The 113,011-nt window shown below is 67.2% G+C and carries 108 protein-coding genes and 1 pseudogene (2 of these 109 only partly in view); 46 read left to right on the top strand and 63 right to left on the bottom strand.

Translation table 11 applies throughout. From position 1 onward, the window contains the following. The 9 genes from metG to ACSX1D_RS14850 all read left to right on the top strand — a co-directional run. A protein-coding gene (gene metG / locus ACSX1D_RS14810) for a methionine--tRNA ligase (RefSeq protein ID WP_439859229.1) crosses the window boundary here: on the top strand, nt 1–427 show its 3' portion. The gene continues 1,625 nt to the left of window position 1, outside the view; 427 of the gene's 2,052 nt are visible here — the last part of the coding sequence; its start codon lies off the left edge, out of view; its stop codon occupies nt 425–427. 131 nt (nt 428–558) lie between these two features. Further along, nucleotides 559–1,143, top strand: coding sequence for an electron transport complex subunit RsxA (rsxA, locus tag ACSX1D_RS14815; protein WP_439859230.1), 585 nt, complete (start codon nt 559–561; stop codon nt 1,141–1,143). After that, nucleotides 1,140–1,715, top strand: coding sequence for an electron transport complex subunit RsxB (gene rsxB, locus ACSX1D_RS14820; protein WP_439859231.1), 576 nt, complete (start codon nt 1,140–1,142; stop codon nt 1,713–1,715). The genes rsxA and rsxB overlap by 4 nt, the downstream gene beginning before the upstream one ends. Further along, a complete protein-coding gene (gene rsxC / locus ACSX1D_RS14825) occupies nt 1,712–4,399 on the top strand; it encodes an electron transport complex subunit RsxC (protein ID WP_439859232.1) in 2,688 nt (895 codons plus the stop codon). The genes rsxB and rsxC overlap by 4 nt, the downstream gene beginning before the upstream one ends. 52 nt (nt 4,400–4,451) lie before the next feature. After that, nucleotides 4,452–5,483: an RnfABCDGE type electron transport complex subunit D gene (locus ACSX1D_RS14830; RefSeq protein ID WP_439859233.1), complete on the top strand. Its 1,032-nt coding sequence runs from the start codon at nt 4,452–4,454 to the stop codon at nt 5,481–5,483. A gap of 3 nt (nt 5,484–5,486) precedes the next feature. Continuing rightward, nucleotides 5,487–6,128: an electron transport complex subunit RsxG gene (gene rsxG, locus ACSX1D_RS14835; protein WP_439859234.1), complete on the top strand. Its 642-nt coding sequence runs from the start codon at nt 5,487–5,489 to the stop codon at nt 6,126–6,128. Then, nucleotides 6,121–6,828, top strand: a complete 708-nt coding sequence (locus tag ACSX1D_RS14840) for an electron transport complex subunit E (protein WP_439859235.1) — start codon at nt 6,121–6,123, stop codon at nt 6,826–6,828. The genes rsxG and ACSX1D_RS14840 overlap by 8 nt, the downstream gene beginning before the upstream one ends. After that, the gene (gene nth / locus ACSX1D_RS14845) at nt 6,825–7,463 is read left to right on the top strand and encodes an endonuclease III (protein WP_439859236.1); all 639 of its coding nucleotides are present in this window, start codon (nt 6,825–6,827) and stop codon (nt 7,461–7,463) included. Before ACSX1D_RS14840 ends, nth begins: the two co-directional genes overlap by 4 nt. Before the next feature lie 113 nt (nt 7,464–7,576). Further along, nucleotides 7,577–7,756: a PA3496 family putative envelope integrity protein gene (locus ACSX1D_RS14850; protein ID WP_213638776.1), complete on the top strand. Its 180-nt coding sequence runs from the start codon at nt 7,577–7,579 to the stop codon at nt 7,754–7,756. A gap of 74 nt (nt 7,757–7,830) precedes the next feature. Here ACSX1D_RS14850 and gloA read toward each other — a convergent pair whose 3' ends face one another. The 3 genes from gloA to ACSX1D_RS14865 form a co-directional block, all read right to left on the bottom strand. Then, nucleotides 7,831–8,223, bottom strand: coding sequence for a lactoylglutathione lyase (gene gloA / locus ACSX1D_RS14855; RefSeq protein WP_439859237.1), 393 nt, complete (start codon nt 8,221–8,223; stop codon nt 7,831–7,833). A gap of 108 nt (nt 8,224–8,331) precedes the next feature. Beyond that, entirely contained in the window at nt 8,332–9,549 is a 1,218-nt protein-coding gene (locus tag ACSX1D_RS14860) for an argininosuccinate synthase (RefSeq protein ID WP_439859238.1), read from the bottom strand. Nucleotides 9,550–9,679: 130 nt separating this feature from the next. Then, entirely contained in the window at nt 9,680–10,594 is a 915-nt protein-coding gene (locus ACSX1D_RS14865; RefSeq protein WP_439862331.1) for a flagellar protein MotY, read from the bottom strand. Nucleotides 10,595–10,783: 189 nt separating this feature from the next. On the opposite strand from ACSX1D_RS14865, the gene pyrC reads away from it, so the two are divergent. Together pyrC and rnt are read left to right on the top strand one after the other, a co-directional pair. Next, on the top strand, nt 10,784–11,830 hold the full coding sequence (gene pyrC / locus ACSX1D_RS14870; RefSeq protein ID WP_439859239.1) for a dihydroorotase: 1,047 nt from the start codon (nt 10,784–10,786) through the stop codon (nt 11,828–11,830). Next, entirely contained in the window at nt 11,827–12,501 is a 675-nt protein-coding gene (gene rnt, locus ACSX1D_RS14875) for a ribonuclease T (RefSeq protein ID WP_439859240.1), read from the top strand. The genes pyrC and rnt overlap by 4 nt, the downstream gene beginning before the upstream one ends. A gap of 68 nt (nt 12,502–12,569) precedes the next feature. On the opposite strand, the gene ACSX1D_RS14880 is transcribed toward rnt, so the two are convergent. After that, complete coding sequence (locus tag ACSX1D_RS14880) at nt 12,570–13,172, bottom strand: peroxiredoxin (RefSeq protein ID WP_439859241.1); 603 nt, start codon at nt 13,170–13,172, stop codon at nt 12,570–12,572. A gap of 292 nt (nt 13,173–13,464) precedes the next feature. Between ACSX1D_RS14880 and ACSX1D_RS14885 the strand changes: the two genes are divergently transcribed. Then, on the top strand, nt 13,465–13,683 hold the full coding sequence (locus ACSX1D_RS14885; RefSeq protein ID WP_439859242.1) for a bacterioferritin-associated ferredoxin: 219 nt from the start codon (nt 13,465–13,467) through the stop codon (nt 13,681–13,683). Between the two features lie 197 nt (nt 13,684–13,880). After that, nucleotides 13,881–14,351, top strand: coding sequence for a bacterioferritin (gene bfr / locus ACSX1D_RS14890; RefSeq protein WP_439859243.1), 471 nt, complete (start codon nt 13,881–13,883; stop codon nt 14,349–14,351). 136 nt (nt 14,352–14,487) lie between these two features. Here bfr and grxD read toward each other — a convergent pair whose 3' ends face one another. Further along, on the bottom strand, nt 14,488–14,814 hold the full coding sequence (gene grxD, locus ACSX1D_RS14895) for a Grx4 family monothiol glutaredoxin (RefSeq protein WP_439859244.1): 327 nt from the start codon (nt 14,812–14,814) through the stop codon (nt 14,488–14,490). Nucleotides 14,815–14,947: 133 nt separating this feature from the next. After that, complete coding sequence (locus ACSX1D_RS14900; protein ID WP_439859245.1) at nt 14,948–17,056, bottom strand: molybdopterin oxidoreductase family protein; 2,109 nt, start codon at nt 17,054–17,056, stop codon at nt 14,948–14,950. Between the two features lie 400 nt (nt 17,057–17,456). On the opposite strand from ACSX1D_RS14900, the gene argF reads away from it, so the two are divergent. Both argF and ACSX1D_RS14910 read left to right on the top strand, forming a co-directional pair. Continuing rightward, nucleotides 17,457–18,377, top strand: a complete 921-nt coding sequence (gene argF / locus ACSX1D_RS14905) for an ornithine carbamoyltransferase (protein ID WP_439859246.1) — start codon at nt 17,457–17,459, stop codon at nt 18,375–18,377. Continuing rightward, nucleotides 18,374–19,483 carry an ABC transporter ATP-binding protein gene (locus tag ACSX1D_RS14910; protein ID WP_439859247.1) on the top strand — a complete coding sequence of 370 codons (1,110 nt, stop codon included), beginning with the start codon at nt 18,374–18,376 and terminating at the stop codon, nt 19,481–19,483. The genes argF and ACSX1D_RS14910 overlap by 4 nt, the downstream gene beginning before the upstream one ends. A 24-nt stretch (nt 19,484–19,507) precedes the next feature. Here the strand turns inward: ACSX1D_RS14910 and ACSX1D_RS14915 are convergent, their stop codons facing one another. Then, the gene (locus ACSX1D_RS14915) at nt 19,508–20,296 is read right to left on the bottom strand and encodes a PhzF family phenazine biosynthesis protein (protein ID WP_439859248.1); all 789 of its coding nucleotides are present in this window, start codon (nt 20,294–20,296) and stop codon (nt 19,508–19,510) included. A gap of 341 nt (nt 20,297–20,637) precedes the next feature. Between ACSX1D_RS14915 and ACSX1D_RS14920 the strand changes: the two genes are divergently transcribed. Next, entirely contained in the window at nt 20,638–21,867 is a 1,230-nt protein-coding gene (locus tag ACSX1D_RS14920) for an alginate export family protein (protein ID WP_439859249.1), read from the top strand. A 75-nt stretch (nt 21,868–21,942) separates the two neighbouring features. Then, nucleotides 21,943–22,722: a type IV pili methyl-accepting chemotaxis transducer N-terminal domain-containing protein gene (locus tag ACSX1D_RS14925; protein ID WP_439859250.1), complete on the top strand. Its 780-nt coding sequence runs from the start codon at nt 21,943–21,945 to the stop codon at nt 22,720–22,722. Here the strand turns inward: ACSX1D_RS14925 and ACSX1D_RS14930 are convergent, their stop codons facing one another. The 3 genes from ACSX1D_RS14930 to ybaK form a co-directional block, all read right to left on the bottom strand. Then, nucleotides 22,723–23,511, bottom strand: coding sequence for a substrate-binding periplasmic protein (locus tag ACSX1D_RS14930; RefSeq protein WP_439859251.1), 789 nt, complete (start codon nt 23,509–23,511; stop codon nt 22,723–22,725). It lies immediately after the preceding gene. Nucleotides 23,512–23,562: 51 nt separating this feature from the next. After that, a complete protein-coding gene (glpK, locus tag ACSX1D_RS14935; protein ID WP_439859252.1) occupies nt 23,563–25,050 on the bottom strand; it encodes a glycerol kinase GlpK in 1,488 nt (495 codons plus the stop codon). Nucleotides 25,051–25,130: 80 nt separating this feature from the next. After that, entirely contained in the window at nt 25,131–25,601 is a 471-nt protein-coding gene (ybaK, locus tag ACSX1D_RS14940) for a Cys-tRNA(Pro) deacylase (RefSeq protein WP_439859253.1), read from the bottom strand. Between the two features lie 96 nt (nt 25,602–25,697). Here ybaK and ACSX1D_RS14945 point away from each other — a divergent pair, with 96 nt between their 5' ends. Further along, nucleotides 25,698–26,456 carry a DeoR/GlpR family DNA-binding transcription regulator gene (locus ACSX1D_RS14945; protein ID WP_439859254.1) on the top strand — a complete coding sequence of 253 codons (759 nt, stop codon included), beginning with the start codon at nt 25,698–25,700 and terminating at the stop codon, nt 26,454–26,456. A gap of 144 nt (nt 26,457–26,600) precedes the next feature. Next, nucleotides 26,601–28,142, top strand: coding sequence for a glycerol-3-phosphate dehydrogenase (glpD, locus tag ACSX1D_RS14950; RefSeq protein WP_439859255.1), 1,542 nt, complete (start codon nt 26,601–26,603; stop codon nt 28,140–28,142). A gap of 112 nt (nt 28,143–28,254) precedes the next feature. Here the strand turns inward: glpD and ACSX1D_RS14955 are convergent, their stop codons facing one another. Both ACSX1D_RS14955 and metE read right to left on the bottom strand, forming a co-directional pair. Next, nucleotides 28,255–29,244 carry an alpha/beta fold hydrolase gene (locus ACSX1D_RS14955; protein WP_439859256.1) on the bottom strand — a complete coding sequence of 330 codons (990 nt, stop codon included), beginning with the start codon at nt 29,242–29,244 and terminating at the stop codon, nt 28,255–28,257. A gap of 148 nt (nt 29,245–29,392) precedes the next feature. Next, nucleotides 29,393–31,684 carry a 5-methyltetrahydropteroyltriglutamate--homocysteine S-methyltransferase gene (gene metE, locus ACSX1D_RS14960; RefSeq protein WP_439859257.1) on the bottom strand — a complete coding sequence of 764 codons (2,292 nt, stop codon included), beginning with the start codon at nt 31,682–31,684 and terminating at the stop codon, nt 29,393–29,395. 193 nt (nt 31,685–31,877) lie between these two features. Between metE and metR the strand changes: the two genes are divergently transcribed. The 7 genes from metR (at nt 31,878) to ACSX1D_RS14995 (ending at nt 39,930) form a co-directional block, all read left to right on the top strand. Further along, nucleotides 31,878–32,804 (top strand): transcriptional regulator MetR, encoded by a 927-nt coding sequence (gene metR / locus ACSX1D_RS14965; RefSeq protein ID WP_439862332.1) that lies wholly within the window; start codon nt 31,878–31,880, stop codon nt 32,802–32,804. 137 nt (nt 32,805–32,941) lie between these two features. Further along, nucleotides 32,942–33,364, top strand: a complete 423-nt coding sequence (locus ACSX1D_RS14970) for a hypothetical protein (RefSeq protein ID WP_439859258.1) — start codon at nt 32,942–32,944, stop codon at nt 33,362–33,364. A gap of 184 nt (nt 33,365–33,548) precedes the next feature. After that, a complete protein-coding gene (locus ACSX1D_RS14975) occupies nt 33,549–34,205 on the top strand; it encodes a TetR/AcrR family transcriptional regulator (RefSeq protein WP_439859259.1) in 657 nt (218 codons plus the stop codon). Nucleotides 34,206–34,211: 6 nt separating this feature from the next. Continuing rightward, nucleotides 34,212–35,294, top strand: coding sequence for an efflux RND transporter periplasmic adaptor subunit (locus tag ACSX1D_RS14980; protein WP_439859260.1), 1,083 nt, complete (start codon nt 34,212–34,214; stop codon nt 35,292–35,294). A 1-nt stretch (nt 35,295) separates the two neighbouring features. Next, on the top strand, nt 35,296–38,445 hold the full coding sequence (locus ACSX1D_RS14985; RefSeq protein WP_439859261.1) for an efflux RND transporter permease subunit: 3,150 nt from the start codon (nt 35,296–35,298) through the stop codon (nt 38,443–38,445). A 158-nt stretch (nt 38,446–38,603) separates the two neighbouring features. Further along, nucleotides 38,604–39,488 carry a GNAT family N-acetyltransferase gene (locus ACSX1D_RS14990; protein ID WP_439859262.1) on the top strand — a complete coding sequence of 295 codons (885 nt, stop codon included), beginning with the start codon at nt 38,604–38,606 and terminating at the stop codon, nt 39,486–39,488. 34 nt (nt 39,489–39,522) lie between these two features. Further along, the gene (locus ACSX1D_RS14995) at nt 39,523–39,930 is read left to right on the top strand and encodes a GFA family protein (protein ID WP_439859263.1); all 408 of its coding nucleotides are present in this window, start codon (nt 39,523–39,525) and stop codon (nt 39,928–39,930) included. A 25-nt stretch (nt 39,931–39,955) separates the two neighbouring features. Here ACSX1D_RS14995 and ureG read toward each other — a convergent pair whose 3' ends face one another. Genes ureG through ACSX1D_RS15045 form a run of 10 tightly spaced genes read right to left on the bottom strand, consistent with a single transcriptional unit; the run spans nt 39,956 to nt 49,219 of the window. Beyond that, nucleotides 39,956–40,582, bottom strand: coding sequence for an urease accessory protein UreG (gene ureG, locus ACSX1D_RS15000; protein ID WP_439859264.1), 627 nt, complete (start codon nt 40,580–40,582; stop codon nt 39,956–39,958). 10 nt (nt 40,583–40,592) lie between these two features. Continuing rightward, nucleotides 40,593–41,267 carry an urease accessory protein UreF gene (locus ACSX1D_RS15005; RefSeq protein ID WP_439859265.1) on the bottom strand — a complete coding sequence of 225 codons (675 nt, stop codon included), beginning with the start codon at nt 41,265–41,267 and terminating at the stop codon, nt 40,593–40,595. A 12-nt stretch (nt 41,268–41,279) separates the two neighbouring features. Next, nucleotides 41,280–41,462 carry a hypothetical protein gene (locus ACSX1D_RS15010; RefSeq protein ID WP_439859266.1) on the bottom strand — a complete coding sequence of 61 codons (183 nt, stop codon included), beginning with the start codon at nt 41,460–41,462 and terminating at the stop codon, nt 41,280–41,282. An 18-nt stretch (nt 41,463–41,480) separates the two neighbouring features. Beyond that, nucleotides 41,481–41,966: an urease accessory protein UreE gene (gene ureE, locus ACSX1D_RS15015; RefSeq protein ID WP_439859267.1), complete on the bottom strand. Its 486-nt coding sequence runs from the start codon at nt 41,964–41,966 to the stop codon at nt 41,481–41,483. 25 nt (nt 41,967–41,991) lie between these two features. Further along, complete coding sequence (gene ureC / locus ACSX1D_RS15020; RefSeq protein ID WP_439859268.1) at nt 41,992–43,695, bottom strand: urease subunit alpha; 1,704 nt, start codon at nt 43,693–43,695, stop codon at nt 41,992–41,994. After that, nucleotides 43,692–44,009, bottom strand: coding sequence for an urease subunit beta (locus ACSX1D_RS15025; RefSeq protein ID WP_439862333.1), 318 nt, complete (start codon nt 44,007–44,009; stop codon nt 43,692–43,694). The genes ureC and ACSX1D_RS15025 overlap by 4 nt, the downstream gene beginning before the upstream one ends. Nucleotides 44,010–44,025: 16 nt before the next feature. Next, nucleotides 44,026–44,328 (bottom strand): urease subunit gamma, encoded by a 303-nt coding sequence (locus ACSX1D_RS15030; protein WP_439859269.1) that lies wholly within the window; start codon nt 44,326–44,328, stop codon nt 44,026–44,028. Between the two features lie 12 nt (nt 44,329–44,340). After that, nucleotides 44,341–45,159 carry an urease accessory protein UreD gene (locus ACSX1D_RS15035; protein ID WP_439859270.1) on the bottom strand — a complete coding sequence of 273 codons (819 nt, stop codon included), beginning with the start codon at nt 45,157–45,159 and terminating at the stop codon, nt 44,341–44,343. Next, nucleotides 45,159–45,821, bottom strand: a complete 663-nt coding sequence (locus ACSX1D_RS15040) for a response regulator (RefSeq protein WP_439859271.1) — start codon at nt 45,819–45,821, stop codon at nt 45,159–45,161. The genes ACSX1D_RS15035 and ACSX1D_RS15040 overlap by 1 nt, the downstream gene beginning before the upstream one ends. Next, complete coding sequence (locus tag ACSX1D_RS15045) at nt 45,818–49,219, bottom strand: hybrid sensor histidine kinase/response regulator (protein WP_439859272.1); 3,402 nt, start codon at nt 49,217–49,219, stop codon at nt 45,818–45,820. Before ACSX1D_RS15045 ends, ACSX1D_RS15040 begins: the two co-directional genes overlap by 4 nt. A 271-nt stretch (nt 49,220–49,490) precedes the next feature. Between ACSX1D_RS15045 and urtA the strand changes: the two genes are divergently transcribed. From urtA to ACSX1D_RS15080, 7 genes are all read left to right on the top strand, one after another. After that, a complete protein-coding gene (gene urtA, locus ACSX1D_RS15050) occupies nt 49,491–50,759 on the top strand; it encodes an urea ABC transporter substrate-binding protein (RefSeq protein ID WP_439859273.1) in 1,269 nt (422 codons plus the stop codon). Between the two features lie 63 nt (nt 50,760–50,822). Further along, nucleotides 50,823–52,394 (top strand): urea ABC transporter permease subunit UrtB, encoded by a 1,572-nt coding sequence (gene urtB, locus ACSX1D_RS15055; protein ID WP_439859274.1) that lies wholly within the window; start codon nt 50,823–50,825, stop codon nt 52,392–52,394. 44 nt (nt 52,395–52,438) lie between these two features. After that, nucleotides 52,439–53,500 carry an urea ABC transporter permease subunit UrtC gene (urtC, locus tag ACSX1D_RS15060; RefSeq protein ID WP_439862334.1) on the top strand — a complete coding sequence of 354 codons (1,062 nt, stop codon included), beginning with the start codon at nt 52,439–52,441 and terminating at the stop codon, nt 53,498–53,500. After that, a complete protein-coding gene (gene urtD / locus ACSX1D_RS15065) occupies nt 53,497–54,336 on the top strand; it encodes an urea ABC transporter ATP-binding protein UrtD (RefSeq protein WP_439859275.1) in 840 nt (279 codons plus the stop codon). Before urtC ends, urtD begins: the two co-directional genes overlap by 4 nt. 87 nt (nt 54,337–54,423) lie before the next feature. After that, nucleotides 54,424–55,122 (top strand): urea ABC transporter ATP-binding subunit UrtE, encoded by a 699-nt coding sequence (gene urtE, locus ACSX1D_RS15070; protein ID WP_439859276.1) that lies wholly within the window; start codon nt 54,424–54,426, stop codon nt 55,120–55,122. A 265-nt stretch (nt 55,123–55,387) separates the two neighbouring features. After that, complete coding sequence (locus ACSX1D_RS15075; RefSeq protein ID WP_439859277.1) at nt 55,388–56,095, top strand: hypothetical protein; 708 nt, start codon at nt 55,388–55,390, stop codon at nt 56,093–56,095. A gap of 43 nt (nt 56,096–56,138) precedes the next feature. Next, a complete protein-coding gene (locus ACSX1D_RS15080) occupies nt 56,139–56,510 on the top strand; it encodes a hypothetical protein (RefSeq protein WP_439859278.1) in 372 nt (123 codons plus the stop codon). Nucleotides 56,511–56,517: 7 nt separating this feature from the next. Here ACSX1D_RS15080 and ACSX1D_RS15085 read toward each other — a convergent pair whose 3' ends face one another. The 6 genes from ACSX1D_RS15085 to ACSX1D_RS15110 all read right to left on the bottom strand — a co-directional run bounded on the left by ACSX1D_RS15085 (nt 56,518) and on the right by ACSX1D_RS15110 (nt 61,044). After that, nucleotides 56,518–57,870, bottom strand: coding sequence for a GAF domain-containing protein (locus ACSX1D_RS15085; protein WP_439859279.1), 1,353 nt, complete (start codon nt 57,868–57,870; stop codon nt 56,518–56,520). After that, nucleotides 57,867–58,355, bottom strand: a complete 489-nt coding sequence (locus ACSX1D_RS15090; RefSeq protein WP_439859280.1) for a hypothetical protein — start codon at nt 58,353–58,355, stop codon at nt 57,867–57,869. The genes ACSX1D_RS15085 and ACSX1D_RS15090 overlap by 4 nt, the downstream gene beginning before the upstream one ends. Nucleotides 58,356–58,461: 106 nt before the next feature. Continuing rightward, a complete protein-coding gene (locus ACSX1D_RS15095; protein ID WP_439859281.1) occupies nt 58,462–59,094 on the bottom strand; it encodes a hypothetical protein in 633 nt (210 codons plus the stop codon). Between the two features lie 24 nt (nt 59,095–59,118). Beyond that, complete coding sequence (locus ACSX1D_RS15100; protein ID WP_439859282.1) at nt 59,119–59,940, bottom strand: aldo/keto reductase; 822 nt, start codon at nt 59,938–59,940, stop codon at nt 59,119–59,121. Between the two features lie 90 nt (nt 59,941–60,030). Beyond that, entirely contained in the window at nt 60,031–60,240 is a 210-nt protein-coding gene (locus ACSX1D_RS15105) for a hypothetical protein (RefSeq protein WP_439859283.1), read from the bottom strand. 120 nt (nt 60,241–60,360) lie between these two features. After that, nucleotides 60,361–61,044, bottom strand: a complete 684-nt coding sequence (locus ACSX1D_RS15110) for a class I SAM-dependent methyltransferase (protein WP_439859284.1) — start codon at nt 61,042–61,044, stop codon at nt 60,361–60,363. Between the two features lie 149 nt (nt 61,045–61,193). Here ACSX1D_RS15110 and ACSX1D_RS15115 point away from each other — a divergent pair, with 149 nt between their 5' ends. Further along, complete coding sequence (locus ACSX1D_RS15115) at nt 61,194–64,301, top strand: transglycosylase domain-containing protein (protein ID WP_439859285.1); 3,108 nt, start codon at nt 61,194–61,196, stop codon at nt 64,299–64,301. Between the two features lie 11 nt (nt 64,302–64,312). On the opposite strand, the gene ACSX1D_RS15120 is transcribed toward ACSX1D_RS15115, so the two are convergent. Further along, a complete protein-coding gene (locus ACSX1D_RS15120) occupies nt 64,313–64,531 on the bottom strand; it encodes a VF530 family DNA-binding protein (protein ID WP_439859286.1) in 219 nt (72 codons plus the stop codon). Nucleotides 64,532–64,750: 219 nt separating this feature from the next. Between ACSX1D_RS15120 and ACSX1D_RS15125 the strand changes: the two genes are divergently transcribed. Next, nucleotides 64,751–65,404, top strand: coding sequence for a peroxiredoxin (locus ACSX1D_RS15125; protein ID WP_439859287.1), 654 nt, complete (start codon nt 64,751–64,753; stop codon nt 65,402–65,404). Nucleotides 65,405–65,488: 84 nt separating this feature from the next. Here the strand turns inward: ACSX1D_RS15125 and ACSX1D_RS15130 are convergent, their stop codons facing one another. Beyond that, nucleotides 65,489–66,127, bottom strand: coding sequence for an FMN-dependent NADH-azoreductase (locus ACSX1D_RS15130; RefSeq protein WP_439859288.1), 639 nt, complete (start codon nt 66,125–66,127; stop codon nt 65,489–65,491). Between the two features lie 136 nt (nt 66,128–66,263). Between ACSX1D_RS15130 and ACSX1D_RS15135 the strand changes: the two genes are divergently transcribed. Continuing rightward, complete coding sequence (locus ACSX1D_RS15135; RefSeq protein ID WP_439859289.1) at nt 66,264–67,142, top strand: LysR substrate-binding domain-containing protein; 879 nt, start codon at nt 66,264–66,266, stop codon at nt 67,140–67,142. An 84-nt stretch (nt 67,143–67,226) separates the two neighbouring features. Here the strand turns inward: ACSX1D_RS15135 and ACSX1D_RS15140 are convergent, their stop codons facing one another. Then, nucleotides 67,227–68,861, bottom strand: coding sequence for a BCCT family transporter (locus ACSX1D_RS15140; RefSeq protein ID WP_439859290.1), 1,635 nt, complete (start codon nt 68,859–68,861; stop codon nt 67,227–67,229). Nucleotides 68,862–69,082: 221 nt separating this feature from the next. On the opposite strand from ACSX1D_RS15140, the gene ACSX1D_RS15145 reads away from it, so the two are divergent. Then, a complete protein-coding gene (locus ACSX1D_RS15145; protein ID WP_439859291.1) occupies nt 69,083–69,403 on the top strand; it encodes a hypothetical protein in 321 nt (106 codons plus the stop codon). 69 nt (nt 69,404–69,472) lie between these two features. On the opposite strand, the gene ACSX1D_RS15150 is transcribed toward ACSX1D_RS15145, so the two are convergent. From ACSX1D_RS15150 to putA, 14 genes and pseudogenes are all read right to left on the bottom strand, one after another. Further along, entirely contained in the window at nt 69,473–70,036 is a 564-nt protein-coding gene (locus ACSX1D_RS15150; protein WP_439859292.1) for a hypothetical protein, read from the bottom strand. A gap of 57 nt (nt 70,037–70,093) precedes the next feature. After that, complete coding sequence (locus ACSX1D_RS15155) at nt 70,094–71,638, bottom strand: BCCT family transporter (RefSeq protein ID WP_439859293.1); 1,545 nt, start codon at nt 71,636–71,638, stop codon at nt 70,094–70,096. Between the two features lie 391 nt (nt 71,639–72,029). Further along, the gene (locus tag ACSX1D_RS15160) at nt 72,030–73,277 is read right to left on the bottom strand and encodes a M24 family metallopeptidase (protein WP_439859294.1); all 1,248 of its coding nucleotides are present in this window, start codon (nt 73,275–73,277) and stop codon (nt 72,030–72,032) included. A gap of 49 nt (nt 73,278–73,326) precedes the next feature. Continuing rightward, nucleotides 73,327–74,616, bottom strand: coding sequence for an MFS transporter (locus ACSX1D_RS15165; protein WP_439859295.1), 1,290 nt, complete (start codon nt 74,614–74,616; stop codon nt 73,327–73,329). 77 nt (nt 74,617–74,693) lie between these two features. Further along, nucleotides 74,694–75,065 (bottom strand): ethanolamine utilization protein EutQ, encoded by a 372-nt coding sequence (locus ACSX1D_RS15170; RefSeq protein WP_439859296.1) that lies wholly within the window; start codon nt 75,063–75,065, stop codon nt 74,694–74,696. Further along, on the bottom strand, nt 75,062–76,390 hold the full coding sequence (locus ACSX1D_RS15175) for an NAD(P)/FAD-dependent oxidoreductase (protein WP_439859297.1): 1,329 nt from the start codon (nt 76,388–76,390) through the stop codon (nt 75,062–75,064). Before ACSX1D_RS15175 ends, ACSX1D_RS15170 begins: the two co-directional genes overlap by 4 nt. Before the next feature lie 10 nt (nt 76,391–76,400). Then, nucleotides 76,401–77,663: an FAD-dependent oxidoreductase gene (locus tag ACSX1D_RS15180; protein WP_439862335.1), complete on the bottom strand. Its 1,263-nt coding sequence runs from the start codon at nt 77,661–77,663 to the stop codon at nt 76,401–76,403. Further along, nucleotides 77,652–77,816, bottom strand: a pseudogene (locus ACSX1D_RS15185) (rubredoxin); the annotation flags it as partial. The pseudogene ACSX1D_RS15185 and the gene ACSX1D_RS15180, both read right to left, overlap by 12 nt. A 5-nt stretch (nt 77,817–77,821) precedes the next feature. Then, nucleotides 77,822–79,267, bottom strand: a complete 1,446-nt coding sequence (locus ACSX1D_RS15190) for an aldehyde dehydrogenase family protein (RefSeq protein ID WP_439859298.1) — start codon at nt 79,265–79,267, stop codon at nt 77,822–77,824. A gap of 10 nt (nt 79,268–79,277) precedes the next feature. Next, nucleotides 79,278–80,468, bottom strand: a complete 1,191-nt coding sequence (locus ACSX1D_RS15195) for an aromatic ring-hydroxylating oxygenase subunit alpha (protein WP_439859299.1) — start codon at nt 80,466–80,468, stop codon at nt 79,278–79,280. A gap of 627 nt (nt 80,469–81,095) precedes the next feature. Further along, on the bottom strand, nt 81,096–82,031 hold the full coding sequence (locus ACSX1D_RS15200; protein WP_439859300.1) for a LysR substrate-binding domain-containing protein: 936 nt from the start codon (nt 82,029–82,031) through the stop codon (nt 81,096–81,098). Nucleotides 82,032–82,112: 81 nt separating this feature from the next. Further along, entirely contained in the window at nt 82,113–83,240 is a 1,128-nt protein-coding gene (locus ACSX1D_RS15205) for a 2OG-Fe(II) oxygenase (protein WP_439859301.1), read from the bottom strand. Nucleotides 83,241–83,567: 327 nt separating this feature from the next. Next, on the bottom strand, nt 83,568–85,052 hold the full coding sequence (gene putP, locus ACSX1D_RS15210) for a sodium/proline symporter PutP (protein ID WP_439859302.1): 1,485 nt from the start codon (nt 85,050–85,052) through the stop codon (nt 83,568–83,570). Nucleotides 85,053–85,207: 155 nt separating this feature from the next. Continuing rightward, nucleotides 85,208–88,387, bottom strand: a complete 3,180-nt coding sequence (gene putA / locus ACSX1D_RS15215) for a bifunctional proline dehydrogenase/L-glutamate gamma-semialdehyde dehydrogenase PutA (RefSeq protein ID WP_439859303.1) — start codon at nt 88,385–88,387, stop codon at nt 85,208–85,210. Between the two features lie 1,109 nt (nt 88,388–89,496). Between putA and ACSX1D_RS15220 the strand changes: the two genes are divergently transcribed. Genes ACSX1D_RS15220 through ACSX1D_RS15230 form a run of 3 tightly spaced genes read left to right on the top strand, consistent with a single transcriptional unit; the run spans nt 89,497 to nt 92,184 of the window. Further along, complete coding sequence (locus ACSX1D_RS15220; RefSeq protein WP_439862336.1) at nt 89,497–90,042, top strand: methyl-accepting chemotaxis protein; 546 nt, start codon at nt 89,497–89,499, stop codon at nt 90,040–90,042. Nucleotides 90,043–90,047: 5 nt separating this feature from the next. Next, entirely contained in the window at nt 90,048–90,899 is an 852-nt protein-coding gene (locus tag ACSX1D_RS15225) for a hypothetical protein (RefSeq protein WP_439859304.1), read from the top strand. A 10-nt stretch (nt 90,900–90,909) separates the two neighbouring features. Further along, a complete protein-coding gene (locus ACSX1D_RS15230; protein ID WP_439859305.1) occupies nt 90,910–92,184 on the top strand; it encodes an EAL domain-containing protein in 1,275 nt (424 codons plus the stop codon). A gap of 38 nt (nt 92,185–92,222) precedes the next feature. Here ACSX1D_RS15230 and ACSX1D_RS15235 read toward each other — a convergent pair whose 3' ends face one another. From ACSX1D_RS15235 to ACSX1D_RS15275, 9 genes are all read right to left on the bottom strand, one after another. Then, nucleotides 92,223–92,429 (bottom strand): DUF2905 family protein, encoded by a 207-nt coding sequence (locus tag ACSX1D_RS15235; protein ID WP_439859306.1) that lies wholly within the window; start codon nt 92,427–92,429, stop codon nt 92,223–92,225. Between the two features lie 9 nt (nt 92,430–92,438). Continuing rightward, nucleotides 92,439–92,726, bottom strand: coding sequence for a hypothetical protein (locus ACSX1D_RS15240; RefSeq protein WP_439859307.1), 288 nt, complete (start codon nt 92,724–92,726; stop codon nt 92,439–92,441). 126 nt (nt 92,727–92,852) lie between these two features. Next, nucleotides 92,853–93,104 (bottom strand): hypothetical protein, encoded by a 252-nt coding sequence (locus tag ACSX1D_RS15245; RefSeq protein WP_439859308.1) that lies wholly within the window; start codon nt 93,102–93,104, stop codon nt 92,853–92,855. A gap of 283 nt (nt 93,105–93,387) precedes the next feature. Continuing rightward, nucleotides 93,388–93,594 (bottom strand): tautomerase family protein, encoded by a 207-nt coding sequence (locus tag ACSX1D_RS15250; RefSeq protein ID WP_439859309.1) that lies wholly within the window; start codon nt 93,592–93,594, stop codon nt 93,388–93,390. 56 nt (nt 93,595–93,650) lie between these two features. Continuing rightward, a complete protein-coding gene (locus tag ACSX1D_RS15255; protein WP_439859310.1) occupies nt 93,651–94,070 on the bottom strand; it encodes a group I truncated hemoglobin in 420 nt (139 codons plus the stop codon). 2 nt (nt 94,071–94,072) lie between these two features. Continuing rightward, complete coding sequence (locus tag ACSX1D_RS15260) at nt 94,073–94,933, bottom strand: DUF3034 family protein (protein ID WP_439859311.1); 861 nt, start codon at nt 94,931–94,933, stop codon at nt 94,073–94,075. Further along, nucleotides 94,930–97,284, bottom strand: coding sequence for a putative bifunctional diguanylate cyclase/phosphodiesterase (locus ACSX1D_RS15265; RefSeq protein WP_439859312.1), 2,355 nt, complete (start codon nt 97,282–97,284; stop codon nt 94,930–94,932). Before ACSX1D_RS15265 ends, ACSX1D_RS15260 begins: the two co-directional genes overlap by 4 nt. Continuing rightward, the gene (locus ACSX1D_RS15270) at nt 97,268–97,888 is read right to left on the bottom strand and encodes a methylamine utilization protein (protein WP_439859313.1); all 621 of its coding nucleotides are present in this window, start codon (nt 97,886–97,888) and stop codon (nt 97,268–97,270) included. Before ACSX1D_RS15270 ends, ACSX1D_RS15265 begins: the two co-directional genes overlap by 17 nt. 247 nt (nt 97,889–98,135) lie before the next feature. Next, nucleotides 98,136–98,888 carry an AraC family transcriptional regulator gene (locus ACSX1D_RS15275; RefSeq protein ID WP_439859314.1) on the bottom strand — a complete coding sequence of 251 codons (753 nt, stop codon included), beginning with the start codon at nt 98,886–98,888 and terminating at the stop codon, nt 98,136–98,138. A gap of 284 nt (nt 98,889–99,172) precedes the next feature. On the opposite strand from ACSX1D_RS15275, the gene ACSX1D_RS15280 reads away from it, so the two are divergent. The 4 genes from ACSX1D_RS15280 (at nt 99,173) to ACSX1D_RS15295 (ending at nt 103,711) form a co-directional block, all read left to right on the top strand. Then, entirely contained in the window at nt 99,173–99,877 is a 705-nt protein-coding gene (locus tag ACSX1D_RS15280; protein ID WP_439859315.1) for a hypothetical protein, read from the top strand. Nucleotides 99,878–99,995: 118 nt separating this feature from the next. Continuing rightward, nucleotides 99,996–102,389 (top strand): endopeptidase La, encoded by a 2,394-nt coding sequence (gene lon / locus ACSX1D_RS15285; RefSeq protein ID WP_439859316.1) that lies wholly within the window; start codon nt 99,996–99,998, stop codon nt 102,387–102,389. A gap of 110 nt (nt 102,390–102,499) precedes the next feature. Then, the gene (locus ACSX1D_RS15290; protein ID WP_439859317.1) at nt 102,500–102,892 is read left to right on the top strand and encodes a protease inhibitor I42 family protein; all 393 of its coding nucleotides are present in this window, start codon (nt 102,500–102,502) and stop codon (nt 102,890–102,892) included. Between the two features lie 246 nt (nt 102,893–103,138). Continuing rightward, entirely contained in the window at nt 103,139–103,711 is a 573-nt protein-coding gene (locus tag ACSX1D_RS15295; protein WP_439859318.1) for a hypothetical protein, read from the top strand. A 64-nt stretch (nt 103,712–103,775) separates the two neighbouring features. Here the strand turns inward: ACSX1D_RS15295 and ACSX1D_RS15300 are convergent, their stop codons facing one another. After that, a complete protein-coding gene (locus tag ACSX1D_RS15300) occupies nt 103,776–104,990 on the bottom strand; it encodes an FAD-dependent oxidoreductase (RefSeq protein WP_439859319.1) in 1,215 nt (404 codons plus the stop codon). Nucleotides 104,991–105,066: 76 nt separating this feature from the next. Continuing rightward, nucleotides 105,067–105,405, bottom strand: a complete 339-nt coding sequence (locus ACSX1D_RS15305; RefSeq protein WP_439859320.1) for a c-type cytochrome — start codon at nt 105,403–105,405, stop codon at nt 105,067–105,069. A gap of 327 nt (nt 105,406–105,732) precedes the next feature. Here ACSX1D_RS15305 and cmoA point away from each other — a divergent pair, with 327 nt between their 5' ends. Beyond that, nucleotides 105,733–106,476 carry a carboxy-S-adenosyl-L-methionine synthase CmoA gene (gene cmoA, locus ACSX1D_RS15310; RefSeq protein WP_439859321.1) on the top strand — a complete coding sequence of 248 codons (744 nt, stop codon included), beginning with the start codon at nt 105,733–105,735 and terminating at the stop codon, nt 106,474–106,476. Next, on the top strand, nt 106,473–107,441 hold the full coding sequence (gene cmoB / locus ACSX1D_RS15315) for a tRNA 5-methoxyuridine(34)/uridine 5-oxyacetic acid(34) synthase CmoB (RefSeq protein ID WP_439859322.1): 969 nt from the start codon (nt 106,473–106,475) through the stop codon (nt 107,439–107,441). Before cmoA ends, cmoB begins: the two co-directional genes overlap by 4 nt. 71 nt (nt 107,442–107,512) lie before the next feature. Here the strand turns inward: cmoB and pdxJ are convergent, their stop codons facing one another. The 7 genes from pdxJ to lepA all read right to left on the bottom strand — a co-directional run. Beyond that, nucleotides 107,513–108,259, bottom strand: a complete 747-nt coding sequence (gene pdxJ / locus ACSX1D_RS15320) for a pyridoxine 5'-phosphate synthase (RefSeq protein ID WP_439859323.1) — start codon at nt 108,257–108,259, stop codon at nt 107,513–107,515. Then, a complete protein-coding gene (gene recO, locus ACSX1D_RS15325; RefSeq protein ID WP_439859324.1) occupies nt 108,252–108,950 on the bottom strand; it encodes a DNA repair protein RecO in 699 nt (232 codons plus the stop codon). Before recO ends, pdxJ begins: the two co-directional genes overlap by 8 nt. A 50-nt stretch (nt 108,951–109,000) precedes the next feature. Then, nucleotides 109,001–109,903 carry a GTPase Era gene (gene era, locus ACSX1D_RS15330; protein WP_439859325.1) on the bottom strand — a complete coding sequence of 301 codons (903 nt, stop codon included), beginning with the start codon at nt 109,901–109,903 and terminating at the stop codon, nt 109,001–109,003. Continuing rightward, nucleotides 109,896–110,585, bottom strand: a complete 690-nt coding sequence (rnc, locus tag ACSX1D_RS15335; RefSeq protein WP_439859326.1) for a ribonuclease III — start codon at nt 110,583–110,585, stop codon at nt 109,896–109,898. The genes era and rnc overlap by 8 nt, the downstream gene beginning before the upstream one ends. Further along, nucleotides 110,582–110,959, bottom strand: coding sequence for a DUF4845 domain-containing protein (locus ACSX1D_RS15340; protein ID WP_439859327.1), 378 nt, complete (start codon nt 110,957–110,959; stop codon nt 110,582–110,584). Before ACSX1D_RS15340 ends, rnc begins: the two co-directional genes overlap by 4 nt. Before the next feature lie 107 nt (nt 110,960–111,066). After that, a complete protein-coding gene (gene lepB / locus ACSX1D_RS15345; protein WP_439859328.1) occupies nt 111,067–111,921 on the bottom strand; it encodes a signal peptidase I in 855 nt (284 codons plus the stop codon). A gap of 6 nt (nt 111,922–111,927) precedes the next feature. Next, nucleotides 111,928–113,011, bottom strand: partial view of a translation elongation factor 4 gene (gene lepA / locus ACSX1D_RS15350; RefSeq protein WP_439859329.1) — the 3' portion only. Its footprint extends 716 nt past the window's final position; 1,084 of the gene's 1,800 nt are visible here — the last part of the coding sequence; its start codon lies off the right edge, out of view; its stop codon occupies nt 111,928–111,930.

Raw genomic sequence — 113,011 nt, forward strand, 5'->3', positions numbered from 1 at the left:
GATCGAAGCCTCCAAGGAAGACCTGGTCGCCGAGACCAGCAAACCGGCCGGGAACCCGGATGCCGGCAACGGCGAGCTGAGCAAGGAGCCGCTGGCCGCGGAAATCGCCTTCGACACCTTCGCCGCAGTCGACCTGCGCATCGCCCTGATCGAGAAGGCCGAGCTGGTCGAGGGCGCCGACAAGCTGCTGCGCCTGTCCCTGGACATCGGCGATGCCAAGCGCAACGTGTTTTCCGGCATCAAGAGCGCCTACCCGGACCCGAGCGCCCTCGAGGGCCGCCTGACCCTGTACGTGGCCAACCTGGCCGCACGCAAGATGAAGTTCGGTGTGTCCGAGGGCATGGTGCTGGCCGCCGGCCCCGGCGGCGAGGAAATCTACCTGCTCAGCCCGGACAGCGGCGCCAAGCCGGGCCAGCGGGTCAAGTAACCCCGCCGCGCTGGCTGCCGCCGCCCCCCACAGCGGCACGCCGACCAATGCCGGCTTGTCTGCACCGGGCGCCTTCCCGATAATAGGCGCCCTTTACCTACGGCCTTTGCCTGTCCACAACGGTACCCGCAATGACCGAACTCGCCCTGATCATGGTAAGCGCCATCCTGGTCAACAACTTCGTGCTGGTGCAGTTCCTCGGCCTCTGCCCGTTCATGGGCGTGTCGAAGAAGATCGAGACGGCCATCGGCCTGTCCCTGGCCACCACCTTCGTGCTGACCCTGGCGGCGATGTGCAGCTACCTGGTCCAGCAGTACGTGCTCAAACCCCTGGACCTGGAGTTTCTGCGCACCATCAGCTTTATCCTGGTGATCGCCGTCACCGTGCAGTTCACCGAGATGGTGGTGAACAAGACCAGCCCGCTGCTTTACCGCGTGCTCGGCATCTTCCTGCCGCTGATCACCACCAACTGCATCGTCCTCGGCGTGGCCCTGCTCAACGCCAACAAGGCCGAGTTCACCTTCATCACCGCCACCGCCAATGGCTTCGCCGCCGGCCTGGGCTTCTCCCTGGTGCTGGTGCTGTTCGCCGCCATGCGCGAGCGCATCGCCATCGCCGACGTGCCCAAGACCTTCCAGGGCGCGGCCATCGGCATGGTCACCGCCGGCCTGATGTCCCTGGCGTTCATGGGCTTCACCGGGTTGATCAAGCTATGAGTCTGGTGATCAGCGCGGTACTCGCCCTGCTCGGCCTGTGCCTGGTGTGTGGGGCCATCCTCGGCTACGCGGCGGTGCGCTTTCGCGTCGAAGGCAACCCGATCGCCGAACAGATCAACGCCCTGCTGCCGCAGACCCAGTGCGGCCAATGCGGCTATCCGGGCTGCAAGCCCTACGCCGAGGCGATCGCCGGCGGCGACAAGATCAACAAGTGCCCTCCGGGCGGCGAGGCGACCATCCAGGCGCTGGCCGACCTGCTGGACGTCGAGGCCGAGCCGCTGGACGCCGTGGAAGGCGAGAAGCCGCAGATGGTCGCCTTTATCCGCGAGGCCGAATGCATCGGCTGCACCAAGTGCATCCAGGCCTGCCCGGTGGACGCCATAGTCGGTGCGGCCAAGCAAATGCACACGGTGATCGCCAGCGAATGCACCGGCTGCGACCTGTGCGTCGAGCCCTGCCCGGTCGACTGCATCGACATGCTCGAAGTCGGCAGCACGCTGCAGAGCTGGAAGTGGCAGCTGCCCCTGGCGCCCGGCCAGCTGATCGCCACTGACCGGGGGCAAGCGGCATGAGCACGATGCAAATCTGGGACATTCACGGCGGCATCCATCCGCCCGAGCGCAAGGCACTGTCCAACCACGGCGCCGTGCAGACCGCGCCACTGCCCAAGCGCCTGGTGCTGCCGCTGAACCAGCATATCGGGGCGGCGGCCGAGCCCCTGGTGATAGTCGGCGAGGCCGTGTTCAAGGGGCAGAAGATCGCCGAAGCCAGCGGCTTCGTCAGCGCCGCGCTGCATGCGCCGACCTCCGGTATCGTCAGCTTCATCGGCGCGCAACCCTATCCCCATGTCTCCGGCATGCTCACCCCGGCCATCGTCATCGACAGCGACGGCCAGGAGCAGTGGTGCGATCTGCAGCCCTGCCCCGACTACCGTGCCCTGGAGCCGACCGTCCTGCTGGAGAAGATCCGCCAGGCCGGCATCAGCGGCCTGGGCGGCGCCGGCTTCCCCACCGCGGTCAAGCTCGCCGCGCGGCCGACGCAGAAGATCCACACGCTGATCATCAACGGCACCGAGTGCGAGCCGTACATCACCGCCGATGACCTGCTGATGCGCGAGAAGGCCGCCGAACTGGTCAGCGGCATCGAGATCCTCGCCCACCTGATCCAGCCCGAGCAGGTGCTGATCGGCATCGAGGACAACAAGCCCGAGGCCATCGCCGCGGTGCAGGCGGCAGTCGGCGAGCGGCCGTTCAGCGTGCGGGTGTTCCCGACCAAGTACCCGTCGGGCGGCGAGAAGCAGCTGATCCAGATCCTCACCGGCGTGGAAGTGCCCAGCGGCGGCCTGCCCGCCGATATCGGCATGCTCTGCCAGAACGTCGGCAGCGCCGTGGCCATCCATGAGGCGGTGGTGCTCGGCAAACCGCTGATCAGCCGTATCACCACCCTCACCGGCGACGCTCTGACGCGGCCGATGAACGTCGAGGCCTTGCTCGGCACCCCGGTCGGCGAGCTGCTGGCATTCGCCGGCCTGCAGGCCGACAAGCTGCACCGCCTGGTCATGGGCGGCCCGATGATGGGCTTCACCCTGCCCAACCTCGAGGTGCCGCTGATCAAGACCACCAACTGCCTGCTGGCCGCCACCGCCGAGGAACTGCCACCGCCGCCGCCGGCGCTGCCGTGCATCCGCTGCGGCGAGTGCGCCGAGGCCTGCCCGGCCACCCTGCTGCCGCAGCAGTTGCATTTCTTCGCCCTCGGCCAGGAACACGAGCAGCTCAAGGAACACAACCTGTTCGACTGCATCGAATGCGGCGCCTGCGCCTACGTCTGCCCCTCGAACATCCCCCTGGTGCAGTACTACCGCGCGGCCAAGGGCGAGATCCGCGAGCTGGAGCAGAAGCAGATCAAGGCCGAGCACTCCAAGCAGCGCTTCGAACTGCGCCAGGAGCGCCTGCGCCGCGCCGAGGAACAGAAGGAAGCCGAGCGCCAGGCCCGCGCCGAGCGCGCCGCCCGCGCCAAGGCGATCCAGGCCGAGACCTCCGCCGGGCTGCTGGAGGAAGACGCCGTGGCCGCCGGCTCGACCGCCAAGGCCAGCGGCCTCAGCGATGCGCAGAAGAAGCTGAAGATCGAAGCCAGCATGGCCCAGGTCGCCTTGAAGAAGGCCGAGAAGCAGCTGGCCACCCATGACACCCCGGAGCTGCAGGCCCAGGTCAAGGAACTGCGCGAGGCCGCCGAGGCGGCGCAGAAAGCCCTGGAGGCGGCGCTGGCGAGCACCGCAGCAACCGCCCCGAGCGCGGACGACGCGACCCTGAAGAAGGCCAAGATCGACGCCGCCATGCTCCGCGCCCAGCTGCGCAAGCTGGAGAAGCTCGAGGCCCCGGACGACGACCAGCAGGCCGAGATCGCCCGCGTTCGGCAGCAGCTCGAGGAAGCCGAGAAGCTGCTCGACAGCCTGCAGATCCAGACCCCCGCCGCGCCGGCCAAGCCGGCGGACGACGGCGCCCTGAAAAAGGCCAAGATCGACGCCGCCATGCTCCGCGCCCAGTTGCGCAAGCTGGAGAAGCTCGACGCCCCTGACGACGACCAGCAGGCCGAGATCGCCCGCGTTCGGCAGCAGCTCGAGGACGCCGAGAAGCTGCTCGACAGCCTGCAGATCCAGACCCCCACCGCGCCGGCCAAGCCGGCGGACGACGGCGCCCTGAAAAAGGCCAAGATCGACGCCGCCATGCTCCGCGCCCAGTTGCGCAAGCTGGAGAAGCTCGACGCCCCTGACGACGACCAGCGGGCCGAGATCGCCCGCCTGCGCCAGCAGCTCGAGGACGCCGAGAAGCTCCTCGACAGCCTGCAGAACCAGGCCCCAGCCGCTCCGGTCCCGGCCAAACCGTCCAAGGCGCCGGAGGTCGATCCGCTAAAGAAGGCCAAGGTCGAGCTGGCGATGAAGCGCGCCGAGTTGAAGAAGGCCGAGAAGGCCGAAGTCGCGGAGGCCGAGCTGGATGCCCTGCGCGGCGCCGTCGCCGCGGCCGAGCAGGCGCTGCACCAGGCCGAAGCGGCTTCCGACAAGCCGGCGCCGGAGCTGGTGCGCAGCGACAAGCGGCCGATCGACGACGCCACCCGTGCGCTAAAGACCGAGGTGGCCTTCGCTCGCGCCGACCTGCGCAAGCTGGAGCGCGATGACAGCGCCACAAGCGAGGCACTGGCGGCGGCGCGCCAACGCCTGGCCGAGGCCGAAGACAGACTGCAGCAACACACCGAGTCGTAGGGCCGGTCGCCCGGCGATCTGCCCCTCACCACTACCTGACACCGGAGCGCCAATGGCCCTGCCCCGCATCACTTCGCCCCACGCCAAGGGCGCCAACCGCACCCAGCAGGTGATGCTGCAGGTGCTGCTGGCCTGCGTGCCGGGCGTGCTCGCCCTGACCTGGCTGTTCGGCGCCGGCACGCTGATCAACCTGCTCTGGGCCAGCGCCTGCGCCCTGGGTTTCGAGGCGGCGATCCTCGCCCTGCGCCAGCGCCCGCTGGGCTTCTTCCTCAAGGACTACAGCGCCCTGGTCACCGCGGTGCTGCTGGCCCTGGCCCTGCCGCCCTACTCACCCTGGTGGCTGACCCTGATCGCCACGGGCTTCGCCATCGTCTTCGGCAAGCAACTGTACGGCGGCCTCGGGCAGAATCCGTTCAACCCGGCCATGCTCGGCTACGTGGTGGTGCTGATCTCCTTCCCGAGCGAGATGACCAGCTGGCCGGCGCCGCAGCGGGTCGGCCCGATCGATGGTCTGCTGCACGTGTTCGGCATCGCCGTCCTGCCCGACGGCTGGACCCAGGCCACCGCGCTGGACGTGCTGAAGATCAACCAGAGCCTGACCGTCGACGAACTCTGGGCCCAGCACCCGGCATTCGGCCGCTTCGGCGGCGCGGCGGTCGAGGCGGTCAACCTGGCCTTCCTCGCCGGCGGCCTGTACCTGCTGCACAAGCGCCTGTTCACCTGGCACGCGCCGGTCGGCATGCTCGCGGCCCTGGCGCTGATGAGCCTGCTGTTCTGGAACGGCAGCGGCTCCGATTCCCATGGTTCGCCGCTGTTCCACCTGCTCAGCGGGGCGACCATGCTCGGCGCCTTCTTCATCGTCACCGATCCGGTGTCCGGCGCCACCAGCAACCTCGGTCGCCTGCTGTTCGGCATCGGCGTCGGCATCCTGGTCTACGTCATCCGCGCCTGGGGCGGCTACCCGGACGGCGTGGCCTTCGCCGTGCTGCTGATGAACCTGGCGGCGCCGACCATCGACTACTACACCCGGCCGCGCACCTACGGCCACCGCAAGCCGACCCGCGGCTTCAAGTTGGGAGAGTAACGCGTGCTACCCGAAATCAGCCGCTCGATGCTGAAGAACAGCCTGGTGCTCGGCCTGTTCGCCGTGGCCACGGTCGGCCTGGTGGCCCTGGTCCAGCAGAGCACCGCCAGCCGCATCGCCGCCTCCGAGCGCGAGGCCCAGGTGCGCGCCCTCGCCGAGATCCTCCCGGCGGACAGCTACGACAACCACCTGCTGGATAACAGCATCCAGGTGCACGATCCCGAGCTGCTCGGCCACAAGCGACCACAACCGGCCTATGTGGCGATCAAGGACGGCCAGCCCAGTGCGGTCATCCTCCGGGCCACCGCACCGGACGGCTACAGCGGGGCGATCCAGCTGCTGGTCGGCATCCGCGCCGACGGCCAGCTGGCCGGGGTGCGGGTGCTCAGCCACAAGGAGACCCCGGGCCTGGGTGACAAGATCGAGCTAAGCAAGAGCCCGTGGATTCTCGCTTTCAACGGCAAGTCCCTGGGCAACCCGGACGAAGCCGGCTGGGCGGTGCGCAAGGACCGCGGTCAGTTCGACCAGTTCGCCGGTGCCACCATCACCCCACGGGCGGTGGTCAAGGCGGTGCACCTGGCCCTGCAGTACTTCGATGCGCACAAGAAGGAGCTGTTCGCAGCCCAGGTGAAGCCCCATGGTTAGCTATCGCGAGATCACCCTCAACGGCCTGTGGAAAAACAATCCGGCGCTGGTGCAGCTGCTCGGCCTCTGCCCGCTGCTGGGCGTCAGCAATTCCACGGTCAATGCCCTCGGCCTGGCCCTGGCCAGCGCGATGGTGCTGGTCTGCTCCAACACCGCGGTGTCGCTGGTGCGCGGCGTGGTCAACACCGCCGTGCGCCTGCCCGCCTTCGTGATGATCATCGCCGCCCTGACCACCTGCATCGAACTGCTGATGCAGGCCTTCACCTATGAGCTGTACCAGATCCTCGGCATCTTCATCCCGCTGATCACCACCAACTGCGTGATCCTCGGCCGCGCCGACGGTTTCGCGGCAAAGAACGACCCGGCCCGCGCCGCCTACGATGGCCTGATGATGGGCCTGGGCTTCGGCGTGGTGCTGGTGATGATCGGCGCCCTGCGCGAGCTGTTCGGCACCGGCATGCTGTTTGCCAACATGCACCTGCTGTTCGGCCCGCTGGCGGCCGACTGGCAGATCACGGTGATGCCCGACTACCCGGGCTTCCTGCTGGCCATCCTGCCGCCCGGCGCCTTCATCGTCCTCGGCCTGCTGATCGCCGGCAAGAATCGCATCGACCAGGTACTGGCCGAACGGGCCAAGGCACGCCAGCCGCAAACGCCGGCACAGAGCCGACGGGTGCGGGTCACCGGGGTGATCGAGTGAACGCGGCCAAGCGCCACGAGATCTTCCGCCGCTGGCATGAAGACAACCCGGAGCCCAAGACCGAGCTGGCCTACAGCTCGCCGTTCGAGCTGTTGATCGCGGTGATCCTCTCGGCCCAGGCCACCGACGTCGGGGTCAACAAGGCCACCGCCAAGCTGTTTCCGGTGGCCAACACGCCGCAAGCCATCCATGCCCTGGGCGTCGAAGGCCTGTCGGAGTACATCAAGACCATCGGCCTGTACAACAGCAAGGCGAAGAACGTCATCGAGACCTGTCGCATCCTCGTCGAGCAGCACGGCGGCCAGGTGCCGGAGAGCCGCGAGGCCCTGGAAGCCCTGCCCGGGGTCGGTCGCAAGACCGCCAACGTGGTGCTCAACACCGCCTTCCGGCAGCTGGCCATGGCCGTGGACACCCATATCTTCCGCGTCAGCAACCGTACCGGCATCGCCCCGGGCAAGACCGTGCTGGAGGTGGAGAAGAAGCTGCTGAAGTTCGTGCCCAAGGAGTTCCTGCTCGACGCCCACCACTGGCTGATCCTGCACGGGCGCTACGTTTGCCAGGCGCGCAAGCCGCGCTGCGGCAGCTGCCGCATCGAAGATCTGTGCGAATACAAGCACAAGACTTCAGACGATTGAGCTTTCATTGGAAAAGCTCGCCTTCTGATTGAAAAAATCTTTTTTACCCGCCCCGGTTTTGCCGCTATAAGGTGCGCAAATGGCCCCCCGTAGCCAAGCTGGAGTGAAAGCCCATGAGCACTGCTAAAGAAGACCTCGAGCTCGACGACGATTTCGTCGCAGAAGATTCGGACGATGCCGAAGCCCCCGTCGAGGTGGCCAAGACCAACCTGACCAAAAGGCGCATCATCGACAACTTCCTCGAGGAGCGGCGCTTGCATAAACAACTGGCCGAATACGACTTCGACCTGTAGACGCCAAGCCAACACCGCACATGAAAAAGCCCCGCCAATGCGGGGCTTTTTCATGTGCCGGAGCGGACGCCGCTTCAGTCGTTGCGCGACGGCGACAGCAGCTCGATCTTGTAGCCATCCGGGTCCTCGACGAAGGCCAGGATGCTGCTGCCGTGCTTCATCGGGCCAGGCTCGCGGGCGATCTTGCCACCGCGGGCGCGAATGTCTTCGCAGGCCTTGTAGACGTCCTCGACTTCCAGGGCGATATGGCCATAGCCGGTGCCCAGCTCGTAGCTGTCCACGCCCCAGTTCTGGGTCAGCTCGATCACGCTGTTGTGCGCCTCGTCGCCATAGCCGACGAATGCCAGGGTGAACTGGCCATCGGGGTAGTCCTTGCGCCGCAGCAGGGTCATGCCCAGCACCTCGGTGTAGAAGGCGATGGACTTGTCCAGGTCGCCGACACGCAGCATGGTATGCAGCAGTCTCATCGAAATTCTCCTCGTTGCGTGCCGCTTGTGGCGGCGTAGAAAGCACAACCCCGGCATGGGCCGGGGTTGCTTGACGTCAGGCCGGGCAACGGCCTCGGCACACCTGCCTTACAGCAGGGTACGCCCTTTGTTGGCGGCGATGCGCATGCGCAGTGCGTTGAGCTTGATGAAGCCCGCCGCGTCCTGCTGGTTGTAGGCGCCGGCATCGTCCTCGAAGGTGGCGATGGTGGCGTCGAACAGCGAATCGTCGGACTTGCGGCCCACCACCACGACATTGCCCTTGTACAGCTTCAGGCGCACCACGCCGTTCACGTTGGCCTGGGAGGCGTCGATCATCTGCTGCAGCATGACGCGCTCCGGGCTCCACCAGAAGCCGTTGTAGATCAGGCTGGCGTACTTGGGCATCAGCTCGTCTTTCAGGTGCGCCACTTCGCGGTCGAGGGTGATCGACTCGATGGCGCGGTGGGCCTTGAGCATGATGGTGCCGCCGGGGGTCTCGTAGCAGCCGCGCGACTTCATGCCGACGAAGCGATTCTCGACGATGTCCAGACGGCCGATGCCGTTCTCGCCGCCGATGCGGTTGAGCTCGGCCAGTACGGTGGCGGGAGTCATGTCCTTGCCGTCGATGGCGACGATGTCACCGGCGCGGTAGGTCAGCTCGATGTAGGTCGGCGTATCCGGCGCCGCTTCCGGCGACTTGGTCCAACGCCACATGTCTTCTTCGTGCTCGGTCCAGGTGTCTTCCAGCACGCCGCCCTCGTAGGAGATGTGCAGCAGGTTGGCGTCCATGGAGTACGGCGACTTCTTCTTGCCGTGGCGCTCGATCGGGATCTCGTGCTTCGCGGCATAGTCCATCAGCTTCTCGCGGGACATCAGGTCCCACTCGCGCCAGGGGGCGATCACCTTGACGCCAGGCTTGAGCGCGTAGGCACCCAGTTCGAAACGCACCTGGTCGTTGCCCTTGCCGGTGGCGCCATGGGAGATGGCGTCGGCGCCGGTCTCGTTGGCGATTTCGATCAGGCGCTTGGCGATCAACGGGCGGGCGATGGAGGTACCCAGCAGGTACTCGCCTTCATAGACGGTGTTGGCGCGGAACATCGGGTAGACGAAGTCACGGACGAACTCTTCGCGCAGGTCGTCGATGTAGATTTCCTTGACGCCCATGGCCTGGGCCTTGGCGCGCGCCGGCTCGACTTCTTCCCCCTGGCCGAGGTCCGCGGTGAAGGTCACCACTTCGCAGTTATAGGTGTCTTGCAGCCACTTGAGGATCACCGAAGTGTCCAGGCCACCGGAATACGCCAGGACTACCTTGTTTACGTCGGCCATGCCATCAACTCCACGGGGTTGTACGAAAACCCGTGATTCTACTGACCCTGGCGGCCAATTTACAGGGGCGCGACAGCTTGTGACGATGAAGCGACGGTTTCTTTCAGGCGCGCGACGCGGCCTCGATAGCTCAGGACGCGCTGGCTGGCGCGGGTGCAGTTGCGTCGCGCACGGCATCCTCGGCCGGCGCCTCCGGCACCCGGTCCAGGCGGATGCTGACCCGGCGGTTCTTCGCCCGGTTGGCCTCGCTGGTGTTCGGCACCAGGGGGTAGCGCTCGCCATGGAAACGCATGGTGATCTGTTCGGCCGGCACGCCACTGGCCTTGAGGTACTCCATTACCGCCAGGGCGCGGCGGCGCGACAGATCGCGATTGCTCAGGCGGTTGCCGCTGTTGTCGGCATGACCGTCGAGCTGGATGCGGTTGACGCTCGGATCGGCCTTGAGAAAGGTCATGATGATGTCCAGCTTGGCCTGGGCCAGGGGCTCCAGGTCCACGCCGCCGCCGGGAAACCCGACCTGGCTCAGGCGCACCTGGTCGAAGTTGACCGGCAGCAGCTTGGCGGTGCAGCCCAGGTACTCGGTGTAGGCCTGGCGGAACCTGGCCGGCAGCAGGCGAACCTCCAGGCGCTCGCCGCCCTGCACGGTACGGTGGCGCACCAGCGGGCTGCGCCCCTCGAGCAAGCCGGTGAGCAGGTGCCCGGCCTGCTCCTGCGAGCTGTTGAAGGGGACCTCGCCGGCGGCGACGCTGACCGAACCCAGGTGGATATCGCCGCGCCCCGGCTGCCAGGGCGCCGCCGCCGCCAGCAGGGTGGCCGAGCCGGCGCCGAGCCAGCGCTCGCGCACCTGCAAGCGGAAGGTCGCCTGCTCACCGGCGCGGCGCACGAACTCGCCGCTGCCGAAATCGGTGATCGGCTGCGACAGGCGACACTCGAACTGGTCACCCTCGACCTTCCATTCGACCTTTTCCAGGCGGGTCTGAAAGCTGATGGCGGCGGCCGCCTGTGCCAATGTCAGGCCGACGAGCGTGCCGAGCAAACTGAACAGGCTTGTATAAGACTGGCGCACGGTGGGCTCCACGGGGAATAACGGCGTTCCCTCTGGGTATCGGTGGCGTGGGGCAAAACTTAAGCCGCGATTGGCCACAGCCCGCCCCCAACCATCTGCCCGGCGTGCTCTGCGGGGGCTTTTCCGGTAGCATTCCAGCCACGTTTTGCCCGCCCGGAAGCCCCCCAAATGACCGACCGCCTCACTCTGCTGCGCCCCGACGACTGGCACATCCACCTGCGCGATGGCGCCGTGCTGCCGCATACCGTGGCCGATGTCGCCCGCACCTTCGCCCGCGCCATCATCATGCCGAACCTGGTGCCGCCGGTGCGCAACGCCGCCGAGGCCGAAGGCTATCGTCAGCGCATCCTCGATGCGCGTCCGGCCGGCAGTGGCTTCGAACCGCTGATGACGCTCTACCTCACCGACAACACCAGCCCCGAGGACGTGCGCCAAGCCAAGGCCAGTGGCTTCGTGCATGGCGCCAAGCTCTACCCGGCCGGCGCCACCACCAACTCCGACTCGGGCGTGACCAGCATCGACAAGATCTTCCCGGCCCTGGAAGCCATGGCCGAGATTGGCCTGCCGCTGCTGGTGCATGGCGAGGTGACGCGCAGCGAGATCGACGTGTTCGACCGCGAGAAGGCCTTCATCGACGAACACCTCACCCGCGTGGTCGAGCGCTTTCCCGGCCTCAAGGTAGTCTTCGAGCACATCACCACCCGCGACGCGGTGCAGTTCGTCAACGCCGCCTCGGCCAATGTCGGCGCCACCATCACCGCCCATCACCTGCTGTACAACCGTAACCACATGCTGGTCGGCGGCATCCGCCCGCACTTCTATTGCCTGCCGATCCTCAAGCGCAATGTGCATCAGGAAGCCCTGCTCGACGCGGCCACCGGCGGCAGCCGCAAGTTCTTCCTCGGCACCGACTCGGCGCCGCACGCCAAGCATGCCAAGGAGTCCGCCTGCGGCTGCGCCGGCTGCTACACCGCCTATGCAGCCATCGAGTTGTATGCCGAAGCCTTCGAGCAGCGCAACGCCCTGGACAAGCTGCAGGGCTTCGCCAGCGAGCACGGCCCGGACTTCTACGACCTGCCGCGCAACAGCGAGACCATCACCCTGGTGCGTCAGGACTGGCAGGTCCCAGCCAGCCTGCCGTTTGGCGAGCAGAGCGTCATCCCCCTGCGCGCCGGCGAGCCCCTGCGCTGGCGTGTACTGGAGGAGCAGGCGTGAGCGAAGACCTGTACGAAGACGAACTCGACAGCAGCACCCCATCCGCCTCGCGCCACCCCATGGCGGCGCGCTTTCGCGGCTACCTGCCGGTGGTGGTGGATGTCGAGACCGGTGGTTTCAACTGCGCCACCGACGCCCTGCTGGAGATCGCCGCCACCACGGTCGGCATGGATGAACAGGGTTTTCTCTACCCCGATCACACCCATTTCTTCCGCATCGAACCGTTCGAAGGCGCCAACATCGAACAGGCGGCTCTGGAATTCACCGGGATCAAGCTGGACCACCCGCTGCGCATGGCCGTCACAGAGGAACACGCGCTGAACGAAATCTTCCGCGGCCTGCGCAAGTCACTGAAGGCCAACGGCTGCAAGCGGGCGATCCTGGTCGGGCACAACAGCAGCTTCGACCTCGGCTTTCTCAATGCCGCGGTCAACCGCACCGGCATCAAGCGCAACCCCTTCCACCCTTTCTCCAGCTTCGACACCGCCACCCTGGCCGGCCTCGCCTACGGCCAGACCGTGCTGGCCAAGGCGTGCCAGGCGGCCGGTATCGAGTTCGACGGACGCGAGGCGCACTCGGCGCGCTACGACACAGAGAAGACCGCCGAACTGTTCTGCGGCATCGTCAACCGCTGGAAGGAAATGGGCGGCTGGATGGAGTTCGACGATTGAGCCCCGGCGGCAGCCGCTAGAAAACAAAAAACCCGGCCTAGGCCGGGTTTTTTGCATCGCTGCGAGCTTTACAGGCTGGCGGCATGCTGGGCCAGGTAGGTGGCCACGCCATCCGGCGAGGCAGTCATGCCGCTGTCGCCCTTCTTCCAGTTGGCCGGGCACACTTCACCATGCTCTTCGGTGAACTGCAGGGCATCGACCAGGCGCAGCAGCTCGTCCATGTTGCGACCCAGCGGCAGGTCATTGACGATCTGCGAACGGACAACGCCATGCTTATCGATCAGGAAGGCGCCACGGAGGGCCACACCACCTTCGGACTCGACGTCATAGGCCTTGCAGATCGCGTGATTGATGTCGGCAGCCAGGGTGTACTTGACCGGGCCGATACCGCCCTTGTCCACCGGGGTGTTGCGCCAGGCGTTATGGGTGAAGTGGGAGTCGATGGATACGCCGATCACTTCGACGTTGCGCGCCTGGAACTCGGGAATGCGGTTATCCAGCGCGATCAGCTCGGACGGGCATACGAAGGTAAAGTCCAGCGGGTAGAAGAACACCAGGCCGTATTTGCCCTTGATGGCCGAGGACAGGCTGAAGCTCTCGACGATCTCACCGTTGCCCAACACGGCCGCTACGTTGAAATCCGGTGCCTGCTTACCTACGAGTACGCTCATTCGCTATCTCCTGAAATTATGGTTACGGGCCAGCCGCGTCCAGCCTAAGACTGCCTGACGACAGCTCGATGACGCCGCTCGCGCCGCCTGGGCCGGCCATGATACACCTCGGTTTTGAGCACCGCCCACCGCTTTTTGCCTGCGCCCCGGATCGCCGATCTTGCCCCGGCATGACCGTCCGTCAGCTTGCGCGGAAATCAACAGCGCCGTGCCGATCAGCTCTTTGACACGCATTCTCATTAGCATTAGTATCCTTGGGTATCGAATCACTGCCATGTGACGGACCCCAATCATGTATGTCTGCCTCTGCGAAGGTGTCACCGACCGCCAGATCCGCGAAGCCATCTATGACGGCTGCTGCAGCTACCGGGATGTGCGCACGACCCTCGGCGTCGCCAGCCAATGTGGCAAGTGCGCCTGCCTGGCCAAGCAAGTGGTGCGCGAGACCCTGAGCGAAGTGCAGAGCAGCCAGGCCGCCCTGGCCTACCCGGCCAGCTTCATCGCCGCCTGATCATCGCACTGCAGAAGAACCGGACCCTGAGTCCGGTTTTTTTATGCTTTGAATTCAATAACTAAAGCCCAAGATGCAGAGCTTAAGCTTTCGCATTCATATTAACTTTTATTTAAGTTTCAAATACTTAAGTTTGACAGCAGCAAATAGCCAGCCCAGAATTTCGTATTGGTTTCCACACAAAGGCAGGCTCGGACATGAAAGGCGACAAGAAGGTCATCCAGCATCTGAACAAGATCCTCGGCAACGAGCTGGTGGCAATCAACCAGTACTTCCTGCACGCGCGGATGTACGAGGACTGGGGCCTGAAGAAGCTCGGCGAGCACGAGTATCACGAGTCCATCGACGAGATGAAGCACGCCGACAAGCTGATCAAGCGCATTCTCTTTCTCGAGGGTCTGCCGAACCTGCAGGATTACGGCAAGATCCTGATCGGCGAGCACACCAAGGAAATGCTCGAGTGCGACCTGAAGATCGAACACAAGGCGCACATCGACCTGAAGGCGGCCATCGCCTACTGCGAAAGCATCGGCGACTACGCCAGCCGCGAACTGCTCGAAGAGATCCTCTGCTCCGAGGAAGACCACATCGACTGGCTGGAAACCCAGCTCAGCCTCATCGAAAAGGTCGGCATGGAAAACTACCTGCAGTCGCAGATGGAAGACTGAATGCGCCACTGATCGCACGGAACGGGAGCCCAGGCTCCCGTTTTTCTTGGCCGTACCGCCCACCCCAGGCGAGCTCGAGCCACATCGCGGGCACAAAAAACCCCGCCGCGGCGGGGTTTTCTGCAGGGAAACCGAATCAGGCGTCGGTTTTCTGGACGGCGTTCTTGATCAGGGTCTGCAGCTCACCCTTCTCGAACATCTCGGCCATGATGTCGCTGCCGCCGACCAGCTCGCCAGCGACCCACAGCTGCGGAAAGGTCGGCCAGTTGGCGTACTTCGGCAGGTTGGCGCGAATTTCCGGGTTCTGCAGGATGTCGACATAGGCGAACTTCTCGCCGCAGGCCATCACCACCTGCGCGGCGCGGGAGGAAAAACCGCACTGCGGGGCATTCGGCGAGCCTTTCATGTACAGCAGAACGGTGTTGTTGGCGATCTGCTCTTTGATGGTTTCGATGATATCCATGGGGCACCTCAGGGCTTAACTTTGCGACTCACGGGTCGACAGGGTGGCGGCATTGTAACCAAAAGCCGAGCGCAATGCTCGGCCTTGCCGGGACAGGCCCCATGCACCACGAAGGGCCCGTTGTCCGCGGTAGTCAGGCCGCCGTGACCTCGACCACCACGCCGTTGAGTGCCGCATTGCCGGACAGGGCATCGAGCTGGCGCTCGTCGGTCAGGTCGTTGGCGCTGGCCCCCGGTTGCGCGCTGGCGATGCTCATCTGCACCCCCGGCCGCGCATGCCCCCAGCCATGGGGCAGGCTGACCACCCCGGGCATCATCTCCTCGCTCGCCGCCACCGCCACCTCGATAGCCCCGACCCGCGATCGCACGCGCACCCGCTGACCGTCGGCCAAGTCGCGCTTGGCCAGGTCCGCCGGATGCATCAACAGCTGGTGGCGCGGCTTGCCCTTCACCAGGCGGTGATAGTTGTGCATCCAGGAATTGTTGCTGCGTACATGCCGGCGACCGATCAGCAGCAACGCGTCGGCATCGGTGGCCGGCTGTTCGGCGAAGCGCTGCAGGTCGGCCAGCAACAGGGCAGGCGCGGCCTGCACCCGCTGCGTCGCAGTTTTCAGGCGGGCGGCGAGATTCGCCTTGAGTGCGCCGAGATCGAGGCCATGGGGGTGGTCACGCAGTGCGGCGAGCGACAGCTGGTGCGGCGACTGCTCGCCATAGGGCCCGGCCCGCAGGCCCAGATCGATCATCCGCTCAGGGGCCATGGTCGGTTTCAGGGTCACCCCGGTCTTCGCCGCGAAGGCCTCGGCCAGGCCGACGAATATCTCCCAGTCGTGCAGCGCGCCGGCCGGCTTGGCCAGCACCGCCTCGTTGAAACGGGTGACGTTGCGCACGGCGAACAGATTGAAGGTGGTGTCGTAGTGATCGTGCTCCAGCGGCGCGGTGGGCGGCAGGATCAGGTCGGCATAGCGGGTGGTCTCGTTGATGTAGAAATCGACGCTGAGCATGAATTCCAGGCCCTCGAGGGCCTGCTCCAGACGGCGACCGTTGGGCGTGGACAGCACCGGATTGCCGGCGACCGTGACCAGCGCGCGCACCTGCCCTTCCCCTTCGGTGAGCATTTCCTCGGCCAGGGCGGACACCGGCAGCTCGCCGCCGTACTCCGGCAGCCCGGACACCCGGCTCTGCCAGACATTGAAGTGACCGCCCGAGGTGGTCGCCACCAGGTCCACCGCCGGCTCGGTGCAGAGCACGCCGCCCTCGCGGTCGAGGTTGCCGGTGACCAGGTTGATCAGTTGCACCAGCCACTGGCAGAGGGTGCCGAAGGCCTGGGTCGAGACGCCCATGCGGCCGTAGCACACGGCCTTGTCGGCGGCGGCGAAATCCCGCGCCAGCTGACGAATGCGCGCGGCCGGAATGCCGCAACGCGTCGCCATGGCCTCGGCAGTGAACGCGGCGATGGCCCGGCGCACCCCGTCCAGGCCCTCTACCGGCAGGTGGCTGGCGCGGGTGAGATTCTCCTCGAACAGGGTGTTGAGCAGGCCGAACAGCAGCGCCGCATCCTGGCCCGGGAGGACGAACAGGTGCTGATCGGCGATCGCCGCGGTTTCGCTGCGCCGCGGGTCGACCACCACCAGCTTGCCGCCGCGGGCCTGGATGGCCTTCAGGCGCTTCTCCACGTCCGGCACGGTCATGATGCTGCCGTTGGACGCCAGCGGATTGCCGCCGAGGATCAGCATGAAGTCGGTGCGATCGATATCGGGAATCGGGATCAGCAGGCCATGGCCGTACATCAGGTGACTGGTCAGGTGATGGGGCAACTGGTCGACCGAGGTCGCCGAGTAGCGGTTGCGCGTCTTCAGCAGGCCGAGGAAGTAATTGCTGTGGGTCATCAGCCCGTAGTTGTGCACGCTCGGGTTGCCCTGATAGACCGCCACGGCATTCTTGCCATGCTGCGCCTGAATGGCGCTCAGGCGCTCGGCGACCAGGGCGAAGGCCTCGTCCCAGGCGATCGCCTGCCACTCGCCGCCGACCCGACGCATCGGCTGGCGCAGGCGCTCCGGATCATTCTGGATATCCTGCAGGGCAACGGCCTTGGGGCAGATATGGCCGCGACTGAAGCTGTCCTGGGCATCGCCCTTGATCGACAGGATCCGCGTACTGCCATCGGCCTCGGCCTGGGTCTCGATGGTCAGGCCACAGATGGCCTCGCACAGATGGCACGCACGATGGTGGAGGGTCTTGCTCATGGCCTGGCCTCATATTCTTGTTCGAGACGACCGGTCGGGTCGCATGCCCGAGACTATGGCCGCTGCCGGCAAGGTGCACCAGCAGGGTTCGTGTCATGAATCGGCCGGCATCATGCCAGCCGATGCAGGATCCGCCGTATTCGGCCCGCCGTCCGCGGCCCGAGCCGATTCGTTGAGGAGCAGTGCCAGGCGCGCCAGGCAGGCCGCGCGGAGTCGCAAAGAGGTGCAGCGACGCCGAGTTGCCTGGCCGCGCTGCCGAATTGCACCGCCTCGTCATTTCCTTATAAGATCGCGCCTTCCCCGTTTCGTCGCCCAGTGCGGCTCCCAGCCGCAGGTTCTGCCCTTTTCCTCGATAAACCCGGCCGTTGAACCTGCGCTGTTGTAAAAAAGGTAGTTAACGATGAGCGCAAGACACTTTCTCTCGCTGATGGACTGCACACCGGAAGAACTGGTGAGCCTGATCCGCCGCGGCATGGAGCTGAAGGACTTGCGCAATCGCGGCGTACTGTTCGAGCCACTGAAGAACCGCGTGCTGGGCATGATCTTCGAGAAGGCCTCGACCCGCACCCGCCTGTCCTTCGAGGCCGGCATGATCCAGCTCGGCGGCCAGGCGATCTTCCTGTCGCCGCGCGACACCCAGCTCGGCCGCGGTGAGCCGGTGGCCGACGCCGCCCGGGTCATGTCGCGCATGCTCGATGCGGTGATGATCCGCACCTTCGCCCACAGCAAGCTGGTCGAGTTCGCCGCCAATTCTCGGGTACCGGTGATCAACGGCCTGTCCGATGACCTGCACCCCTGCCAGCTGCTGGCCGACATGCAGACCTTCCAGGAACATCGCGGCAGCATCGCCGGCAAGACCGCCGCCTGGATCGGCGACGGCAACAACATGTGCAACTCCTATATAGAGGCGGCGCAGCAGTTCGACTTCCAGCTGCGCGTCGCCTGCCCGGAAGGCTACGAGCCCAACGCCGAGTTCCTCGCCCGCGCCGGCGACCGCGTCAAGGTGCTGCGCGACCCGCGCGAGGCCGTGGCCGGCGCCCACCTGGTGAGCACCGACGTGTGGGCGTCCATGGGCCAGGAAGACGAGATCGCCGAGCGGCACAAGCTGTTCAAGCCCTACCAGGTCGACCGCGCACTGCTCGACGCCGCCGCCGAGGACGTGCTGTTCCTGCACTGCCTGCCGGCGCACCGCGGCGAGGAGATCAGCGAGGACCTGCTCGACGACCCGCGTGCCGTGCCTTGGGATCAGGCGGAAAACCGCCTGCATGCGCAGAAGGCGCTGCTCGAGTTCCTCGTCGAAGCCTCCCAGCGCCAAGCATGAGTCATTCCCTGCTGCTGAACCTGCGCGACCTGAGCTGTGGCTACCACGAGCACCGCGTCGTGCAGGACCTCAATCTGCACCTCAACGCCGGCGACATCGGCTGCCTGCTCGGCCCCTCCGGCTGCGGCAAGACCACCACCCTGCGCGCCATCGCCGGCTTCGAGCCGGTGGTCGAGGGCGAGATCCAGCTGCAGGACCAGGTCATCTCCCGCGCCGGCTTCACCCTGGCACCGGAGAAGCGGCGCATCGGCATGGTGTTCCAGGATTACGCGCTGTTCCCGCACCTGACGGTGGCCGAGAACATCGGTTTCGGCATCCGCAAGCAGGCCAACTGCGAGCAGATCACCGGCGAACTGCTGGAGCTGGTCAAGCTCAGCCACCTGGGCAAGCGCTACCCCCACGAGCTGTCCGGCGGCCAGCAGCAGCGCGTGGCGCTGGCCCGGGCCCTGGCGCCGGAGCCGCTGCTGCTGCTGCTCGACGAGCCCTTTTCCAACCTCGACGGCGAGCTGCGCCGCCGCCTCAGCCATGAGGTTCGCGATATCCTCAAGACCCGCGGCACCAGCGCCATCCTGGTCACCCACGACCAGGAAGAAGCCTTCGCCGTCAGCGACCACGTCGGGGTGTTCAAGGAAGGCAAGCTGGAGCAGTGGGACACGCCCTACAACCTGTACCACGAGCCGCTGACGCCCTTTGTCGCCAGCTTCATCGGCCAGGGCTACTTCATCCGCGGCCAGCTGATCAGCCCGGACGCGGTACAGACCGAGCTGGGCCTGATCCGCGGCAACCGCGCCTATACCTGGCCGGTGGGCAGCGCGGTGGACGTGCTGCTGCGTCCGGACGACATCGTCTACGCCCCGGACAGCGAGCAGAAGGCGCTGATCGTCGGCAAGACCTTTCTCGGCGCCGCCACCCTGTATCGCCTGCAACTGGCCACCGGCAGCCAGCTGGAATCGATCTTCCCCAGTCACGCCGACCACCTGCCCGGCGAAATGGTGGGGATTCGCGTCGCCGCCGATCACCTGGTGGCCTTCCCCGCCCTCGGCAGCATCGCCGCCCACCTGGACCTGACCGACTCCGGGGTGCGCCGCTACAGCAGCGCCAACTGAGTCGGTTGCCGGCCGCGGCCGCCCTCATGCCTCGTTCAGGTACAGCCGGCCACTGGCCACCAGCACCGCCTCGCCGGCAATCTGCACCCGTTCGCCCTGCAGGCGACAGTGCAACTCGCCACCGCGACGGGAGCACTGGTAGGCGCTCAGCTCCTGTTTGCCCAGACGCTTGGCCCAATAGGGAATCAGGCTACAGTGGGTCGATCCGGTCACCGGATCCTCATCGATGCCGATACCCGGGGCGAAATAGCGCGAGACGAAGTCATGCCGCTCGCCGGGCGCGGTGACGATCACCCCCAGCCCCGGCAGCTCGGCCAGGGCCCGCAGGTCCGGCCGACAGGCACGCAGCGCCTGCTCCGACGCCACCACCGCCATCAGCTCGTTGCCCTGCCAGGCCTCCAGCACCGGCAGGCCCAGCGCCTGCTCCAGCGCCGTGCTGACCGGCACCTGCTGCGCCTGGGCGGTGGGGAAGTCCAGCACCAGGCGCTCGCCCTCGCGGGTCACCCGCAGGGCGCCAGACTGACAGACGAAGTCGATCGCCTCGCCGGCCTCCTCATACAGCTCGAACAGCACCTTGGCGCTGGCCAGGGTGGCGTGGCCGCACAGCGGGATCTCGGTGGCCGGGGTGAACCAGCGGATATGCCAGGCCGCGCCCTCGCGCACCAGGAACGCGGTCTCCGCCAGGTTGTGTTCACTGGCGATCTGCTGCATCAGCCCTTCGCCGAGCCAGCTGTCCAGCCGGTAGACCATGGCGGGGTTGCCGGCGAAGGGCCGCGGGGTGAAGGCATCGACCTGATGGAACTCGAGGTACATGGCACGCTCCTGCAAGAAAGGTCGGCCAGCATGCCCTGAATCGCCCCGGGTCGACCAGCACAGCCAGGCACGGCCAGGGCGGTACAACCGCACCGTCTGGATGCGCAACGCGCGAGCGCGGTGCGCCCGATCACCGCACCGCCCCCTTCTACTCGAGAAAAACCCAACACAATCAATCGGATAACCATTCTGGCACGCCGCCTGCTAAGGCCCACCCCGGTCAGCACAACGGCGTGTCTGCCACACATCCGACAACGACGTCACCGCACCCCCTCTCCCAGCCGGAGACTCGGGCGCCGTGACGTTTTTTTTGCGTTATCTGGCCTATAGGAATGACCGCTATGCGCATGATGAAACCATCCCTGCTGTCGCTGGCCCTCGCCGGCGTCAGCCTCAGCCACGCCGCCCTCGCTGCCGAAGAAAACAGCAACCTGTTCACCCAGGGCAAGCCGATTCTCGATCTGCGCTACCGCTACGAACACGTCGACCAGGACAATGCCCTCGCCAACGCCAATGCGCAGACCCTGCGCACCCGCGTCGGCTACCAGAGCGGCAAGTGGTACGGCCTCTCCGGCCTAGTCGAGGTCGACAACGTCAGCCGCCTCGGCGACGCCCGCTACAACAGCACCCGCAATGGCCAGAGCGGCCATTCGCTGGTCGCCGACCCCGACGGCAGCGAGATCAACCAGGCGCTGCTGCGCTACGACCATGCCAAGGGCAGCGCCATCGTCGGCCGCCAGCGCATCAACCTGGACAACCAGCGCTTCGTCGGCGGCGTCGCCTGGCGGCAGAACGAGCAGACCCACGACGGTCTGCTCGGCCAGCTCAAGCCCCTGGACGGCCTGACTCTGAGCTACGCCTATATCGACAACATCAACAGCATCTTCGGCCCCGGCGACAATCGCTTCGACAGCGCCGCCAACCCGGCCAACATCGAAGGCCACAGCCACCTGCTCAACGCCCAGTACGTGCTGCTGCCAGAGCTGACCGCCACCGCCTACCAGTACCGCCTGGGCCTGGACAACCTGAGCGGCGCCACGCAGTCGAGCCAGACCAGCGGCGTGCGCCTGAACGGCGTCGTCGCCGGGGTCGGCTATGCCCTGGAGTACGCCCAGCAGCGCGACTACGCCGACAACCCGCGGGACCTGGACAGCGACTACTACCTGGCCGAGCTGGGCTACACGCTCAAGGGCGTGGCGCTGAAGGCCGGCTACGAGGTGCTGGGCGGCGATACCGGCCCCGGCAACCGCGCCTTCCAGACCCCGCTGGCCACCAAGCATGCCTTCCAGGGCTGGGCCGACGTGTTCCTGCTGACCCCGGCCGACGGCGTCGCGGATGCCTACTTCGGCGCCACCCTGCCACTGCTGGGCGGCAGCCTGCAGGCCTGGTTTCACGACTTCCGTGCCGAGCGCGGCAACAGCCACTACGGCGAGGAGTTCGACCTGGCCTACGCCCGGCCGTTTCCGGGGGTGAAGGGCCTGGTCGGCCTGGTCAAGTACGCCCGCTACGATGCCGACGACTTCGCCGTCGATACCAACAAGTTCTGGCTGCAGGCGCAGTACAGCTACTAACGCCTGGGCCCCGCTCCGCGGGGTCTGCTCAGTTGCGCGCGGCGCCCGGCGTCGCGCGCTCGCAGGAGACCGCTCATGTACACAAGCACAATCGCCACCCTGCTCCTGGCGCTGACACTGCTGAGCTCACCGGCCTGGGCAGCCATCGGCGCCGCCGAGGCGATGAACCTGTCCGGCATGCAGCGCATGCTCAGCCAGCGCATCGCCAAGAGCTACCTGATGATCGGCGCCGGGGTGCGCCCCGATGTGGCCGCCCACCAGCTCGACCAGAGCATCGCCCGGTTCGAAAGCAACTACCTGACGCTCAGCGAATACGCCCCCACTGCGCCAATCCGCACCGCGCTTAATGCGGCCGGGGACACCTGGCAGCAGTACCGTGAACTGGCGCTGTCGCAACCCAGCCGGCAGAACGCCCTGGGCATGCTGGAACTGAGCGACCGCCTGCTGGCGCAGAGCGAGCACCTGGTGTCCCTGCTTGAACAGCACAGCGGCGGACACGGCGCGCGCCTGGTCAATCGCAGCGGCCGCCAGCGCATGCTCAGCCAACGCATCGCCAAGCTCTATCTGGCCATGAGCTGGCGCCTGCCGGTCGCCGGACTCGAGGAAACCTTCGCCCAGGCGACCCGCGAGTTCGACCTGGCCCTGCAAGAACTGCAACAGGCCAGCCAGAACACCACGGAGATCGCCGCGAGCCTGAAAAGGGCCGAGGCGCAATGGCGCTTCACCCGCGCCGGCTTCGATCTCTCGGCGGACTCGCGCTATGTACCGACTGTGGTCAGCACCACCACCGAAACCTTGCTCTGGCAGATGAACGACCTGACCCAAGCCTACGAGAACCTGATGGCCGAAGGTTGATCAGGGTTCGCTCACCCAGTAGCGGGCCAACAGGCGCTGCAAACGGCCGTCGTCGCGGTATCGCTTAAGTCCGGCCTCGAACAGCTGGACATGCCGCCGACTGCTGGCCAGCGCCGGCGAGAAGGCCAGGTAGATCGGCACATCCGGGGTGCGGCAGCCGGCATTGCGCAGCTGCCCTACGCGGCCGTGCCGGCTCAGCCAGTTCTGCATCACCCAGGCGTTGTCCAGGGTCACATCGATGCGTCCGCCGAGCAGCTTGGCGACGTTCCAACCCAGGGCCCGATCACCGTAGGAGCGTTGCACCCGTGCCGGATTGTCGGCATGTTCCTGCAGGTAAGCATCCAGCTCGGCGCCATAGCTGTAGTCCTTGATCACCCCCAGGCGCTGCCCGCGCAGATCCTGCGTCGAGGCAAACCGCCAGGCGCTTTGCGCCAGCACGTAGAAGCACATCCGCGACTGGCTCACCGGCGTGCGGGTGAAGAGGAAGTCCTCGGCATCGGCATGCCCGGCGCCGATCACCGCATCGATCTGCCCCTTGCGCGCCGCGTGCAGGGCCCGGGCCCAGTTGATCAGGCGGTACTCCACCTCGATGCCGGCCTCGGCGAAGATGTCCCGCGCCAACTCGACGAAGATCCCCGGCTGCTCGCTGCCCGGCTGGCAATTGACCGGGCACCAGGGATCGCCGGCGATGACCAGGGTCTCCGCCCGGCTGCCGAGGCTGCCGATGAGCAGGGCCAGCGCCAGGGCAATCGCCAGCACTGGAGCGCACCAGGAGGGTCTGGCGGCCATCACAGGTTTGTTCGTCGAACGATAACGTCAGTCTCCGGCTGCGCGCGGCGCTCAGGCTTCGCTGCGCACGCGCTGCACCGCGTTCAGCCAGCCGCTGTAAAGCCTGGCGCGCGGCTCCTCGGCCATATGCGGTTCGAAGCGCTGCTGCCGCTGCCAATGGGTGGAGATCTCCTCGAGGTCGCGGTACAGACCCGCCTGCAGGCCGGCCAGGTAGGCCACGCCGAGGGCCGTGGTCTCGGTGACCTGGGGGCGCTCCACCGGTACGCCGAGGATGTCGGCGAGGAACTGCATCAGCCAGTTGTTCACCACCATGCCGCCGTCCACGCGCAGGGCGCTGGGCGCGGCGGCGCCATCCTGGCGCATGGCTTCGAGCAAGTCGCGGGTCTGGTAGCACACCGACTGCAGGCCGGCGGTGACGATCTCCTTGATCCCGGTGTCGCGGGTCAGGCCGAAGATCGCGCCGCGCGCCTTCGGGTCCCAGTAGGGCGCGCCCAGGCCGGTGAAGGCCGGCACCAGGTAGACGCCACAGGCCTCGCCCGTCTGCTCGGCCAGGGCCTCGCAGTCGCTGGCATGGCTGATCAGCTTGATGCCGTCACGCAGCCACTGCACCGCCGCGCCGGCGACGAAGATGCTGCCCTCCACGGCATAGGTGACCTTGCCGCCCAGGCGGTAGCCGACGGTGGTCAGCAGGCGATTCTTCGAGGTCACCGGGGTGCTGCCGGTGTTCTGGATCATGAAGCAACCGGTGCCGTAGGTGCTCTTGACCATGCCCGGCTGGAAGCAGGCCTGGCCGATCAGTGCGGCCTGCTGGTCGCCGGCCATGCCCAGCACCGGGATCGGCGCGCCGAGCAGCTCGGCCTCGCAGGTGCCGAACGGCGCGGCGCAGTCGAGCACCTCCGGCAGCAGGCTGGCGGGGATATCCAGCAACTCGAGCAGCTCCTCGTCCCACTGCTGGGTGTGGATATTGAACATCAGGGTGCGCGAGGCGTTGCTGGCGTCGGTCTTGTGCGACTTGCCGCCGGTCAGGCGCCACAGCAGGAAGCTGTCGACGGTGCCGAAGCGCAGCTCGCCGCGCTCGGCCCGCGCGCGGGCGCCCTCGACGTTGTTGAGGATCCAGCGCAGCTTGGTGCCGGAGAAATAGGGGTCGATCAGCAGTCCGGTCTTGGCGCTGACCATGGCCTCATGGCCGCCAGCCTTGAGCTCGGCGCAGAAATCGGCGGTGCGCCGGTCCTGCCAGACGATGGCGCGATAGATCGGTTCGCCGCTCACCGCGTCCCACACCAGGGTGGTCTCACGCTGGTTGGTGATGCCGATGGCGGCAATCTGCCCGGCACTCAGGCCGCCCTGCTGCAGGGCCTGCTGGCAGACCTCCAGGGTGCTTCGCCAGATCTGCTCGCCGTCGTGCTCGACCCAGCCATCGTGCGGAAAGAACTGCTGGAACTCCTGCTGCGCGCTGGCCTGCGCCCGCCCGTCGCGGTTGAACACGATGGCACGGCTACTGGTGGTTCCCTGATCGATGGCTAGCAGATAGTCAGACACGCGCAATTCCTTCTTGTTGTGGGATTAGGGTCGAACACGCACCGCGCAGCGGGCTGCGACGCAGGCGGCCTCCGGCCAATTCAGCCGCGCCCGATGCTGGCGAAGCGCGCCTGGGTATGCTGGGCCAGCACCTCGGCGCCCAGCTCGACCTCCAGGCCACGCCGCCCGGCGCTGACGAAGATGCTGGCAAAACCCAGCGCCGATTCGTCGATAAAGGTGCGCAGACGCTTCTTCTGCCCCAGCGGACTGATGCCGCCAAGCAGGTAGCCGGTGGCGCGCTGCGCCGCCTGGGGCTCGGCCATGTCGGCCTTCTTGACGCCGGCGGCCTGGGCCAGGGCTTTCAGGTCGAGGCTGCCGGCGACCGGCACCACCGCCACCAGCAGCTCGCCCTTGTCGCTGGCCGCCAGCAGGGTCTTGAACACCCGCGCGGGCGCCAGGTCGAGCTTCTCGGCCGCCTCCAGGCCATAGGAAGCGGCCTTGGGGTCATGCTCGTAGCTGTGCACCCGGTGCTCAGCCTTGGCTTTTCTCAACAGGTCGATGGCAGGCGTCATGTTCGAATGTGAAAATACTCCGACGAGGTTCGCGTACCTTAGCCGAAAAACTGGCCAACGGCAGCCTATAATGCCGCGCAATACAAGGACACCCTTATGACCCTCGCTCCCCGCCAACACGACATCCTCAATCTCGCCCGCGAGCGCGGCTACGTCAGCATCGACGAACTGGCCCAGGCCTTCGCGGTCACGCCGCAGACCATCCGGCGCGACATCAACCAGCTGGCCGAGCAGGGCCTGCTGCGGCGCACCCATGGCGGCGCCGCGTGCGAGGCCTCGAGCACCCAGAACACCGCCTACGCCATGCGCGCCGGGCAGATGCGCGAGGAGAAGCAACGCATCGCCGAAGCCATCGCCGCGCATATCCCCGACCACGCCTCGCTGTTCATCAGCATCGGCACCACCACCGAGGCCATCGCCCGTGAACTGCTCAAGCGCAAGGGCCTGAAGGTCATCACCAATAACCTGCATGTCGCCGCCCAGCTCAGCACCAAGGCGGATTTCGAGGTGCTGGTGGCCGGCGGCACGGTGCGCAGCGATGGCGGCATCGTCGGCCAGACCACCGTGGATTTCATTCAGCAGTTCAAGGTCGATTTCGCCCTGGTCGGCATCAGCGGCATCGACGAGGACGGCAGCCTGCTGGACTTCGACTACCAGGAGGTGCGGGTCTCGCAGTCGATCATCGACAACGCTCGCCAGGTCTATCTGGCCGCCGACTCCAGCAAGTTCGGGCGCAATGCCGTGGTGCGCCTGGGCTCGATCACCCTGGTCGACCGGGTATTCACCGACGCCGCGCCGTCGAGCGCGATCTGCCGCCTGCTCGGCGACCACCAGGTCCAACTGGAACTGGTCTGACGGAACCCCGCCGGCAAAACCCTCGAATCCAACCCCAGCCCCTGGCGCGAAATCGCGCAAGGGGTTGGCGGTTTCGTGCACCTTCGGCTAGTATATTTTCGAAAGTGAACATAAAGACATTCATATTCGACTACCGGTGCCGCCATGCCTACTCACGCCAACCACACCGCTCCCCTCGCCGAAGTCTATGACCTGGCCGTAGTCGGGGGCGGCATCAACGGCGTCGGCATCGCCGCCGATGCGGCCGGTCGCGGCCTGTCGGTATTCCTCTGCGAAAAGGACGACCTGGCCCAGCACACCTCCTCGGCCAGCAGCAAGCTGATCCACGGCGGCCTGCGCTACCTGGAACACTACGAATTCCGCCTGGTGCGCGAGGCCCTGGCCGAACGCGAGGTGCTGCTGGCCAAGGCGCCGCATATCGTCAAGCCGATGCGTTTCATCCTGCCGCACCGCCCGCACCTGCGCCCGGCCTGGATGATCCGCGCCGGCCTGTTCCTCTACGACCACCTGGGCAAGCGCGAACAGCTGCCCGCCTCGCGCGGCGTGCGCTTCGGCAACGACAGCCCGCTGCGCGGCGAGATCAGCCGCGGCTTCGAGTACTCCGACTGCTGGGTCGACGACGCCCGCCTGGTGGTGCTCAATGCCATGGCCGCCCGCGAGCACGGCGCCCACGTGCACACCCGCACCCGCTGCGTCAGCGCCCGGCGCAGCAAGAACCTCTGGCACATCCACCTGGAGCGCGCCGACGGCAGCCGCTTCTCGATCCGCGCCCGGGCCCTGGTCAATGCCGCCGGTCCCTGGGTCGCGCAGTTCATTCGTGACGACCTGCAGCAGAAGTCGCCCTACGGCATCCGCCTGATCCAGGGCAGCCACATCGTGGTGCCACGCCTGTTCGACGGCGAGCAGGCCTACATCCTGCAAAACGAAGACCGCCGCATCGTCTTCGCCATCCCCTACCTGGAGCGTTTCACCCTGATCGGCACCACCGACCGCGAGTACCAGGGCGACCCGGCCGACGTGGCGATCAGCGCGGAGGAGACCGACTACCTGCTGCAGGTGGTCAACGCGCACTTCAAGCGCCAGCTGAGCCACGACGACATCCTGCACACCTACGCCGGCGTGCGACCGCTGTGCGACGACGAGTCCGACGAGCCCTCGGCCATCACCCGCGACTACACCTTGTCGCTGTCCGTGCAGGCAGGCGAGGCGCCGCTGCTCTCGGTGTTCGGCGGCAAGCTGACCACCTACCGCAAGCTGGCCGAATCGGCCCTCGCCCAGCTGGCCCCGCACTTCCCGCAGATGGGGCCGAGCTGGACCGCCAGCAGCCCGCTGCCCGGCGGCGAACAGCTGGAAAGCCGCGGCGCCCTGGTCGAGGCCCTGTGTGCCCGCCACAGCTGGCTGCCGAGCGCCACCGCCCGGCGCTGGGCCAGCACCTACGGCAGCCGCAGCTGGTCATTGCTCGAGGGCGTCACGCAACAGAGCGACCTGGGCGAGGAACTCGGCGCGGGCCTGCACACCCGGGAAGTCGACTACCTGTGCCAGCAGGAATGGGCGATGAACGCCAGCGACATCCTCTGGCGGCGCAGCAAGCTCGGCCTGTTCATGACCCCGGAGCAGATCAATCGACTCGACCAGTACCTGCGCGTCGTGTCGCCGAACAGCCCGGAAGACGCCCACGCCGCCTGACGACCAATGACAGACCCCTTCGCCCTGCCGATCAGCCGAGACGCAGGGCTTTTTTGTGTCCGCCGGGTGCAGAATCGCTGCCCCTTCAGCCGCGGGAAGGCCGCCGCGGCGCTCACAGCCTCGCCCACTGCGCCGCCTGGCGATGCGCCTCGAGGTGCGGCAGCACCGCCGCCAGCAAGGGTTCGCGAAACGCCTCCTGAAAGCGGTGGGCCAAGCCCGGAATCAGCTTCAGCTCGCTGCCACGGACGTGCGCGGCGACGTGCACGCCATGCATCACCGGCAGCAGCGGATCGGCCGTGCCGTGCACCACCAGGGTCGGCAGCCGCAGGCGATCGAGCAGTGCGACCCGGCTCGGTTCGGCGAGGATCGCCAGCAGCTGGCGCTGCACGCCCTCAGGATTGAAGGCGCGGTCATAGGCGCGCCGGGCCTGCTGCAAGAGTTGCCCACGGTCGTCGTCGACCGCCGGGCTGCCGAGGGCGGCGAGCAGGTCGGCCTGCTGCTGCAGCGCCACCTCCCGGCTCGGCGCCTCGCGCCGCGCCAGCAGGGCCAGCAACTCGGCGCTGGGTGCTGGCAGCCCCCGGGCACCGGAACTGGTCATGATCAGGGTCAGGCTCTGCACCCGCGACGGCGCGAGGTCGGCCAGGTGCTGGGCGATCATCCCGCCCATGCTGGCGCCCAGCACATGGAAGCGCCGCACGCCCAGGGCGTCCATCAGCCCCAGGGCATCGCCGGCCATGTCACGCAGGCTATAAGGCGCCGAGACCGCCAGGCCCAAGCGGTGGCGCAAGGCCTGGTAAGCAAGATCCACCGGCGGCGCGGCCTGTACCCAGCGGCTCAGGCCGACGTCGCGGTTGTCGAAGCGAATCACCCGAAAACCCTGTTCGCACAGGCGCGTTACCACCTCGTCCGGCCAGTGGATCAGCTGGCCGCCGAGGCCCATGACCAGCAGCAAGGCCGGGTCGCTGGCGCGCCCGACGCTCTGGTAGGCCAGCTGCACCGCCCCCAGGCCGACCCTCTCGGTCGGCACCCGGGCATCACAGCGCTCGGCCGCCGTCGACGGCAGCCCCCACAACAGTACGATGCACAGCAACAACCCTCGCATTGAAAACACCAGCACGCAGAACCCCATTGAGGGACCAGTCTGATGAACTTCAGGCGAGCGCGCTGCCACAGAAGCATGACAATTTGATGAATATTACCCAGCGGTACCCCTCGTCCGGCACGACAGCCTGCGGACGAGGGGCCGGCGATCAGGCCAGCTGCGCGCGCAACTGCCGCGCGGCGGCGACCATGTTGACCAGCGCCGCCTCGGTCTCCGGCCAGGCGCGGGTCTTCAGGCCGCAGTCGGGGTTGACCCACAGCCGCTCGAGGGGGATGCGCCCGGCGGCCTTGCGCAGCAGCTCGACCATCTGCGCGACCTCCGGTACTTGCGGCGAGTGGATGTCGTACACCCCCGGGCCGATCTCGTTGGGGTAGGCGAAGCGCTCGAAGGCCTCGAGCAGCTCCATGTCCGAGCGCGAGGTCTCGATGGTGATGACATCGGCGTCCATGGCGGCGATGGCACCGATCACCTCGTTGAACTCGCTGTAGCACATGTGCGTGTGGATCTGCGTCTCGTCGCGCACGCCGCAGGCGGCCAGGCGGAAGGCCTCGGTGGCCCAGTCCAGGTAGGCGGCCCAGCGTTCCTTGCGCAGCGGCAGGCCCTCGCGGAAGGCCGCCTCGTCGATCTGGATGATGCGGATGCCGGCCGCCTCCAGGTCCTGCACCTCGTCGCGGATGGCCAGGGCCAGCTGGCGCGCCTGCTGTTCGCGGCTGACGTCCTCGCGCGGGAAGGACCACATCAGCATGGTCACCGGCCCGGTGAGCATGCCCTTCATCACCTTGTCGGTCAGGCCCTGGGCGTAGCGAATCCACTCCACGGTCATCGGCTGCGGACGGCTCAGGTCGCCGACTATCAGTGCCGGCTTGACACAGCGCGAGCCGTAGCTCTGCACCCAGCCGTAGCGGGTGAAGGCATAGCCATCGAGCTGCTCGGCGAAGTACTCGACCATGTCATTGCGCTCGGCCTCGCCATGCACCAGCACGTCCAGGCCGAGGTTTTCCTGCACCTGCACGGCATGGCGGATCTCGCTGTGCATGGCCTCGGTGTAGTCCGCGGCAGACAGCTTGCCCTGCTTATGGGCCTGGCGCGCCAGGCGGATCGCAGCGGTCTGCGGAAAGGAGCCGATGGTGGTGGTCGGCAGAAGCGGCAGCTGCAGCTGCGCACGCTGCCGGGCGCTGCGCTCGGCGAAGGGCGACAGGCGCTGGCTGTCGCCCGGGACTACGGCGTCCAGACGCGCCTGCACCGCCGGGTTGTGGATGCGCGAGGAGGCGGCGCGGCTGGTCTGTACGGCGCGGCTCTCGGCCAGGGCGGCCTGTACCGCGGCATCCGCCGGCTGGTTCAGGGCGCGACCGAGGATGGCGACTTCGGCGCACTTCTGCACGGCGAAGGCCAGCCAGCTCTTCAGCTCGGCGTCGAGGTGGTGCTCACGCTCCAGGTCGACCGGGCTGTGCAGCAGCGAGCAGGACGGCGCGACCCACAGGTTGTCAGCAAAGCGCTCCTCGGCCTGGCGCAGCTGGATCAGCGCGCGCTCCAGGTCGCAGCGCCAGACGTTACGCCCGTTGACCACGCCCAGCGACAGCACCTTGTAGGCGGGCAGGCGGTCGACCAGCAGCGGCAGCTGCTCGGGGGCGCGCACCAGGTCGACGTGCAGGCCGTCCACCGGCAGGCCTACGGCCAGGCCGAGGTTGTCCTCCAGGCCGCTGAAATAGCTGGCGACCAGCTTCTTCAGTGGGGCGTGCTGGAGCAGGTGGTAGGCGCGCTCGAAGGCGTTCTTCCAGTCCTGGGGCAGGTCCAGGCCGAGGATCGGCTCGTCGATCTGCACCCACTCCACGCCCAGGGCCGCCAGGCGCCCGAGAATCTCGCCGTAGACCGGCAGCAGCGCCTCGAGCAGCTCGAGCTTGTCGAACGCCTGGCCCTTGGTCTTGCCCAGCCACAGGTAGGTCAGCGGCCCGATGATCACCGGCTTGACCCTATGGCCCAGGGCGTGCGCCTCCTCGACCTCCTCGAACAACTGCTCCCAGCTCAGCTGGAAGCGCTGGTCGGCACTGAACTCCGGGACCAGGTAGTGGTAGTTGCTGTCAAACCATTTGGTCAGCTCCTGGGCGTGGGCGCCGCCGCAGCAGGTAGTGGAGCTGGCGCCGCGGGCCATGGCGAACAGGGTCTGCAGGGTCGGCGTGCCCGACTGCGGGCGAAAGCGCTGGGGAACCACCCCGAGCATCAGCGAGTGGCCGAGCACCTGGTCGTACCAGGCGAAGTCGCCCACCGGCAGCAGGTCGAGGCCGGCCTCCTTCTGCAACTGCCAGTGGGCCGCGCGCAGCTCGCGGCCGACGGCGCGCAGCCCGGCTTCGTCCAGTTCGCCTTTCCAGTGGGCCTCCAGGGCCTTCTTCAGCTCGCGGTCGCGGCCGATGCGCGGAAAACCCAGGGAATGAGACAGGGCCATGTCGAAACGCTCCATAGATAGACAAGATGGTGGCTATTCTCGGCAGCGGAGCATCGTGAGACAAACTCAACGTATTCGTCTTGATCTATAGTTTTGTTCATGTAGGCTGAACGGCACCGCTCTCATCCACCCGCGGCAGAACCAGCGCCGTGGTGGATGGGTGACGCGTTCCCCACCCTGCTGCGAGGCCGCCATGCTCGAACTGCGCCACCTGAAGACCCTGCACGCCCTGCGCGAGAGCGACAGCCTGGTGGACGCGGCCGAGCGCCTGCACCTGACCCAGTCGGCCCTGTCGCACCAGTTCAAGGAACTGGAGGAGCGCCTGGGCATGCAGCTGTTCGTGCGCAAGACCAAGCCGGTGCGCTTCACCAGCGCCGGCCTGCGCCTGCTGCAGCTGTGCGACGCGGTGCTGCCGCTGCTGCGCGGCGCCGAACGCGACCTGGCGCGCCTGGCTGGCGGTACGGCGGGCCGGCTGCATATGGCCATCGAGTGCCACAGCTGCTTCCAGTGGCTGATGCCGACCATCGACCAGTTCCGCGACGCCTGGCCGGAAGTGGAGCTGGACCTGGCCTCGGGCTTCTCCTTCGCCCCGCTGCCGGCCCTGGCGCGCGGCGACCTGGACCTGGTGGTGACCTCGGACCCGCAGGAACTGGCCGGCATCACCTATGTGCCGCTGTTCACCTACGAGGCCATGCTGGCGGTGGCCAACCAGCACCCGCTGGCGAGCAAGGCCAATATCCAGCCGGAGGATCTGGCCAGCGAGACCCTGATCACCTACCCGGTGGAGCGCGACCGCCTGGACATCTTCACCCGCTTCCTCGAGCCGGCCGATGTCGAGCCGGCCCAGGTGCGCACCTCGGAACTGACGGTGATGATGATGCAGCTGGTGGCCAGCGGCCGCGGCGTCTGCGGCCTGCCCAACTGGGCCCTGCACGAGTACAGCTCGCGCGGCTACGTGACCGCCAAGCGCCTGGGCGACAAGGGCCTGTTCGCCACCCTGTATGCCGGCATCCGCACCGACATGCTCGACGCGCCCTTCATGCGTGATTTTTTGCTGACCGCCAAGGACACCTCCTTCGCCACCCTGGAAGGAGTCAGCGTCGCAACCAAGAGCCGTTGAGGCTAGGTGCATCGTCGGCCGGCCAAAAATCGCCCGGCAACGCCGAACGGCTTCACTCGGGATGACCCAGATCAATGGCCAGTGCTCATACGCGGGGTTTAATCGAGCCTTAGGATCCCAGCAGCGAGAGAACGACCATGAAAATCCTCACCTGCAACGCCCTAAACGCCCTCACTCTGGCCGGCGCTCTATTGGCTGCCCCGGCCTTCGCCGAGGACGCCCACCACACCGAACAACTGGCGCAGAACGAGCAAAGCATGCCCATGGACCAAGGGCTCGGAATGGGGCAAGGCATGGGCCGGATGGACTGGTCACGGATGCAGGACATGATGAGCCGGATGCATAACGCCAGCAGTGCCGGGGAGCGCCAGCAAATACGCAGGGAACATCACCACGCCATGCAGGCGCAACTGGGCCTGATGAACCAGCACATGCAGCAGAGCCAATGCCCGATGGCCAAGGACGCGGCCCCGCAACAACAATGCCTGCGGGAGATGCATGAAAACATGCAGAACATGCTGCATATGATGGAGCAGATGCTGCAGAACCAGGGTCAGTAACCCCGGCGCTCCCCCGGTAGCGCCGGAACCGCTCACTTCCCCCTGGCGGGTTTGCGTCCTCCCCATGGCGCCAGCCCGGCGGGGCTTGGAGCCCTCTTCGGCATAGCCTGTTACACCTGCGCACTTGCCCGTCGTGACCTCCAGTCATAGCATGACCAACGGTCACACTTTTCGGTCGAGCACCATGCGCTACCAGGATCTGCTGTTCCAGCAACGTCATGACGCCATCCTCAAGGCCGCCCGCGAGCTGTTTCGCCAGGCCCCCTGGGACCGGGTGACCATCGCCGAGCTGGCGACCCGCGCCGGTATCGGCAAGGGCACGGTGTACAAGCACTTCCCCAGCAAGGAGGCGCTGTACGCCCGCCTGGTGCTGGACCAGTCGCGGGAGAACCTCGAGCAGCTGCGCCTCCTGCATGCCGCACAACCCGGGCCACAGTCCATGCACCGGGTGATCCGCCGGGCCTTCGAGCAGATGCTCGCCGACCCGGTGCTGGTGCAGCTGTGCCAGCTCTGCGATCGCCCGGCCTTCCAGGCGCGCCTGGAGGCGCCCTATCAGCAAGAGTTCCTCGCGCTGGAACGCGATTACCAGGAGTTCTTCGCCCAGCTGCTGGCGCACACCCTGGATGGCCACCGCCTGTCCCGGGCCGATTGCCAGCAGCTGCTGTGGGGCGTGGAGGCCTGCTTCAACGGCGTCATGGCGCGCATCGCCTCCGGCGGCTTCGAGCACTGGGCCGAGCCCATCGCCCTGCATGACTACCTCGAGCGCGTCAGCGACTTCATCATCGCCGGCCTGCGCGGCCAGGCCGCGTGCCTGCCCAACCAGCCCGTACCTGCCGAGTAACCGCCCATGTTCAGTCAGCTCGCCAAACGCCCCTGGTTGCTCGCCATCGTCATCGCCCTGCTGTTGCTGCTGTGGCTGCTCAGCGGCGACCTGTACCGCGCCCAGGACCGCGCCGCCCCCGATCAACCGGTGGCCGAGAACGGCCTGGCCAAGGTCGAGATCCACTGGCTGGAGGCCGAGCCGATGCAGCGCCAGCATGTGGTGCAGGGTCAGGTCGAGCCCTGGCGCCGGGTCGAACTGCGCGCCCAGGTCAACGCCCAGGTGCTGCGCCTGGACCGCGACAAGGGCGACCGGGTCGAACAGGGCGAGCTGCTGCTGAGCCTGTCGCCGGACGATCGCCCGGCCCAGGTGGCACGCGGCGAGGCCGAGGTGCGCCAGCGTCAGAGCGAGGTCAAGGCGGCGCAACGCCTGCGCGAGCGCAGCCTGGTCTCGGCCAACGAACTGCTGCGCCTGCAGAGCGAACTGGCCAAGGCCCGCGCCGAGCTCGACAGCGCCCGCCAGCAGCTGCAAAACACGCGTATCAGCGCGCCCTTCGCCGGAGTCTACGACCAGCGCCAGGTCGAGCTGGGCGGCGCCGTCCAGCCCGGCCAGAGCCTGCTCACCCTGGTCGACATCAGCCAGCTTCGGGTCAGCGCCCAGGTCGCCCAGCAGCAGGTGACCCAGCTGCGCCTCGGCCAGCCGGTGCGCATCGAGCTGCTCGACGGCCGCGAACTGACGGGCGAACTGCACTTCATCGCCGCCGCCGCCGATCCCGGCTCGCGCAGCTTCCGCATCGAGGTGCGGGTGGCCAATCCCGAGCTGCAGCGCCTGGCCGGGGCCAGCGCGACGCTGCACATCGACACCGGCGAGACCCTGGCCCATCGCCTGTCACCTGCCCTGCTCAGCCTGGATGAGAGCGGTCGTCACGGGGTCAAGTGGGTCAACGCGGCGCAGCGGGTCGAGTTCACCGCGGTCGAACTGCTCAGCGTCGACAACCAGGGCGCCTGGGTCAGCGGCCTGCCCCAGCGGGTGGCGCTGATCACCCTCGGCCAGGGCTTCGTCGAGCCCGGCCAGGCGGTGCGCGTGCAAACGACCGCAGAGGGCAGTTGAGATGTACAGCCTGATCGCCGCCGCCCTCGATCGCAGCCGCACCAGCCTGCTGCTGCTGCTGTTCCTGCTGGGCGGCGGACTGGCGGCCTACGTGGCAATCCCCAAGGAAGCCAACCCGGACGTCAGCATTCCGATCATCTACGTCTCGGTGCGCCTGGAAGGCATCGCCCCGGAAGACGCCGAGCGCCTGCTGGCCCGTCCCCTGGAGCAGGAACTGCGCAGCCTCGAAGGGATCAAGGAGCTGCGCGCCATGGCCAGCGAGGGCCACGCCTCGGTGACCCTGGAGTTCGATGCCGGCTTCGACGCCAGGCGCGCCCTGGCCGATGTGCGGGAGAAGGTCGACACGGCGCGCAGCAAGCTGCCGGAGGAGGCCGACGAGCCGACGGTCAACGAGGTCAACGTGGCGCTGTTCCCGGTGCTGTCGATCGGCCTCTCCGGACCGCTCTCCGAGCAGCAGCTGGTGCAGGTGGCGCGGCGCCTGAAGGACAACATCGAGGGCATCGCCGAGGTGCTCTCGGTGACCATCGGCGGCGACCGCGAGGACCTGCTGGAAATCGTCGTCGACCCGCAGGTGCTCGACAGCTACGGCATCGACTACAGCCAGCTGTTCAACCTGGTCAGCCGCAACAACCGCCTGGTCGCCGCCGGCAGCCTGGACACCGGCGCCGGGCGCATGAGCATGAAGGTGCCCGGGGTCATCGAGGACCTCGAGGACGTGCTGTCCATGCCGATCAAGGTCGACGGCGACAGCGTGGTGACCTTCGGCGACGTGGCCAGCATCCAGCGCACCTTCAAGGACCCGACCGGCTTCGCCCGCATCAACGGCCAGCCGGCCATCGTCCTGGAGGTTTCCAAGCGCAGCGGCGCCAACATCATCGCCACCATCGAACAGGTCAAGGCGCTGATGCAGCAGGCCCAGCCGCTGCTGCCCGCCGGCCTCAAGGTCAGCTACATCATGGACCAGTCGCAGCAGGTCAAGAGCATGCTTGGCGACCTGCTGAACAACGTGCTGACCGCCATCGTGCTGGTGCTGATGCTGGTGGTGGCGAGCATGGGCCTGCGCTCGGCGCTGCTGGTCGGGCTGACCATCCCCGGCGCCTTCCTCACTGGCATCCTGCTGATCTGGACGCTCGGCTTCACCCTCAATATCGTCGTGCTGTTCAGCCTGATCCTGGTCGCCGGCATGCTGGTGGACGGCGCCATCGTCGTCTCCGAACTGGCCGACCGCTACCTGCACCAGGGCCAGAACCCGCGCCAGGCCTGGGTCAATGCCGCGACCCGGATGGCCTGGCCGGTGATCGCCTCCACCGCCACCACCCTGATGGTGTTCCTGCCGCTGCTGTTCTGGCCAGGGGTGGTAGGCGAATTCATGAAGTACCTGCCGGCCACGGTGATCCTCTGCCTGCTCGCCTCCCTGGCCATGGCCCTGGTGTTCCTGCCGGTGCTCGGCGCGGTGACCGGTGGCCGGCCGGCGCCGCTGCCGGACCAGCCCAGCCGCGGCGGCCGCGCCTACCGCCGGCTGCTGCAGAAGCTGCTCAGGCGCCCGGGCCTGACGCTGCTCGGCATGCTCGCCCTGATCGCCCTGATCTATGCCGGCTATGGCCGCTTCAACCATGGCGTGGAGTTCTTCCCCGAGGTCGAACCGGAGAGCGCGCAGATCTGGTTGCGCGCCCGCGGCGACCTCTCGGTACGGGAGAAGGACCAGCTGCTGCAGCAGGTGGAAAGCCGCCTGCTCGGCATGGCCGAGGTCAAGGCACTGTACGCCCGCTCCCTGGCCCAGCCGGACGGCCAGCTCGGCGCCGACGTGATCGGCACCCTGCAGTTCCAGTTCGTCGACTGGCATGAACGGCGCCCGGCCAAGCGCATCCTTGCCGACATGAGCGCGCGCACCGCCGACCTGCCGGGCATCGTCCTGGAGTTCCGTGAGCAGCAGGAGGGCCCGGGCGGCGGCAAACCGGTCAAGCTGCAGGTCAGCGCCCTGGACCCGGCCCTGTCGGCGCAGTGGGTCGAGCGCCTGCGCCAGACCATGCAGAGCCTCGGCGGCTTCAAGGACATCGAGGATGACCGCGCCCTCCCCGGCATCGAGTGGCGCCTGCAGGTCGACCGCGAGGCGGCGGCACGCTTCGGCGCCGACGTGCTCAGCGTCGGCAACGCCGTGCAGCTGGTGACCAACGGCCTCAAACTGGCCACCTACCGCCCCGAGGACGCCAGCGACGAGGTGGACATCCGCGTGCGTCTGCCGGAGAACTGGCGCTCCCTCGACCAGCTCGGCCGCCTGACCCTGAACACCCCGAGCGGCCAGGTGCCGCTGGCGAACTTCGTCAGCCTGCAGCCGGCGCCCAAGGTCGGCACCCTGCGCCGGGTCGACGGCGCCCGCACCATCACCCTGCAGGCCGAGCTGGCCGAGGGCGCGCGCCTGGATGAGCGTCTGCAGGCGCTGCGCGAGGCCATGGGCGAGGTGCCGGGCGCGGTGCGGATCGAGTTCGCCGGCGAGGACGCCGAGCAGCGCGAGGCCGCCAACTTCCTGCTCAGCGCCTTCGTCGTCGCGGTGTTCCTCATGGCGATCATCCTGGTCACCCAGTTCAACAGCCTGTACCAGGCCGGCCTGGTGCTTTCAGCCATCGTGCTGTCCACCGCCGGGGTGCTGATCGGCCTGCTGGTCAACGGCCAGTCGTTCGGCATCGTCATGGTCGGCATGGGCCTGATCGCCCTGGCCGGCATCGTGGTGAACAACAACATCATCCTCATCGACACCTACAACCAGCTGCGCCACCAGGGCCTGGCGCCGCGCGAGGCTGCCCTGGAAACCGGCAGCCTGCGCCTGCGCCCGGTGCTGCTCACGGCGGTGACCACGGTGCTCGGGCTGATGCCCATGGTGCTCGGGGTGAATGTCGACCTGCTGGCGCCGAGCCTGGGCTTCGGCGCGCCCTCGACCCAGTGGTGGACCCAGCTGTCCAGCGCCATCGCCGGCGGCCTGAGCTTCGCCACCCTGCTGACCCTGCTGCTGACCCCCTGCCTGCTGGTGCTCGGCGCGCGCTTCGAGCGCCGCCCACCGCCACTGGAGAGCTACGACGACGATCTGCTCGACCTGCCGGAACAGGTGCTGCCCAGCACCCCGGCGCGCGCGCAACTGCAACGCAGCCTGGAATAAGGCGCATGCGGCTGCCGGGCCCCGCGAACGGCACCGGCAGCGCTGCGCACCTGCGTATTTAGGGATTTTTTAGGGATTGCCTAGGGGTTATTTCGCAATCCGCCGGCTCACACCGCCCTAGCATGGATCTCCTCAACGCCCACAGAGGAAGGTCGAAAATGGCGGCAAATCCACAGTTCTTCGAGACGGATGTCAGGCTCCGGCCCGGCACAGCAGAGGATGCCGCGGCCTGCGGCCGGATCTGCTACGAGGCCTTCAGCGCCATCTCTGGCAAGCACAACTTTCCAGCCGACTTCCCCTCGGCGGAGGTGGCCAGCGAGCTGCTCTGCGGGCTCCTCGGCCATCCCGGTTTCTATTCGGTGATTGCCGAATCCGCCGGGCGCATCGCCGGCAGCAACTTCCTCGATGAGCGCAACAGCATTGCCGGCATCGGGCCGATCACCGTCGACCCACACATTCAGAACCAGGCCATCGGCCGGCGCCTGATGGAAGACGTGCTGCAGCGGGTTGCCGACAAGCGCCTGCCAGGCGCCCGCTTGCTGCAGGCGGCCTATCACGGCCGTTCCCTCGCGCTGTACAGCAAGCTCGGCTTCGTCGCGCGCGAACCGCTGTCGACGATGCAGGGCACGCCACCGAACGTCAGTGTGCCCGGCCATCGGGTCAGGCCGGCCACCCTCGAGGATCTGCCCCACTGCAACCGGCTCTGCCTCCAGGTACACGGACACGATCGCGGCGGCGAGCTGAAGGACGCGATCGCCCAAGGCACCGCCCGGGTCGTCGAGTGCGAGGGGCGGATCGTCGGCTACACCACCATCGTCGCCTTCTTCGGCCACAGCGTGGGCGAAACCAACGACGCCCTGAAGGCGCTGATTGCCGCGGCAAGCGAGTATCCAGGGCCGGGCTTCCATGTGCCGACGCGCAACGCCGAGCTGTTTCGCTGGTGCCTGGAGCACGGCCTGCGCGTGGTCCAGCCGATGACGCTGATGAGCATCGGCCTGTACAACGAGCCGGCGGGCGCCTACCTGCCTTCGATCTTCTACTGACCGCCCCCTTCCAACCTTGACGGAGGAACACGCCATGGCCATACGTGGCAGCTGCCTGTGCGGCAGCGTTCGATACGAAATCAGCGGCGACTTCGCCCTCGCCGGCCACTGCCACTGCGGCAATTGCCGAAAGGCCAACGGCGCCGCCTATGTGAGCTGGGGACTCATCGACCCGGAACAATTCCGCTGGACGGCGGGACAGGAGCACATCGCGCAGTACGAGTCCTCCCCAGGCACGCATCGCTGCTTCTGCCGCCAGTGCGGCTCGTCACTGGCCAGCAGTCATGCCGGCCGGGTCGCCGAAGTCGTGCTCGGCAGTGTCGATGGTGACCCCGGCACACGGCCCCTGGAACACATCTTCGTGAACTCCAAGGCCGTCTGGCACGAAATCACCGACGACCTGCCCCAGCATGACGAATGGCCGCCCGGGATGGGGGCCTGAGGCCCCCTTTCGCCCGGCCCGTGGCTCAGGCCGGCGCCCCGTCGAGCATGCCGCGCTCGACGATGAAGTCGATCACATTCTGCAGGCCGTGGCCGGTCTTCAGGTTGCTGAAGGTCCAGGGCCGCTGCGGGCGCATGCGGTTGGTGTCGCGCTCCATCACCTCCAGGGAGGCGCCGACGTGGGGCGCCAGGTCGATCTTGTTGATCACCAGCAAGTCCGACTTGGTGATGCCCGGGCCGCCCTTGCGCGGAATCTTCTCGCCCTCGGCGACGTCGATCACGTACACGGTCAGGTCGGCCAGCTCGGGGCTGAAGGTGGCGCTCAGGTTGTCGCCGCCGCTTTCCACGAAGATCACTTCGAGATTGCCGAAGCGGCGCGCCAGCTCCTCCACCGCCGCCAGGTTCATCGAGGCGTCCTCGCGAATCGCGGTGTGCGGGCAGCCGCCGGTCTCCACCCCGACGATGCGCTCGGGCTCCAGGGCGCCGGCCTCGGTGAGGATGCGCTGGTCCTCCTTGGTGTAGATGTCGTTGGTCACCACGGCGATCTGGTACTTGTCGCGCATGGCCTTGCACAGGGCCTCGAGCAGCGCGGTCTTGCCGGAACCGACCGGACCGCCGACACCGACGCGCAGGGGTTGCTTGTAGCTTTGCATGGGCTTTTCCTCAGGAACGGAACAATCGGGTGTATTGGGTTTCGTGACGGGCCGAGGCGATGGCCAGCAGCGGCAGGCCGCCGCCCAGCTGGTCATCGCCCAGGACCAGCGCCTGTTCGAGCACCTCGGGCAGCTCGGCGCTCAGGTCGCGCAGCAGGCTCTGGGCCATCTGCTGGCCGAAGGGCACCAGCTTGACGCCGGCCATCACCGCGCCTTCCAGCCAGCTGTAGCCGTGGCCCAGGGCCAGGGCGCGCAATGGGATGTGCCAGTGCGCGGCCAGCCAGGCCATGCCGCCGAGCTGGCTCAGCTCCAGGCTGGCCCGCCAGGCTGGCGCCTGGCCCAGCTGCCAGCCATCCAGCAGGCGCATCAGGGCCTGGCCGCGCTGGCGCTCCTCCAGGCGCAGCTCGGCGGTCTCGCGGTTGGCCAGCAGGAAGCGGCTCCAGTGCGCGAAGGCTGGCGCGTCGTCGTCGCGGCAGGCGTGGTACAGGCGCGCCAGCACGGGCCAGTCGAGATGGCCGAGGGTGTCCTCCAGCTGTTCGCGCTGCCAGGCGCGAAAGCCCTCGGCATCGCGCACCCAGCCGGCTTCCACGGCGAATTCCAGGCCCTGGGAGTAGGTGAACCCACCCACCGGCAGGCCGGGGCTGGCCAGCTGCAGCAGGCGCAGCAGCCTCAGGTCGTCAAGCATGTCCGGCGCTCCTCACCAACGCGGGCGCAGCCAGTAGACGAGTCCGGCGACCAGTACCAGGCTCAGGCCCAGCAACCACTGCTCGGTACCGAGCATATGGTGGGCGATGCCATGCTCGTGGGTGTGGGCGTGGCCGACATGGGCGAAGGCCGGCGTGCTGGCCAGCAGCAGGACGAGGGTCAGGTACTTGTTCATAGGGGTCTCCAGGCGGATTCAATGGGCGTGCTGGCCGGGGGCGCGGACGAAACGATGGGCAGCGGCGTGGCTGTGGGCGTGGCTCTGGTAGGCGCCGGCCTCGGGCTCGAAGGGCGCCTGCTCGACGCTGACCTCCAGGCCCAGGCCGCGGACCATCTCGTCGAGCACGTGGTCGTGCTGGTAACGCGCCAGGCCGGCCTCGATCTGCAGCGGCACATGGCGGTTGCCCAGGTGATAGCAGGCGCGCGCCAGCAGCAGCGGGTCGGCGCAACGCAGCGTGGACACCTGCTCGGCGGCGGCGATCACCTGCACCACCTCCTCGCCCCGCTCGTCCGCCAGCAGCTCGCCGCCGCGCAGCAGCTGGCCACGTTCGAGCAGCAGGCCGGCGTCGCGGCCGTCGTCCAGGCGAATGCGCACACGGCTCTTGATCCGGGTGTCGAGGTCCAGGGTGGCGGTGGCACTGATCGGGGCCGCCTGGTGCAGGCGGCGGGTCAACATAAGCATCGGCTTCTCCTCGGAACAGGCCGCATCAGAACAGGAAATAACGCTGGGCCATCGGCAGCACCGAGGCCGGCTCGCACACCAGCAGTTCGCCGTCGGCGCGCACCTGGTAGGTCTGCGAGTCGACCTCGATATGCGGCATCAGGCCGTTGTGGACCATGTCGCCCTTGCGCACCGTGCGGCAGCCGCGCACCGTGCCGATCAGGCTGTGCAGGCCGAGTTCCCCGGCCACCCCGCGGGCCATGGCGGCCTGGGACAGGAAGGTCATGCGCGTGGCATGCCGCGCCGCGCCGAGGGCGCCGAACATCGGCCGGTAGTGCACCGGCTGCGGCGTGGGAATCGAGCCGTTGATGTCACCCATGGGCGCGGTGGCGATCAGCCCGCCCTTGAGCACCAGCGCCGGCTTGACGCCGAAGAAGGCCGGCGCCCAGAGCACCAGGTCGGCCAGCTTGCCCGCCTCGATGGAGCCGACCTCATGGGCGATGCCATGGGACAGCGCCGGGTTGATGGTGTACTTGGCGATGTAGCGCTTGACCCGGAAGTTGTCGCTGAAGGCCGTGTCCGGCGCCAGCGGGCCGCGCTGCTGCTTCATGCGGTGCGCCACCTGCCAGGTGCGCAGCACCACCTCGCCGACCCGGCCCATGGCCTGGGAGTCCGAGGAGGTCATGGAGAAGGCGCCCAGGTCGTGGAGGATGTCCTCGGCAGCGATGGTCTCGCGGCGGATGCGGCTCTCGGCGAAGGCCACGTCCTCGGCGATGCTCGGGTCGAGGTGGTGGCAGACCATGAGCATGTCCAGGTGCTCGTCTACGGTGTTGACCGTGTACGGCAGGGTCGGGTTGGTCGAGGACGGCAGCACGTTGGCGAAGGCGCAGGCGGTGATGATGTCCGGCGCGTGGCCGCCGCCCGCCCCTTCGGTATGGAAGGTATGGATGGTGCGGTCGCCGATGGCGACCAGGGTGTCCTCGACGAAACCGGACTCGTTGAGGGTGTCGGTGTGGATCGCCACCTGCACGTCGGTTTCCTCGGCCACGCCCAGGCAGCAGTCGATCGCCGCCGGGGTCGAGCCCCAGTCCTCGTGCAGCTTGAGGCCGATCACCCCGGCCTCGATCTGCTCGCGCAGGGCTTGCGGACGCGAGGCGTTGCCCTTGCCGAGCAGGCCGATGTTGACCGGCAGGCTGTCGGCGGCCTGGAGCATGCGGGCGATGTTCCACGGCCCCGGGGTGCAGGTGGTGGCATTGGTGCCGGTGGCCGGTCCCGTGCCGCCGCCGAGCATGGTGGTGACCCCGGAGGTCAGCGCCTCCTCGGCCTGCTGCGGGCAGATGAAGTGGATGTGCGCATCGACGCCGCCGGCGGTGACGATCTTGCCTTCGGCGGCGATCACCTCGGTGCCGGGGCCGACCGCCAGGGTCACGCCCGGCTGGATATCCGGGTTGCCGGCCTTGCCGATGCCGACGATGCGCCCGTGCTTGACGCCGATGTCGGCCTTGACGATGCCCCAGTGGTCGATGATCAGGGCGTTGGTCAGCACCAGGTCCATGGCCTCGGCGGCGAGCATCTGGCCCTGGCCCATGCCGTCGCGGATGACCTTGCCGCCGCCGAACTTGACCTCCTCGCCGTAGAGGGTGAAGTCCCGCTCCACCGTCACCCACAGGTCGGTGTCGGCCAGGCGCACGCGGTCGCCGACGGTGGGGCCGAACATGTCGGCGTAGGCGCGACGGGAGATCCGGCTCATGCCTGCTCCTCCAGCGCGCCCATCACCGCGCCGCGAAAGCCGTAGACCTCGCGCTTGCCGGCCAGCGCCACCAGGGTCACGCTGCGCGCCTGCCCCGGCTCGAAGCGCACCGCGGTGCCGGCGGCGATGTCCAGGCGGAAGCCGCGGGCCTTGTCGCGCTCGAACACCAGCGCCGGGTTGACCTCGAAGAAGTGGTAGTGGGAACCGACCTGCACCGGCCGGTCGCCATGGTTGGCCACGCTCAGGGTCACCTGCTCGCGGCCCACATTCAGTTCGATGTCGCCGTCGGCGACCTGGATTTCTCCGGGAATCATGCTCATGGCTGTGGCCTCAGAGGATCGGGTTGTGCACGGTCACCAGCTTGGTGCCGTCGGGAAAGGTCGCCTCGACCTGGACGTCGTGGATCATCTCGGCCACGCCGTCCATCACCTGCTCGCGGCTGAGGATCTGGCGACCGCTCTCCATCAGCTCGGCGACCGTGCGCCCGTCGCGGGCGCCCTCCAGCACCGCGGCGCTGATCAGTGCCACGGCCTCCGGGTAGTTGAGCCGCAGGCCACGGGCCAGGCGGCGCTCGGCCAGCAGCGCGGCGGTGAACAGCAGCAGCTTGTCTTTCTCTCTCGGGGTCAGCTCCATGGCTCGCTCTCCTCAGGTGTTCCAGATACGCGGCGGGCAAGGCGCCAGGCCGGCCACGGCCGGCCGCAGGGCGCACCACAGCCGCTGCAGGGTGGCTTGCAGGCGCTGGTTGTCATGCTCGAGCAGGCGCACCACCAGCAGGCCGTCGAGCAGGGTGGCGCCGGCCGGGCCGGGCAACGTTTCGATGATCTCGCGGGCCTGCGCCAGCAGCGCGGCGTCGGCCGGCGCGGCGCAGAAGGTGGCGACCAGCGGGTGGCCGGCCAGCTTGTCCAGGCGGCCGCCCGCGATGCGCAGGCGCTCGTGCAGCAGCGGCTCGCCGTCCAGCAACAGGTGCAGGCGGCTGTCGAGGGCGCCCTGGCTGAAACGCTCGGCCATCACCGGGCGGCCCAGGCACAGGGTTTCCCAGGCCAGCAGGCGGGCGCCGGGGGCCAGCTCGAAGCGGCTCTCCAGCGCCACCTGGGCGCCGGGGAAGAAAATGCTGTCCTGGGGCAGCCATTCCAGCAGGCTGTCCTCGCCCAGGCGGAAGCGCTGCGACAGCTGCGAGGTGGCGCCGGCGCTGCGGTAGAACTTGGTGGCGCCGGGCATGGTCAGCAGGGCGTGGCTGCCCGGCTCCAGGACGACATCCAGCGCCAGGCGGTCGCCCCCCACCACCCCGCCCGGCGGATGCAGCAGGTAGAGATGACAGGGCGCGCCTTCGGGGTAGAACGGCCGCTGCACGGTGAGCGGGCCGCGGTGGCGGCGTCCGGCCAGCACGGTGCGCGGCCCGCGCCGTTCGAAGCGCAGGGCCAGCTCGGCGCGCCAGCCGTCATCGAGTTCGCAGGCTGCCTGCATCAGTGTGCCACTCCCATGGCCATGGCCACCGCCGCGGCGGCGGTGCGGGTTTCCACGCCGAGCTTCACGTAGACATGCTCGAGGTGCTTGTTGACGGTGCGCGGGCTGAGCCCGAGGATCTCGCCGATGTCGCGGTTGGTCTTGCCGCAGGCCACCCACTCGAGCACTTCCAGCTCGCGGGCGGTGAGCTGGTAGCGCCGCGTCAGCGCGGCGCGCGCCGCCTCGCCATCCGGCGCCGGCTGGGCCGCCTGGCGGGCCTGGCGCAGGGTGCGGGCGGTGCGCAGGTGCGAGGCGACCCGGGCCAGCACCTGCTCGGGATGGATCGGCTTGGTCACGTAGTCGACGCCGCCGGCGGCGAAGCCCTCGAGCACGTGCTCGCTCTCGGTCAGGGCGGTCATGAACAGCACCGGCACGTCCTCGAACTCGGCGCGGGCCTTGATCCGCCGGCAGGTCTCGAAGCCGTCGATGCCCGGCATGCGCGCGTCGAGCAGGACGATGTCGGGCTTGAGGCGCTGCATGCGCTGCAGCGCGGTGGCGCCGTCCAGGGCCACCAGCACCATGTGCCCGGCCTGCTCCAGGGCGTCGGAGAGCAGCGCCAGGTTGTCCGGCAGGTCGTCGACGATCAGCACGATGCTCTGCTCGCCGCGCTCGACGATATTCATGACCAGGACGCCTGCGAGGGGCGCTCGGCGCTCGGCGTCGCCTGGGCCAGGCCGCGCGCCAGCTCGTCGAGCTGAAAGCGCCGGGCCAGGCCGCGCAGGCGCTCGATGGCCGCCGCGCAATCGGGCACCTCACGCTCCAGCCGGTCGAGACGCTCGAGCACCCCGCGCACATAGCCCAGGGCGACCAGCTCGCCGAGTTCGGCCAGGGCCGCGGCCGGCAGTTCGAGGGCCGCCAGCGCCGGCGCTTCGGCGCTTTCGCGGCGCAGCCACTCCAGGTTCAGGTGCTGGCGCACCTTTTCCAGCAGCGCCGGGCCGTGCACCGGCTTGGCCAGGTAGTCGTCGCAGGCCGGGTCCAGGCGCCGCTGGTCGTCATCGGCGAAGGCGCTGGCCGAGACCACGATGATCGGCGCCTGGGAGCCGACCGAGCTGCGGATCAGCCGGCTGGTCTGCCAGCCGTCGAGCTGCGGCATCGACAGGTCCATCAGGATCAGCTCGGGGTTGAGCAGCGAGACCTGGCTCAGCGCCTCCCGGCCGTTGCCCGCCATGGCGATCTCGAAGCCCAGCGGCTCGAGCAGGCCGGCCAGCACCTGGCGATGCTCGAGGTGATCGTCGACCACCAGGATGCGCCGCCGCGGGCCACGGTAGCCGACGATGTCGTGCTCCTGGGCCAGCAGCGCCTGGGGCACGCGCACCGCCGGCAGGTACAGGCGCAGCTGGAAGCGCGTGCCCTGCTGCGGCGCGCTGCTCACCGTCAATTCGCCGCCCATCAGCACGGTGAGCATGCGGGCGATGGTCAGGCCCAGGCCCAGGCCGCTGTCCTGGCGCAGCGGATCGCCTCGCTCGAAGGGCTGGAACAGGCGCTCGAGCTGGTCGGCGGCCATGCCGATACCGGTGTCGAGGATCTCGAAGCTGGCGGTCTGGCGCAGGTAGCTGACGCGCAGGGTGACGGTGCCGCGCTCGGTGTAGCGCACGGCATTGCCGAGCAGGTTGATGAGGATCTGGCGGATGCGCTTCTCGTCGCCGCGCACCACCGCCGGCAGCCGGCCGCCGCGCTCCAGCTGGAAGGCCAGGCCCTTGTCCGCGGCCTGGGGCGCGCACATCTTCGCCAGCTGCTCGACGAAGTCGGCGAAGTCGATCTCCGACGGCTCCAGGTTGAGCTTGCCGGCCTCGATGCGCGCCACGTCGAGCAGCCCGTCGATCAGCGACAGCAGGTGCGCACCGCTGCGCTGGATGGTCGCCAGGGCCTGCTGGTGGCGCTCGGCAAGGCCGCTGTCACGGCGCAGGATCTGGGTGTAGCCGAGGATGCTGTTGAGCGGCGTGCGCAGCTCATGGGACAGCCCGGTGACGTAACGGCTCTTGGCCGCGCTGGCGGCCTCCGAGGTCTCCTTGGCCTTCTGCAGCTGGGCGTCGGTCTCGCGGTGTGCCTCGATCTCCTGCAGCAGCAGGCCGGTCTGGCGCCGCGACTCCTCCAGCGCCACCCGCCGGCTCTCGCGGTTGAGCACCACCCACCAGGCCAGCACGCCGACGAACAGGGCGAGAATCAGGAAGGCCTTGAACAACCCCTGCAGCAGGCTCTGGGCGGCGTCGGCGGGGTTCTGCGTGAGCCCGTGGACGAGCTGGCCGTAGACCAGCGCCAGGGCCCCGGCGAGCAAGCTGATCATCAGGCCGAACACCAGCACGTAGTGCAGCAGGCGGGTGTGCAGGCGCGGCACGGCCACCGCCGGCAGCAGCCGCGCGAGCCAGGCCTCGAGCCGCTGCTGCAACGCCTGCCGCGGCTTGCACTGGTCATCGCAGCGCGCGTCCAGGGAGCAGCACAGCGAACAGATGGGCGCGGCGTAGGCCGGGCAGAAGGCCATGTCCGGCGCCTCGTAGGCGTTGCCGCACACCCCGCAGTCGAGCCTGCCCTGGCGCAGGTAGGGCTGCAGCAGCTGCGGCTGCGGCGCCCGGGCGATGTAGTAGCGTCCACCGGTCAGCCAGGCCAGCAGCGGCGCGACCAGCAGCGCGGTGCCCAGGGCGATCAGCGGGGCCAGGGCTTGGGCCACTTCGCCGAACATCCCGGTGTAGGCGAGGATCGCCAGCAGCGAGGCGAGCAGCATGGCGCCGACGCCCACCGGGTTGATGTCGTGCAGATGGGCGCGCTTGAACTCGATCAGCCGCGGCGACAGGCCCAGCGGCTTGTTGATCACCAGGTCGGCAACAATGGCGCCGATCCAGGCGATGGCGACATTGGCGTAGAGGCCGAGCACCTGTTCGATCGCCTCGACCACGCCCAGCTCCATCAGCATCAGGGCGATGCCGACGTTGAACACCAGCCAGACCACCCGCCCCGGATGGCTGTGGGTGACCCGGGCGAAGAAGTTCGACCAGGCCAGCGAGCCGGCGTAGGCGTTGGTGACGTTGATCTTGACCTGGGACACCACCACCAGCAGGACCATGGCGGCGAGCGCCCACTGCGGGCTGGCGAACACCTGCTCATAGGCCACCCGGTACAGCTGCGCCGGCTCGGCGGCGTGCTCGGCGAGCACCCCATGCTGCAGGGCCAGCACCGCCAGCAGGGCGCCACCGAGCATCTTCAGGGCACCGGGCACTATCCAGCCGGGGCCGGCCAGCAGCAGCGCCGTCCACCAGCGCCGACGGTTCTCCGCGGTCTTTTCGGGGAGAAAGCGCAGGTAGTCGACCTGCTCGCCGATCTGCGTGACCAGCGCCAGCACCAGGGTGCAGGCCAGGCCGAAGGCCACCAGGTCGAAGTCGTTGTCGCCGCGTCCGCCGGTGAAGGCGACGAGCTCGGCCGGCAGCTGCGGATGGGCGATCAGCACGCAGGCGTAGGGCACCAGCAGCAGCACCAGCCACAGCGGCTGGCTCCAGGCCTGCAGGCGACTGATGCGGGTGATGCCGTAGACCGCCAGGGGGATGACCACCACGGCGCTGATCACGTAGGCCAGGCTCAGCGGGATGGCGAAGTACAGCTGCAGCGCCACCGCCATCACCGCCGCCTCGAGGGCGAAGAACAGGAAGGTGAAGCTGGCGTAGATCAGCGAGGTGATGGTCGAGCCGATATAGCCGAAGCCGGCGGCGCGGGTCAGCAGGTCCATGTCGATGCCGTGGCGCGCGGCGTAATAGCTGATCGGCAGGCCGGTGAGGAAGATCACCAGGCTCATGGCCAGGATCGCCCACAGGCTGTTGGCAAAGCCGTAGTTGAGCACCAGGGTGGCGCCGATGGCCTCCAGCACCAGGAACGACAGGGTGCCCAGCGCGGTGTTGGCGATGCGCGCCTCAGACCACTTGCGAAAGGCGCGGGCGGTGTAGCGCAGGGCATAGTCCTCGCGCGTCTCGTCGGCGACCCAGGCGTTGTAGTCGCGGCGAATATTGACGATGCGCTGGGGGCCGTTGGCGTGCACGACGGAGTCTTCCTGAGAACGAGCCAGCGCACTTGCAAGGCGCGTGCCCTGCCCCATTTTCGCCGCCCAGCGGCCCGCACCGCGCAAGACGGGGCAGCTGGACGACAGGGACACGCACCAGGATGGCTTCATGGGCGCAGAGGATGCACCAGGCTGGCGCAGCGGCTGGATACGTCAGATGACGTAGGCCTTTACGTCAGGCGGCGTATAACGCCGCGGCGCCCGCCCGGACCATGCTGTGGCCATCCAATGCCCACGGGAGATCCACCGCATGAAACGCCGTCCCCTGCTCAAGTCTGCCTTCGCCGCCAGCGCCCTGCTGCTCAGCGGCGCGTTCCCCTTCAGCCTGCAGGCCGCCGAGACGATCAAGGTCGGCATCCTCCACTCGCTGTCCGGCACCATGGCCATCTCCGAGACCTCGCTCAAGGACATGGCGCTGATGACCATCGAGGAGATCAACGCCAAGGGCGGCGTGCTCGGCAAGCAGCTCGAGCCGGTGGTGGTCGACCCCGCCTCCAACTGGCCGCTGTTCGCCGAGAAGGGCCGCCAGCTGCTGACCCAGGACAAGGTCGACGTGACCTTCGGCTGCTGGACCAGCGTGTCGCGCAAGTCGGTGCTGCCGGTCTACGAGGAACTCAACGGCCTGCTGTTCTACCCGGTGCAGTACGAGGGCGAGGAGCTCTCGCCGAACGTCTTCTACACCGGCGCGGCGCCCAACCAGCAGGCCATTCCGGCGGTCGAGTACCTGATGAGCGAAGACGGCGGCGCCGCCAAGCGCTTCTTCCTGCTGGGCACCGACTACGTCTACCCGCGCACCACCAACAAGATCCTGCGCGCCTTCCTGATCTCCAAGGGCGTAGCGGAGAAGGATATCGAAGAGGTCTACACCCCCTTCGGCCACAGCGACTACCAGACCATCGTCGCCAACATCAAGAAGTTCTCCGCCGGCGGCAAGACCGCGGTGATCTCCACGGTCAACGGCGACTCCAACGTGCCGTTCTACAAGGAACTGGCCAACCAGGGCCTGGACGCCACCGACGTGCCGGTAGTGGCCTTCTCGGTGGGCGAGGAGGAATTGCGCGGCATCGACACCAAGCCGCTGGTCGGCCACCTGGCCGCCTGGAACTACTTCCAGTCGGTGGAAAACCCGGTCAACACCGAGTTCGTCAGCAAGTGGAAGGCCTACGCCAAGGCCAAGAACCTGCCGGGTGCGGACAAGGCGGTGACCAACGACCCGATGGAAGCCACCTACGTCGGCATCCACATGTGGGCCCAGGCCGTCGAGAAGGCCGGCACCACCGAGGTCGACAAGGTCCGCGAGGCCCTCGCCGGGCAGAGCTTCGCGGCGCCGAGCGGCTACACCCTGACCATGGACGCGAGCAACCACCACCTGCACAAGCCGGTGATGATCGGCGAGATCCAGGAGGACGGCCAGTTCTCGGTGGTCTGGGAAACCAGCAGCCCGATCCGCGCCCAGCCGTGGAGCCCGTACATCCCCGGCAACGACAAGAAGCCGGACTACGCGGTCAGCTCGAACTAAGCGCCAGAGCGCCCCTCTCCCGCCGGGAGAGGGGCTGCGCAGCGCAACCCGAAGGACCCCGTCATGCTCACTGCCTTGTACCGTTACTGCCTATTGCTGCTGGTCGTGCTGCCATTGGCCAGCCACGCCGGCGATGCCAACCAGTTCGCCGCGGCCAGCTCCTCGCAACAAGCCAAGCTGCTGGAGCGCTGGGCCGCCGCCCCCGAGAGCGGGCGCCTGATGCTGCTCGAAGCCCTGGATCAGGGCCGTGTCGCCAGCGACAGCGACAAGCACGCATTCATCCTCATCGATAATGCCTACCGGGCCGCCGAGGGCGCGGCCGCGCCAGTGGGCAGCCCGCGCAAGCTGCGCCTGAACAACCGCCTGCGCGGCCTGATCGGCACCGCCCTGGCCAGCCACCAGCTGCTCGCCGAGAGTCCGGCCGTGCGCCTGGCAGCTGCCCAGACCCTGCAACAGAAGGCCAAGCCGGCGCAGCTGGGGCTGCTCGAGCAGCGCCTGGCCGGCGAGCCGGACGAGGCGGTGCGCGAGGCCCTGGCCCTGGCCCTGGCCAACCTGCAACTGGTCGCCGCCGACCCGGCCGTGCGCCTGGCCGCCGTGCGCCTGCTTGGCGACAGCGGTCAGCCCATGGCCCGGGTACGCCTGGAGAACCTGCTGGACGACGGCGTGGAGAGCGACGCCGCGGTGCGCCGCGCCGCCCGGACCAGCCTGGCCCAGGTCGAACGCCGCCTGCTGATCGGCGAATGGCTCGGCCAGGCCTTCGGCGGCCTGAGCCTCGGCTCGATCCTGCTGCTCGCCGCCCTCGGCCTGGCCATCACCTTCGGCTTGCTGGGGGTGATCAACATGGCCCATGGCGAGATGCTGATGCTCGGCGCCTACGCCACCTACCTGGTGCAGCTCGGCTTCCAGCGCCTGGCCCCCGAGTACCTGGCGCTCTACCCGCTGGCCGCGCTGCCGGTGGCCTTCTTCGTCACCGCCGCCATCGGCATGGCCCTGGAGCGCACGGTAATCCGCCACCTCTACGGCCGCCCCCTGGAAACCCTGCTGGCGACCTGGGGCATCAGCCTGATCCTGATCCAGCTGGTGCGCGTGCTGTTCGGCGCGCAGAACGTCGAGGTGGCCAATCCCTACTGGCTGTCCGGCGGCGTGCAGGTGCTGCCCAACCTGGTGCTGCCCTACAACCGCATCGTCATCATCGGCTTCGCCCTGGCCGTCGTCGTGCTCACCTGGCTGCTGCTGAACAGGACGCGGCTGGGCCTCAACGTGCGCGCGGTGACCCAGAACCGCAATATGGCGGCCTGCTGCGGCGTGCCGACCGGACGGGTGGACATGCTCGCCTTCGGCCTCGGCTCGGGCATCGCCGGCCTCGGCGGCGTGGCCCTCTCGCAGATCGGCAACGTCGGCCCGGACCTGGGCCAGAGCTACATCATCGACTCCTTCCTGGTGGTGGTGCTCGGCGGCGTCGGCCAGCTGGCCGGCAGCGTGATGGCCGCCTTCGGCCTGGGTATCGCCAACAAGATCCTCGAACCGCAGATCGGCGCCGTGCTGGGCAAGATCCTCATCCTCGCGCTGATCATTCTCTTTATTCAGAAGCGTCCCCAAGGGCTGTTCGCGCTCAAGGGACGGGTGATCGACTGATGACCATGCCACTTAACCCCACCACGCTGAACAAGAGCCTGCTGATGCGCGCCAGTGCCCGCCTCGGCCCGCAGCTGCGCCTCGGCCTCGGCCTGTGCGCGCTGGCCGTGCTGCTGGCCCTGCCGCTGCTGCACCTGCTGCCGGCCGAGCACCCGCTGCAGGTCAGCGCCTATACCCTGACCCTGGTCGGCAAGATCCTCTGCTACGCCGTGGTCGCCCTGGCCCTGGACCTGGTGTGGGGCTACGCCGGCCTGCTGTCGCTGGGCCATGGCCTGTTCTTCGCCCTCGGCGGCTATGCCATGGGCATGTACCTGATGCGCCAGAGCGCCGGCGATGAGCTGCCGGCGTTCATGAGCTTCCTGGCCTGGAACGAACTGCCCTGGTACTGGTATGGCACCGACAGTTTTCTCTGGGCCCTGTGCCTGGTGGTGCTGGCCCCCGGCCTGCTGGCCCTGGTGTTCGGCTTCTTCGCCTTCCGCTCGCGGATCAGGGGCGTGTACTTCTCGATCATGACCCAGGCCCTGACCTTCGCCGGCATGCTGCTGTTCTTCCGCAACGAGACCGGTTTCGGCGGCAACAACGGCTTCACCGACTTCAAGCGCCTGCTCGGCTTCGACATCACCGCGCCGGGCACCCGCGCGGTGCTGTTCCTCGCCACCGTGGCGCTGCTGGTCGGCAGCCTGGTGCTGGGCTTCCGGCTGGCGCGCAGCAAGTTCGGCCGGGTGCTGACCGCGGTGCGCGACGCCGAGAACCGCCTGATGTTCTGCGGCTACGACCCGCGCGGCTACAAGCTGTTCATCTGGGTGCTGAGTGCGGTGCTGTGCGGCCTGGCCGGCGCGCTCTATGTGCCCCAGGTGGGCATCATCAATCCCAGCGAGATGGCCCCGACCCAGTCGATCGAGGCCGCCGTGTGGGTGGCCCTGGGCGGGCGCGGCAGCCTGATCGGCCCGCTGCTCGGCGCCGGCCTGGTCAACGGCATGAAGAGCTGGTTCACCGTGGCCTTCCCCGAGTATTGGCTGTTCGCCCTGGGCGCCCTGTTTATCGTCGTCACCCTGTTCCTGCCCAAGGGCGTGATCGGCTTGCTGAAGAAGGAGAAACCGCAATGAGCGCCGCGCCCCACTCCGCGCCCCCGCGCCAGGCCGCAATCGCGCCGCACGCGCCCCTGGATACCGGCAAGACCCTGGGCAAGGGCGTCAATGTGCGCCACGGCACCATCCTCAGCCTGGAGGATATCAACGTCAGCTTCGACGGCTTCAAGGCGCTGACCGACCTGACGCTGTACATCGGCGTCGGCGAACTGCGCTGCATCATCGGCCCCAACGGCGCCGGCAAGACCACCCTGATGGACGTGATCACCGGCAAGACCCGCCCGGACAGCGGCACCGCCTACTTCGGCGAGCAGCATGACCTGACCGCCATGAGCGAGGTGGCCATCGCCCAGGCCGGCATCGGCCGCAAGTTCCAGAAGCCCACGGTGTTCGAGGCATTGAGCGTGTTCGAGAACCTGGAGCTGGCACAGAAGACCGGCAAATCGGTGTGGGCCAGCCTGCGCGCCAGGCTCAGCGGCGAGCAGCAGGACCGCATCGACCAGGTGCTGAGCACCATCCGCCTGGACACCTCGCGCCACCGCCCCGCCGGGCTGCTGTCCCACGGCCAGAAGCAGTTCCTGGAGATCGGCATGCTGCTGGTCCAGGAACCGCACCTGCTGCTGCTCGACGAGCCGGTGGCGGGCATGACCGACGCCGAGACCGAGTTCACCGCCGAGCTGTTCAAGTCCCTGGCGCGCCAGCACTCGCTGATGGTGGTGGAGCACGACATGGGCTTCGTCGGCACCATCGCCGACCACGTCACCGTGCTGCACCAGGGCAGCGTGCTGGCCGAAGGCAGCCTCGACCAGGTGCAGGCCGATGAGCGGGTGATCGAGGTCTATCTGGGTCGCTGATGATCGGTGCGCACGGCGCACCCTACCCGCCGCGGCGAACGCCGTAGGGTGCGCCATGCGCACCGAACGAACATTAAGGACATCGACATGCTGCAAGTTGAGCAACTCCATCAGTACTACGGCGGCAGCCATATCCTCCGTGGTCTGTCGTTCGAGGCCCGGGTCGGCGAGGTCACCTGCCTGCTCGGCCGCAACGGCGTGGGCAAGACCACATTGCTCAAGTGCCTGATGGGCCTGATCCCGGCCAAGGACGGCAGGGTGACCTGGGAAGGCCAGGCCATCACCGCGCACAAGCCGCACCAGCGGGTGCAGGCCGGCATCGCCTACGTGCCCCAGGGCCGGGAGATCTTCGCCCGCCTGACGGTGGAGGAGAACCTGCTGATGGGGCTGTCGCGCTTCGGCGCCAAGGACGCCAAGGTGGTGCCGGAATTCATCTACGAGCTGTTCCCGGTGCTGCGCGAGATGAAGCAGCGCCGCGGCGGCGACCTGTCCGGCGGCCAGCAGCAGCAGTTGGCCATCGGCCGTGCCCTGGCCAGCCAGCCACGCCTGCTGATCCTCGACGAGCCCACCGAAGGCATCCAGCCCTCGGTGATCAAGGAAATCGGCGCGGTGATCCGCAAGCTCGCCGAACGCGGCGACATGGCCATCCTGCTGGTCGAGCAGTTCTACGACTTCGCCGCCGAACTGGCCGACCAGTACCTGGTGATGAGTCGCGGCGAAATCGTCCAGCAGGGCCGCGGCGCGACCATGGCCGCCGACGGCGTGCGCGGACTGGTCGCCATCTGACGACGGCGGCGCCCTCGCGCCGTCGCCCAGAGCCAGCACACGCCCGCCAGCCACAGGTTCGGCGCCTGCCCCGGAGCCCCTCGGTGCAGCGCCCGCGCCACCCGACTCGCCCCCCAGGCCAAGGTTGCGCGCCAGCGCCGAACCGCACGCCGATGGCGTGAGCGGTTAGGGAATATTTAGGGATTGCCTAGGGGTTATTTCGCAAACCGCCCGATAGCCGCGCCCTAGCATGGACCTCCTCAGACCACCACCGAGGAGTCAGTCGATGCCGTGCACCGCCGCCCGTTTCGATATCTATGCGCTGATCCACAAGGGCCTGCGCGCCCACCTGGTCCACACCCTCTGCGCCCTGGGCCGTTGCGACTGGCAGGACTGCGCCGAGGCCCGCGCCGTGCTCGCCGAACTGCAGGGCCTGCTGGCCTTCTGCCGCTCGCACATCGACCACGAGGACCAGATGGTCGACCCGGCCCTCGAGCGGCGTCGCCCCGGTGCAACCCTGCACTGCGCGGCCGAGCACCGCCAACACCGCGAGGCGATGGACGAACTGGCCGCGCTGACCGAGCAGGTGATCCACCTGCCGGCCCTGCGCCGCGGCGACGTGGTGCACCAGCTCTATCGGCGCCTGGCCTGTTTCGTCGCCGACAACCTGCTGCACATGGAACAGGAAGAGCGCGATAACAACCGCCTGCTCTGGGAAACCCACAGCGATGCCGAGCTGATCGACCTGGAGCAGCGCATCGTCGCCTCGCTCAGCCCGGACGAGATGCAGCGCGTCCTGTACTGGATGCTGCCGGCGCTGAACCCCGAGGAGCGTGCCGGCTTTCTTCTCGAGTTGCGCGCCAAGGCCCCCGCCGAGCTGTTCGCCGCCACCCTCGACACGCTGGAGGCGCAGCTGTCGCCGCGCCACCACGCCCGTCTCGATGCCGCCCTGGGCCTGGCCCGGACGGTCGAGCCGGCGGACCTGCCGGCCTGAGCCGGCCTGCCGCCCAACACCAAGCCCAATGAGGAGTTACGTGATGAGCCCCCTTTCCCGTCGCTGGATCTACGTCGCCATCGTCTATTTCTGCCTGGCCGTCGGCCTGGGCGTGTTCATGGGCCTGAGCGGCGACCACCGCCTGATGGCCGTGCACGCGCACATGAACCTGCTCGGCTGGGTCACCCTGACCCTGGTCGGGGTGATCTACCACTACTTCCCCAAGGCCGCCGCCAGTCGCCTGGCCAGCCTGCAGTTCTGGCTGCACAACCTGTTCCTGCCGATCATGATGCTGTCGCTGGCCCTGGTGCTCACCGGCACGCCCCAGGCCGGGCCGGTGCTCGGCAGCACGGCGGTGGTGATGCTCCTGGCGGTGCTGTTGTTCGCCGGCAACGTGCTCTGGCGCCGCGCCTGACAGGCGTCTAACGAGCGGCGATCTGCTGCAGCAGCACCGGGCGCTTGAGCAACAGGCGCAAGCGCCCGCGCCCGCACTTCTCGAGGATGATGTCGCGGCTGCGCTCGGCCAGCCGGCGCTGCAGGAGGATCAGCCGGGCCTCGAGGTTGTCGTCGAGTTCCGGCAGTTTCAGCGCCGGATCGACGCGCAATTCCCGGTTGCTGAACTCGCTGCGCCGTTCCTCGACATGCAGGCTCAGCAGGCGCCAGAAGATCGCCCCGGCCACCCCCTTGATCAGGTAGTCCTCGCCGAGGAACACGCTGCTGTTGGCCGGGTAGTAGCGCACCGTCAGCGGTACGCCGAGCAGCGGCGCCGGCGCCGGGGCGCCCTCGCCCTCCTCCAGCGGGCTATCCGCCGCCTGCTGCAGGGCCAGGATCGAGGCGCCGAGCAGGCTGGCCAGGGCCATCAGGCAGTCTTCCTCGTCATAACCAAAGCGATGGGGCTCGGCATGCTCGACATGCAGCACGCCGAGCAGCCGTCCGGCCGCCAGGATGGGGACCGACAACTGGCTATGGGGCTCGGCCAGGCCGGGAAAAGGAATCTCGGTTTCCAGCCGGTCGCCCGCCCCGGCCTCGGCCAGGTGCTCGTGAATGGCCCGGCTGTAGGCGTATTCCGATGCCATGTGGGCGATGCGCACAGGGGTGCGGAACTGCGCCGCCACGCCGATGATGCCGCGACCCAGGGGGAATTCCGAACCTATCCCGGAGAGCGGGTAGCCGTGGCTGGCCACCGTGAACAGCTTCTGCCCCTGGCTGTCCAGCAGCAGCACCATGGCCTGGGGCATCTCGAGCAGACTGGCCAGCCCGGCCAGGCACTGCTCCAGCAGGCCGGCCAGGTCGCCGCAGGCGGCCAGGCGCTGGCTCAACTGGCGCAGGCGGGCGATATGGCAGGGGGCGCACTGCGCCGGCGGCACTTCCTCGCCGGCTACATGCTCGATATCCAGCACCTGGTAGACATCCGCGCCGAGCAGGCGGAACACCCCGCTCATGCCGGTGTGCGAGGCGATCCCAGCGAGCTTGGCCTTCATACTCTCGAACAGCGGCCCCTCGGTCTCGGTGCGCCGGTAGAGCAACGCCAGGCGGTAGCGCGCACTGGTCTGCGGGTGCAGAAGGAACACCGTGACCTGGGGATTGGCCAGGATGTTCTCACGGGTCTTGTTGAAGAACTGGAAGGACAGCGCGACATGATTGGGGTCGACATAGTGCACCTGGGACACCAGGGTCACGTTCGGCGTGCCCGCCGCGTCGCAGGTGGCAATCGCCGCCGGCACCGCTCCCTCCAGGCAGGGGCGGATGGCATCCAGGCTCGGCCCGCCGCTCATGCCTCGGGCTCCAGGCGCATGCCGGCATTGGGGCCGGGGGTCTGCTCGAACAGGTCGCTCAGGGTGAAGCTCAGCGCCCGTAGCCGTTCGGCCTGGAAACCATGGGTGGCGAGGGCGAAGGGCAGCGCGTAGCCCAGTGGCAGCAGGTCATCGGCGAAGGCCGCGCGGTGGCGCTCGGCCAGTTCGGCATCGCCGTCGGCCAGGGGAACTTGGCGGGCATCATGGCCCTTGAGCTGCAGGGTACGGTGGCTGCTGGGCAAGCAGAACACCACCGCCAGGGCGCCGCTGCCGGCGACGTCCTGCAGCAGCTGACCGGCCTGCGCGGCGTCGACCAGGATGGTGACCAGACGCCGGTCCGCCGCCACCCGGCAACCGACCACCTTGCACACCGAAGGCACCCGGCGCACGTCGCGCGAGGCGGCGCTGATCGACACGCCGCTTTCGATGAAGCGCACCTGCTCATCGCTCAGTGTGGGGCTGCCCATGATCTCCGGCCCGCCAGCTTGGGAACGCCTATCGTGCACCATCGCCGGGCAGCTGAGAAGCCCGGCGTTGCTGGCTCTGGGGCCCGTCCGGCGGGTGCCTCGCCACTCAGGTGTAGCTCTGCTTCCAGGGCACCACGCGGAAGCGGATCGGCGGCACCGCCGGCTGACCCGGCACGCGCAAGGCCCGGGAAAGGTCCAGGCGGATGTCCTGGGACGGCGCCGGCATGGGCGCGTCGAACCGCAGCCAGAACTGGTAATGGCGTCCCGCGCGCTGCAGGGGATAGTCGAGGCCGGCCGGCGCCCGCTCCTCGGCATCGCGCACGCCCTCCAGCGGGTACTGGCCCGGGTCGAACGCCACCAGCTGCTGGACCCCGGCCGGGCGATGCTCGCGGCCGTCTATCGACAGCACCACCTGCTCCGGACGAAAGCCCGCGGCGCCGGCCTGCGGGCTGATTTCCAGCAGCAGACGGGCGCCCCGTCCCGCCTGGTACAGCGGTTTGTCGATGGGGTCGTACATCACCGGGACGATGAACAGTATCACCTGGTGCTCGCTGTGCTGGACCTCATTGCCCAGCTCGACGCGCACGCGCGCCCCCGGCACCTCCAGCCAGTTCTGCCTGCCGCGCACGACGGTCGCAACCGCCGGCGCCGGTTCCAGATAGGCGTGGCTGACCTCGCCATAGCGATAGCCGGCACAGCCGGCCAACAGTGCACAGACCACCAGCAACCAGCTCTTCATTGCCCTGCCCTCCGTTCAGACTGCTCAAACCATCTGCAAATAGCTTTTGCGCCGCGGCGGCGGATAGGCCGCGTCGATCTGCGCCAGGTCCTCGGCGGACAGGCGCAGGCTGGCGGCTTCGGCGTTCAGGCGCACATGCGCCGGCTCGACCGCCTTGGGAATGACGATCACCCCGTCCTGGCGCAAGGCCCAGGCCAGGGCGACCTGGGCCGGCGTGACGCCATGGGCCTCGGCCACCCGGCGCAGCGCCGGATGACGCAGCAACGCGCCGCCCTGGCCGAGCGGGCAGTAGGCCATCAGCGGCATGCCCTGCCCCTGCTGCCAGGGCAGCAGGTCGAACTCGATGCCCCGCGCCTCGGGGTTGTACAGCACCTGATTGGTCGCGCAGACCGGCTCGGCCAGTTCCTGCAGATCGTCCAGGTCGAAGTTCGACACGCCCCAGGCCGCGACCTTGCCCTGCTCGCGCAGCCGCTCGAAGGCCTCGACGGTTTCCGCCAGGGGATACTGACCCCGCCAGTGCAACAGGTAGAGGTCGATCTGCTCGCACTTCAGGCGCTTCAGGCTGCGCTCGCAGGCCGCGATGGCGCCCTGGCGGCTGGCGTTGTGCGGATAGACCTTGCTGACCAGATACACCTGCTCGCGGCGCCCACCGATGGCCTCGCCGACCACCCTCTCGGCACCGCCCTCGCCGTACATCTCGGCCGTGTCGATCAGCCGCAGGCCGCGCTCGATGCCCTGCTGCAAGGCGGCCACCTCACGGCGCCGCGCGCCGGGGTCCTCGCCCATGTGCCAGGTGCCCTGGCCGATCACCGACACCTGCTGACCCGCCAGACATACCTTACGCATTGCGCCTCCCGCCTATCGACAACGCGAACGCTCAACCGAAGAACTGCACCTGCTGCGCCGACAACACCAGTACCGGCCGATACGGCTGGATCAGCTGAGCCAGCCGCCAATTGTGCTGCGCGATGATCTGCTCGGCCTAGAATACCGGCCGAGCCTTGGTGACAACACCGGCACCGCCGCGGCTCGCGCCCGCCCGGCCAGGTCGTTGATCCGCTCCAGCACCGCCTCGGCCTGGAGCGGCAGCGGATCGGCGAGGAACAGTCCCGCCTGCACATCCACGCTCAATAACGCCTGTTTCATATCGAGTTCCCTGTCAGTGAGACGCCAGTCTAATCCGCCTCGCCCCGAGGATCATGGCCATCGCGCCGTCGCCGGTGGACTGCTTGCCGCACATGCCCCAAGGTCTTGCGGGCAACGCCCCTAAGCCTCGGCACTGAGCAGCAGCAACAGCGACACCGGCTGCTCGCTCTGCGGGTGCAGGGGCTCCTGCAGCCACTGCAGGCGCCAGCCGGTCCCGCCGAGCAGGCCCAGCCAGGACTCCAGGGTGCGAAAGAACCAGGGCATCGGTGCCTGGAACCCCTCGCCGCAGCCGGCGAAGGTCTCCACCCGCCAGCCATCGCGATAGGCCGCATCCTGGCTGGCGCGCCAGGGGTGCAGGGTCTGGATCAGCAGGTGACCACCCGGGGCCAGCAGCCGGTGCAAGGCCTGCAGGACCGGCGCCAGCGGTTCCTCGAGCAGGGCGAAGTTGCACACCAGCACATCGAAGCGACCCAACTCCGCCGCCTGACTGGCCAGCTCGGCGTATCCACAGACCCGGTAGCGGGCACCTGCTCCACCGGCGGCCTTGGCCAGATCGATGAGCGGCGCCGAGGCGTCCACGCCCACCGACTCGATGCCGCGCTCGGCCAGGCCGCGGCACAGCCAGCCCTCGCCACAGCCAACGTCCAGTACCCGCACCGGTGCCAGGGCCAGGATCGCCTGCAGGATCGCCGCATCGGTGACCAGCCGACGGCTCTCGATACGCCCCTCACGCACCGCCGCCGCCCAGGCATCGGCATTGGCCTGCCAGCTGAGGCCGAGCTGTTCCCGTTGATCGTGCTGCATCCCCCGCCTCCGCTGCTGTTTCATCGAGAAGATCCAGGCCGTAGCCCATGTTTTTTTCGCATCCGGGCCCCTCACGCCGGCCTCTGCCCAGCAGCCACCGACTAAGCTTGTCTAAACCCTAGGGGGCATTGATCAGGGCCGAGCAAATTATGGGTGCATTATGGCAATCCGGCACACAGCAGGCTGCCCTTCCATCGAGCAGCCTACAGAGGATTAATCGCAAACCATCCGGGCCTAGACGCCTGGTGCGGGTGACCTGCTGGCTGCTGCTGGGGCTGCTGTTGCTCGGCGCCATCCTGCTGGCGCGCTTCGAGCTGCGCACCGCGCACTTCCAGGCGCGCTACCTTAGCGAGTACGCCAGCAGCCTGACCTACCGCGTCGAGCCGGGGCCGAGCCCGGCGATCGTCTACCCACAGGACGGCCCCTTCGACAAGCGTCAGGGCTACGCCTACCTGCCGCTGATGCTCGAGCGCTTGGAACAGCGCGACTTTGCCATTCTCGAGCAGGCGCGCTTCTCCCCCGCGCTGCTCGACTACAGCCGGCGCGGTTTCTTCCCGCCCTTCACCGAGAAGCCCCAGACCGGCCTGAGCATCAGCGACTGCCGCGGTACGCCGTTCTACCAGTTCCGCTACCCGCGGCAGCACTACCCGAGCTTCGCCGCCATTCCCCCACTGGTGGTGAGCAGCCTGCTGTTCATCGAGAACCGTCACCTGCTCGACGACAAACAGCCGCTGGCCAACCCGGCGGTGGACTGGCCGCGCTTCGCCATGGCGGCCTGGTCCCAGCTCGGCAAGGTGCTGGACGTGCAGGACCAGTCGGCCGGCGGCAGCACCCTGGCCACCCAGCTGGAAAAATACCGGCACTCACCCCACGGCCTGACCCAGTCGGCCGGCGAGAAGCTGCGGCAGATGGTGTCCGCCAGCGTGCGCGCCTACCAGGGCGGTGCACAGACCCAGCAGGCGCGGGAAAACATCGTGCGTGACTACCTCAACAGCGTGCCGCTGTCCGCCGCCCCGGGGCACGGCGAGGTCCACGGCCTGGCCGACGGCCTGCGCATCTGGTACGGCGCCGATTTTGCCGAGGTCAACCGCCTGCTCGACCCGGCGCGCTCGCCTGAGGCCAGCAACGCGCAGCGCGGCATGGCCCTGCGCCAGGTGCTGGCGCTGATGATCGCGCAACGCCGCCCGTCCTATTACCTGGCCCAGGGCCGGCACCCGCTCGCCGCGCTGATCGACAGCCATATCCGCCTGCTGGCCGGCGGCGGGCTGATCGACCAGTCCCTGCGCGATGCCGCCCTGGCCCAGACGCTGCGCTACCGCAACTGGGAGCTGCAGCCGAACCTGCAGACGGTGGATGGCAACAAGGGCATCACCGTCGCCCGCTCGCGCCTGTCGGGCCTGCTGAATATGCCCCTGTACGACCTCGACCGCCTCGACCTGCACGCCAGCGCCACGCTCAACGACGAGTTGCAGCAGGCCGCCAGCGCCTACTTGCGGCGCCTGGCCGACCCGGAGTTCGCCGAGCAGATCGGCCTGTTCGGCGAGCGCCTGCTGTCCGCCGAGAAGACCACCGAGGTGCGCTACAGCTTCACCCTGTTCGAGCGCACCCCCAGCGGCAGCCGGGTGCGGGTGCAGACCGACAGCACCGATCAGCCGTTCGACATCAACGAGGGCAGCAAGCTGGAACTCGGCTCCACCGCCAAGCTGCGCGTGCTGGCCACCTATCTCGAGATCATCGCCGAGCTGCACCAGCGCTACGCGGGGCAGGACGCCAAGCAGCTGCGCGGCGTGGAGGTCGCCGATCAGGACTACCTGACCCGCTGGGCCATCGACTACCTGAGCCGTACCCCGGACGCCGGCCTGCCGGCCATGCTCGACGCCGCCCTGGAGCGCAAGTACTCCGCCAGCCCCTACGAGCGCTTCTTCACCGGCGGCGGCCTGCACACCTTCGCCAACTTCCGCAAGGAGGACAACGGCCGCATCCCGCCGCTGCGCGACGCCCTGCGCGAGTCGATCAACCTGCCGTTCATCCGCCTGATGCGTGACCTGGTGCGCTACAGCACCTACCAGGCGCCGGGCAACAGCGCGGAACTGCTCAAGGACGACAAGGACCCGCGGCGCCAGGTCTACCTCAGCCGCTTCGCCGACCGCGAAGGCAAGACCTTTCTCCTGCGCTTCTGGCGCAAGTACCAGGGCCAGCCGGCCCAGCAGCGCCTGGAAACCTTCCTCAGCGGCCTGCGCCACACCCCGGCGCGCCTGGCCGCGGTGCACCGCTACCTGATGCCGCAGGCCGACGAGGATACCTTCAGCGCCTTCCTGCGCAGCCACCTGCCGGAGGACAAGCTCACCGACAAGCGCATCGCCGAGCTCTACCTGAGCTACGGCCCGGGCGCCTACAGCCTGCCCGACCAGGGCTATATCGCCCGCGTCCACCCGCTGGAGCTGTGGCTGCTCGGCTACCTGCTGGAACGGCCCCAGGCGACATTCAACGACGCCGTGCTGGCCAGTCGCGACCAGCGCCAGGAGGTCTACGGCTGGCTGTTCCGCAGCCGCCACAAGAGTGCGCGCGACAGCCGCATCCGCATCATGCTGGAGGTCGAGGCCTTCCTCGACATCCATCGGCGTTGGCAGAAGCACGGCTATCCGTTCGAGTACCTGGTGCCGTCCCTGGCCAGCGCCATCGGCAGCTCCGGCGATCGCCCGGCGGCCCTGGCCGAACTGATGGGCATCATCCTCAACGACGGCATCCGCCAGCCGACCATGCGCATCGACAGCCTGCACTTCGCCGCCGACACCCCCTACGAAACCCGGGTCGGCCACGCGCAACTGGCCGCCCAGCGGGTGATGCCCTCGGAAGTCGCCGCGGCCCTGCGCAACGCCCTTTCCCAGGTGGTCGAAGGCGGCACGGCGCGGCGCCTGCAGGGCAGTTTCAGCCTGCCGGACGGCCGCGAGCTGACCCTCGGCGGCAAGACCGGCACCGGCGACAACCGGGTCGAGACCGTCGGCCGTGGCGGCCAGGTGCTCAGTTCACGGGCGATGAACCGCACCGCCACCTTCGTCTTCTTCCTCGGGCCACGCCACTACGGCACCCTCACCGCCTTCGTGCCGGGGCGCGCCGCTGAGAAGTTCACCTTCACCTCGGCCCTGCCGGTGCAGGTGCTCAAGGGCATGGCGCCGATCCTCGCGCCCTACTTGGTGCCGGGCACCAGCACCCAGTGCCAGACGCCACTGGCGCCGGTGCGGGCCAGCTGGCGCTAGCTCGGCCGCGCTCAGGCCTTGCGCTGCTGCAGGTAGAGCGCCTCGACCTTCTCCCGCGCCCAGGGCGTGCGCCGCAGGAAGGTCAGGCTCGACTTGATGCTCGGATCGCTCTTGAAGCAGCGGATATCGATGCGCTTGGCCAGGCCGTCCCAGCCCAGCTTCGCCACCAGGTCGGTCAGCATGGTTTCCAGGGTGACGCCATGCAGTGGATTGTTCGGAGTTGAGCTCATGGGGACCTGATCTTGAGGGTGGAAAGGGAATGGCCCGCACCTTAGCCGAGCGCCCGCCGCCAAGGAAGGCATGACGACCATCTGGCTTCGCCAGGCGCCCGTGCGGCCACCTGCCCTACGCCCGGCCGGGACTGCGGACGAGGACTATACTGCTTGCTGCCATCGGCCCGGCACAGGCGTGCGGGCCCGCCCGCAACAGTAGCCGCAAGGAGGTTGAGCATGACTATTCGTATTGGTGACGAAGCACCGGACTTCACCGCATCCAGCACCGAAGGCCCCCTGCATTTTCACGAGTGGATCGGCGACAGCTGGGCCATTCTGTTCTCCCACCCCAAGGACTTCACCCCGGTGTGCACCACCGAACTGGGCTACATGGCCAAGCTCAAGCCGGAGTTCGACAAGCGCAACACCAAGATCCTCGGCCTCAGCGTCGACCCGGTGAGCAACCACAAGGCCTGGGCCGCGGATATCCAGGAGACCCAGGGCCACGCGGTCAACTACCCGATGATCGGTGACGAAGACCTCAAGGTCGCCAAGCTCTACGACATGATGCACCCCAATGCCAGCGGCGGGGCGCGCACCGCGATGGACAACGCCACCGTACGCTCGGTGTTCATCATCGGCCCGGACAAGAAGGTCAAGGCCATGCTGGTCTACCCGATGAGCGCCGGACGCAACTTCGACGAGGTGCTGCGCCTGCTCGACTCGCTGCAACTCAACGCCAAGCACACGGTAGCCACCCCGGTGAACTGGAAGCCGGGCGAGGACGTGATCATCCCCACCTCGGTGTCCGACGAGGAAGCCCAGCGCAAGTACCCGGACGGCTTCAAGACCCTCAAGCCCTACCTGCGCGTGGTGGCCCAGCCGAAGTGACCGACCCGGCCGGGGGCCGAACCGCCCCCGGTTGCTGGCCCAGGCATCCAACAGCACCGGCCATTGCGCCGCCTCCCGGCCCCATCAGAGCCTCATGGCCAACTCGCGCAGTTCCCGCTCGGCCGCCGCGCAGGACGCCTGGTAGGCCTGGCTGTCTGACTCCTCGCCCTCCGCCGCCACCACCCTGACATCCTCGATGCCGATAAAGCCGAGTGCCGTGCGCAGCAAGGTATCTGCATGGTTGAAGGCGGCATTGGCACCATCGGGACCGAAGCCATAGCCACCGCGGCTGGTGACGATCAGCGCGCGCTTGCCGTGCAGCAACGGCTGGTACTGGGCGACGCCGTTGTCCTGGATGACATCGAAGGTGCGGCCGATGCGCACCACATGATCGATCCAGGCCTTGAGCCCGCTGGGAATGCTGAAGTTGTACATGGGCGCGGAGATCACCAGCAGCTCGTGGCCGTGCAACTCATCCACCAGCGCATCGCTCAAGGCCAGGTCAGCCTGCATGTACAGCGGGCGCGCCGCCGGTTGTGGATAGAAGGCGGCCGCCACGAACGGCTCGCCGACATGGGGCATGGGCGCCCGCCCCACTTCGCGGCGGGTCAGCTCGGCGCCCGGATGCGCGGCCAGCCAGGCCTCGAGAAATATCTCCGTCAGGCGCCGCGTCTGGGAACGTTCGCCTCGTGGACTGCCGTGCACTGCAAGAACTCTGCTCATCTATCGGTCGTCTCCCTCAACAAGATCAGCTAGCCTTTGCGGCTTGCTGTTACCGAGCAAAGCTATTCACCCAGCGCCTCTCGGACAAATGAGCAGTCGTCACCTGGCATGAGATGAATTCATCTATGGAGCCCGCATGTTCGCATCCCTGCCCCTCAACGCCTTGCGTGCCTTCGAATCCGCGGCACGCCAGCAGAGCTTCAAGGCCGCAGCCAACGAACTGGCGGTGACGCCTACGGCGATCTCCCATCAGATCCGCGGCCTGGAAACCTGGTTGGGCATGCCGCTGTTCGAACGCCTGCCGCGCCAGGTGCGCCTGACCGATGGCGGCGAGCGCCTGTTCCGCAGCCTGCATGGCGCCCTGCTGGAGGTGGCGCAGAGCGTCGACAGCCTGCGCCCGCAGCTCAGCGCCAGCCAGCTGACGGTCTCCACCACGCCGGCTTTCGCCGCGCTCTGGCTGGTGCCCAGGCTCGGCCGTTTCTACGCGGCGCAGCCGCATATCAGGATGCGCCTGGATACCAGCTGTACGGTCGTCGACCTGCATCAGGATGCCAGCATCGACCTGGCCATCCGTTACGGCTTCGAAGCCGACGGCAGCCTCCACGGCCGCCGTCTGTTCGAGGAGCACTTCGCGGTCTATGGCGCCCCGGAGCAGGTGGAGCGCGCCACGCGCCAGACGCCATCGCTGATCAGCGTGCAGTGGCACAACTCCATGCTCTATGCCCAAGGCTGGGAGGCCTGGTGCGCGCAGGCCGGAGAAGACTGGCTGAGCAAGGCGGCGATCCGCGAGTACGACGACGAACACTTCGCCCTACAGGCCGCCATCGCCGGTCAGGGCCTGGTACTGGCCAGTTCGATCCTGGTCTCCCAGAGCCTGGCCAGCGGCCTGCTGCGCCCCTACCGCGCCGAGATCGGCGTACCCGGCGCCGGCTACAGCGCATTGTGCGTGCCGGGACGCGAACGCCACCCGCCGGTCAGGGCATTCTTCGACTGGCTCGCCGAGGAAGCCGGCTGACGCCGAGGCGATACGCCGGCCCCATAAAACAAAAGCCCGCCACCTCTCGGTGACGGGCTTGGTCGCTGCTGACTGCTCGCGCTGTCAGCCAGCCGAAGGCTCGAGATCGTCGTCGGCGCGCAGTTGCAGGCTGCGTATCGGCTCGGCCAACAGGGTTCGGTGCAGGGCCATGGCCATCAGCACCAGGATCACCCCGATCGGCAGGGCCGCACAGATGGCCGCGGTCTGCACGCTCTTCAGACCGCCGGACCACAGCAGACCGGCAGCGATGGCACCGACCATCAACCCCCAGGCCACCCGGCTGGCCGCCGGTGGGTTGAGGCTACCGCGTGCCGCCAGGGTACTCACCACCAGGGTGCCGGAGTCGGCCGAAGTGACGAAGTAGGTGACGATCAGCAGCGAGGCCAGGGCGCCGAGCAGGCCACCAATGCTCATGCCAGAGGACTGCTCGATCTTGTCGAACAGGGTGAACAGCGAGTTGGTGGCATCGGCCTTGGTCGCCACCAGGATGGCACCGCCCTCGAACTTGGCTTCTTCGCCGGTCAGTGCCTGGCTCGCCACCTGCTCCTGATGGGCGATGCGATCGACCTTCTCGTAGTTCAGGGCCGCGCCGCCGAAGGTACCGATCCAGACGAAGCTGAACAGCACCGGGATGACCAGCGAGCCCATCACCAGCTGGCGGATGGTGCGGCCACGGGAGATGCGCGCGATGAAGGTGCCGACGAAGGGCGCCCAGGTCAGCCACCAGGCCCAGTAGAAGGCGGTCCACCAGTTCTGCCAGCCGGCATCGTTCTGCGCGTCGCTCCACAGGCTCATGCCGATCACGCTCTGGGCGTAGCCGGAGGTGCCTTCGAGGATGGTGTTGAGGATGTAACGGGTCGGACCGAAGGCCATGACCGCCGCCAGGATCACCAGCGACAGGCCCATGTTCCACAGCGACAGCAGCTTGATGCCGCGATTCACCCCGGACACTACCGACATGATGGCAACCAGGGAGATGCCGAGGATCAGCAGCATCTTCATGCCGATTCCCATGTCGATACCGGTCAGGGTCTTGATCCCGGTGGCCAGTTGCTCGACACCGAGGCCGAATGAGGTGGCGATGCCGAACGCGGTGACCACCACGATGAGGATGTCGAAGATGGCGCCCAGCCAGCCATTCATGCGCGCCTCGCCGAACAGCGGGGTGAGGGTGGCGCGAATCGACAGCGGCTTGCCCTTGCGGAAGGAGAAATAGGCCAGGCACAGCGCCGGCATCAGGTACAGGGCCCAGGCGTGCATGCCCCAGTGGAAATAGGTCACGCGCATCGCCGTCTCGGCGGCTTCCGCACTCAGGGTGGTGGCGCTGAAGGGGTTACCGGCGTAGTGCCACATGGGCTCGGCCACCGACCAGAACAGCAGGCCGATGCCCATGCCGGCGCTGAACAGCATGGACAGCCAGGACACGGTGCTGAACTCGGGTTTCTCGCCATCCTTGCCGAGGGTGACATTGCCGAAACGACTGACCATCAGGTACAGCAAGTAGACCAGGATGCCGGAGGCCATGGCCAGGTAGAACCACTTGAAGTTCAACAGAATATTGGTCGAAAGCTCGCCGAATATTGTGCCGGCCTGTTCGCCCATCACCGCACAGAAGGCGACAAACGCCACGATTATTGCTGTCGATACGAGGGTAATCCGGGCATCGACGCCACGGAACATACCGCTGGAACTGCTCATATCAGCTTCTCCATTGTTATAGTTTGATATGCCTGATGTACGAGCGACTCGAATTGAGTCGACTAGAAACTTTTCGCGCACGCCTCCACGCACTTTCGACTGCCCAATAATTCGCCGGCATCCGGTTTCTTACAAATGATTTTTCCACCATGAATTAATGAGTTTTGATCACTAATTCACGACCACCCAGCCCCACCCGGCACCCACCAAGGTTGCCGGCCATGAGCCATTCCATCCGCCTTCTCGAAGCCGAATACGGCATCTTCCGACACGCACGATCCGCGCACAGGCTGTCGAGCCGCCCCATTAAAAGGGCAACTAAACACAGCATCCGCACAGGGACTTATTACATACTTAAAACAGCACAAGTTGACAGGCAAGACAACTTCCAGGGGAACCGGAAGTATTATCACGACAGCCAGCAAACTTTGACTTCAAAACAGAAGGGCCACAACTTCGCGGCTGACTATAGGGTCGGGCAAAGTCCACGACCGTTCTATCCGCGTCGCGCAGCGATCCAATTGCGCCATTCGCCGCATTGACTCCGACTCTACCGACCAGAGGCGCAACGCCGCCTTCGCCGGTCCACCGCTCTAACCTGACCGCCCCTGTCAACGAGGGCTGATCAGAAATGGCAGTTCGCGATTGCCCTCCGGGTCGAACTGGCGCCGCCGGGTATGGTTGAGATGGCGACCATAGACATGAAACGACAGGCTGGTATGCGCCGTTTCGTTGGTCACGCTGTGGATGCTGCCGCTGGGCATGAGCAGCACCTCGCCCGCGGCGATGTGCTGCCCACCGGTGCATTCGAGCTCCGCGTAACCGGGGCGTCTGGCGTCGTCCAGGCGCCGCCAGAACCTGTTGTGCTCGACGCCCTCGACCCCGACCACCACGGCCCAGGTATCGTGGTCGTGGGGACGCACCCCACGACCGGGCAGCCAGCTGTCGACCACCACGAACAGCGACTGGTCGGGCTCGACGTGCAACTGGGTGGTGCCGAAGCCCAGCTCCGCATCGGCCTGGTACATATCGGCCCTCAGCCAATCGCGGGCCCGCACCACGCGCTGGGCCAGCGGGCCGATTTCGTCCAGCAGACTCGTCTCGTCCGGCGCAGCGGCGGCGATCCGGCGCAGGTCGGCGATGAAGTGTTCCAACCTGTAGCTGTCAGCAGTCATCTTTCATACCTCGGGCCCACGGGCCGTGAATACGCGTCGGAATCGACAGCTTTACACTCAGGGCCGCGGCTCGCTGGCCAAGGCCTTAAGCAGGCCGACCATCAGCAACAGCATCAACGCCATGAACGGCAGTCCCATGGCCACGGCGCCCGCCTGGATGCCCTTGAGCGCGGTGTCGCCGCCGACCACGAACAGGGTGATGGTGACCAGGGCGATCATCACCAGCCACAGCACCCGCTGCACCGGCGCGGTGTCGGGGTCGCCGCCGGCCGCCAGGTTGTCGACCACCAGGGCGCCGGAGTCCATGGAGGTGACCATGAAGATGATCAGCAGGATCACCACCAGCAGCGAGCCGATGCCGGCCAGCGGCAGCCCCTCGAGGAACTGGAAGATCGCCATGTTGACGTCCGCCAACCCCACCGCCAGTGCCCCCGTGCCGTCGATCACCTGGGCGATGGCGCCGCCGCCGAAGGCACTGAACCAGAGAATGGCCACCAGGGTCGGCACCACCATCACCACGCCGACCATCTGGCGCAGGGTGCGGCCACGGGAGACGCGAGCGACGAACACCCCAACCAGTGGGCCCCAGGTGCACCACCAGGCCCAGTAGAACACCGTCCAACCCTGGAACCAGTCGCGGTCCGGACGATCGATCCAGTTGCTCAGGGGCAGGAAGAAGGTGACGAAGTCGACCGTGGTGTCGAGCACCCCGGAGAAGAAGCTCAGCACGCCGATCCCTACCACCACCAGGACGAACAGTCCCAGGGCCAATAGCATGTTGATGTTGCTCAGCAACTTGACCCCGGCATCCATCCCGCGCCACAGGGAAAAGCCGGCCAAGCCGGTGACCAGCAGGATGAACAGCAGCTGCAGGGCGAAGGAGTTGGCCAGCCCCAGCACGTGGGAGATGCCGGCGGTGGCCTGCATGGCGCCCAGGCCCAGGGAGGTGGCCAGGCCGAATACCGTCAGCACCACGGTGAAGCTGTCCACCATCTGCCCGGGCAGGCCCTTGTGCGCCTTGCCGATCAGCGGCTGCAGGCCGGAGCTGAGGGAGAACGGCAGGCCCTTGTTATAGGCGAAGAAGCCCACCACCAGCGCACTGGTCAGGTAGATCGCCCAGGGGTGAAAGCCCCAGTGGAAGATGGTCGAGCCCATGGCCGCATGCAGCGCCTCGGGGGTCTCTTTGGGCACGTTGAGCGGGGTCTTCCACCACTCGGTGTATTGCGCGACCGGTTCGGCCACGCCCCAGTACAGCAGGCCGACGCCCATGCCGGCGGCGAACAGCATGGAGAACCAGGACAGCAGGCCGAACTCCGGCTTGGCGTTTTGGCCGCCCAGGCGGATCCTGCCGAACGGCGACAGGGCCAGGCCGGCGCAGAACAGCACGGCCAGGTTGCCGGTGATCATGATGAACCCGTCGCAGTTGCTGAGGATCCAGCCCTTGACCCCCTCCAGGGCTTGGCCGAAGGCCGGGGGATCGTTGAGTGCGCTGAGCACCAGGGCCAGGACGATCAGCAACGACGTGGGGAAGATGATGCGATGGAAGTTCAGTCCCATCAGGCGGATGTTGAAATCCCGGGGTGCCGAACTCTCAGCGACCATGTCTCTCATGCAAGGGGCCTCGCTATTGTTTTTGTAGTCTCGAAATCATCCACGGCCGACAGCGCTGCGGGCGAAGCCGGCAGGCGCGGCAGGCTGTGGGCGGGTGGTCGATGGTCAGACAGGGGCGGCGGCGCGACAAGCCATTTTATCTGGCCAATTGATGATTATTAGTCATCAATAAAGGAAGCCACAGGCAGCTCCGCGGCGTCGCCGCACGGACTTTTCCGCGCCGCACACTAGTTACGCAAGCAATTGATAAACAATAGTTATTTTTGCGGTTTCGAGGGCGACATCGGGCTATGCGCGAACGACTCGGAGGCGACTTCGAAGGCCTGCGCAGAGCACCGACAGTCCATGAATTTTGCTGAGTTATTCGCCCGCCTCTGGATGGTTACAGCCAGTCGTCCTGCCAGGGGAAACGCGAAAGGGCCTGGCAGCCATCGGCGGTGATCAGCACCTGCTGCTCCAGCTTGATGCCCTCGGCGCCACCCTGCTCGCCGATATAGCTCTCCACGCAGAGCACCATGTTCTCCTCGAACACCCCGTCGTAGCCGGCGCTGGCCCAGTCGGCGCCCTTGTGCGCCAGGGCCGGGTACTCGTCGGCCAGGCCGACGCCGTGCACCACGCAGCAGTAGCGGTTGTGGTGATAGGCCGCGGGGATGTCCCAGGAACGCTCGACGAACTCGCGGTGGCTCAGGCCCGGGCGCAGCAGGCTCATGTTGTGCTGCACCTGCTCATGGGCCAGGCGGTAGAGTTTGCGCTGCTCGGCCGTGGGGGCGACGTGGCCGACCGTCCAGGCCCGGGAGATGTCGGCGCAGTAGCCATAGGGGCCGATCAGGTCGGTGTCGAAGCAGATGATTTCGCCTTCCTGCATGACCCGGTCGCTGGACTCCTGCATCCAGGGGTTGGTCCGCGGCCCGGAGGCCAGCAGGCGGGTCTCGATCCACTCGCCGCCATGGCGGATGTTCTCGTAATGCAGCCAGGCCCACAGCTGGTTCTCGGTCATGCCGGGACCCAGTTCGTCGTGCATGCGCTGGATGCCGCGCTCGCACACGGCGATGGTCCAGCGCATCAGCTCCAGCTCCTCGGCCGACTTAACCTTGCGCGCCTCCTCCATCAGGCTGTGGCCCTCGACCAGGGTCAGGCCGTGCTCGCGCAGCAGGTCCAGCCCCTCCAGATCGGCCTTGTCCACTGCCAGACGCGCCTTGTCGCCGGCATGCCGGCGCAGCACCGCGCGGATGTCGTCGGCCCAGGCCACGGCCTTCTCGCCGATGCGCGAGCCGGCACCGAAGTAGCTCCAGTTGATCGCCGGACGGATCTCGTCGAGCAGCTCGTTACCCTCGTGCAGGTGTTCGCAGTTGTGGAACTCGAACAGCACCACCGGCCCATCGGCGAACACCAGGGCATAGCGGGCGAAGTTGTGCAGCGTCCACACCTGCATGTTCGAGGTGTCGGTGGCATAGCGGATGTTCACCGGGTCGTACAGCAGGATGGCCGCGCAGTCCTGCTTGAGCAGTTGCTGGCGGACCCGCTGCAGACGGTAGCCGCGCGCCGCCTTGTGGGTCTCGACGCTCACCGGGTTGCGCAGCGGCTGGGCGGCGGCCTCATCGGCCAGGTACTTATTCTTGCTGTCGAACATGACTGGATTTCCACTTGAGTGAGTTCAGGCACAAAGAAGGGGCATGGCTTCAACCTTTCCCCGGCTCGCACGGCCCCAGCGGCTCGACTGGGCTCGGCGCCCAGGCGGCCAGCTCGGCGGGCTCCACCGCGGCCGCCAGGGTGGCGCTAGCCAGGCAGACCGGGGTGGCCTGGTGGTGCAACGGTGCGTCCTCCTGCAGGTGCGCGCCGCTGACTTTGCCCTGCCCGACTGCCAGGGCAAGCAGTGCGGCGCAGGCGGCAGAGAACAGATACAGGCTGGATGCACCGAAGTGCTCCATCAGTGCGCCGGCCAGCAACGGGCCGATAGCGGCGCCGACGCCGTAGGTCACCAGCAACAGGCCGGCCAGGGACACGCGCAGTTCGGCTTCGATATTGTCGTTGGCCAGGGCCACGCCCAGCGGATACAGGCAGAACTGCAGAAAACCGATGCAGGCGCCAACCAGCAGCAGGACGCCGAAGGACGGTTGCTGAGAGAAACCCAGCGGCAGGCAGGCGAGGACCAGCAGCACCGCCACGCCACGGATCAGACTGGCCCGCGGCAAGCGATCGGACAGCCAACCGAGGGGCAGCTGGGCGAGCAGTCCGGCGCCGATGATCATCGCCATGAACTGGCCGACCTCGGTGGTATCCAGGCCCTGGCGACTGGCATAGATGGCCGCCAGGCCGAAGAAGGCGCTGTAGATCATTCCGGCCATCAGCACGGTGACCAGCGACTGCGGCACCCGCCGGATAAACAGCCTGATATCCACCGGCGCCGGCTGCAGCGCCGCCGGGTGCATGCTGCGAGTCAGGGCCACCGGCACCAGGCACAGGGCAAAGGCCATGGCCACGCCGAGCAGCGCGTGGATGCCCAGATCGCCCTTCCAGCTCAGGGCCAGTTGGCCGAGCACCATGCCGACGTATATCGCCACCATGTAGATGCCCAACACCTTGCCGCGCTGGTCGCTGCGGGCGCGGTCGTTGAGCCAGCTTTCCAGCACCATCAACTGGCACATCATCGCCAGGCCGACCAATGCGCGCAGAAATAGCCAAAGCGGCAAGGCACTGCTGAATTCGTGGGCCAATACGGCGGCGGAAATCACCCCGCCACAGGCAACATAGGTGCGGATATGCCCGACCCGCTGGATCAGCACCCGCCCGACCTTGCCGCCGGCCACCATGCCCAGGGCGTTGGCGGCCATCAGCGCGCCACCCCAGAACTCGGCCACCCCGTCGGCACTCAGGCGCAGCGCCAGGTAGGTCATCAGCAGGGTCGAGCCCAGCTGCATCAACAGACTGGCCAGGTACAGGGCGCCGAAGGTCTTAGTCAGTCCGAGCATGCGTGGCTCCTTGGCCAGAATGAAGCAAGCCGCCGCTCCCGGTTAGGGGAATGCGGCGGCGAGACCAGGACGAAGGCTCAGGCCAAACCGTGACGTTGCTTCCAATCGCCTGGATGCACCACGTAACCGAACAGCGCATGACCGCCATAGACCAGCTCGGTGCCTTCCGGAATCCACAGCAGCTGGCCCGGCTTGACCCGGTACAGCTCATCGTTGGCCTGCAGTTCGAAACAGCCTTCGATGACGAAGATCACCTCGTCATACAGCAGGGTCCAGTTGACCTCGGCGCCCTCCCAGCGGGCGAAGCCGATACCGATAGTCGGCGACACTTCGTTGCTGATGGCGCGGGCGACAAAGGCGGCGCCGGGTGGGCCGCCACGGGGGATGAACTCCAGGTCATGATGATCGACCAGCAGCACCGGGCCTTTGCCAGAAACGACCTGACTCATAGCTCGCTCCGACTGTTCCAGGCCGCCAGGCGGATGCGCGAACGCACGCCGAGGCCGAGGAAGGGTTCCGGCGGGTTCAACGACGGCATGCCGGTGACCGCCTGGATGTCGCGCAACTGCGCCGAATCCGCACCCACCGCCAGATCCGCCAGCAGGGTGCCGGAGATGGTGCCCCAGGCCGCGCCGACGCCGTTGTCGCAGGCCGAGGCGTAGACGCCCTGCTCCAGCTCGCCGAAGAAGTTGGTGAAGTTGCGCGAGATGGCATAAACGCCACCCCAGGTGTGGCTGAACGGCACGTTGGCCAGTTGCGGGAAGCGCGCCAGGAAGGCCTTGCGATGATCGCTGCGCACCGACTCGCGCATCGCATCGCTGGTGCTCTGACCGTACTTGGGCACGTGCTTGTAGGTGTTGCGAATGATCAGGCGGCGATCCTGGGTCATGCGCACCGTGGTGCCGGCGTGGTCGGCCGGGGTCAGGCCCCAGTCGAGCTGGCCGCCATACACCTGCAGTTCGCTGTCGGTCAGCGGCCGGGTCCAGCTGGCGAAGGTCATCACCGGCAGCAGGCGGTTGCGCAGGTAGCCGAACTCCTGGGTGAAGATGCTGGTGCCGAGCAACAGCTGCGGGGTGCGGATGCGGCCGTTATTGCCGTGCAGAACCCAGCCGCCCTGACCGTCACGCTGCAGACGCTGGATCGGCGACTCCTCCAGCAGCTCGACGTTGCCCGGCAGCGAACGCCCGAGGCCGGTGACCAGCGCCGCCGGCTGCATCAGGTAGCAACCGGGGGTGTAGATCGCCCCGCTGTAGTGGCCGGTGCCCAGCACCTTGGCCAACTCGGCACGCTCGACCCGGTGGAACGGCTCGCCGAGGTCGCTCATCAGCTTCTCGAAGTGATCGAGGTAGGCCAGGCCACGCGGGCCCACCGCGCCCTGGTACTTGCCGGCATGCGACCACTGGCAGTCGATCTTGTGGCTCTGGATCAGCCCCTGCAACTGGGCGATGGCGGCGCGATTGAGCGCCAGCAGGCGTTGCTTGTGCGCCGGGTCCGGGTGCTCCAGGGCGAACTTGTGCGGCAGGTCGATAACGAAGCCGGAGTTGCGCCCGGAGGCGCCATAAGCCACGCGCTGGGCGTCGACCAGCAGGATGCGCGCCTCGGGATGGTGCTCGGCCAGGCGCCGCGCGGCGGCCAGACCGGCGAAGCCGGCGCCGATCACCGTGTAGTCGGCGCGCTGCTCGCCCTGCAGGCGGGTGCAGGGCGGCTGCTCGGGCAGCGCCGCATACCAGCCGCAGCTGGCGTCGTCGTAGGGCAACTTGATGGTGTTTTTCATGCTACTGCCCTCAGGCCACGGCCCGTTGCGCGTTCTGACAGGACTGCAGCCAGCTGTTGCGCTGCAATTGTGCTTGGCGACCGAGCAGGACGAAGCCGTGCAGCGCCCCCTCGGCATCGTAATAACCGGCGCTGAGGCCGTCGTCGGTGGCCGTGCAGCGCCATTCGCCGGCCACCCCGACGGCCGGCGGCAGCAGGCACAGCGGCGCGGCCGGGGTCTTCACCGTCACCGGCATCAGCGGGTAGCTGACCGCAGTCGGCGTGCCGAGCAGGGTCTTGCTCAGGGCGGCGATGCCCTGGTTGATCGGCGCCAGGTACGGCAGCAGCTGGCCGTCGATCTCGATGCAGTCGCCGAGGGCGTAGATCCCCGGCTGCGAGCACTGCAGCTGGGCGTCCACCTGGATGCCGCGGGCCACCGCGAGCCCGGCGCTTTCGGCGAGACTCAGGTTGGGGCGCAGGCCGACGGCGGACAGCAGCAGATCGGCTTGCAGGTTTTGGCCATCGGCGAGGGTCAGGCGATAACCCTGCTCGGCCGAGTCGATGCGCTGCACGGTGTTCTGCAGGTGCCAGCGCACGCCCAGCTCAGCCAGGGCGGTCTGCAACTGGCGGCCGGCCTCGACCGGCAGCAGGCGCTCCATCGGCCACTGGCCGAGGCCGATAACGCTGACTTCAAACCCACTCGCGGCCAGGTCGTTGGCGAACTCGCAGCCGATCAGGCCGTCGCCGAGGATCGCCACCCGGCGCACGCCGACCAGGCGCTCGCGGAAGCTCCGGTAGTCGTGCAGGTTGTTGACGCTGAGCAGCGCCGCGCTGTCGCCCTCGATCGGCAGGCGGATCGGCGCCGCGCCGCTGGCCAGCACCAGCTGGCCGTACTCCATCTCGCCGATGTTGGTGTGCAGGCGCCGGGCCACGGGGTCGATGCGCTCGACCTCGCAATGGGTATAGACGCGGATCTTCAGGCGCTTCTCGATGGCCAGGGCCGACTCGCCGGCCAGAGCCTCGGCGCTCTTGCCCTGGGCCAGACCGATGGACAGCGCCGGCTTGGAGTAGAGGTGACCGGACTCGCGGGTCAGCACGCGGATCTCGACCTGGGGGTCGGCGCGGCGCAGGGCCTGGGCCAGGCCATAACCGGCATAACCGCTGCCGATGATGACGATCGGCTGGCGCGGCTCGGCCGAGGCCTGAACCGCTGCCTTAAGCGGCTGCGGCGGCACCGGCAGCGGCGCGCTGGCGGCGGCCGAGGCCGCGGCGACCACCGGGCTGATGTCGAGCATCTCGAAATCTTCCTTGCCGACTTTGCACTCGGGGCACTTCCAGTCCGCCGGCACGTCTTCCCAGCGGGTGCCGGCCTTGATGCCGTCATCCGGCCAACCCAGGGCCTCGTCGTAGATCAGGCCGCAGACCACACAGAGCCAGGTCTTGAACATCTCGCTTACTCCCCCGCCACGCGAATGGCGACGTTCTTGGTGCGCACGTAGCTGTACAGCGCTTCCTGGCCCTTCTCGCGGCCGAAGCCGGAGAGGCCGACACCGCCGAACGGCGTCTCGATGCCGCCGGCATACCACTCGTTGACGAACACCTGGCCGGCCTTCAGGCGCCGGGCGCAGCGCATGGCGCGGCTGATGTCCTGGGTGAAGACCCCGGCCACCAGGCCGAACTCGGTGCCGTTGGCAATCGCCAGGGCCTCTTCCTCGCTGTCGAAGGGGATGATCGCCAGCACCGGGCCGAACACCTCTTCCTGGGCGATACACATCTGCGGGCTGACGTCGCGGAACACGGTCGGGCGCATGAAGTGCCCGGCACGGTCGCCGAAGCGCTCGCCGCCGGTGGCCAGCACCGATCCCTCAGCCAGGGCGCGGCGGCACAGCTCCTCGATGCCGGCCAGCTGGCCGGCGCTGATCACCGGGGTCAGGTCCGGGTTGTCCTGGCCGAGGCCGACGCTCAGGCCCTCGGCCAACGCGACCACGTCCTGGACCACCTCCTCGTAGATCTCGCGCTGCACCAGCAGGCGCGACATGGCCGAGCAGACCTGGCCGGCATTGAAGAAGATGCCGCCCTTGACGCTGGCCAGCAGCTGCTGGCGGTCGGCGTCGGCGAAGGCGATGGCCGCCGACTTGCCGCCCAGCTCCATGACGCTGGGGATGGCGTGGGCGGCGGCGTCACGCAGGATGGTCTGGCCGGTCGGCACCGAGCCGGTGAAGACGATCTGGTCGACCTTGGCACTGCCCACCAGGTGCGTGCCGACCTCGCGGCCGCGGCCGCAGATCAGGTTGACCGCGCCGCTGGGCAGACCGGCCTTGGCGATGGCGCGGATCAGCACGCACATCCCCAGCGGCGACAGCTCCGGCGACTTGATCACCACCGCGTTGCCGGCGGCCAGGGCCGGGGCCAGGGAGCGGGCGCAGATCGACACCGGGAAGTTCCACGGCACGATCTGCGCCGACACGCCCATGGGGTCGTAGACGGTGAAGTCCATGTAGCCGTCGCCCAGGGGGATCGAGGTACCCTCGATCTTGTCGGCCATGCCGGCGTAGTACTCGAAGTAACGCGCCGCCTCGATGAACTCGTCGCGGGCGTCATTCAGGCTCTTGCCATTCTCCTGGCACAGCACCCAGGCGCCCTCCTCGGCCACCGCGCGGATCTCCTCGGCGATGCGCAGCAGCCAGGTCACCCGTTGCGCCGGGCGGGCGCGGGTCAGCTCGCAGCTGTCGGCGCAGCGCCGTGCGGCAACCAGGGCGCGCTCGGCGTCGGCGACCGAGGCCTGGGCGATGCTCGCCACCGGCTCGGCGGTGCCGGGGTTGTTCACGGTCAGGCGCGACTCGCTGTCACACCACTGCCCGTCGATATAGTTCAGCCAATGCTCGGCAATCGGGTACATGGTGGCCTCCTCAGGCGGTCTGGGCGACGGCCAGCAGCTTGCGCGCGGCCCACTGGTGGAAGTAGTGGGTGGGGATGTCCATCTCCGGGGAGAAGGCGCCGCCGCCATAGCCGGGCGAGTGACGGCCCTTCTGCATGCCTTCGACCGAGGCGATGTCCTCGGCGAACACCACCTTCCAGGATTCCAGGATGGCGTTGCGGCAGGCGGCGTACTCGTCGCCCAGGGCCTCTTCGCCGACGTAGAACAGACGCAGGTGCTCGATGGTGCGACCCGGCGCGACCGGTTCCAGCTGCATGGCGAAGGCGTGGTCGGCCTGGATGCCCAGCAGCACGTTGGGGAAGAAGGCCACATACTCGGCGTTGCGCAGGCGATCCTGGGGCCAGCTGGGGAACTGCGGCAGGTGGGTGCCAGCCACATCGGAGAGGTTGTAGGCGTAGCTGCCCTGGCCGGCGAACTGCTCATCGAACAGGATGTTGTAGTGGTCTTCCAGGCGCGAGTAGGTGTTCAGGCTCGGGTGCACCCAGGGCAGGTGATAGGCCTCGCAGTAGTTCTCCACCGCCAGCTTCCAATTGCACTTGATGTCCAGGGTGGTGGCGTCCATGTGCGGGCGGCGGCGCATCAGGCCCATGCCGTCCTCACCGAGGAACTGGCTCCAGCGCGCGGTCAGCGGCGCCAGCATCTCCTCCAGCGGCTGCGCGTCGCCGGACAGGTTGACGAACACCATGTCCATCCAGATCGCGCTGCGGATCGCCTTCAGGCCGTGCTTCTCGCAGGCGAAGCGTTCGTCCTTGTGCTTGTCGATGCCGCCGACGTGGGGGGTGCCCTTGAGGCCGCCGTTGAGGTCGTAGGTCCAGGAGTGGTAGGGGCAGCGGATCACCCCCTGCACGGTGCCCTCCTCCTCCACCAGCTTCATGCCGCGGTGGCTGCAGACGTTGTGGAACACCTGCACCAGGCCCTCGCGGTTGCGCATCAGCAGCAGCGGCAGACCCATGAAGTCGACCGGCTTGACCGAGCCGTTCTGGCTCAGATCGCTGGCGAAGCCGACGCAGGCCCAGGTCTTGCCCATGATCTGGTCGCGCTCCAACTCGAACAGCTTCTGGTCGGTGTAGAACTCGTTGGACAGGCCGGTGGCCTCGTGGATCGGCGCGAGTACGGTTTCCAGCTGATGTACCGGAATCTGCTGAGAGGTGGCGTTGCTCATTGTTGTTCTCCCCTGCTGGGCTCTGAGATGGATGGTCGGCAGGCGCGCTGGCCCGGCTCCGTTGCCGGCGAGTTTCGGGAAACAGGGGAGTTCTCGACAAACGATTTTTCCAGGGCAATTAGTGATTTTTAATCATTAATGCAAAAACACATCGACCCCATATGCTCGGCGTTAATGCTGGGAAATTGGGGTTGCAGCCATGCTTAAAGTTCATCAATGCATGACCATAAGTGGTTTGTCCAAGAGGCGCGAAACGCGCAATTTGGCGCCCTGCAAGGATCGCCTCCACGGCGACTCCAGGCCGCCTCGGCCGAAGCTGCACCCTGGGCGTTCGACGACGCGCCGAAGTCGATCGGTGTCCCGATCCTGCAGCAGCGCCTGCGCCACGCCCCGGGCGTCGGCCAGGCGCCGCCGTCCCGCCCAGTACCCGTGGCGCGATGGTGTCCTTGAAGAAGTTCCCGGGATGGCTCAGGCAGCGCGCCAGTGACAACCCCGGGCGGGGCCGCTCTCCTCGCGCCACCGGCGCGAACGGCCGGCACAGAAGCCGGCGCCAGATGACCACTGGCGCGCTTCACGCACCACTGCCGCAGGCCACAAGCCCGCGGCAGTGTCCGTTTCAGCCGGGAATCAGGCGCCCGCCAGGGCCCTTTCGCCGTCCGGCATCTGCGCCACCTGCTGCATCAACCAGGCGCGAAAGCGCTTGACGCTCTGCCGGCTGGCACCGCGCCCCAGGGGCTCGAGCAGGCAGAACTGCGCATCGGTATGCAGGGCGTCGTCGATGGGCCGCACCAGGGCGCCGGTCTGCAGGTGATTGTCGATCAGGTTCGACCAGGCCAGGGCGATGCCCTGGCCGCTGAGCGCGGTCTGGATCAGCATCGAGTAACTGTTGATATTGATCCGGTGCCGCGGCTTGGGCATCGGCTGGCCGAGGCGCTGGAACCACTCGCCCCAGCCGATCCAGTCGCGCTGCGGGTCTTCCAGCCAGAGCCAGGTGCAGCCGGCCAGTTGCTGAAGTTCCTTGAGGTCCGGCTGCTTGGCCAGGTAGCCCGGGCTGCACACCGGAAACACCTCCTCGGAGAACAGCGGGGTCACCTGCATGTCCTTCGGCGGGGTGCGGCAGTAGTACAGGGCCAGGTCACAGTCCAGGCGGGAGAAGTCCTTGACGTGGTCGTAGGCGATGATGCGCAGGTCGATCTCTTCGTTGTCGCGCTGGAACTCGGCGACCTTGGGCAGCAGCCACAACGAGGCCATCGCCGTGCTGGTGACCACGGTGACCTGCTGCGCGCCATGCCAGTGGCGGATCTGGCCGGTGGCATGGGCCAGTTGCTGCAGCGACTCGCGCACCGTCTCGTAGTACTGGCCGCCCGTGGGGGTCAGGTGGATCGCCCGGGTGGTGCGCTCGAACAGGGTCTTGCCCAGGTAGTCCTCGAGCAGGCGGACCTGGCGGCTGATCGCCCCCTGGGTGACGTTGAGTTCTTGTGCGGCGAGGGTGAAGCTCAGGTGGCGCGCGGCCGCCTCGAACGCCACCAGGCTGTTGAGCGGGGGCAGGGGCTGGATTTTCATGCAGGCAAGGTCACGCTGGTGTTTTGGTTTTATCGCGGCAGTGTAGAGCCTGGTTCCCTGCAAGCCCAGCGCCGCGGCGGGTCAGCCGGCCTGCCCTGCCGCGTCTTGCCCGGCCGGCGCCTCGGGGCCGGCCTCGAGGAACGCCAGGTTCTGCTCGCGCACCTGCCGCGCCGGCTCGTCATAGAGGAACGGCAGGAACATGTAGCGCTGCCCGCGGGTGACCTCGGTGGCCTCGTGCAGCAAGCTGCAGGAGAACACCACGGCACCGCCGGGCGGCGCCGAATAGAGGGCCGGCCCGAACTCCGGGAAGCGCAGCTGGCCGCCCTCGTACTCGCCGGTGTTGAGGAACAGCGAAACGGCGAAACGCCGGTGCGCGGTGCCCTTGGTGGTGTTGTCGCGGTGCGGGCGGAAGTGCCCCTGCTCGCCGGCGTCGTAGCAGCCGATCAGGTAGCGCTCCATGCGCGTGACCTGGAACTGGAAGGCCCTGTGGATCTGCGGCACCAGCCGGTCGTGGATGCGCCGCTGGCACGCCAGGCGCAGCACCTCGTCCTCCAGGGTACAGTCGCGCCGGCTCTTGTGATCCTGGCCGAGCACCATCACGGTCTTGCCGTCCCGGTCCTGCATGAAGCCGGACGGCTCGCCACCCTGGGCCTGGTAGTAGTCGATCAGCGCCCGGCACAGCTTGGGCTCGAACACCCGCGGCAGCACCAGTACCGGCGCCTGCACGGTCGCCGGATAGGCCGGCCCCACCGGCGGCAAGCGATCCAGCACGGCCTGCAGTTCGCGGATGTGGGCCTCGGCGTCGCCGGCCAACGGCAGCACGGCGAGCACCCGCAGCAGCGGGTCGAGCACGTAGGTGATGCGCCGGTGGCCGCCGTCCGCCTGCACGGCGCCGTACAGGGTGCTGACGCTGCGCTCGAAATCCCAGAAGAAACGAATCCCCGGCAACGACGAGCCGACTCGCCCCAGGCGCTCGTCATCGGGGTCGACCGAGACGCCGAAGAACGCCAGGTTGTCATCGTCGAAGCGCTGGCGCTGGGCGAACAACAACTTCAGCACCTGGGCACTCAGGGGCTCGGCCGCCGAACCGTAGAAGCACAGCACGATATAGCGCCCGGCCACGGTATCGAAGACGAAGCGCTCACGGGTATCGGTGCGGCAGGTGAACCAGGGGGCGGGCTCGCCAAAGACAGGGAATGCGCCACTCATCGGCTACGCCTCCTTCAGATGGCGGCAGGCCGCCTGACGATCAGCCACGGGATACCCAAGAGAATAGCTGCGCGCCGCGCTCTTGCCGGCTACCGGCAGGCCCGGAGTATCGATCTTTCCTCCCCGCCCGACTCGCCGCAGCGGGGCCGGGCGCGAGGCGCCAGCCGGCACGTTTTCGGGGGCAAAAAAAACCGACCCGACACCCGAAGGTGTGGGCCGGCGAAGCACTATCGGGTCGTCGTGGAGCCCGAGGCGGGCATCAGCAATGCAATCCCCGCTCGAGCGCCCCACCTGCAGACGACCGGCTACGGGCGGGGATGAAACTCATCAGGCCAGCTGACCGTCGACCTTGTCGAACTGGGTCTGCAGCGACGACTCCGGCTCTTCGCTCAGCAGGCTGACCACGATGATGCCGATGGTCGCCAGGATGAAGCCGGGGATGATTTCGTACAGGTCGAAGATGCCGCCGGACAGCTGCTTCCACACCACCACGGTGAGACCGCCGAGGACGATACCGGCCAGGGCGCCATTGCGGTTCATGCGCTTCCAGTACAGCGACAGCAGGATGGCCGGGCCGAAGGCAGCGCCGAAGCCGGCCCAGGCGTAGGACACCAGGCCCAGTACGGTGGTATCCGGGTTCAGCGCCAGGACCAGGGCGATGATGGCGATCAGCACCACGGCGCCACGGCCGACCCAGACCAGCTCGCTGTCGCTGGCGTTCTTCTTCAGCAGGGCCTTGTAGAAGTCTTCGGCCAGGGCCGAGGAGCTTACCAGCAGCTGCGAGTCGGCGGTGGACATCACCGCGGCTAGCACGGCGGCCATCAGGATGCCGGCGACCACCGGGTGGAACAGGCTGTTGACCAGGACCATGAACACGGTCTCGGCGTCGCCCAGATCGGTCTCCAGGTAGCCCACGGCAACCCAGCCGATGGCCAGGGCGGCGAACAGGGTCAAGGCGGTCCAGCTCACGGCGATGCGACGCGCGGTGGGCATGTCCTTCTCGTCGGAGATGGCCTTGAAACGCGCCAGGATGTGCGGCTGGCCGAAGTAGCCCAGGCCCCAGCCCAGCAGGGAGAGGATGGCGATGATGCCCAGCGGCTCACCCTTGGTGTCGTTGAAGAAGGTCAGCATTTCCGGGTTCTTGGCCAGGATCGCGGCATGCGCGGCATCCACGCCACCCACGGCATTCAGGGCGAACACCGGCACCATGACCAGCGCGGCGGCCATCAGCAGGCCCTGCACCACGTCGGTCCAGGCCACGGCGAGGAAGCCTCCGAACAGGGTGTAGGAGACCACGGCCAGGGTGCCGACCACGACGGCGATCTGGTAGTTGAAGCCGAATACGGTTTCGAACAGCTTGCCCGCCGCGACCAGGCCGGAGCTGGTGTAGAACAGGAAGAAGGTCAGGATGATCAGCGCCGAGATCACGCGCAGGGCACGGGACTTGTCGTTGAAGCGGTTCTCGAAGTAGGCCGGCATGGTCACCGAGTCATTCGCCGCATGGGAGTACACGCGCAGACGACGGGCGACGAACAGCCAGTTCAGCCAGGTACCGGCCAGCAGGCCGATGGCGATCCAGCTGGCTTCGAAGCCGGCCACCAGGGCGTAGCCCGGCAGGCCCAGCAGCAGCCAGCCGCTCATGTCCGAGGCGCCGGCGGACAGCGCCGCGGTGCCCGGGCCGATGGAGCGGCCGCCGAGGATATAGTCGGACAAGTTCTGGGTGCGACGGTAGGCGACGATGCCCAACCCCAGCATCAGCACCAGGTAGACCACGAAGGTCACCCCTACAACAAAAACGTTCTGCTCGTTCATCTTGTTGTTCTCGTGTTGGCACGGCTCAAGCCGCGACACTAGTTTTAAGCGACCGCGGTATGCAGTCGCTGCCTGGGAACCGCTGACCGGGCCGCCGGTGGGCGACACGGCCAGGGCCGGGTGGAGCCTTTTGGGCCCCACCCTGTGTTTGCCGCTTAGACCTCGTCGCCCAGCGACAGCAGCGAGGCGTTGCCGCCCACCGCCGTGGTGTTCACCGAGGTGGTGCGCTCATTGACGAAGCGCAGCAGGTAGCTCGGGCCACCGGCCTTGGGGCCGGTGCCGGACAGGCCGCAGCCACCGAACGGCTGTACACCGACCACGGCGCCGATCTGGTTGCGGTTGATGTAGAGGTTGCCGACCCGCGCCAGCGCCTCGATGCGCTGGGCAGTCTGCTCGTTGCGGCTGTGCACGCCGAGGGTCAGGCCGTAGCCGGTGCCGTTGATGGCCGCGACGACCTTGTCCAGATCGGCCGCCTGGTAGCGGACGATGTGCAAGATGGGGCCGAAGTTTTCCTTCTTCAACTCCTCGATGCCGCCGATCTCGAACGCCACCGGGGCGACGAAATGGCCGTCCAGGCCGGCCGGCAGGCTGGCTTCGGCAATCAGTTTGCCCTCGCCCTTGAGCTTGGCGATATGCGCGTCCAGGCCGGCCTTGGCTTCGGCGTCGATCACCGGGCCGACGTCACTGACGCGCAGGTGGGTCGGGCCGACCTTGAGTTCGGCCATGGCGCCCTTGAGCAGCTCGATCACCCGCTCGGCGATATCGGCCTGCACATAGAGCACGCGCAGGGCCGAGCAACGCTGGCCGGCGCTGGTGAAGGCCGACTGCACGGCATCCTTGACCACCTGCTCGGGCAGCGCGGTGGAGTCGACGATCATCGCGTTCTGCCCGCCGGTCTCGGCGATCAGCGCGGCGATCGGGCCTTCCTTCTCGGCCAGCTGGCGGTTGATAAGGCGCGCCACCTCGGTAGACCCGGTGAAGCACACGCCGGCGACGCGGGCATCGCGGCAGAACACGCCGCCGAGGGTGGCGCCGTCGCCCGGCAGGAAGGCGATCACGTCGGCCGGCAGGCCGGCTTCGAACATCAGCTCCAGGGCGCGGGCGGCGATCAGGCTGGTCTGCTCGGCCGGCTTGGCCAGCACGCAGTTACCGGCGACCAGGGCGGCGACGATCTGGCCCAGGTAGATGGCCAGGGGGAAGTTCCACGGGCTGACGCAGACGAAGATGCCACGGCCTTCGTGGAACAGCTCGTTGCGCTCGCCGGTCGGGCCCTGCAGCTCTTCGCGGCCCAGGCGCAGGCGCGCCTGCTGGGCGTAGTAGCGGCAGAAGTCCACGGCCTCGCGCACCTCGTCGATGCCGTCCTGCAGGCTCTTGCCGGCTTCCAGGGTGCACAGGGCCATCAGCTCGCCGCGATTGGCTTCCAGCTGGTCGGCCAGGCGCTCGAAGATGCTTGCACGGGTGTCGATCGGCGTGGCATTCCAGCGCGGCCAGGCGGCCTGCAGCACGTCCAGGGCCTGGGCGGCGTGGGCGGCGGTGGCGAACTGGGCGCTGCCGACCACACGGCTGAGCTCGTAGGGGCAACGGACTTCCTGGGCGCTGCCGGCCAGCTTCTGCCCGTTGATCACCGGGGCGGCTTGCCATTGACGGTCGAGGTGCGGCTGATAGACGGACTCGAGTTCGGCCCAGGAGTGCTGAATATTCATGTTGATGCCTTGGGAGTTTTTCCGCGCGGCGCCAAACAGCGCGGGCGGAAGGGGGATTTTCTCATTGCTGAGCGACTTGAACTTGCGCAACTGCGTCACCGGGTGATCGAGAAGGGACTCGACCGGGGTGCTCGGGTCGACCAGCTGGTGGACGAACGAGGAGTTCGCGCCGTTTTCCAGCAGGCGCCGCACCAGGTAGGGCAGCAGGTCCTTGTGCGCGCCGACCGGGGCATAGATGCGCACGGTCTTGCCGTGCTTCTCCAGCACGGTGTCGTACAGCGCGTCGCCCATGCCATGCAGGCGCTGGAACTCGAACTCGCGCGGCTGCGGGTTCTCGGCGGCCATGGACAGGATGGAGCTGACGGTGTGGGCGTTGTGGCTGGCGAACTGCGGGTAGATCACCCCACGGGTGAACTCCGACAGCAGGAAGCGCGCACAGGCCAGGTAGGAGGTGTCGGTGGCTTCCTTGCGGGTGAACACCGGGAAACCGTCCAGGCCCTGCACGTGGCACTGTTTGATCTCGCTGTCCCAGTAGGCGCCCTTGACCAGGCGCAGCGGCATCTTGGCGCCGAGTTCCTTGCCCAGCAGGGTCAGCCACACCAGCACCGGCAGGCAGCGCTTGGAGTACGCCTGCACCACCAGGCCGAACTCGCCCCAGCCCTTGATCGCCGGGTCGCGCATCAGCTTCTCGTACAGCTCCAGCGACAGTTCCAGGCGATCGGCTTCCTCGGCGTCCACCGAGATGCCGACGTTAAGCTCGCGGGCCATGATCGCCAGTTCGCGGACGTTGGCGAACAGCTCGGTGAGCACGCGCTCGCGCTGCGCCACTTCGTAGCGCGGGTGCAGCGCCGACAGCTTGATCGACACCGACGGCTTGGGGCCGGGGCCGACCTGCGGCTCGGCGCCGACGGTTTCGATGGCCTTGCGGTAGTCGGCCATGTACTTCTCGGCATCGGCCTGGGTAAGAGCCGCTTCGCCGAGCATGTCGAAGGAGTAGGTGTAGCCTTTTTCGCGTTCCGGGCGACCGTTCTTCAGCGCCTCGGCGATGCTGCGACCGAGCACGAACTGCTTGCCCATCAGCTTCATCGCCTGGTTCATCGCGGCGCGGATCACCGGCTCGCCGGAACGCTGGATGAGCTTGCCGAGGATGTTCTTCGGCCGGCCGTCGGCGGTTTCCGGGTCGACCACCTTGCCGGTCATCACCAGGCCCCAGGCGGCGAAGTTGACCAGCACGCTGTCGCTCTTGCCCAGGTGGCGTTCCCACTCGGCGGCATTCAGCTTGTCGCGGATCAGCGCGTCGGCGGTGGCGGCGTCCGGCACGCGCAGCAGCGCCTCGGCCAGGCACATGAGCATCAGCCCTTCCTGGGTGTCGAGGCTGTACTGGCGCAGCAGCGCGTCGAGGGTGTCGACGGCATTGTCGCGACTGCGCACGTCTTCGATCAGCGTGCGGGCACTGCGGCGGATGACCTCGATGCCGTCCTGACCGGGGTCGGCGAGCTGCAGCAGCTCGGTGAGATAGGCTGCCTCGTCAACGCTGTAGTTGGCGCTGATGACAGGGAAAAAATCGGCGGCCTTGGCGGCAGAGATCCGGGTTAGGAACTCGTCCTGCAAGACGTGACTGGCTTTGAACATCACGCCCATCCTCTTGTGGAAACAGTTGTGGAAAAACGCGGCTACCGCTGGGGCTTGGACACACTGGTCCGACCATGAACCGGCCACAGCACGAACGGCACGACTGGATTACGGAATTTAGTGGCAGAGGCATGACAGCTTCTTGCTGAAAACTCCGTATTTTTTGCAGAAAGCTATGGGCGCTGCGACGAATCACCATCGCCCGTTTGCCTGCAGAGCACAGGCAGGCGTTGCGGCGGCCCGGGCTAGAGCGGCCTGCGCCAGAGACGGGCGCCGCGCGCACCATTCTGGTGAACACTGGCGCAATGGCGCCCGCGCCAGCCGGGAATCGCCTGCGCTCCAGCGCCCCGCCCGCCCTCACCGCAGCCGCGGCGCCGCCATGGCACTCTTTCTGCATTGCTTCCACTACAACGATCATTTCGGCGGGACTCGCTCCTGCCAGGCAACGGCGCCTGAACCCACTGCGGACTTTTCGCAGGGCTTCAGGCGTTTTTTTTGGCTACTGCTGGAGACACGGACTCATGAAGTGGCTTACCTACCCCACCCTATTGCTGCTCGGCGCACTGGGCATCACCGGCATGCTCCGCACCCTGGTCGGCATCGCCCTGGCCGCGAGCGCCCTGGCGCTGCTGCTGCCGACCCAGCCCGTCGCGCCGGCCTGGGCAGTGCTGGCCTATCTGTCCATCTCCAGCCTGTGGCTGCTGTGGCAGGAGGTGCTGCGGCTGCAGCGCCATTGCGACGACTCCGCCCGACAGGCCGACCAGGCGGCGCCCAGCACACTCGAGTGGCAGTTGTTGCAGCCGCTCGGCCGGAGCCTGCAGCAGTGGTTGCATCGCGAGCAGCGCCATCAGCAACTGCTGCAACAGCGCCTGGATGAAATATCCCACTCCTCCCAGGAGCTGGAGCAAAGCGCCATGCTGGTGACCCGCAACGCCGAGGGCCAGAGCGATGCGGCCAGCATGGCCGCCGCCGCCGTCGAGCAGTTGAATGTGAGCATCGTCCAGGTGGCGGCGCTGGCCGACGAGTCCCGGCAGGCCAGCCTGGTGGCCCGTGCGCAACTGGGCGATGGCATCGACCAGGTTACCGAACTGGTGCGTCAGGTTGCCGTCATGGCCCAGCAGGCCCAGGCCACCAACGAGCTGATCCTGCAGCTGCACAGCAACTCGCACACCATCAACGAAATGTCCGGCACCATTCGCGGCATTGCCGACCAGACCAACCTGCTCGCCCTCAATGCGGCGATCGAAGCCGCGCGTGCCGGCGAGAGCGGGCGTGGCTTCGCCGTGGTCGCCGACGAGGTGCGCCGCCTGGCCCAGCACAGCCAGGAGTCCGCGGCGGAGATCAGCCGCAACATCGAGTCGGTGCAACGGCACATCCAGGGCGCCACCGTGCAGGTGGCCGGCCTCAGCGAGCTGGCACAGGGCAGCGCCGAGGGCTCGGAGGCGGTGCGCAACCTGCTCGATCGGGTCCAGCAGTGCACCTGGCAATTGACCGAGCAGGTGGACCAGGTGGCGGTCAGTACCGAACAGCAGGGCAAGGCCGTGGCGGAGATCGCCGAGCTGGCCGACCACGTCCGCCAGGGCAATGCCGACAATCTGCGGGCCGCCGACCAGGCCCGCACCATCGCCCATCATCTGGCCCATTTGACGAGGTAAACCGCATGGATGGCTTACACGAACTCGCGTTGTACCTGCCCGCCGCAGCGGTCGCACTGACCCTGGCCTTCTACGCCCTGCACCGGCGGATGAAACGCCAGAAGCGACTGCTCATCCAGTCGAATATCCGCCAACTGGCCCTGTTGCGCGCGCTGATCGCCGGCTTGCAGCGCCACCGCGGCCTGAGCAACGGCGTGCTCTGCGGCGATGCCAGCATGGGCCAGGCCCTTGCCGATACGCGGCAGCAGCTCGACCTGCATATCCGCGAGGCCCAGCAGCTCGGCGGCAGCCACCGCGACACCTGGAACGGCCTGTTCGATCACTGGTCGCGCCTACGTGAGGGGCGCATAGACGATCCGGCGAACAATCTGCTCCAGCATCACCTGATCATCCGCAACAGCATCTTCCTGATGGAGGATGTGGCCTGCGAGGTCGACCTGAGCGAGGGCCGCGCCACATTGGGCTACCTGCCCTGCATCTGGCGCGACGTGGTGCAGGCGGCGGAATGGGCAGGCCAGGCGCGCGCCCTGGGCACCGGTATCGCGGCCGCCGGCAAGAGCAGCGCCGAGCAGCGCGTGCGCCTGCGCTTTCTCTACCAGAAGATTCAGCTGCTGGCCGGCACCGCCTTCGCGACCCTGCAGCGCCATACCGGCGAACAACCACAGGGCGACCTGTTCCGCCTGCCTCAGCGGCAACGGGTGATCGACGACTTCCTGCGCTGCATCGAACAGGAGTTGCTCGGCCAGGCCCAGCCGGCAATCGCCGCCAAGGCCTATTTTCAGCACGCCACCCAGGCCATCGACGAGCTGCTGGCCCTGGTGGATACCGCATTGCAGCAACTGCAGCCGCAGCGCTAGGGGAAGCCAGATGCACAATGCCGCCCTGCCCTTGCCGGAACTCGACCAGCCCGCCCGTATCGCCCAGCAAGAGCCACTCGCCGAGTCGATGCCGTACACCCACTATCGCGGCCTGTCACTGAGCAGCCATTTCCAGCCGATCTTCAGCATCGCCCACGGCCGCGCGGTGGGTTACGAAGGGCTGGTCCGCGCCCGCCATGCCGATGGCCGCCCGGAGTCACCGGCGGCGCTGCTGGCCATGCCGAAGGTTGGCCGCGAATGCCTGGAGCTGGACCGCACCTGCCGCACCCTGCACATGCATAACTTTGCCCGCCAGGCCAGCGGTCACGCCTGGCTGTTCCTCAACCTGAACTCGCAGTACCTGGTCAGCGAGCGCCCGGACATCGGCTTCACCCGAAACCTCCTGCACGCGACCGGCATCCCGGCCCATCGGCTGGTCATCGAGATCATCGAAAGCGAAGTCCGTGATCAGGCGCAACTGAAGCAGTTCATCCGCCACTTCCGGGAGCTGGGTTGCCTGATCGCCATCGACGACTTCGGCGCCGGCCACTCCAATTTCGACCGGATCTGGGACCTGGAGCCGGACATCGTCAAGATCGACCGCCGCCTGATTCAGGATGCGAGCAGCTCCGGTCGCGTCGAGCGTATTCTCAACGGCATCGTCAGCCTGCTCCACGAGGCCGGCTGCCTAGTGGTGGTCGAGGGCGTGGAGAGCGAACACGAGGCCCTGCTGGCCATCGCGGCCAACGCCGACATGCTTCAGGGCTTCTATTTCGCCAAGCCGCAGCCGTGCATCGTCGACCCGCCCGGGGTCGCCGAGACCTTCGCCAGGCTGCGACGCGGCCGGCAGTGGCAGAGCGTCAAACGCCGCGCCGACCTGCAGCACTACTCGCGCGGTATCGAAGGCCTGTTCCAGCAGGCCCTGGCCGACTTCACCGGCCACCAGCAGTTCGCCCAAAGCAGCGCGCTGCTGTGCAGCGATCCGCGCACGGTCCGCTGCTACCTGCTCGATGAGGCGGGTCACCAGGTGTCGCCCAGCGTCTATCCCCTGCATTACCAGCAGCGGCTGAATCTGCGCTTCGCCCCGCTGCTGTGCGGCGACCATGCCAACTGGTCGCACAAGCACTACCACTACCGCGCCCTGAAACAGCCGGGGGTCATTCAGGTCAGTCGACCCTACCTGTCGATAGCGGATTCCCGCATGTGCATCACCCTGTCGCAGACCGTTCATGTCGGCGGCCTGCTGCGGGTGTTCTGTTGCGACCTGGATTGGCAGGATCAGTAGCGACTGCACGCCCCTGTCGAGCCGGCAGCGCTGCGCGGTCAGCGCCTGAACAGATTGATCAGCAGGCTCAGCGCCAGGCTGACGAGCAGCATCGAGGTCAGCGGAATGAGCACCCGGCCGCGCGCCGATTCGATGCGGATATCGCCCGGCAAACGACCGAACCAGTGCAGCAGCCAGGGCGCGAAATGCAGGATGGCACCGAGCAGCAACAGCCCGCCACCGACCAGCATCAACCAGCGCGCCATCGCCCCAGCCTACCCGGCGCGCCCGAACTTCTCGTCGTAGGCCGAGGGGCTCATGCCGGCGTTGCTCAGGCACTCGCGCAGGTGCTTGATCTCCTGCTTGCTGCATTCGTTGCCTTTGTGCGGGTGGTGCAGGACGAACTCGTAGCCGTTCAGCGTGACCCGGAAGCGCGCGCCGAGGATCGGCTCCACGCTGGCCTCGAGGTGATGCAGCAGCGACTCGACTTCACGCCAGTGGATATTGCTGCGCAACGGATCCTCGAAGATCGCGTACAGCAGGTTCTGGTGCTTGTGGCTCATGGCGCGACCTCTACTCGGCGGCCCTCATCCCCCAGGGTGGCGGGAGCGGCCCGCCGGACGAGGGCGGCGCCGGCGGGTTCCGGGCGCGAGTCGGCTGCCCGGCAGCCGGCGCGCCCGGCGCAGGCCCTAGTGGAACAGCGCCTTGCCATGATCCAGGGCCTGATCGACCAGCCACTTGCCGTGGGCGATCGAGGCACGCTGGGCGCTCTCCAGTTCGGCGAGATAGAGGCTGTCCACCGGCAGGGTCAGGCGCTTGGTGGTCCGCCCATCCGGCGTGGTGATATGACAACCACCGGCCCAGGGCGTCGGGATGCCGGGATGCTCGACGACGTCGGCAACGATGGTGTGGTCGCGATGGACGCATTGCATGGTGCTCATGAGACCTACCTCTCTGTTGAACTGCCGCCGTCGGATCGAAGCGTGCATGGCGCGCTCGCGCCTTGACCCTGTCGGCGGACGTGGATATTTCAACTATAGAGCAGTGCGTGCCGCAGTTTGTTTCCTGCGCCTGTCAAGGATATCGCACGGCAGATCCACCTCGGATTCGCGCCGACAAAGGACAACCGCGCAGTGCCGGGCCGAACTCGAAACCACCCAGCGCCACCGCCTGGCGACAGGCCTCGTGCGGCGACAATCGCTCCAGCGGCTCCACGCAGGTGATCTATTCGGCCGCCTGCTGACGCTTCCACTCATCGGTGAGCAGGCCGCAGTAGCCCCAGTCTTCCTCGAGGATTTCCTGGATCACCACATGGGTGTACTCGGGCTTCTTGCCCAGTACCCGGACCAGGGAATCGGTCACTTCCTTGACCAGCTGGGCTTTCTGCTCGCGGCTGGCGCCCTTGGTGATCTGGATATTCACATACGGCATCTCGCTCTCCTTCTGGTTTGTTGATCAGTCGGCAAATGACCGGCCGGCACGCCGGCTCAGCGCCCTATCACCTGCCCACGCATCGGCGCCAGCCTGGCCAGCAGGCGGTTCTGCGCCGGCACCGGGACGCCCTGGGCATCCATGGCGTCCTGCAGGTTCTCCACCAGGGCGTTGAAATCGCTCGGGGTCAACTGCTGCCCCTTGTGGCTTTCCTCCATGCTGGCGCCGCTATAGGTGCAAGGCCCGCCGGCCTCCACGCAGAACTGCTCGACCAGCTTGTCGCGCAGACGGACGATATCCACGGCCGCGAAATGCCGGACGATACGCGGGTCGCCGGCGATGTTCAGCAGCATGCCCTCGACGATCCGGGTAATGCCCGGGCGGCCGCCCAGGGCCTGGTAGAGGCCGTCGTCATGGGGCGCGCGCTGGGCGCAGGCGGCCAGATTCAGGACCAGGAGCAACAGCAGCATGCGCATGGCTAGAAGCTCCCCTGGACGGACAGGTAGGCGCCGTTCTGCCGATCCAGGCTGGCGATCTCGCCGAGGCGCGCATACGCCAGCACCACGGCCAGGCGCTTGTTGGGGAAATAGCCGAGGAACAGGTCGGCCCAGTCGCTTTCCCCGGCGAAATGCAGGTTGTCCGGCTTCTCGCGGTACTCCACGCCGATCGCCCAGTGGCGGTCGAGCAGCACGGCGAGCGAGCCCTCCTTGAGCAGCGAGCGGCGATCGCGGCGATCGCCGCCGAAACCGAGCAGGCCCAGTTCGTTGGCCCGGCTGTAGCGCAGCGCGCCATTGAGCAGCAGGTTGTAGCCGAAGGCGCCACCGAGAAACAGCCGGCTGGCGCCTAGGTAGGCTTCGCCGTCCTGGTCGCGCCGGGCGCCGACCAGGCTGGGAATGAGGAAATCCCGCTGCCGCTTGTACTGGAGGCCGAGGGCCACCTGCGGCAAGCGGTCATAGATCAGGTCACCGAACAGCCGCACCTTCAGGCCGAGCACGTCCTGGCTCAGGCTGTTCTGCGGCAAGCTCAAATCGCGCGCCAGGCTGCCCAGGTCGAAACGCTGGCGCGCATAGGACAGCTCCAGGCGATTGTCGAACGACGCCGCCAGCCCGGCCACGTCGAGCCGGTAATCGGCGGTCTGCACCCGGGTGGCGAACACATCGCCACCCCACTCGCCGCGCTCGCCATAGCCTGCCAGCACCGCCCAGGGGGTGATGCCGCCGCCGGCACCGCCTTCCAGGCTGCTCGCCCCTCCGGTGGCCAGCAGGCGCCCCTGGTCGGCCATGGCCCCGGCGCCAACCAGGCCGAGCAATACGACAGCGCAGCAATGCCGGAAACTCATGGCTCGACGCCCCCCCTGGCCACGAGCGCTGCCGAGGGCTGCACGACCCAGGCCTCGAAGTCCTCGGCGCTCAGCGGCTTGCTGATCAGGTAGCCCTGCACGGTATCGCACTGCCAGAGCCGGAGCAGCTGCAGGCTGCGCGCCAGCTCGACGCCCTCGGCGACCACCTTGAGTCCCAGGCTATGGCTCATCTCGATGGTCGAGCGGACGATCACGGCGTCTTCGCTGGTGTCGTCCAGGTCGCGGATGAAGGACTGGTCGATCTTCAACTCCTGCACCGGCATGCGTTTGAGCTGGGCCAGGGATGAATAGCCGGTGCCGAAGTCATCGACCGACAGCCGGATCCCGCAGTCGCGCAGGCCGTGCAGCACCCGCAGGGCCGCGACCGGGTCGAGCATCACGCCGCTCTCGGTGATCTCGAAGGTGAGCTGCTGCGCCGGCACCCGATAGGTGGCCAGCAACTGGTTGACCCGCTCCGGCAGCTCGGGGTCGAGCAGGTCCTCGGTGGAAATGTTCAACGACAGCTGCACGCGCAGCTCACGCGCATTCCACTGCTGCAACTGGCGCACCGCCTCCTCGATCACCCAGGCGGTCAGCAGGCGGATGCTGCCGGTGCGCTCGGCCAGGGGAATGAACTCGCCCGGCGAAACCATGCCCAGCTGCCCATGCTGCCAGCGCAGCAAGGCCTCGGCCTGGCAAACCTGGCCAGCCTCGAGGTCAAGCTTCGGCTGGTAGTGCAGGCGCAACTCGCCCTGCTCGGCGGCCCGCGGCAGGTCGCGAATCAGGCGGATCTGGCGCTGATGGGCGGCATCGCGCCCCTGCTGGTAGACCTGCAGGCGCCCGGACGACTGCGCGGCATCCTGCATGGCGATGCTGGCGCGGCGCAGCAGGACGTCGGCACTGTCGCCGTCCTCCGGACTGGCGGCGATGCCGATCGCACACTCCAGCGCCACATCCACATGGCCGATCTGCAGCGGCTGCTGGATGACCTGCAGCAGGCGGTCGCCGGCGGCGACCGCACTGTCGCTGTCGGCATGCTCCAGCAGCAGCAACAGTTCGTCGGAGGCGACCCGGGCCAGGCTGTCGCCCGGGCGCAGGGTGGCCTGCAGGCGTTGGCTCAACTGCTGCAGGGCCAGGTCGCTGGCGCCGGGACCACAGTTGTCGTTGACCGTGCGCAGGTTGGCAATGCCCAGGTACAGCAGGGCCATCGGCCGCCCGGCGCTGAGCGCACTGCCGAGCCGCTCGACGATCAGGGTGCGATTGGGCAGGCCGGTCAGCGCGTCGTGCAGGGCATTGTGCGCCAGCTGCCGCTCGCGCTCGGCGATGCCCTGCTGCATGCTCTGGAAGGCCTTGGCCAGGCTGCCCAGCTCGTCGCTGCGCTCGAGTTGCAAGGGCGCCTGGTAGTCACCCCGGCCCACCCGCTCCGCCACCCAGGCCAGCCTGCGCACCGGCCGGGAGATGCTGCGTGCCAGCAGCAGCGCGCCGAGCAGCGAGGCCAGCAGGGCGGCCAGGGCGATCAGCAGGATGTGCCGGTCCAGCGGCGCAAAGGCCTCGCGGGCCTGGGTCAGGGACTTGTGCAGCAAGGCATCGACCCGAAAATCGGCGCCGCTGGCGAGCAGCAGGCGCTGGCCGAGGTAGCGCTCCTCGCCGACCTGCAGCAGGTCACTCCCGGCCTCGGAGGGCCCATCCAGATCAGCCCGCAGCTTCGCCGCGGCGCCATCCGGCAGGGAGCTGATCCACAGCGCCGGCACGCTTTCCCGGCGCGCCACCAGGGTCAGCTCCAGGTGGGTCAGCTCGCGCAACTCGCGGACAAACGTCTGGTCCACCGCGAAGCCCATCAGCACCCGGGCGATCGGCAGCGGCGCGGCGACCGTGGCCTGCACCAGCAGGTAGATCTGGTCGGCAATCGGCACCAGGAAGGCCTGCACGCCGTCGTCGCGTCCCGGCCTGAGCTGCGCGCTCAGGCGTGCCGCCGTCTGCGCATCGATGCCCGCGTCGCTGCTCACCTGCAGGCGGCCATCGAGGCCGAACATCATCACCAGGCTGGCGTTGATCCGCGCGCCATGGTTGGCCAGCGCCGAGCGAATGGTCTCGTCGTCGCCGCTGGCCACGGCCTCCTTGAAGCCGAAGTCGGCGGCGAGCACCCGCACCGCCTCGTGCAGCTGGCGGCCGCGCACTTCCAGCGCCTGCTCGAACACCCGCGCGCCGACGCCCAGTTGCTCGCCGGCCTGAGCCCGCACGGCGACGCCGGTGGCCGCCTGCACGGCGAGGTAGAGCGCGCCGATCACCACCGCCAGCAAAAGGATCAGGACCCCGGCGATACGCGCCTGGAAGCTACTGCGCAGTATCACGGACGGCTTTCCTGAAGGCATCGCCAAAGGCACTCGGCGGCGGCCCCGACGCTGGTTCGTCCGCCACCGGCTCGACTGCCAGGCTCAGGCGCAGCGCCTTGGGCGAATCGTCCAGCTCCAGCTCGTCGGCCTGCTGCTGCGGCCCGGACAGTTGCGGGTGCCACAGGCTCAGCGCGTAGCGTCCTTGCGGCAGCCCCTCGAGTCGCACCCTGCCCTGCTCGTCGCTCACGGCAAACCAGGGGGCGTCGGTCACGTAGACGTAACCGACCATCCAGTCGTGGATATTGCAGCCGAGCACCACCACCCCGGGCGTGTCGAAACGCACCGGCTCGCTCGGCGTGCCCTGGTACAGGCGCAGCTCGAAACGCTTGGCCGGCGAGAAGGAATAGACGTGATGGCGGATGTTGTCGCTGTTGGGGAAGCTCACCGCGGTGCCGCGACGCACCGCCAGCACCCGGGGCACGAACTGCATGGATTTCTGGTCGAGGACTGCGCTTGGCGGCACGTCCTTCCCCCCCAGCGGCCCACGCAGGCTGAGCACCGCGTTGGCCAGCGGCTGACCGGCGGCGCCGACCACTTCGGCCTGCAGGCTGGCCGCCCGCAACGCCGGGCTGAGGACACAGGCAAGCCCGAACGCCAGGGCCTGCAGCGCAATGAACCGATGTTTCGACCTGAAAAATAATCGCGCCTGGCGCAACCTCTCAACCCCCCGAGGAAAACTCGCCGCCCTGACAGCCGCTGCCGCAATGCCGAGCAGGGTAGCTGCCAACGCGCAGAACTTCACCCTCGAATCCACGACAGGGGCCACCCGCGTTCGTCCGCGGCAAGCGCTGCGGCCTTGAGGCAAGCCGTCACTCGCTGGCGCGCAGGCGCTTGGGGGTCAGGCCCAGGTAGCGGCGCATGGCCGTGGTCAGCGCGCTCTGGCTGGAGAAGCCGCATTCCTCGGCGATGCGGATCAGCGGCAAGGGGCTCTCGCGCAACAGGCGCGCGGCACGGTCCAGGCGCGTCTTGAGCAGGTACTGGTGCGGCGTCAGGCCGACGCTGTCCTTGAACTGGGCATGGAAATGGCTCGGGCTCAGGCAGGCCACCTGGGCCAGTTCGGCGACGCTGATGCGCCGCACCAGGTGCTCGCCGATGTAGGCGTCCAGGCGCTCCAGGTCGAGCGGCCCCTGGCCACGCGCCTGACGCTCGCCGAACAGGCGCAGGTGCAGGGCCCGCAACAGCACCCCGCCCAGCGCCCGGGCCAGCATCGGATCGCTGCCGTAGCGTTCCAGCTCGGCGCCGGCGTAGCTCAGCAGGTTCTGGAAATCGGCGTCCAGCTGCGGGTAGCGCGGGGTCTCGAACAGGTGGGTGAGCAGCTCAAGGTCTTCGCTGGGAGTGTCCTGCTCGTCCAGGTCGAGGATCAGCATGCGGTTGTCGCCGACCCCGGCGAACTGATGATCGGCGTCGCCCGGCACCAGGCAGGCGCGCATCCGGCACACCTCGCCACCCCGGCCGTTGACCTCGAACTCGGCACGCCCGGACAGTGACAGCACCAGCTGATGGTGGTCGTGGGTGTGCTCGTGGGCTTGGTCATCCAGGCAGATCAGGCGAGCTTTGAGCATTGCAACGGCAGTCCGCGATGTTAAACGCGGAACTTTAACCAGTTGCGGGGTTCGCCGTCAGCCCCCGCCGACCAGTGGCCACTGGCCGCCGCACCTGCCCATCGCACTGGCCGCCGCACCGATTTGCAGCAAAACAACCGGAGCATCCATGGAACGCACAGGCATGGTGCGCCCAGGCTTGTCATGCAGCACGCCCAAGCCTGTGCCAGAGCGGTTGCACACAACTGGCAGGGAAGTTGCTCCAGTCAGCACCTCCGGCCCACCCCGCCGCCTCGAGATAGCCTATGGAACCGCAGATCATCCTCGCCCTGGCGCTCGCACTGACCTTCCTCGGTCAGTGGCTGACCGGACGCGCCAGCCGCCGCCACCGGCATACCCTGGCCGAGCTGGAACGCGCCACCCTGCAACGCTGCCTGGCGCTGCTGCAAGCCCTGCAGAAACACCGTGGCCTCGGCGCCCAGCAGGACCTGGCCAGCAGTTGCCAACGCCGCGCCCTGGCCCGCCAGCTCGACCAGCTCTGGCTGAACTGGCCAGGCCCCAGCCTGCGGTTGCCGGCCCTGCAGCAGCAATGGCCGCACCTGCGCCGCAAGCCCGCCGACTTCGCCGCCCACTGCCAGGTGATCGAGGCCCTGCTGACGGTCATCGAGCAGCTCGAAGCGCGCCTGCACCCGGGTCAACAGGGTCAAGGCCTCGGCCAAGCCTGCCGCACGCTCGAAGATCTCGCCCGCCTGCGTGGCCTGGCGGTTCGCGCGGCCAACTACCAGCGCTGCCCCGCCCCCCTGCAGGCGCAGCTGCGCGAGCTCTGCCAGCAGCTGGCCGCGACCCACCGGGACGAACCGATGCCCGGCCTGCTCCGCCGCCTGCAGCAGGACCTGATTGAGGCCGCGCAACCGCGGCTGACGCCCCTCGACTGCTTCGCCCTGTTCACGCCGCTGATCGAGCAGCGCTGGCAAGGCCTGCCGGTGCCCGGCTCAACCGCCACGACCTAAGCCTCCGGGAGCGTAGTGCTCGGCTGCTCTGCCCGGTTGATTGCAACTGGCCTCATGCCGATTGAAAAAAACCGTGTCGCGCCCCATGTTGCATGCAACGTGCAACAGCAGGTGCCGTATGAACGAACCCGAAGACATCGAAGTCGTCGCCGAACCGGCCGCGCAAACCAGCCACAGCCTGGCGCTGCCCGACCAGCAGCTGCCGGACAAGCTGTATGTGATCCCGATTCACAACCGCCCACTGTTCCCGGCGCAGATACTGCCGGTAATCGTAAACCCACAGCCCTGGGCCAAGACCCTGGAGCTGGTGTCGAACACCGCGCACAAGTGCCTGGCGCTGTTCTACCTGGACAGTCCGCCCGGCGACGCCGCAGCCTTCGACCCCGACAGCCTGCCGCAGCACGGCACCCTGGTACGCGTGCACCATGCGGCCGAGGAAGGCGGCAAGCTGCAGTTCGTCGCCCAGGGCCTGACCCGCGTGCGCATCCGTGGCTGGCTCAGCCGCAAGCCGCCGTATCTGGCCGAGGTCGACTACCCGAAGAGCCCCCTCGACCCGCGCGACGAGGTCAAGGCCTACGGCATGGCCCTGATCAACGCGATCAAGGAACTGCTGCCGCTCAACCCGCTGTACAGCGAGGAACTGAAGAACTACCTGAACCGCTTCAGCCCCAACGACCCGTCGCCCCTGACCGACTTCGCCGCGGCGCTGACCAGCGCCCCCGGCGCCGAGCTGCAGGAGGTGCTGGACACCGTGCCGATGCTCAAGCGCATGGAGAAGGTGCTGCCGCTGCTGCGCAAGGAGGTGGAGGTCGGCCGCCTGCAGAAGGAGCTGTCGGCGGAGGTCAACCGCAAGATCGGCGAGCGCCAGCGCGAGTTCTTCCTCAAGGAACAGCTGAAGATCATCCAGCAGGAACTGGGCCTGAGCAAAGACGACCGCAGCGCCGACCTCGAGCAGTTCGAGCAGCGCCTGGAGGGCAAGACCCTGCCGGAGCAGGCGCGCAAGCGCATCGACGAGGAGCTGAACAAGCTGTCGATCCTCGAGACCGGCTCGCCGGAATATGCGGTGACGCGCAACTACCTGGACTGGGCCACCGCCCTGCCGTGGGGCGTCTACGGCCAGGACAAGCTCGACCTCAAGCACGCCCGCCAGGTGCTCGACGCCCACCACGCCGGCATGGACGACATCAAGTCGCGGATCACCGAATTCCTCGCGGTCGGCGCCTTCAAGGGCGAGATCGCCGGCAGCATCGTGCTGCTGGTCGGCCCACCGGGCGTGGGCAAGACCAGTATCGGCAAGTCCATCGCCGAAAGCCTCGGCCGGCCCTTCTACCGCTTCAGCGTCGGCGGCATGCGCGACGAGGCGGAGATCAAGGGCCACCGCCGCACCTACATCGGCGCCCTGCCGGGCAAACTGGTACAGGCGCTGAAGGAGGTCGAGGTGATGAACCCGGTGATCATGCTCGACGAGATCGACAAGCTCGGCGCCAGCTTCCAGGGCGACCCGGCCTCGGCCCTGCTGGAGACCCTCGACCCGGAGCAGAACGTCGAGTTCCTCGACCACTACCTGGACCTGCGCCTGGACCTGTCCAAGGTGCTGTTCGTCTGTACCGCCAACACCCTGGACTCGATCCCCGGGCCGCTGCTCGACCGCATGGAGGTGATCCGCCTGTCCGGCTATATAACCGAGGAGAAGCTGGCCATCGCCAAGCGCCATCTGTGGCCCAAGCAACTGGCCAAGGCCGGAGTGGCGAAGAAGAACCTGTCGATCAGCGATGCCGCCCTGCGCGCCTTGATCGAGGGCTACGCCCGCGAGGCCGGCGTGCGCCAGCTGGAGAAGCAACTCGGCAAACTGGTGCGCAAGGCGGTGGTCAAGCTGCTCGAGGCACCGGACGACAAGGTGAAGATCGCCGCCAAGGACCTGGAGGACTACCTGGGCATGCCGGTGTTCCGCAGCGAGCAGGTGCTGTCGGGCATCGGCGTGATCACCGGCCTGGCGTGGACCAGCATGGGCGGCGCGACCCTGCCGATCGAGGCGACCCGCATCCATACCCTCAGCCGCGGCTTCAAGCTCACCGGCCAGCTCGGCGAAGTGATGAAGGAGTCGGCGGAGATCGCCCACAGCTACATCAGCTCGCAGTTGCAGAAGTACGGCGGCAAGCCGGGCTTCTTCGACGAGGCCTTCGTCCACCTGCACGTGCCGGAAGGCGCCACGCCCAAGGACGGCCCCAGCGCCGGCATCAGCATGGCCAGCGCGCTGCTGTCGCTGGCTCGCAACCAGGCGCCGAAGAAGGGCGTGGCGATGACCGGCGAGCTGACCCTCACCGGCCAGGTCCTGGCGATCGGCGGGGTGCGCGAGAAGGTGATCGCCGCCCGCCGGCAGAAGCTCTTCGAGCTGATCCTGCCCGAGGCCAACCGCGGCTCCTATGAAGAGTTGCCGGACTACCTCAAGGAAGGATTGACCGTGCACTTCGCCAAGCGCTTCGCCGACGTGGCCAAGGTGTTGTTCGCCTGAGCAGCCATGCGCCAGGGGGCGGCGGCGCCGCGCCGTTCCCCCGCGGCCTTCCTCCAGAAGCCGCTCAGCGGCTATGCTGACCGGCGTTTGCCGTCCTCTGGAGTCCGACCATGCCCAACGCCCAACGCCTGCTGCTACCCCTCGGCCTGGCCCTGCTGACGGCCTGCGCCCACAAGCCCGGCAGCGTGACCGTGCAGAAGCAGAGCCAGTGTCCACTCCGCCTGTACAGTGGTCAGCAACTGGTGCTGATCCTGCCGAGCAACCCGACCACGGGCTTTCGCTGGGTGATCCGCGACGCCGCTGACAGCGTGCTCAACAGCCTCGGCCCGGAGGTCTATAGCAACCCGGAGGATGCCGGCCTAGTCGGCAGCGCGGGGCAATCGACCTGGCTGTTCAACGCCGCGCAGCCCGGCAAGGGCCACCTGCTGCTGACCTACCAGCGCCCCTGGGAACCCGAAGTCGCCCCGGCGAAGACCTTCGACTGCCCCATTGCGGTTAGATAATTTCCCCGGGTAGATCCCCGACGGACGGTGTGCAGACGTCTGCAGACGACGCCGGGCAGGTCCGCCTATTCCCCGCGCCGGGAGCCTAACCCGGGCGCTACCGTCTTGCCGAGGACGCTCGGCACAGCGCCTCACGCGTGACCGCTCGTCCCATCCTGGGCCCGCCGGGCAGCAGAGAAAAAGGGCGAAGTACGGCCAGATCGACTATAGAAAGTAGAACGGATCTAACTTCTGGGGGAAGACGACATGAGAGTCGACTGGCGTGAAGTTGTAGTGATCGTGAGCCTGTTCTACCTGAGTGGTTGTAGCAGCCTGTTACCCAGCGAGCGCGCCGAGGTACAGTCGCCGTTCAGCGACTACCTGGATGCGGAAATACGCTACTCCCAAGCGATTCCTGGCCGGACCACGCGTTCGGAGTTGTTCTCTCTGGGCTTCGACCCACTGGCCGAGGGCAACGGCAAGATGCTCTCGTTCATCGATGTGCGGCTGATGTTCGTCCAGCCCAATGTCCCCATCAGCTACCTGCCGGATGGCCTTATGGAATGCCTGGAGGCCAAGGATCGCTGCGTCGGCTATGCGTTCGAATTCAACAAGACCGACACCCAGCGGGTCGGCAACTTCTGGGCCGATATATTCAACTTCCGCAAGAGACGGGAACTGCAGGGCTGGACTTTCCGTGCGGTGTTCGTGGTGGTCGACGACATGCTGGTGCACAAGGTCAGCAATGGCGAACCGAACATCCGGCACATGGAGGTCAAGCGCAATCCACTTGGGCCGCTACAGGGCGCCGGGGAGTTCTTCTCTGATCAACTGAAGTAAACACCTTTCCACGAGCCCGCAGAGTCCGGCACGGCGCCGGACCTGCCATAGCTGCTCGCGGCCCCTAGGCGAAACTGTCGCTCTGCAGGTTTTTCAACCAACCCGGTCCTTCTTCCTCGCGGACCTCTTCCGTAGGTTCCGGCGCCTCGGCCGAGGAGGTCGAAACCATGGTCATGGTCAGCGGATCGAAAGAATAGGTCACAGTCGTCCAGCTCGCAGTTCTGCGGGTAATGGGCGGGAAGGCCGCGGCGGTGGTCTTCGGCGCAGGGTCCGGCGCCAGGCCGGCGAGATCCCGCAGAATCGCGTCCACGCAGACCTTGGCCTGCGCATTGGCCATGTGCCCGGACTTGGCCTGCCCGGTCGACTGGGAATCGCCCAGCACATGGACGTTCGCGGCCGGAGCCAGAGTACTGGCGTAGTTCAGCGGATTGACCGGGGCGAACCGACTGCCGTCTGGTACCAAGCCACTGTCGAAGACCAACCGTCCAGCCTTCTGCGCCGGAATCAGGTTGATCACATCGGCCGTCACCGAATCGGCCAGACCGTCGCGGCTGATGTCCAGGCGCATGTTCAATGCGTCTGCGGCGTTGACCGTGACATTCGGTACGTACTCGACGATATCCCGGTAGACCCCTGCGAACGCGGCGCTGAACGTGCGGCGCATGCCGGCGATGGCCGGGTTGGCGTCGAGGATGAGGATCTTCGAGCCTGGGCGCTTGCGGCGGAAGAAATCGGCTACCACCGTGGCCCGCTCGTAGGGCGCGGTATGGGCGCGGAAGGGCGTCTTCGGAATGGCGATGACGAAGGTGCCGCCAGCCGGCATGGCCATCAACTGGTCCCGCAACAGAGTCGTCTGCTCGCCGGCAATCCAGGCATGGGGCATAGCCTGGAAGTCGTGACCTTGCACGGGTTCAAAGTCGATGCCCGGCGCCAGAATCACATGCTCGTACTCCAGGCTCGCGCCGCTCGCCAGATGCACCGTATTGCTCGTCGGGTCGACCGATACGGCCCGGTCGGCCAACAGGGCGACGCCATAGCGGTCGCGCAAGGCAGTCAATGGGTTGCTCAGATCGGCCAGCGCGGTTTCCCCGGTCAGCACCAGGTTGCTGCCGACACAGGAGACGTGGGCCGCCGCCGGGTCGACCAGGGTCACATTTAGGTCATGGCCGAACAGGCGGAGGTACTTGGCGGCGGTCGCGCCGGCGAACCCGCCTCCGAGCACAACGATCCGTGCGCCGGCGGCCGCGTGCAAGGAGAAAGGCAACGCGGCGAGCGCCACACCAGTCCCGCAGACCTGGATAAATCTACGACGATTCAAACTATTCATGATTTGTCCTCCGGTTGCTGGCGATGACTCAGTGGTCGTCACGATCGCCGCCTATGCTTCCCAGGTAGTCGGCGATCAGGCGCAGCTCTTCGTCGCTGTAGGCCTTGGCCTGCTGGTTCATTACGCTGACTTCATCCGAAGCCTTCATTTCCAGCAGGTCTTCGAGAAGATCGTCTGCATCCTCGCCATCGATGCTGTCGATCTGGCTCTGCGACTGACCGTTGGTGCCATGGCACTGGAAACACTGGGTCGCCAGCAGGCGCCCCGCCGGAGGCCCGGCCACAGGCTCGGCAGGTTCGGCGGCCAGTGCCGATACACTGCCGGCGGCAAGCAGGCTGATAATCAAGGGGGTGACTAGATGTTTCACCGTTTGACCCTCCTAAAGAGATGATCTTGTTGTAGTACGGTGAACCTTGGCGCAGGCGAAACCCTCGCCATACAGTGGGCAGTGGGGATCGGGGCGCCTTTCCGTGGTGGGAGTACTGCAGAGGGCCTCAGCCCTTAACGCACTCAGCCTAGACCAATTACCCAACCAGATAAGACCATTGGTCTTAAAGAAAATAAGACTAAGGTCTTAAAAACGACCGCCTTATGAGGAGCGTGATCCATACTTCCCGCTCCGCCACTCCCCAGGCTTTGGTCACGGACGCGTCTTGGGTAAAATGCCGGCCGTCCCTTCCGCCTTGGAATCCCCGTGCGCCAGCCCCCCGACCGTCTCTTCGCCCAACCCCTGGCCCAGGTGCCGGACTTCGTCTTCAACGAGGACGTGGTGCGGGTATTCCCCGACATGATCAAGCGTTCGGTGCCCGGCTACCCGACCATTGTCGAGAACATCGGCGTACTGGCCGGGCGCTTCGCCCAGCCGCACAGCGTGCTGTACGACCTGGGCGCCTCCCTCGGCGCCGTGACCCAGGCGTTGCGTCGCCATGTGCAGATCGCGGATTGCCGGGTGATCGCGGTGGACAACTCCAGCGCCATGGTCGAGCGCTGCCGCGAATACCTGCATGCCCAGGACGCCATGTTCCAGGAGCTGCTACCGGTCGAGGTGCTCGAGGCCGACATTCTCGCCCTCGAGTTCCAGCCGGCCTCGCTGGTCGCGCTGAACTTCACCCTGCAGTTCATCCAGCCCAAGCAGCGCCTGGCCCTGCTCGGGCGCATCCGCCAGGCCCTGTTGCCTGGCGGCGCGTTGATCCTCTCGGAGAAGCTGCGCTTCGAAGACAGCGAGGCGCACGAATTGCTGGGCGAGCTGCATATCGCCTTCAAGCGCGCCAACGGCTACAGCGAGCTGGAGATCGCCCAGAAACGTAGCGCCATCGAGAAGGTGATGCTGCCCGACAGCCTGGAGCAACACCGTGAGCGTCTGCTGGCCGCGGGTTTCAGCAAGGTAGTGCCCTGGTTCCAGTGCCTGAACTTCGCCTCGCTGATTGCCCTGCCATGATCAATCGTCTCGATCTTGACGCCCTGCAGGAAAAACTGGCGGGCACCCCGCTGCAGGACTGGACCGCCGGCCTGCCCGGCCAGATCGACGCCAAGCTGGCGATCGGTCACGGCGACCTGCAGCGCTGGTACGGCGCCGTGCAGGCGTTGCCGCCACTGCCCGTGGAGCATCTGGAGCTGCAGCAGCGCTTCCGCTTCGACGGCCCCTGCGATGAACGCAGCCGAGCGGCTCTAAAGAACGCCCTGCAAGGGTTGATTCCCTGGCGCAAGGGGCCTTTCGAACTGTTCGGCGTGCACGTCGATACGGAATGGCGCTCGGACTGGAAATGGCAGCGCGTCGCCCCCTACCTCGACCTCGCCGGCAAGCGCGTGCTGGATGTCGGCTGCGGCAACGGCTACTACATGTGGCGCATGCTCGGTGCCGGTGCCGACAGCGTGGTCGGCATCGACCCCAACTGGCTGTTCCTCTGCCAGTTCCTGGCGATCAAGCATTACCTTCCGGAGCTGCCGGCGTGGCACCTGCCCCTGGCCTTCGAGGAGCTGCCGGGCAAGCTGCAGGGGTTCGACACGGTCTTCTCCATGGGCGTGCTCTATCACCGGCGATCGCCAGTCGACCACCTGCTCGACCTCAAGGACTGCCTGGTCAAGGGCGGCGAACTGGTGCTGGAGACCCTGGTGGTGGAAGGCGATGCCCAGCAGGTGCTGGTGCCGGAAGACCGCTACGCGCAGATGCGCAACGTCTGGTTCCTGCCCTCGGTACCGGCGCTGCAACTGTGGTTGCGCCGCGCCGGCTTTACCGAGGTGCGCTGCGTCGACGTCAGCACCACCTCGGTACAGGAGCAGCGCGCCACCGACTGGATGCGCTTCCAGTCGCTGCCGGAGTTTCTCGACCCGGCCGACCACAGCCGCACAATCGAAGGCCTGCCGGCGCCGACCCGCGCCGTGCTGATCGCACGCAAGCCCTGACCCTCGCTGGGTGACGCACGCCCCATCCACCATAAGGTGGATGAAACCGCGTCATCCACCCTAGGGGGTTCTTAGCCGCGATTGGCCGCCGCGACGATCAGCTGCTTCATCTCCGCCACCGCCTGCTTGAAGCCGACGAACAAGGCGTGCGCGACCAGCGCGTGACCGATATTCAGCTCGTTGATCCCGGCAATCGCCGCCACCGGCTCGACGTTGTGATAGTGCAGGCCATGGCCGGCATTGACGATCAGGCCGTGGGCCAGGCCGCAAGCCACGCCGTCGCGAATCCGCGCCAGCTCCTTGGCCGCCTCGACCGGGGTTTCGGCGTCGGCATAGCGCCCGGTGTGCAACTCGATGGCGGGTGCACCGACTCGCTTGGAGGCCTCGATCTGCCGTTCTTCGGGGTCGATGAACAGGGACACCTCGCAGCCGATCTTGCTCAGGCGCTCCACCGCCGCTCGAATCCGCGCCTCCTGCCCGGCCACATCCAGGCCACCCTCGGTGGTCAGCTCCTGGCGGGTCTCCGGCACCAGGCAGACGTGTTCGGGACAGATGCTCTCGGCGAAGGCAAGCATCTCCTCGGTGACCCCCATCTCGAAGTTCATCCGCGTCTGCAGCACCTCCTTGAGCACCCGCACGTCGCGCTCCTGGATATGCCGGCGATCCTCGCGCAGGTGCACGGTGATGCCGTCGGCACCGGCCTCCTCGGCGTCCAGGGCGGCCTTCACCGGGTCCGGGTAGCGGGTGCCTCGGGCCTGGCGCAGGGTCGCCACATGGTCGATGTTCACACCCAGCAGAATTCGATTGGCATCAGTCACGCGGTGGCTCCTTGAGCGTCATGAATAACTCGCGGCTGACCAGCGGTCGACCGCCTAAATGGGGTGCCAGGGCCTGGCGCATCAGGCGCTTGGCGGCGGCCAGGGCGCCGGGCGCACTCCAGTCGGCCTGGGCCATGGCCAGCAGCTCGGCACCCTGGAAAATTCCCGGCTGCAACTGCCCGACCGGCACCAGCCCCACATCGACCTGCAGGCGATAGAGCCCGCCGGCGGCAATGGGCTGACCGTGCAGGTCCAGGTCCAAGGCGAAACCATAGCCCAGCTGGTCGAGCAGGCGCCACTCGAAGGCACGCAGCAGGGGCTCCAGTGGCCGCCCCTGGGCCAGGGCCTGCAACGTGAGGGCATAGTGTTCGAAGACTGCCGGATGGGGGTCTTCCGCCGGCAGCAGGCGGATCAGCAGCTCATTCAGGTACAGGCCGCTGAACAACGCCTCGCCACTGAGCAGGTTGGGAATGCCGGCGGCCTCCAGGCGGCCGACATTCTTCAGCTCGCCACGCCCGCGAAACTCCGCCTCCAGCGGCACGAAGGGCCGCGCCAGGGTGCCGGCCCGGCCCCGCGCCCCGCGCAGCACCGCGCGCAGACGGCCCTGGGGCGTGAGGAAGTCGACCAGCGCGCTGGTCTCGCGGTAGGCACGGCTGTGCAGGACATAGGCGGGCTGGCTGAGCGCAAGCATGAGCGGTGGCTACTCGCAGTGGCGGGCGCGAGGACGCGCCCGCAGGCGGCTCAGATGTCGTCGTAGCCCAGCGAACGCAGAGCGCGCTCGTCGTCCGACCAGCCGCCTTTGACCTTGACCCAGAGGTTGAGCATGACCCTGGAGTCGAACATCACCTCCATGTCCTTGCGCGCCTCCTGGCCGATGCGTTTGATCCGTTCGCCCTTGTCGCCGATGATGATCTTCTTCTGCCCGTCGCGCTCGACCAGGATCAGCGCATGGATGTGCAGGATGCGCCCTTCGCGCTTGAACTCCTCGATCTCCACGGTGATCTGGTAAGGCAGCTCGGCACCGAGCTGGCGCATGATCTTCTCGCGCACCAGCTCGGCGGCGAAGAAGCGGCTGGAGCGGTCGGTCACCTGGTCTTCCGGAAAGAAGTGCACGCCCTCGGGCAGGCGCTCGCCCACCAGCCTCTCCAGGGTCTCGAGGTTGTGCCCGTGCTGCGCCGAGATCGGCACGATCTCGGCGTTGGGCAGCTGCTGCGCCAGCCATTCCAGATGCGGCATCAGCTCGGCCTTCTCCTCGATGCGATCGGTCTTGTTGACCGCCAGGATCACCGGGCCCTGCACGTATTGAACGCGCTCCAGGACCATCTGGTCCTCCTCGGTCCAGCGGGTGCGGTCGACCACGAAGATCACCACGTCGACGTCCTTCAACGCCGCCGAGGCATTCTTGTTCATGTAGCGGTTGAGGGCTTTCTCGCTGTTCTTGTGCAGACCCGGGGTGTCGACATAGATGGCCTGCACCTCGCCCTCGGTCTTGATCCCGAGCATGTTGTGGCGGGTGGTCTGCGGCTTGCGCGAGGTGATCGCCAGCTTCTGGCCGAGGATGTGGTTGAGCAGCGTCGACTTGCCCACGTTGGGCCGGCCGACGATGGCGACATAGCCACAGCGTGTTACGGGTGCATCAGTCATTGCCATTCTCCACACCCAGGGCGATCAGGGCGGCTGCCGCGGCGACCTGCTCGGCGATGCGCCGGCTGGCCCCCTGCCCCAGGGTCTTTTCGTTCAATAGGGTGACCTGACACTCGACCACGAATGTCCGGCAATGCGGCTCGCCCTGGACATCCACCACCTCGTAGCGCGGCAGGTCACAGGCGCGCGACTGCAAGAACTCCTGCAGGCGCGTCTTCGGGTCCTTGTTGGTATCGACCAGGGTCAGGCCGTCCAGTTCGTTGCTCAGCCAGGCCAGCACGCGTTCACGGGCCGCTTCCATGCCGGCATCCAGATAGATGGCGCCGATCAGAGCCTCCAGGGCATCGGCGAGGATGGATTCGCGGCGAAAACCGCCGCTCTTCAGCTCGCCGGAGCCGAGACGCAGGTATTCGCCCAGGTCGAAGCCGCGGGCCAGCACGGCCAGGGTCTCGCCCTTGACCAGGCGCGCGCGCAGACGCGACAGCTGGCCTTCCCGGGCCTGGGGAAAACGCTCGAACAGCGCCTCGCCGGCGACGAAGTTGAGGATGGCATCGCCGAGGAACTCCAGGCGCTCATTGTTGCGCCCGGCGAAGCTGCGGTGGGTGAGCGCCAGGATCATCAGGTCCTGGTCCTTGAAGCTGTAGCCGAGCTGACGCTCCAGGCGGTCTAACGAAACGCTCACGGCATGCGCACGCGGTATTCTTTGTCGAATCGCGCCACCAGGTCGAGGTTCTGGATCAGCGGCTCGCGCTTCTCGTATTTCAGGTGGGCGACGAACTGGTTGTTCTCGACCTTGACCTTGAGCACCTCGCGCAGGTCCAGATCGCGGATGCTGTTGACCTGCATGCCCTTGTCGACGTGGGAGTAGAAGTCACCCACCGTCCTGATCTCCAGGCCCTGGTCGGTACCCACCGAGGTGATCATCTTTTCCATCGACATGTAGTCGAGGTAATGCGGCAGCATCTTGAATGCAGTGCTGGCGAAGAATGCCACAACCGCCAGTACCGCCAGCCAGCTGAGTACCGACAACCCCTTCTGCGAACGCGCAAACGTCATATTTGACCCCAGATTTCTGAGTAAAGTGAGAGCCATGCCGGCTCTTAGTACAAGACTATAGAGAGCGTGCGGCGTTACCTTGAACAGCGCCGCAAAAAATCAGACCGTCAGTGAATCAGGCCGACCCGAGAGAAATTCGGCAGATTGCGCAACTTCGGATCCGGCCAGCTCATCCATACGGCGAAGGCCTTACCGACGATATTCCGGTCCGGCACCATGCCCAGCAGCGGCTTGGGAATATTCGGGTCGTTCCAGTAGCGACTGTCGTTGGAGTTGTCGCGGTTGTCGCCCATCATGAAGTAATGGCCCTCTGGCACCACCCACTCACGGCCCGGCTCGACGCGATAACGGCGCATTTCCTTGCGGATCAGGTGCTCCATCTCGCCCAGCCGTTCTTGGTAGAGCGCCACGCTGCCGAGGCTGCCCGGTTCTTCGCCGAGCAACTGTTCGGCCACCGGCTTGCCATTGACGAACAGCCGCTTGTCGCTGCTGTAACGTACGTGATCGCCGGCTAACCCCACCACTCGCTTGATGTAGTTGATGTTCGGGTCGCTGGGGTAGCGAAACACCATGACGTCGCCACGCTGGGGATCGGCGACGTCGATGATCTTGGTATCCAGAACAGGCAGGCGGATACCGTAGGCAAACTTGTTGACCAGGATGAAGTCGCCCACTTCCAGGGTCGGCTTCATCGAGCCAGAAGGAATCTGGAACGGTTCGACCAGAAACGAACGCAGCACCAGGACAATCGCCAGCACCGGGAAGAACGACTTGCCGTACTCCACCAACAGCGGTTCCTTGCTCAGACGCTCGACCACCGCCTCGTCGGGGTCGTCGACCTGCCCCTGATACTGGTCGATAGCCGCGCGACGGCGCGGCGCCAGGAAGATCAGGTCGAATAGCGCCAGCAGACCACAGACCGCGACGGCAACGACCAGCAACAGCGGGAAATTGATCGACATAAGCCCTTAACTATCCACCTTGAGCACGGCGAGGAAGGCTTCCTGGGGAATTTCCACACTGCCGACCTGCTTCATCCTTTTCTTACCGGCCTTCTGCTTCTCCAGCAGCTTGCGCTTGCGGCTGACGTCGCCGCCGTAGCACTTGGCCAGAACGTTCTTCCTGAGCGCCTTGACGGTGGTACGCGCAACGATCTGCCCACCGATAGCCGCCTGAATCGCCACGTCGAACATCTGCCGCGGGATCAGCTCTTTCATCTTCTCGGTCAGGGCACGGCCCTTGTAGTGCGCCTTGTCGCGGTGCACGATCAAAGCCAGGGCGTCGACCTTCTCGCCATTGATCAGCACGTCCAGCTTGACCAGGTTGGCCGACTCGAAGCGGTCGAAACTGTAATCCAGCGACGCGTAGCCGCGGCTGACCGACTTAAGCCGATCGAAGAAATCGAGCACCACCTCGTTCATCGGCAGGTCGTAAGACACCTGGACCTGGCTGCTGAGGAACTGCATGTCGCGCTGCACGCCGCGTTTCTCGATGCACAGGGTGATGACGTTGCCCAGGTGTTCCTGGGGCACCAGGATATTGGCCCGCACGATCGGCTCGCGCATGTCCTCGACCGAGGACTGGTCCGGCAGCTTCGACGGGTTGTCGACGTAGATCGTCTCGCCGTTCTTCATCACCACCTCGAACACCACGGTCGGTGCGGTGGTGATCAGGTCCAGGTCGTATTCGCGCTCCAGGCGCTCCTGGATGATCTCCATGTGCAGCATGCCGAGGAAGCCGATGCGGAAACCGAAGCCGAGGGCGTCGGAGCTTTCCGGCTCGTACTGCAAGGCGGCGTCGTTGAGGGTCAGCTTCTGCAGGGCCTCGCGGAAGTCCTCGAAGTCGTCGGAGCTGACCGGGAACAGGCCGGCGTAGACCTGCGGCTTGACCCGCTTGAAGCCCGGCAGCATTTCCACATCGGGGGTGGCGGCCAGGGTCAGGGTATCGCCCACCGGCGCACCATGGATGTCCTTGATGCCGGCAATGATGAAGCCCACCTCGCCGGCCTTGAGGTCGGCGGTGGCGGTGTGTTTCGGGGTGAAGACGCCGACG

The organism is Pseudomonas sp. MBLB4136 (assembly GCF_051904765.1).
Taxonomy (GTDB): Bacteria; Pseudomonadota; Gammaproteobacteria; order Pseudomonadales; family Pseudomonadaceae; genus Aquipseudomonas.

Coding starts and splice junctions, on each gene's coding strand:
- rsxA (WP_439859230.1), top strand. CDS start 559: ATGACCGAACTCGCCCTGATCATGGTAAGCGCCATCCTGGTCAACAAC.
- rsxB (WP_439859231.1), top strand. CDS start 1,140: ATGAGTCTGGTGATCAGCGCGGTACTCGCCCTGCTCGGCCTGTGCCTG.
- rsxC (WP_439859232.1), top strand. CDS start 1,712: ATGAGCACGATGCAAATCTGGGACATTCACGGCGGCATCCATCCGCCC.
- ACSX1D_RS14830 (WP_439859233.1), top strand. CDS start 4,452: ATGGCCCTGCCCCGCATCACTTCGCCCCACGCCAAGGGCGCCAACCGC.
- ACSX1D_RS14840 (WP_439859235.1), top strand. CDS start 6,121: ATGGTTAGCTATCGCGAGATCACCCTCAACGGCCTGTGGAAAAACAAT.
- ACSX1D_RS14850 (WP_213638776.1), top strand. CDS start 7,577: ATGAGCACTGCTAAAGAAGACCTCGAGCTCGACGACGATTTCGTCGCA.
- gloA (WP_439859237.1), bottom strand. CDS start 8,223: ATGAGACTGCTGCATACCATGCTGCGTGTCGGCGACCTGGACAAGTCC.
- ACSX1D_RS14860 (WP_439859238.1), bottom strand. CDS start 9,549: ATGGCCGACGTAAACAAGGTAGTCCTGGCGTATTCCGGTGGCCTGGAC.
- pyrC (WP_439859239.1), top strand. CDS start 10,784: ATGACCGACCGCCTCACTCTGCTGCGCCCCGACGACTGGCACATCCAC.
- ACSX1D_RS14880 (WP_439859241.1), bottom strand. CDS start 13,172: ATGAGCGTACTCGTAGGTAAGCAGGCACCGGATTTCAACGTAGCGGCC.
- ACSX1D_RS14885 (WP_439859242.1), top strand. CDS start 13,465: ATGTATGTCTGCCTCTGCGAAGGTGTCACCGACCGCCAGATCCGCGAA.
- bfr (WP_439859243.1), top strand. CDS start 13,881: ATGAAAGGCGACAAGAAGGTCATCCAGCATCTGAACAAGATCCTCGGC.
- grxD (WP_439859244.1), bottom strand. CDS start 14,814: ATGGATATCATCGAAACCATCAAAGAGCAGATCGCCAACAACACCGTT.
- ACSX1D_RS14900 (WP_439859245.1), bottom strand. CDS start 17,056: ATGAGCAAGACCCTCCACCATCGTGCGTGCCATCTGTGCGAGGCCATC.
- argF (WP_439859246.1), top strand. CDS start 17,457: ATGAGCGCAAGACACTTTCTCTCGCTGATGGACTGCACACCGGAAGAA.
- ACSX1D_RS14910 (WP_439859247.1), top strand. CDS start 18,374: ATGAGTCATTCCCTGCTGCTGAACCTGCGCGACCTGAGCTGTGGCTAC.
- ACSX1D_RS14915 (WP_439859248.1), bottom strand. CDS start 20,296: ATGTACCTCGAGTTCCATCAGGTCGATGCCTTCACCCCGCGGCCCTTC.
- ACSX1D_RS14920 (WP_439859249.1), top strand. CDS start 20,638: ATGCGCATGATGAAACCATCCCTGCTGTCGCTGGCCCTCGCCGGCGTC.
- ACSX1D_RS14925 (WP_439859250.1), top strand. CDS start 21,943: ATGTACACAAGCACAATCGCCACCCTGCTCCTGGCGCTGACACTGCTG.
- ACSX1D_RS14930 (WP_439859251.1), bottom strand. CDS start 23,511: ATGGCCGCCAGACCCTCCTGGTGCGCTCCAGTGCTGGCGATTGCCCTG.
- ybaK (WP_439859253.1), bottom strand. CDS start 25,601: ATGACGCCTGCCATCGACCTGTTGAGAAAAGCCAAGGCTGAGCACCGG.
- ACSX1D_RS14945 (WP_439859254.1), top strand. CDS start 25,698: ATGACCCTCGCTCCCCGCCAACACGACATCCTCAATCTCGCCCGCGAG.
- glpD (WP_439859255.1), top strand. CDS start 26,601: ATGCCTACTCACGCCAACCACACCGCTCCCCTCGCCGAAGTCTATGAC.
- ACSX1D_RS14955 (WP_439859256.1), bottom strand. CDS start 29,244: ATGCGAGGGTTGTTGCTGTGCATCGTACTGTTGTGGGGGCTGCCGTCG.
- metE (WP_439859257.1), bottom strand. CDS start 31,684: ATGGCCCTGTCTCATTCCCTGGGTTTTCCGCGCATCGGCCGCGACCGC.
- metR (WP_439862332.1), top strand. CDS start 31,878: ATGCTCGAACTGCGCCACCTGAAGACCCTGCACGCCCTGCGCGAGAGC.
- ACSX1D_RS14970 (WP_439859258.1), top strand. CDS start 32,942: ATGAAAATCCTCACCTGCAACGCCCTAAACGCCCTCACTCTGGCCGGC.
- ACSX1D_RS14975 (WP_439859259.1), top strand. CDS start 33,549: ATGCGCTACCAGGATCTGCTGTTCCAGCAACGTCATGACGCCATCCTC.
- ACSX1D_RS14980 (WP_439859260.1), top strand. CDS start 34,212: ATGTTCAGTCAGCTCGCCAAACGCCCCTGGTTGCTCGCCATCGTCATC.
- ACSX1D_RS14985 (WP_439859261.1), top strand. CDS start 35,296: ATGTACAGCCTGATCGCCGCCGCCCTCGATCGCAGCCGCACCAGCCTG.
- ACSX1D_RS14990 (WP_439859262.1), top strand. CDS start 38,604: ATGGCGGCAAATCCACAGTTCTTCGAGACGGATGTCAGGCTCCGGCCC.
- ACSX1D_RS14995 (WP_439859263.1), top strand. CDS start 39,523: ATGGCCATACGTGGCAGCTGCCTGTGCGGCAGCGTTCGATACGAAATC.
- ureG (WP_439859264.1), bottom strand. CDS start 40,582: ATGCAAAGCTACAAGCAACCCCTGCGCGTCGGTGTCGGCGGTCCGGTC.
- ACSX1D_RS15005 (WP_439859265.1), bottom strand. CDS start 41,267: ATGCTTGACGACCTGAGGCTGCTGCGCCTGCTGCAGCTGGCCAGCCCC.
- ACSX1D_RS15010 (WP_439859266.1), bottom strand. CDS start 41,462: ATGAACAAGTACCTGACCCTCGTCCTGCTGCTGGCCAGCACGCCGGCC.
- ureE (WP_439859267.1), bottom strand. CDS start 41,966: ATGCTTATGTTGACCCGCCGCCTGCACCAGGCGGCCCCGATCAGTGCC.
- ureC (WP_439859268.1), bottom strand. CDS start 43,695: ATGAGCCGGATCTCCCGTCGCGCCTACGCCGACATGTTCGGCCCCACC.
- ACSX1D_RS15025 (WP_439862333.1), bottom strand. CDS start 44,009: ATGATTCCCGGAGAAATCCAGGTCGCCGACGGCGACATCGAACTGAAT.
- ACSX1D_RS15030 (WP_439859269.1), bottom strand. CDS start 44,328: ATGGAGCTGACCCCGAGAGAGAAAGACAAGCTGCTGCTGTTCACCGCC.
- ACSX1D_RS15035 (WP_439859270.1), bottom strand. CDS start 45,159: ATGCAGGCAGCCTGCGAACTCGATGACGGCTGGCGCGCCGAGCTGGCC.
- ACSX1D_RS15040 (WP_439859271.1), bottom strand. CDS start 45,821: ATGAATATCGTCGAGCGCGGCGAGCAGAGCATCGTGCTGATCGTCGAC.
- urtA (WP_439859273.1), top strand. CDS start 49,491: ATGAAACGCCGTCCCCTGCTCAAGTCTGCCTTCGCCGCCAGCGCCCTG.
- urtB (WP_439859274.1), top strand. CDS start 50,823: ATGCTCACTGCCTTGTACCGTTACTGCCTATTGCTGCTGGTCGTGCTG.
- urtC (WP_439862334.1), top strand. CDS start 52,439: ATGCGCGCCAGTGCCCGCCTCGGCCCGCAGCTGCGCCTCGGCCTCGGC.
- urtD (WP_439859275.1), top strand. CDS start 53,497: ATGAGCGCCGCGCCCCACTCCGCGCCCCCGCGCCAGGCCGCAATCGCG.
- urtE (WP_439859276.1), top strand. CDS start 54,424: ATGCTGCAAGTTGAGCAACTCCATCAGTACTACGGCGGCAGCCATATC.
- ACSX1D_RS15075 (WP_439859277.1), top strand. CDS start 55,388: ATGCCGTGCACCGCCGCCCGTTTCGATATCTATGCGCTGATCCACAAG.
- ACSX1D_RS15080 (WP_439859278.1), top strand. CDS start 56,139: ATGAGCCCCCTTTCCCGTCGCTGGATCTACGTCGCCATCGTCTATTTC.
- ACSX1D_RS15085 (WP_439859279.1), bottom strand. CDS start 57,870: ATGAGCGGCGGGCCGAGCCTGGATGCCATCCGCCCCTGCCTGGAGGGA.
- ACSX1D_RS15090 (WP_439859280.1), bottom strand. CDS start 58,355: ATGGGCAGCCCCACACTGAGCGATGAGCAGGTGCGCTTCATCGAAAGC.
- ACSX1D_RS15095 (WP_439859281.1), bottom strand. CDS start 59,094: ATGAAGAGCTGGTTGCTGGTGGTCTGTGCACTGTTGGCCGGCTGTGCC.
- ACSX1D_RS15100 (WP_439859282.1), bottom strand. CDS start 59,940: ATGCGTAAGGTATGTCTGGCGGGTCAGCAGGTGTCGGTGATCGGCCAG.
- ACSX1D_RS15105 (WP_439859283.1), bottom strand. CDS start 60,240: ATGAAACAGGCGTTATTGAGCGTGGATGTGCAGGCGGGACTGTTCCTC.
- ACSX1D_RS15110 (WP_439859284.1), bottom strand. CDS start 61,044: ATGCAGCACGATCAACGGGAACAGCTCGGCCTCAGCTGGCAGGCCAAT.
- ACSX1D_RS15115 (WP_439859285.1), top strand. CDS start 61,194: ATGGGTGCATTATGGCAATCCGGCACACAGCAGGCTGCCCTTCCATCG.
- ACSX1D_RS15120 (WP_439859286.1), bottom strand. CDS start 64,531: ATGAGCTCAACTCCGAACAATCCACTGCATGGCGTCACCCTGGAAACC.
- ACSX1D_RS15125 (WP_439859287.1), top strand. CDS start 64,751: ATGACTATTCGTATTGGTGACGAAGCACCGGACTTCACCGCATCCAGC.
- ACSX1D_RS15130 (WP_439859288.1), bottom strand. CDS start 66,127: ATGAGCAGAGTTCTTGCAGTGCACGGCAGTCCACGAGGCGAACGTTCC.
- ACSX1D_RS15135 (WP_439859289.1), top strand. CDS start 66,264: ATGTTCGCATCCCTGCCCCTCAACGCCTTGCGTGCCTTCGAATCCGCG.
- ACSX1D_RS15140 (WP_439859290.1), bottom strand. CDS start 68,861: ATGAGCAGTTCCAGCGGTATGTTCCGTGGCGTCGATGCCCGGATTACC.
- ACSX1D_RS15145 (WP_439859291.1), top strand. CDS start 69,083: ATGAGCCATTCCATCCGCCTTCTCGAAGCCGAATACGGCATCTTCCGA.
- ACSX1D_RS15150 (WP_439859292.1), bottom strand. CDS start 70,036: ATGACTGCTGACAGCTACAGGTTGGAACACTTCATCGCCGACCTGCGC.
- ACSX1D_RS15155 (WP_439859293.1), bottom strand. CDS start 71,638: ATGGTCGCTGAGAGTTCGGCACCCCGGGATTTCAACATCCGCCTGATG.
- ACSX1D_RS15160 (WP_439859294.1), bottom strand. CDS start 73,277: ATGTTCGACAGCAAGAATAAGTACCTGGCCGATGAGGCCGCCGCCCAG.
- ACSX1D_RS15165 (WP_439859295.1), bottom strand. CDS start 74,616: ATGCTCGGACTGACTAAGACCTTCGGCGCCCTGTACCTGGCCAGTCTG.
- ACSX1D_RS15170 (WP_439859296.1), bottom strand. CDS start 75,065: ATGAGTCAGGTCGTTTCTGGCAAAGGCCCGGTGCTGCTGGTCGATCAT.
- ACSX1D_RS15175 (WP_439859297.1), bottom strand. CDS start 76,390: ATGAAAAACACCATCAAGTTGCCCTACGACGACGCCAGCTGCGGCTGG.
- ACSX1D_RS15180 (WP_439862335.1), bottom strand. CDS start 77,663: ATGCTCGACATCAGCCCGGTGGTCGCCGCGGCCTCGGCCGCCGCCAGC.
- ACSX1D_RS15190 (WP_439859298.1), bottom strand. CDS start 79,267: ATGTACCCGATTGCCGAGCATTGGCTGAACTATATCGACGGGCAGTGG.
- ACSX1D_RS15195 (WP_439859299.1), bottom strand. CDS start 80,468: ATGAGCAACGCCACCTCTCAGCAGATTCCGGTACATCAGCTGGAAACC.
- ACSX1D_RS15200 (WP_439859300.1), bottom strand. CDS start 82,031: ATGAAAATCCAGCCCCTGCCCCCGCTCAACAGCCTGGTGGCGTTCGAG.
- ACSX1D_RS15205 (WP_439859301.1), bottom strand. CDS start 83,240: ATGAGTGGCGCATTCCCTGTCTTTGGCGAGCCCGCCCCCTGGTTCACC.
- putP (WP_439859302.1), bottom strand. CDS start 85,052: ATGAACGAGCAGAACGTTTTTGTTGTAGGGGTGACCTTCGTGGTCTAC.
- putA (WP_439859303.1), bottom strand. CDS start 88,387: ATGTTCAAAGCCAGTCACGTCTTGCAGGACGAGTTCCTAACCCGGATC.
- ACSX1D_RS15220 (WP_439862336.1), top strand. CDS start 89,497: ATGGCCCAGCAGGCCCAGGCCACCAACGAGCTGATCCTGCAGCTGCAC.
- ACSX1D_RS15225 (WP_439859304.1), top strand. CDS start 90,048: ATGGATGGCTTACACGAACTCGCGTTGTACCTGCCCGCCGCAGCGGTC.
- ACSX1D_RS15230 (WP_439859305.1), top strand. CDS start 90,910: ATGCACAATGCCGCCCTGCCCTTGCCGGAACTCGACCAGCCCGCCCGT.
- ACSX1D_RS15235 (WP_439859306.1), bottom strand. CDS start 92,429: ATGGCGCGCTGGTTGATGCTGGTCGGTGGCGGGCTGTTGCTGCTCGGT.
- ACSX1D_RS15240 (WP_439859307.1), bottom strand. CDS start 92,726: ATGAGCCACAAGCACCAGAACCTGCTGTACGCGATCTTCGAGGATCCG.
- ACSX1D_RS15245 (WP_439859308.1), bottom strand. CDS start 93,104: ATGAGCACCATGCAATGCGTCCATCGCGACCACACCATCGTTGCCGAC.
- ACSX1D_RS15250 (WP_439859309.1), bottom strand. CDS start 93,594: ATGCCGTATGTGAATATCCAGATCACCAAGGGCGCCAGCCGCGAGCAG.
- ACSX1D_RS15255 (WP_439859310.1), bottom strand. CDS start 94,070: ATGCGCATGCTGCTGTTGCTCCTGGTCCTGAATCTGGCCGCCTGCGCC.
- ACSX1D_RS15260 (WP_439859311.1), bottom strand. CDS start 94,933: ATGAGTTTCCGGCATTGCTGCGCTGTCGTATTGCTCGGCCTGGTTGGC.
- ACSX1D_RS15275 (WP_439859314.1), bottom strand. CDS start 98,888: ATGCTCAAAGCTCGCCTGATCTGCCTGGATGACCAAGCCCACGAGCAC.
- ACSX1D_RS15280 (WP_439859315.1), top strand. CDS start 99,173: ATGGAACCGCAGATCATCCTCGCCCTGGCGCTCGCACTGACCTTCCTC.
- lon (WP_439859316.1), top strand. CDS start 99,996: ATGAACGAACCCGAAGACATCGAAGTCGTCGCCGAACCGGCCGCGCAA.
- ACSX1D_RS15290 (WP_439859317.1), top strand. CDS start 102,500: ATGCCCAACGCCCAACGCCTGCTGCTACCCCTCGGCCTGGCCCTGCTG.
- ACSX1D_RS15295 (WP_439859318.1), top strand. CDS start 103,139: ATGAGAGTCGACTGGCGTGAAGTTGTAGTGATCGTGAGCCTGTTCTAC.
- cmoB (WP_439859322.1), top strand. CDS start 106,473: ATGATCAATCGTCTCGATCTTGACGCCCTGCAGGAAAAACTGGCGGGC.
- recO (WP_439859324.1), bottom strand. CDS start 108,950: ATGCTTGCGCTCAGCCAGCCCGCCTATGTCCTGCACAGCCGTGCCTAC.
- era (WP_439859325.1), bottom strand. CDS start 109,903: ATGACTGATGCACCCGTAACACGCTGTGGCTATGTCGCCATCGTCGGC.
- ACSX1D_RS15340 (WP_439859327.1), bottom strand. CDS start 110,959: ATGACGTTTGCGCGTTCGCAGAAGGGGTTGTCGGTACTCAGCTGGCTG.
- lepB (WP_439859328.1), bottom strand. CDS start 111,921: ATGTCGATCAATTTCCCGCTGTTGCTGGTCGTTGCCGTCGCGGTCTGT.